The organism is Enterobacter sp. Acro-832 (genome assembly GCF_011752745.1).
GTDB classification, from domain to species: domain Bacteria; phylum Pseudomonadota; class Gammaproteobacteria; order Enterobacterales; family Enterobacteriaceae; genus Enterobacter; species Enterobacter quasiroggenkampii.
Map to the genome: position 1 here is coordinate 57,672 of NZ_VWWX01000004.1, position 115,343 is coordinate 173,014.

Here is a 115,343-nt window from a genome sequence, read left to right on the forward strand (position 1 = left end):
AGCCCGCGCCGACGCGCAATTCGATCCGGAAACGCCTGCGCTAACAGTCGGGAAATCTTCTCGCTGTCTGGCACGCCGCCGCGGCTGTTAAGCCGTTTGCACAGTTGCTGCGCCCGCTGCTGCCAGTTCCCCTGATTGCGCGAAAACGCCTGCCCCAGATCGCTGCTGCCTCCGCGTGGCGGCTCCTCAAGGATAGCCGCCAGTTTAGCCGCCGTGGCAATTTCATCATCCCCTTGCGCGGCCACCAGCATCGCGGCCAGACGCGGATCGTTGCCCAGCGCCGCCATTTTCTGGCCGCGTACCGTCAGACGTTCGCCTTCCAGTGCGCCAAGCTCAGTCAACAGACTGCGCGCAGCAGCGAGGTTAACGACAGGGGGAGAATCAAGCCAGGTAAGCTGTCCAGGATCCGGACAGCCCCACTGCAGCAGATCCATCACCAGGCCCGACAAATCACTTTGTAAAATTTCCGGCGTGCTTTGCTGCGCCGCGCGTTCTGCCTGTTCCGCGCTGGTCAAATGCAGGCAGATCCCCGGCTCAAGACGCCCCGCACGGCCCGCGCGCTGCACCATTGACGCCTGGCTGATGCGCTGCGTCAGGAGTTTAGTCAGCCCGGTACGCGGGTCAAAGCTTGCCACCCTCTCCTGCGCGCTATCGACCACCAGGCGAATACCTTCAATGGTCAAACTGGTTTCAGCGATGTTGGTTGCCAGCACCACCTTGCGCTGCCCCACCGGGGCAGGAAGGATAGCTTTACGCTGCTCCTGTAGCGACAGCGCGCCGTAGAGCGGGCACAGCAGTACATCACCGCCTACGCGAGAGGAAAGCTGCTCCTGCACGCGCTGGATCTCACCGACACCCGGCAAAAACAGCAGCAGGGAACCGGGCTCCTGGCGCAGCAGTTCAGCGGTGGCAACGGCGACCGCCTCGTCAAAACGCAGGTGGGAGGGAAGCGGTTGATGGCGGCGTTCAACAGGAAACGCCCGCCCTTCAGAGCTGATGACCGGCGCATCAGGTAGCGCCTGCCGTAGCCGCACATTGTCCAGCGTCGCCGACATTATCAGCAGACGGAGATCGTCGCGCAGCCCCTGCTGAACGTCCAGCAACAGCGCAAGGGCCAGATCCGCCTGCAGGCTGCGCTCGTGGAATTCATCCAGGATCACCAGCCCGACGCCGGTCAGCTCCGGATCGTTTTGCAGCATGCGGGTGAGAATCCCCTCGGTGACCACCTCAAGGCGCGTGGTCGGGCCCACGCAGGTCTCGGCGCGCATCCTGTAACCTACCGTTTCGCCCGGTTTTTCATTCAGCAGTTCTGCCAGGCGCTGCGCCACGTTGCGCGCGGCCAGCCTGCGCGGCTCCAGCAGGATAATTTTCCCGCTGATGTTCCCGTCTTTCAGAATTTGCAGCGGCAGCCAGGTGGACTTACCCGCCCCCGTCGGGGCATTCAGCAAAACCTGCGGGGCATGGCGTAAGGCAGCGAGAAGGTCAGGAAGAACGACGGCGACCGGCAATGAGGACACTAACAGCTCCAGAGGGTTAACATTAGTCGGCGTACATTGTAGCATCGGCGCATATCATTACCGAGTCCTCCGTATGCCTGAGTCGAAACGGCTGTTTTTTGCCATTGAATTGCCCACAACACTACAGCGTCAAATTGTTCGCTGGCGCGCCGATCGCTTCCCGCCGGAAGCCGGTCGCCCTGTCGCGGCGGCTAACCTGCACCTGACGCTGGCTTTTTTGGGCGACGTCAGTGCCGAAAAACAGCGGGCGTTAGCCGCACTGGCCGGGCGTATTGTCCAGCCGGAATTTACGCTACACCTCGACGACGCGGGTCAGTGGCTGCGTTCGCGCGTGGTCTGGCTGGGGACGCGCCAGCCTCCGCGCGGATTATTGCAGCTGGCGAACATGCTGCGCGCGCAGGCGGCGCGCAGCGGCTGTTATCAAAGCCCACAGCCGTTTCATCCGCACATTACCCTGCTGCGCGATGCCGGTCAGGCCGTTGCGATCCCGCCGCCGGGTTTTCACTGGGCTTTTCCGGTCAACACATTCGCGCTTTATGAATCCGTCTTTGCCCAGGGACGCACCCGCTATACGCCGCTACAGCGCTGGACGCTGGGCAACACCGAAAGGAACTCTGATGAAGTTTAGTCCTCCCCTGCAGCACGCTACGCTTATCCAACGCTACAAACGCTTCCTCGCCGATGTGATCACGCCTGAAGGCGAACCGCTCACCCTGCACTGCCCCAATACCGGTGCCATGACGGGATGCGCGACGCCGGGTGACAGGGTCTGGTATTCCACATCAGAAAATACTAAACGCAAATATGCCCATACCTGGGAAATGACCGAAACCCAGAACGGGGCATTTATTTGCGTTAATACCCTGCGCGCCAATCAACTGGTTAAGGAAGCGCTGACCCATGGCGTAATTCCCGAACTGGTCGGTTATGGCACGCATAAAAGCGAAGTGAAATATGGCGATGAAGGCAGCAGAATTGACTTCATGTTACAGGCGGAAGACAGGCCGGAGTGCTATATTGAAGTGAAATCAGTGACGTTAGCGGAACAGGAAAATGGCTACTTCCCGGATGCGGTAACGCTACGTGGCCAGAAGCATCTGCGAGAGCTAATGAGTGTTGCGGCGGCGGGCAAACGCGCCGTATTGCTGTTTGCAGTGTTGCATTCAGCCATTGAACGTTTCTCCCCTGCCCGCCATATTGATCCTAAATACGCGCAATTGTTGAATGAGGCACAAAAGCAGGGGGTAGAGGTTTTCGCTTATAAAGCGGAACTTTCTGCCGATAATATGACTCTGAGATCCTCTCTTCCCATTGTCTTATAAGGGATTAGACGATTGACGATTAAGTGTTCTGGCCGCGTGCGCAAATACGCTTTTCCTCACAGGCTTGTCAAGTGTTACGTTTAGATAATTGCCATACGGAAAAGCATCTGCTATTTATAGCGACCTGATTTTTCCCCCAACACGGGGATCGATAGTGCGTGTTAAGGAGAAGCAACATGCAAGAAGGGCAAAACCGTAAAACATCGTCCCTGAGTATTCTCGCCATCGCTGGGGTGGAGCCGTATCAAGAGAAACCGGGCGAAGAGTATATGAACGAAGCCCAGCTGTCGCACTTCAAGCGTATTCTTGAAGCATGGCGTAATCAACTCAGGGATGAAGTCGATCGCACCGTTACTCATATGCAGGATGAAGCTGCTAACTTCCCGGACCCGGTAGACCGTGCCGCTCAGGAAGAAGAGTTCAGCCTCGAACTGCGTAACCGTGACCGCGAACGCAAACTGATCAAAAAGATCGAGAAAACGCTGAAAAAAGTCGAAGACGAAGATTTTGGCTACTGCGAATCCTGCGGTGTTGAAATTGGCATTCGTCGCCTGGAAGCGCGTCCAACCGCCGATCTGTGCATCGACTGCAAAACGCTGGCCGAAATCCGCGAAAAACAGATGGCCGGTTAACACCAGCGCTGTTTACACACTCCAAAGGCGGGAGTCTCTCCCGCCTTGTTACTGTTGATATGTCTGAATCACACTATATTGGGCGCTTCGCGCCATCTCCTTCCGGTGAATTACACTTCGGCTCATTAATTGCCGCGCTCGGCAGCTACCTGCAGGCTCGCGCCCGACAGGGAAAATGGCTCGTCCGTATTGAAGATATTGACCCTCCGCGTGAAGTTCCCGGTGCAGCAGAGACCATTCTGCGTCAGCTGGAACATTACGGTCTTCACTGGGATGACGAGGTTCTCTGGCAGTCAAAGCGTCATGAGGCCTATCGGGAACGTCTGGCCTGGCTTCGCGCTCAGGGGCTTTCCTATAACTGCACCTGCACCCGCGCACGCATCCAGAGCGCAGGCGGCGTTTATGACGGCCACTGCCGCACGCTGAACAACGGTCCTGAAAATGCCGCCGTGCGCATCAGACAGCACTCCCCGGTGATGCACTTTAACGATTTACTCTCCGGTGAAATTCATGCCGATGAACGTCTGGCGCGTGAGGATTTTATTATTCACCGTCGCGATGGCCTGTTCGCCTACAACCTGGCCGTGGTGGTGGACGATCATTTTCAGGGCGTGACGGAAATAGTGCGCGGGGCTGATCTGGTCGAGCCGACCGTGCGACAAATCTCGCTCTATCATCAGTTTGGCTGGACGGCGCCGGATTACATTCATCTGCCGCTGGCGGTTAATGCGCAGGGCTTAAAATTGTCAAAGCAGAACCACGCCCCGGCCCTGCCAGACGGCGATCCGCGTCCTGTTTTGATCGACGCGCTGCGATTTCTCAACCAGAATGTAACCAACGAATGGCAGGATCTGCGTATTGACGAACTGCTGAAAATGGCCATTGCTAACTGGACGCTCGCGGCAGTGCCAAAAATCCAGCATTCTCAAATGCGTTGCGCTGAGCTATGATTAGCCGCTTTTTTCATAACAAAACACACTACGAGGTGTACCATTTTTACCCGAGTCGCTAATTTTTGCCGTAAAGTGCTAAGCCGCGAAGAGAGCATGGCGAACGATGCTATTGCACAGCCACACATGTCGGTTATTCCGCGTGAGCAGCACACTATTTCCCGCAAAGATATCAGTGAAAATGCCCTCAAGGTGCTCTATCGTCTGAATAAAGCGGGCTACGAGGCCTATCTCGTGGGCGGTGGAGTGCGTGATTTACTGCTGGGCAAAAAACCCAAAGATTTCGACGTGACGACCAGCGCCACGCCTGAGCAGGTGCGCAAATTATTCCGTAACTGCCGCCTCGTTGGCCGCCGTTTCCGTCTGGCTCACGTAATGTTTGGGCCGGAAATCATCGAAGTGGCGACCTTCCGCGGCCACCACGAAGCGGGCGCGTCCGATCGCACGACATCGCAGCGCGGCCAGAACGGTATGCTGCTGCGCGATAATATCTTCGGTTCTATCGAAGAAGATGCTCAGCGTCGCGACTTCACCATCAACAGCCTTTATTACAGCGTCGCGGATTTCACCGTGCGCGATTACGTCGGCGGTATGCAGGACCTGAAAGAAGGTCTGATCCGCCTGATTGGCACGCCGGAAACGCGCTACCGTGAAGATCCCGTGCGTATGCTGCGCGCCGTGCGTTTCGCCGCCAAGCTGAATATGCGCATCAGCCCGGAAACGGCAGAGCCAATCCCGCGTCTGGCGACGCTGATTAACGACGTGCCGCCTGCTCGCCTGTTTGAAGAGGCGCTGAAGCTGCTGCAGGCCGGCCACGGTTTTGAAACCTACAAACTTCTGCGCGAATACAACCTGTTCCAGCCGCTGTTCCCGACCATTACCCGCTACTTTACCGAAAACGGTGACAGCCCAATGGAGCGGATGATTGCGCAGGTGCTGAAAAATACCGATACCCGCATTCGCAACGACATGCGCGTGAACCCGGCGTTCCTCTTTGCCGCGATGTTCTGGTATCCGCTGCTGGAAACGGCACAGCGTATTACCCAGGAGAGCGGGCTCGCCTATTACGATGCGTTCGCGCTGGCCGCCAACGACGTGCTGGACGAAGGCTGCCGCACGCTCGCCATTCCGAAACGGATTACCACCCTGGTGCGCGACATCTGGCAGCTTCAGCTGCGCATGTCCCGTCGTCAGGGCAAACGCGCCTGGAAGCTGATGGAGCATCCTAAATTCCGCGCGGCCTTCGATCTCCTGTCGCTGCGCGCGGAAATTGAACGCAACCAGGAGCTGCAGCGTCTGGCGCAGTGGTGGGCTGAATTCCAGGTCTCCGCCCCGCCAGAGCAGAAAGATATGCTGACCGGGCTGGATGAAGAGCCGGAACCGCGTCGCCGTCATCGTCGCCCGCGCAAACGCGCGCCGCGTCGTGAAGGAACAGCATGACCCTCGCGTATATCGCCATCGGCAGCAATTTAGCCTCTCCGCTGGAGCAGGTGAAGGCTGCCGTACAGGCGCTGGGCGACATCCCACAGAGTCGGATCGTGGCGGTCTCCTCGTTCTACCGCACACCGCCGCTGGGGCCGCAGGATCAGCCAGACTACCTCAACGCCGCCGTGGTCCTTGAGACTGAACTGGGTCCCGAAGCGCTGCTGGATAATACCCAGCGTATTGAGCTTCAGCAGGGCCGCGTGCGCAAAGCCGAACGCTGGGGCCCCCGCACGCTCGACCTCGACATTATGCTGTTTGGTCACGAGAAGATTAACACTGAACGTCTCACCGTTCCGCATTACGACATGAAAAATCGCGGGTTTATGCTCTGGCCACTGTATGAAGTTGCCCCTTCCCTTACCTTCCCTGACGGGCTCTCGCTAAAGGCCGTTCTCAACAGTCTCGGTGCGGAAAAACCCGCTCGCTGGTAAAGCCGTTTTTTTATTGGTTAACCATAAAATATTTGTGGTTAATCGATTGCCTAAAATCATTGTTCCCTCGAATGTTACTGTTAGAATGCGCAAAGATTCGCTTTTGGGCTATCAGGAAACAGTATGAAACCAACCACCATCTCCTTACTGCAGAAATGCAAACAGGAAAAAAAACGCTTCGCCACCATCACCGCGTATGACTACAGCTTCGCCAAACTGTTTGCCGAAGAGGGGATCAACGTCATGCTGGTCGGGGATTCGTTAGGGATGACGGTACAAGGACATGATTCCACCCTGCCGGTGACGGTTGAGGACATCGCTTACCATACCCGCGCCGTGCGCCGTGGCGCTCCAGCCTGTCTGCTGCTTTCCGATCTGCCGTTTATGGCCTATGCCACGCCGGAACAGGCATTCGAAAACGCGGCGGCAGTGATGCGTGCCGGTGCCAATATGGTCAAAATTGAAGGCGGCGCCTGGCTTGTTGATACGGTGAAGATGCTCACCGAGCGCGCCGTGCCGGTGTGCGGGCATTTAGGCCTGACGCCGCAGTCTGTGAATATCTTTGGCGGCTACAAGGTGCAGGGCCGCGGCGATGCCGCCCAGACGCTGCTGGATGATGCTCTGGCGCTGGAAGCCGCAGGTGCACAGCTGCTGGTGCTGGAGTGCGTGCCGGTTGAGCTGGCGAAACGCATCACCGACGCGCTGTCCATTCCGGTAATTGGTATTGGGGCAGGTAACGTGACCGACGGTCAGATTCTGGTGATGCACGACGCCTTCGGGATCACCGGCGGACACATCCCGAAATTTGCCAAAAATTTCCTCGCCGAAGCGGGCGACATGCGCGCTGCGGTCAGGCAGTATATTGCCGACGTTGAATCCGGTGTTTACCCGGGTGAAGAACACAGTTTCCATTAAGGAGTCTCGTTGTGCTAATCATTGAAACCCTGCCGCTGCTTCGCCAGCATATCCGCCGCGCGCGTCAGGAAGGTAAACGTATCGCACTGGTCCCGACCATGGGCAATCTGCATGACGGCCACATGAAGCTCGTCGACGAAGCCCGCGCGCGGGCAGATATCGTGGTGGTCAGTATCTTCGTGAACCCCATGCAGTTTGACCGCGCAGACGATCTGGCGCGCTACCCGCGCACCCTGCAGGAAGATTGCGAGAAACTCAAAAAACGCCACGCGGATATCGTCTTCTCACCTGCACCGGCAGATGTTTACCCGCAGGGTACCGAAGAGGCAACCTACGTTGACGTCCCGGGCATTTCCACCATGCTCGAAGGCGCGAGCCGCCCGGGCCATTTCCGCGGCGTTTCCACCATCGTCAGCAAGCTGTTCAACCTGGTACAGCCGGACGTTGCCTGCTTTGGCGAGAAAGACTTCCAGCAGCTGGCGCTGATCCGCAAGATGGTTGCGGATATGGGTTACGATATCGAGATTGTCGGCGTACCGATCGTACGCGCAAAAGACGGCCTGGCACTCAGCTCGCGTAATGGCTACCTGACCGCCGAACAGCGTAAAATCGCGCCGGGTCTCAGCAAGGTCATGAACACCATGGCTGAGCAGATGCTGGCAAAAGAGTTAACAGCAGAAGAGATTATCGCCCTTGCCGAGCAGGCGCTTAACGATAAGGGGCTTCGTGCTGACGACGTACAAATTCGTGATGCTGATACGCTGCTGGAATTAACCCAGAACAGCAAGCGCGCAGTCATCCTGGTGGCGGCCTGGCTAGGTCAGGCGCGTCTGATCGACAATAAAGTGGTTGAGCTGGCGTAGTTCCTTTCACCCCTGATAATTATAGGTAAACGTAATGATTCGCAAAATGCTGCAAGGTAAGCTTCACCGTGTGAAAGTCACGCAGGCCGACCTGCACTATGAAGGCTCCTGCGCCATTGACCAGGATTTCCTTGATGCAGCAGGTATCCTCGAAAACGAAGCGATTGATATCTGGAACGTGAACAACGGTAAACGCTTCTCTACCTACGCGATTGCCGCCGAGCGCGGTTCTAAAATCATCTCCGTAAACGGCGCTGCGGCGCACTGCGCGGACGTGGGTGATATCGTGATCATCGCCAGCTTCGTGATGATGTCTGACGAAGAAGCGCGTCGCTGGCAGCCTAAAGTCGCCTACTTCGAAGGCGAGAATGAAATGAAGCGCACCGCAAAGGCGATTCCGGTTCAGGTTGCCTGATGTTTATCCCTGCGGCTGATTGCTGATCAGCCGCGACATCGTCTCCAGCGAATCCGTTCTTAAGATATACAGGCGCTTCAGCAAGAACGGATTATCCCCCGGTTTGACCTTCCCTCGTACCGTCGTCACCGCCAGATGGAACCCGGCGTCATTCGCAGCTTTAATCGCCTTATCGTCATAACCGCCGAACGGATACGAGAGGTAGAGCACGTGAGGGTTAAACTGCGCCAGGTCGCGGCGCGAGCGCTTAAAATCAAACAAAATATTGTGATAGCTGCGGCTCAGTAAAATGGGCTGATGGTTGTCGTCGACGCGGTGCAGGAAGTGCGTGTGGGACTGATAGTCGAACACGTCATGCATCTGCTCCAGCTCCGACACGCTCATAAACTGCAGGAATTTTGGCGCCCATTTTTGCGGGTGGCGCTTGATGCGCGACGAGATGATGAACGCCGTCGCCTTAAAGCCATACGCTTTGAGGATCGGGTAAGCATAGCGATTAACGGACTTCAGGCCATCGTCGAAGGTAATCACCACCGATTTCGCCGGCAGGTTCATCTTGTTGCGCACATACCCTTCCAACTGATACAGGGTCAGGGTGGTATAGCCCTGATCGCGCAGCCAGGTCATCTGGTTGTTGAACGCACGCACGCTGGTGGTCGTGGAGGTATGGCGAAAACGGGTGTTCTCTTCGTCGCGCAAAATATGGTGGTAGGTAATGACCGGAATGCCGTTATCTTCCTGCGCGTCCAGGCTGCTGATCCAGGCCAGGCGGTTGCCGATGCGGATCTGGAACCAGGTCTGATTGAGACGATCTTTGAGCTTGTTCAGGATCGGATAGCGAAGATTGGCGCTTAAGGTGCCGAAGGGTGCGCTACCGTTGTTCGGGGCGTTATAAACGGGCGTGTCTTTCCACGTTATCAGGTTTTGATTGCTCAGCGGTTTATTCAAATCCCCCAGGCCATCCTCGACGCGCTGTTTGCCCTGTACCGGCTCCAGGTGCCCCTTGTCGATAAAGCCCGTGCCAAATCCGAAGCGAAATTCATAGTAGTCCGCCGCCGCAGGCACCACCGCGAGGATCTGCCCTGCCCGCACGTTGCCAACGTTAATGACGCTGTTGCCGACCTGCGCCCAAATCGCCGCATCTTCGGTGGTTTGCATATATTGAGCAGGCAGTCTTTGCTGACTTAATAAACTGGCAGAAGAAGTGCCGGAGACGAACATCAATAGCAGGAAAACAATACGCGTGAACATGAGGGTCTTATTCGAAGCGGAAATACTTATGCCATTGTAGCAAAAGCGACATCAATACCAATGTTTAATTCTTATACAGGTCATGAAGCAGGACAAAGGGGGGATTTTTTTGCTGCTGATGCCACAAGCTGCTGACGCCCGGTGTACCCTGCGCGACGATAGCGTTACGGAACGCCGCGCTGGTTAATGTTTCGCGCTGGGGATACATCATTTCAAGCAATGGAAGGCTAATACCGGAGATCACCTCGCAGCCGTCGTGCTTATGGCTCATCAGGGCCGCAGCACGGTACGGCGCCGCGCCGGATTTATCAGTAAGAAAAATGACGCCCTCTCCAGTGTCAGTTTCATGCAGGGCATCGCACATCATCCGGCCAAGCATGTTGGTGCTCAAGCCGCGCCAGTAGTTAACCGCGCGACACTGTGGCAGTGGACCAAACCTGGCTTCCAGCTTCAGCAGCATGTCCTGCGCCCGTTCATCGTGGCAGGTGATAACCCATCCCAGCATAACTCTCTCCTTAGCAGGCAAGTAGTTTAGCGGAGTGAAGGTTAGCTTACGGTGATAACTGTCAAAGAAAATGCCCGGCAAACAGAATGTCGCCGGGCTGAGGGCTAGCTGCGCAGACCGCGTCCGCGCTGGATCAGGTACCAGCACAGCAGGTAGAAGACGATGATGAACACCGCCAGCACCGCCACCGTGGTAAACAGCGGCACATCGGTGATGCCGAGGAAGCCGAAGCGGAAGCCGCTGATCATATAGACGATCGGGTTCAGGTGCGACAGCGCCTGCCAGAACGGCGGCAGCAGCGTCAGGGAGTAGAACACCCCGCCAAGATAGGTCAGCGGCGTCAGCACGAAGGTCGGGATCAGGCTGATATCGTCAAACGTTTTGGCAAACACGGCGTTCAGCAAACCGGCCAGCGAGAAGAGGATTGCCGTCAGGAGCAGCGTCAGCGCGACGAACAGCCAGGAGTGCACCTGGAACGGGACAAAGAACAGCGAAATCGCCGTGACCAAGATCCCGACGCACAGCCCGCGCGCCACGCCGCCGCCGACGTAACCGGCAATAATGACGTGCGTCGGTACCGGCGCGACCAGCAGCTCTTCAATATTGCGCTGGAACTTGGCGCTAAAGAACGATGACGCCACGTTGGCATAGGCGTTGGTGATCACCGCCATCATAATCAGGCCCGGCACGATAAACTGCATATAGGTAAAGCCGTGCATCTCACCAATCCGGGAACCAATCAGGTTACCGAAGATGATGAAATAGAGCGTCATCGTGATGACCGGCGGCACCAGGGTTTGCACCCAGATGCGCATAAAGCGGTTAATCTCTTTCGCCCAGATGCTTTTCAGCGCGACCCAGTAAAGATGCGTCATGCCTTGTCTCCTTGTTTATCCTGCACCAGAGAGACAAACAGCTCTTCCAGTCGGTTCGCTTTGTTACGCATACTTAAGACCTGAATACCCTGCGCGCTCAGCTGTGAAAACACGCTGTTGATGCCCTGCTCGCGCAGCACTTCCACTTCCAGCGTCGAGGTATCGACGAGGCGGTATTGATAACCTTCGAGCTTCGGCAGCGGGCTCTTTGCCGCCAGATCGAGAATAAAGGTTTCTGACTTCAACTTGGAGAGCAAGTTCTTCATCGAGGTGTTTTCCACCAGCTCGCCGTGCTGAATGATGCCGATGTTGCGGCACAGCATTTCTGCCTCTTCCAGATAGTGGGTGGTCAGAATAATGGTGGTGCCTTTGTCGTTGAGGTCTTTCAGGAAGCCCCACATGGAGCGGCGCAGTTCAATATCGACACCCGCCGTCGGCTCATCAAGAATCAGCAGTTTTGGCTCGTGCATCAGCGCGCGGGCAATCATCAGGCGGCGCTTCATCCCGCCGGATAACATCCGGGCGCGTTCGTTACGCTTTTCCCACAGGTCGAGCTGCTTGAGGTATTTTTCGCTCCGCTCCAGGGCCTCTTTACGCTCAACGCCGTAATAACCCGCCTGGTTAACGACGATCTGCTGCACCGTCTCAAACGGATTGAAGTTGAACTCCTGCGGCACCAGACCCAGCTGACGCTTGGCGTTCACCACATCTTTTTGCAGGTCATAACCAAAGACGCTCACCCGGCCGGACGTTTTATTGACCAGCGAACTGATAATCCCAATGGTGGTCGATTTCCCCGCGCCGTTCGGCCCCAGAAGCGCGTAAAAATCACCGGCCTCTACTTTTAGATCTATTCCGCGCAGCGCCTGAACGCCGCCCGGATAGGTTTTTTTAAGCTGCTCAAGCTCCAGTGCAATTGCCATGAAATTAACTTACCTTCAGTTCTGACACACGTTGTGTGGTTTCATTAAAAGTCGGGTTACCCTATAGTAGCGCAACGCAATTACTCGGTTACAGGTCGCTAACCTCCATGAACAACATAGATACACTCATCAGCAACAATGCACTATGGTCAAAAATGCTGGTGGAGGAAGACCCCGGATTTTTTGGAAAACTCGCGCAGGCGCAAAACCCACGCTTTCTCTGGATTGGATGCTCCGACAGTCGCGTACCGGCGGAGCGCCTGACCGGCCTTGAGCCCGGCGAACTGTTTGTTCACCGCAACGTTGCCAACCTGGTGATTCACACCGATCTCAACTGTCTTTCTGTTGTTCAGTATGCCGTTGACGTTCTGCAAGTCGAGCACATCATCATTTGCGGCCACTACGGCTGCGGCGGCGTGCAGGCGGCGGTTGAAAACACGGAGCTGGGGCTCATTGATAACTGGCTGCTGCACATCCGCGATATCTGGTTCAAACATAGCTCACTGCTGGGCGAAATGCCGCAGGAGCGTCGCATGGATACCCTGTGTGAACTCAACGTGATGGAGCAGGTGTATAACCTGGGCCACTCAACGATCATGCAATCGGCGTGGAAACGCGGGCAGAAGGTCTCGATCCACGGCTGGGCGTACGGTATTCACGACGGTCTGCTGCGCAACCTGGAGGTGACCGCCACCAACCGGGAAACGCTGGAGCAGCGTTACCGTTCGGGAATTGCCAACCTACAGCTTAAACACGTAAACCATAAATAAAGCCGGGTAGCGGCTGCGCCTTACCCGGCCTACATGTGCCCATTCGTAGGCCCGGTAAGCGCAGCGCCACCGGGCAACAAACCGCAATTATTCGTCCAGCAATACCACTTTCCCAACATACGGCAGATGGCGATAACGCTGTGCGTAGTCAATGCCGTAACCGACGACGAACTCGTCCGGAATAGAGAAACCGACAAACTCTACCGGCACCTGCACTTCACGGCGGTCAGGTTTATCCAGCAGGGTGCAAATCGCCAGCGATTTTGGCTCACGCAGGCTCAGGATCTCGCGCACTTTTGACAGCGTGTTGCCGGAGTCGATGATGTCCTCAACGATCAACACATCTTTACCACGAATATCTTCATCCAGATCTTTCAGGATTTTCACATCACGGGTGGTGGACATGCCGCTGCCGTAGCTGGAGGCGGTCATAAAATCGACCTCATGGGGCACATGCACCTCACGGCACAGGTCGGCCATGAACATGAAAGAGCCGCGCAACAGACCGACCAGCACCATTTCGCTGCCGCTGTCCTTGTAATGTTCGGTGATTTGACGACCCAGTTCGGCGATACGCGCTTTGATCTCGGCTTCCGGGATCATCACTTCAACAGTATGTTTCATATTACTAACCAAATGATTTTAATGAAAATCTCTCAATACGGATGAGTTAATATCCAGCACTGATACGCAAGCCAGCCATTATATCAGCAAATGGATAACCCTGGCGTATGAGTTATAAAAAGCAAATATTGTGATTCCGATCACACTTGTTAATACCTATAATTAGTTGCTAGCAAATTATTAACAAAAACTGACGAGTACACTTTCTATGGCTGAAACAAACTCTAAACAGCCGCGTCTACTGGTGACATTAACAGCGCTATTCGCCGCCTTCTGCGGCCTGTACCTGTTAATCGGTGGCGTCTGGCTGGTCGCGATCGGCGGCTCCTGGTACTACCCGATTGCGGGCCTGGTTATGCTTGGCGTAACCGTCCTGCTCTGGCGTAGAAAACAATCTGCACTGTGGCTGTATGCCGCACTCCTTCTTGCCACCATGATCTGGGGCGTCTGGGAAGTCGGCTTTGACTTCTGGGCGCTGACGCCGCGCAGTGACATCCTGGTCTTCTTCGGTATCTGGCTGATCCTGCCGTTCGTCTGGCGTCGCCTGATCGTGCCGTCCAGCGGTGCCGTTGCGGCGCTGGTGGTGGCGCTGCTGATCAGCGGCGGTATCCTCACTTGGGCTGGCTTTAACGACCCGCAGGAGATCAACGGTACGCTGAACGCAGAATCCACGCCTGCAGCAGCGATCTCACAGGTTGCTGACGGCGACTGGCCTGCCTATGGTCGTAACCAGGAAGGCCAGCGTTACTCTCCGCTGAAGCAGATCAACGCGGACAACGTTAAGAACCTGAAAGAAGCCTGGGTATTCCGTACCGGCGACCTGAAGATGCCGAACGATCCGGGTGAACTGACCAATGAAGTGACGCCAATTAAAGTCGGCGATATGCTTTATCTGTGTACGGCGCACCAGCGTCTGTTCGCGCTCGACGCGGCCACCGGTAAAGAGAAATGGCACTTCGATCCGCAGCTGAACTCCAACCCGTCCTTCCAGCACGTGACCTGTCGTGGCGTCTCTTATCACGAAGCGCGCGCCGATAACGCGAGCCCGGAAGTGGTTGCCGACTGTCCGCGCCGCATCATGCTGCCGGTCAACGATGGTCGTCTGTTCGCCATCAATGCCGAAACGGGCAAGCTGTGTGAAACCTTTGCCAACAAAGGTATCCTGAATCTGCAGACCAATATGCCGGACACCACGCCGGGTCTGTACGAGCCAACCTCGCCGCCCATCATCACCGATAAAACCATCGTGATTGCCGGTTCGGTAACGGATAACTTCTCCACGCGTGAAACCTCCGGCGTTATCCGCGGTTTCGACGTGAATACCGGTAAACTGCTGTGGGCCTTCGACCCGGGCGCGAAAGATCCGAATGCGATCCCGTCGGACGAGCACACCTTTACCTTTAACTCGCCAAACTCCTGGGCACCTGCAGCGTATGACGCGAAGCTGGACCTGGTCTACCTGCCGATGGGTGTTACTACGCCAGATATCTGGGGCGGTAACCGCACGCCGGAGCAGGAACGTTATGCCAGCGCTATCGTGGCATTGAACGCGACCACCGGTAAGCTGGCCTGGAGCTATCAGACCGTACACCACGATCTGTGGGATATGGATATGCCGTCCCAGCCGACGCTGGCGGACATTACCGTTAACGGCAAAACCGTTCCGGTGATTTACGCCCCGGCGAAAACCGGCAACATCTTCGTACTGGATCGCAGCAACGGCAAGCTGGTTGTGCCGGCACCGGAAAAACCGGTTCCGCAGGGTGCGGCGAAAGGTGATTACGTCAGCAAAACCCAGCCGTTCTCCGATCTGAGCTTCCGTCCGAAGAAAGACCTGAGCGGGGCAGACATGTGGGGTGCCACAATGTTTGACCAGCTGGTGTGCCGCGTGATGTTCCATCAGCTGCGCTATGAAGGCATCTTCACGCCGCCTTCTGAGCAGGGCACGCTGGTCTTCCCGGGTAACCTGGGGATGTTCGAGTGGGGCGGGATCTCCGTTGACCCTAACCGTCAGGTCGCTATTGCTAACCCAATGGCGCTACCGTTCGTTTCCCGTCTGATCCCACGCGGTCCGGGCAACCCAATGGAGCAGCCGAAAGACGCGAAAGGCAGCGGTACCGAAGCCGGTATTCAGCCGCAGTATGGCGTACCGTTCGGCGTAACGCTGAACCCGTTCCTGTCGCCGTTTGGTCTGCCATGTAAACAGCCTGCCTGGGGTTACATCTCCGGTCTGGATCTGAAAACTAACCAGATCGTGTGGAAAAAACGTATTGGTACCCCGCAGGACAGCATGCCGTTCCCGATGCCGGTTCCTGTGCCGTTTAATATGGGTATGCCAATGCTGGGTGGCCCAATCTCCACCGCCGGTAACGTGCTGTTCATCGCGGCAACCGCAGATAACTACCTGCGCGCGTACAACATGACCAACGGTGAGAAACTGTGGCAAGGCCGTCTGCCAGCGGGTGGACAAGCTACGCCGATGACCTATGAAGTGAATGGCAAGCAGTACGTTGTTATCTCTGCGGGCGGTCACGGTTCGTTTGGCACGAAGATGGGCGACTATATTGTCGCGTATGCACTGCCTGACGAAAACAAGTAACTGAAAAGCCCGGTGGCGCTTACGCTTACCGGGCCGTCGGGTACGCTATGTAGGCCGGGTAAGGCGAAGCCGCCACCCGGCTTTTTTTATACGGTAAAGCCCAGCATCATCCCCGTATCTTCATGCTCCAGCAGATGGCAGTGCGCCATATAGGCAAACTCCTTCGGCGCATCGTGGTCAAACTTCACCAGCACCTCGCTGACGCCGCCTTCCACCTTCACCGTATCCTTCCAGCCCGCGCGATGCGCGTCCGGCGCGTTGCCGTTCTCAGAAAGAATGCGGAACTGCGTGCCGTGAATATGGAACGGATGCAGCATCATGTCCCCTTCACCTGAAATCACCCAGCGCTCAAACTGCCCTTTTGTCGCTGCAAACATCGGCGTATTCATGTCGAACGCTTTACCGTTGATCATATTGGCGTTATGGAAATCAAAGCCATGGTCGCCGTGATTCATGTTACCCATGCCGCCCATTTTGCCGTGGTCCATATTCATGTGGCCCATCATCTGCCCGTGATGCATCCCCGCCATCGCCTTATCACCATATTTCGCCATCAGCGCCTGCATGCCCATCATATCGAGCATCGGGTTCATGGAGAGCTGCAGTTTGCGTTGCGTAAGCCCATCAAGCGACGGAAGGGCTGGTAGAGTGGTTAACGTATCAGGCAGCGTGCCGGAAGCGGTCACCTGTAACGGCTGAATACGCAGCACCGGATGCGGCTTGTCAAACGGTGCGACCGCCATCCCCATCTGACTAACCGGCAGGGTCACGAGGTCAAACGCCTTGCCGTCGCTGATATCCACCAGCACCTCAAAACGCTCTCCCATCAGCATCGGCAGTTCGTTGACCTTCACCGGCTCAGGCAGCAGCCCGCCGTCGCTGGCGACCACGTACAGCGGACGCTTATCGCTGGTGGCGAAGTTGAGTGAACGCGCGTTACAGCCGTTAAGCAGACGCAGTCGCAGCCAACCTTTCGGCGCAGCGTGCTGAGGATAAATGGCGCCGTTGGTCAACAGCGTGTCGCCAAACCAGCCGACCGCCGCGCTCATCACGTCCAGCTGGTAGTCAATTTGCCCGTCAGCGGTGAATTTCTTGTCCTGCACAATCACCGGCACATCGTCGATGCCCCATTGTTTCGGCAGGCGCAGCAGGCGACTCTCGTCGTCTTCAATCAGCACCAGTCCCGCCAGCCCCATCGCCACCTGATGGCCCGTTTTGCCATGCTGATGCGGATGGAACCAGCAGGTTGCCGCGCGCTGGTCGGGCGTAAAGGTGACGCTGCGCGAGCTGCCCGCTTTGATGATGCCCTGCGGCCCGCCGTCTACCTCGCCCGGCACTTCCAGTCCGTGCCAGTGCACCGTCGTCTCTTCAGCAAGCGTATTGTGGATATCCACCGTCACCGCCTTCCCTTTGCGCAGCTGCAGCGCAGGGCCGAGCAGATTGCCGTTATAGCCCCAGGTTGTCGCGTTGTGCGCACCGAACAGCGTGCTGCCGGACTGAACAACAAGCTTGATACGGCTACGGGCATCCGCGGTCAGCAAATCAGGGATGGGTAAGGCAGGCCTGTCAGCCGCAAAAACCGCGCGGCTCCAGAGAGGCAATGCGCTGGCAGCACCCAGCGCCACGGAATATTTTAAAAAATCACGACGTTGCATGTTCATTTCCTTATTTCCAGCAGGCGATCTTTTGAGCATAAACCCTCCCCTTACCGGAAGGTCAAGTAAAGCGGCAATAATAAAGATCGTCGCACTGGCACCAAGTATGCTAACGTTAATTTTCCTTGAAGAAGTGGTAGAAGCAATGAAGACGTTTTTCAGGACAATTTTGTTCGGTAGCCTGATGGCAATGTGTGCGAACAGCTATGCGCTAAGTGAAAATGAAGCGGAAGATATGGCCGATTTAACGGCGGTTTTTGTATTCCTGAAAAATGATTGTGGCTACCAGAATTTACCCAACGGGCAAATTCGCCGCGCGCTGGTCTTTTTTGCCCAGCAGAACCAGTGGGATCTCAGCAACTACGACAGCTTCGACATGAAGGCGCTCGGCGAAGACAGCTACCGTGACCTAAGCGGTATTGGCATTCCCACTTCTAAAAAATGCAAAGCGCTGGCTCGCGACTCACTCAGCCTGCTCGCCTACGTCAAATAACCTTCCCGACGCCCCCTGTTGAACCTATAGCCGTGCAACCACGGTTATAGTTAGCTATCATGTTTCGCTCATTTTTTGTGAGCGTAACGGATGTTAACAAAGGAGGAGTCCGCGTATGGCCGACCACACGTTGTGGCATGAAACACTGCATGACCAGTTTGGTCAGTACTTTGCCGTTGATAACGTGCTCTATCATGAGAAAACCGATCACCAGGATCTGATCATCTTCGAGAATGCTGCCTTTGGCCGCGTCATGGCGCTGGACGGCGTCGTGCAAACGACCGAGCGAGATGAGTTTATCTATCATGAGATGATGACCCACGTCCCGCTGCTGGCGCACGGCCACGCGAAGCATGTCCTGATTATCGGCGGTGGCGACGGCGCAATGCTGCGTGAAGTTTCCCGCCATCGTTCCATTGAAACCATCACCATGGTGGAAATCGATGCGGGCGTCGTCTCTTTCTGCCGCCAGTATCTGCCCAACCACAATGCCGGCAGCTATGACGATCCGCGCTTTAGCCTGGTGATTGACGACGGCGTTAACTTCGTTAACCAGACCTCGCAGACCTTTGACGTGATCATCTCCGACTGCACCGATCCTATCGGTCCTGGCGCGTCGCTGTTTACCTCCTCGTTCTACGAAGGCTGCAAGCGCTGTCTGAACCCGGGCGGGATCTTCGTCGCCCAAAATGGCGTCTGCTTCCTGCAGCAGGATGAAGCGCTGGATAGCCACCGTAAGCTGAGCACCTATTTCGATGATGTCAGCTTCTATCAGGCGGCAATTCCAACCTACTACGGCGGGATCATGACCTTTGCCTGGGCGACGGATAACGACGTCTTACGTCATCTCTCCACCGAAATTATTCAGGCCCGCTTCCATCAGGCCGGTCTTCAGTGCCGATACTACAATCCGGCTATTCATACCGCAGCGTTTGCTCTGCCGCAGTACCTGCAAGACGCATTATCCACTAAGGGGGTGAGCTAATTGAAAAAGCTTAAACTGCATGGCTTTAACAACCTGACCAAAAGCCTGAGTTTTTGTATTTACGATATCTGCTATGCCAAAACAGCGGAAGAACGCGATGGTTACATCGCCTATATCGACGAACTCTACAACGCCAACCGTCTGACCGAGATCCTGTCAGAAACCTGTTCAATAATCGGCGCCAACATCCTGAATATCGCCCGACAGGATTATGAACCTCAGGGTGCCAGCGTGACCATCCTGGTCAGCGAAGAGCCGGTCGACCCGAAGCTTATCGACAAAACGGAACATCCGGGCCCGCTGCCGGAAGTGGTGGTTGCCCACCTGGATAAGAGCCATATCTGCGTCCATACCTACCCGGAGAGTCACCCGGAAGGTGGGCTGTGTACGTTCCGCGCCGATATTGAAGTGTCGACCTGCGGCGTGATCTCCCCGCTCAACGCGCTGAACTATCTCATCCACCAGCTGGAATCGGATATCGTCACGATTGATTACCGCGTGCGCGGCTTTACCCGTGACGTCAACGGCATGAAGCACTTCATCGACCACGAGATCAACTCTATTCAGAACTTTATGTCCGAGGACATGAAATCACTGTATGACATGATGGACGTGAACGTGTATCAGGAAAACATCTTCCATACCAAGATGTTACTTAAGGAATTCGACCTTAAGCACTATATGTTCCACACGAAGCCGGAAGATTTGAGCGAAGAAGAGCGTAAGGCGATTACTGACCTGCTCTGGAAAGAGATGCGCGAGATTTACTACGGCCGTAATATTCCGGCCGTGTAAGTGTTGCCCGGAGCAGGGACGCTTCGGGAAGTTACCGCTGTTTCATGAACTCGCGGTAGGCATTCACCACCTGAAGGAAGTCTTCTACGCCGCACAGCGACAGGCTTTCTTCGTCATAGTAGCTCAACCCCTCTTCCATCTCGTCGCCTGAAAACTCGAGCTGGTTGGCACGCACCATGACCTCTTCACCATCCATCCACAGCGTGTATTCGTGCCCGGCGCGTTGCCAGGAGCGTTCACTGCCTTTCACCGTATTTGCCGCCTGTTCAACCTCATCAAGAAGGGCGAGATTTTCTTTCACCTCTTCGTTAAACCAGTGTCCAACGGCTTCGTGGCCCATCGACATACGCACTTTCACCACTCCGGTGATGTCGCGCAGAAATTCGTAATCCATAGTGTTTTCCTCTGCAAAGCCATTAGGGTAATTATCGCAGCAGAGAGGAAGAAAAAAAGCGTGAGAGGTGGGAGGAATGAAAATAAAAAGGTGAGAGCAAGGCCCTGCGGCCTGATGCCCTCACCCCGTCCCTCTCCCACGGGAGAGGGTGCAAACACTAAAAACCGTCTCGTTGAGACGGTTTTGCTGTTTATACCGCCGTCTGGAAGATAACCCCGTCAGCCTTCTCGGTATACTGAGAGAGCTGGTCGAAGTTCAGGTAGCGATAGGTATCCACCGCGGTCTTATCCACCTGAGCCACAAAGGTCTGGTACTCTTCCGGCGTTGGCAGTTTGCCAATCAGCGCCGCAACCGCCGCCAGCTCCGCAGAGGCCAGGAAGACGTTCGCACCGGTACCTAAACGGTTCGGGAAGTTACGGGTCGAGGTGGAAACCACCGTCGCGCCGTCGGCGACGCGCGCCTGGTTGCCCATACACAGGGAACAGCCAGGAATTTCAATACGCGCCCCGCTCTTACCAAACACGCTGTAGTAGCCCTCTTCGGTCAGCTGAGCCGCGTCCATACGGGTTGGCGGCGCCACCCACAGACGGGTTGGCAGCTGGCCTTTGTGGGTATCCAGCAGCTTGCCGGCCGCACGGAAGTGGCCGATGTTGGTCATGCAGGATCCGATGAACACTTCGTCGATCTTCTCGCCCTGAACTTCGGACAGCGGACGCGCGTCGTCCGGATCGTTCGGTGCACACAGGATTGGCTCTTTGATATCCGCCAGATCGATGTCGATCACCGCCGCGTACTCTGCGTCAGCATCGGCTTCCAGCAGTTGCGGATCGGCCAGCCATTTCTCCATGCCCTGGATACGACGCTCCAGCGTACGACGGTCGCCGTAGCCTTCTGCAATCATCCACTTCAGCAGCACGATGTTAGAGTTCAGATACTCGATAATCGGCTCTTTGTTCAGCTTGATGGTACAGCCCGCAGCTGAACGCTCAGCGGAGGCATCGGTCAGCTCGAACGCCTGCTCAACCTTCAGATCCGGCAGACCTTCGATTTCCAGGATACGGCCAGAGAAGATGTTTTTCTTCCCTTTCTTCTCAACGGTCAGCAGACCCTGTTTAATCGCATACAGCGGGATCGCGTGAACCAGGTCGCGCAGGGTGATACCCGGCTGCATTTTACCTTTGAAGCGCACCAGCACCGATTCCGGCATATCCAGCGGCATCACGCCCGTCGCCGCAGCAAACGCCACCAGACCGGAACCCGCCGGGAAGGAGATACCGATTGGGAAACGGGTATGGGAGTCACCGCCGGTACCCACGGTATCCGGCAGCAGCATGCGGTTCAGCCAGGAGTGAATTACGCCGTCGCCCGGACGCAGGGAAACACCGCCGCGGTTCATGATGAAGTCTGGCAGCGTGTGGTGCGTGGTTACGTCAACCGGCTTCGGATACGCCGCAGTGTGGCAGAAGGACTGCATCACCAGATCGGAAGAGAAGCCCAGGCACGCCAGGTCTTTCAGTTCGTCACGGGTCATTGGGCCAGTGGTGTCCTGAGAGCCTACGGAGGTCATCTTCGGCTCGCAGTATGCGCCAGGACGAACACCGGCGACGCCGCAGGCGCGACCGACCATTTTCTGTGCCAGAGAGTAACCGCGATTGCTCTCCGCAACGTCTTTCGCGTGACGGAATACATCACTGTGCGGCAGACCCAGCGCTTCACGCGCTTTGGTGGTCAGGCCACGACCGATGATCAGCGGAATACGGCCACCGGCACGCACTTCGTCGATCAGCACGTCGGTTTTCAGCTCAAAGCTCGCCAGCAGTTCGTTGGTTTCGTGGTTACGCACTTCACCTTTGTACGGGTAAACGTCAATCACGTCGCCCATGTTCAGGTTGGAGACGTCCACTTCGATCGGCAGGGCGCCCGCATCTTCCATGGTGTTGAAGAAGATCGGTGCAATTTTACCACCGAGGCACAGGCCGCCGCCGCGTTTGTTTGGCACATGCGGGATGTCGTCACCCATGAACCACAGCACGGAGTTGGTCGCGGATTTACGGGAAGAACCGGTACCCACAACGTCACCCACGTAGGCCAGCGGGAACCCTTTTTTCTGCAGGGCTTCGATCTGTTTGATCGGGCCAACGCTGCCTGGCTGATCCGGCTCAATGCCTTCACGGGCGTTTTTCAGCATCGCCAGGGCGTGCAGAGGGATATCCGGGCGAGACCACGCGTCCGGTGCCGGAGAGAGGTCATCGGTGTTGGTTTCACCGGTCACTTTGAAGACGGTGACGGTGATTTTTTCAGCAAGTGCTGGACGATTCAGGAACCATTCGGCATCAGCCCAAGACTGCATCACCTGCTTCGCATAGACGTTGCCTGCTTTGGCTTTTTCTTCCACATCGTAGAAGTTATCGAACATCAGCAGCGTAGACGAGAGCGCTTTAGCAGCAATCGGTGCCAGCTTGTCGTTATCCAGCGCGTCAATCAGCGGATGAATGTTGTAACCACCCTGCATGGTGCCGAGCAGTTCAATGGCTTTTTCAGGAGTAACCAGTGGGGAGGTGGCTTCGCCTTTGGCGATAGCAGCAAGGAATCCGGCTTTTACGTAGGCAGCTTCATCTACGCCAGGCGGTACGCGGTTGATCAGCAGATCTAACAGGAATTCTTCTTCGCCCTTAGGCGGGTTCTTCAGCAGCTCGACGAGCGCGGCCATTTGGGTTGCATCTAAAGGTTTGGGTACAATTCCCTCGGCGGCACGTTCTGCTACGTGCTTACGGTATTCTTCTAGCACGACGGTTCTCCTCGCTCTCATTGTCATATGCGGCGGGCGTTCTCTTCACGCTCCTGTGAGACAGCAGTTTGTAGGGTAAATGCCCGATACCGCGTCGGGCAGCATAGCAGGATTTCTGCACAGTGTTAATCCGTTTACAAAAAAGCAACATTAAAAAATTTGCTGAATCGTTAAGCATGGTGTAGCGGGGATTTAGGCCATCATTTTGCGGTTTCTTCCGCACCGTGACGCTTCAGTTTTTCCTTCATCAGATATAATTGTGTAATAAATACTCACACTCTTTATCCGGACGTACCGGACGCTTCCCAATAAAAGTCAAAACAGTAAAAGACGGGTGAATAATACTCACGCCAACCGTAACGCCTCACGGCACAGCGCTTGTCTCGTTGGAGTCATTTTATGAAGTTGCCCTTTAAGCCACATCTGCTCGTCCTTCTGTGCAGTGCCGGGCTGCTTGCCGCCTCAGGCATCATGTTTGTCAAAAGCCGCGCAACGGAACCCGTTGCGCCCGCCCCCGTCGCTCAACAACCGGCGGCCCCCGCTGCACCGGCAGCAGCAACGCCCGCCCCTGTCGTCGCGCCAACCTATACTGCCGCGCAAATCGATCAGTGGGTTGCCCCTATCGCGCTCTACCCGGACGCCCTGCTGTCACAGATCTTGATGGCCTCGACTTATCCGGCCAACGTGATTCAGGCGGCGCAGTGGTCAAAAGACAACCCTAAAATGGAAGGGGACGCCGCCATTCAGGCTGTTGCCAGCCAGCCATGGGATCCGAGCGTCAAATCGCTGGTCGCGTTTCCTCAGCTCATGTCGCTGATGGGTGAAAACCCACCGTGGGTACAAAATTTGGGCGATGCGTTTCTCGCGCAGCCGAAAGACGTGATGGATTCCGTTCAGCGCCTGCGCGCGCTGGCACAGAAGACAGGCGCGTTACAATCCACGCCTCAGCAGACGGTCACCACCGTGACTAAACCGGCTCCGGCTAAAACCAGCACCACCGAGGCAACGACGACAACCACAACCACGTCTGCGCCCGCGCCAACGGTGATCAAAATTGAATCTGCCGATCCGCAGGTTGTGTACGTCCCCACCTATAACCCCAATACGGTTTACGGGACCTGGCCCAACACTGCCTATCCGCCCACCTATCTCCCGCCTACACCCGGGGAGCAGTTTGGCAACAGCTTCGTCAACGGCTTAGGCTTCAGCCTGGGTGTCGCCACAACCTATGCCATTTTCAGCAACATCGACTGGGATGACGACGATGACTGGGATCACCATCATGACGGTGACTGGGATAATCACGGCGGCTATAACCGCAACGGTGATAACAACATCAATATTAACGTTGAGAACTTCAATAAAATCAGCGGACAGCGTCTGACGGACGCCAACCGTACCTGGCAGCATAACCCGGCCTATCGGGAAGGTGTGCCCTATCCGACTAACCAGCTCAACACCCGTTTCCACTCCACCAGCACGACTACCGGGCTAAGCTCAACGCAGCAAAAACCGGTTAACCGGGACAGCCAGCGTCAGGCGGCCCTGAGCCAGATGGAGAAATCCACGGGTAAAACCTTCCCGCAAACGGCACGTCCCGGCACGAAAGACGTGCAGCGTCAGGCCTCAAGTGAACAGGTGAAGCAGATTTCCCAGCGCAATAACTACCGTGGCTACGACACCAAACCGCAGACGGCGAAGCGAACCACCACACAGCAGCGAGAAAATCGCCAGACCACAGCGCAGAGACAAGATAAACGGGTTTCGCAGCCCGCGCAGCAACGCACTCTGCTGCAGCGGAACAGCCAGCCCCGGGCCAATGCGCTGAGCGGCAACGACAGCCGCTCCGCCAACTGGCAGGCGCAGCAGCAGCGTGGTGCGCAAAGCAGGCAGCTTGCGGCTCGCCAGCAGCAGCCGCGTCAGGCGTCTGGTGGACGCGCTGAACGCCGTGAAATTCGACATCGCTAAGGGAACCGACATGAAAAGTAAACTACTCAGTGGAATGGTGTTGTTCATGCTTTCGGCCTCGGCGATGGCGCAGCAGTCTTTCAGCACGCCCGATCAGGCGACCGATGCGCTGGCCAACGCCATTGGTGAGCATAATGAGCGCGCGATGAGCAACCTGCTTGGAGAGAACTGGCGCGATTTTCTGCCCCCTGAAGGCGTTGATCCGGATGCCGTCGATCGTTTCCTGCGCGACTGGAAAGTCCGTCACAACACCGTTGTCGAAGGGGATACGGCGCATCTTGTTGTCGGCGATAACAGCTGGCAGCTTCCCATCCCGGTGATCAAAACCGCAACTGGTTGGCAATTCGATATCAAAGAAGGGGCGGAAGAGATCCTGACCCGCGAAATCGGGCGTAACGAACTTGCCGCCATTGAAGCCTTACATGCCTATGTTGATGCGCAGCAAAGCTACTTTGCGATGAACCAGAAATACGCGCAGAAGATTGTCAGCTCGAAGGGCAAAAAAGACGGTTTGTACTGGCCTGCCTCTCCCGGCGAAGCGCCCAGTCCGCTCGGACCAGCATTTAGCCCAAAAGAGCCGGGTACCGGCTATCACGGCTATCGCTTCCGGATCCTGCCGGATAAAAACGGTTTCGCGATGGTGGCCTGGCCGGTCAGCTACGGCCAGACGGGCGTGATGAGCTTTGTGATAAATCAGGACGACAAGGTGTACCAGTCCGATCTCGGCAGCGAGTCGGAGCAAAAGGCCCGGGCGCTGGCCTCATACGCGCCTGATAAAACCTGGCAGCCCGTCGAACCCTGAATACCCGCTCTGCCTGTAGGCCGGGTAAGGCGAAGCCGCCCCCCGGCTTTTTACTTACAGAATATTGGCGACAGATTTCGCCAGCTGAGCTTCCAGAACCGGTTTGGCTTCTTCAAACTTCAGGTTTACTTTGTTAGCGTTCGACACCACGCGGGTTTGATACTTCGCACGGTCGCCCTGCTCGGAGCTGGTTTGCAGCTTCACGCCAGACGTTCCCTGACGCAGCGCCGCGATGTTGTCCGTGGTGACCTTCGCCTTGCTGCGCTCGGAGATCTGCAGGTCGGTCACCATGGTATAGTTTACGTCTTCCACCATCGCATCTGCCGCCATGCCGATCAGCCCCGCAGCCAGCCCCACGCCCAGCGCTGCGCCGGAGGAGTTGCTGTTGTAGGCCGTGATACCGGCACCCAGCGCGGCACCCACAGCGGCGCCTTCATAGCCGGTTTTCAGGTAGCCCTGAGATTCACGCAGGTCCATTTTGTCTGCTTTCAGAACGTTAGCCTGCACCCAATAGTATGCGCTGTCAGGAGAGCTGGTGACCTTGTATCCCTTGGCACTCAGATCGTTTGCCAGCAGCGTCTGCAGGTTGCTCATGTCTTTATCAGAAGTGTTTTTAACCTGAATGTAGACCGTTTTTTCGCTGGATGGCTCAAGCCAGATGGTTTCACTCATCTGCGTTTTTACTTCCAGGTTGCGTTTTTTCACCGCCGTCGTCATCGCACCGCACCCGGTCAGCGTCATCACTGCCGCTAATAAGCCAATCCCCATCACTTTCTTCAAAGACATGTTATTTCCTTTTTGTGTGTAATCAAAAGTCCAGAATCGTTAACCGTGCGGCCAGTAGCTACACAATGGTGCAAAAGGTATCGGCAGACAGATGAAAATTTTTAGAGGAAATAACAATAAGTTACCTACCATAATGGGTAGTTTTCAGGCAAAAAAAACGCCTCCAGAGGAGGCGTTAGCAATCAGGGAAGAAACTTATTTCTTCTTCGCTTTCGCGTTTGGCAGGTCAGTGATGCTGCCTTCAAACACTTCTGCCGCCAGGCCCACGGACTCGTGCAGAGTCGGGTGTGCGTGGATGGTCAGCGCGATGTCTTCAGCGTCACAACCCATTTCGATAGCCAGACCGATTTCACCCAGCAGCTCGCCGCCGTTGGTACCGACAATCGCACCACCGATTACTCGGTGAGTCTCTTTGTCGAAGATCAGTTTGGTCATACCGTCTGCGCAGTCGGATGCGATAGCACGGCCAGAAGCAGCCCACGGGAAGGTGGCGGTTTCGTAGCTGATGCCTTTCTCTTTCGCTTCTTTCTCAGTCAGACCAACCCATGCCACTTCTGGCTCGGTGTACGCGATAGATGGGATCACTTTCGGATCGAAGTAGTGCTTCATGCCGGCGATAACTTCAGCGGCAACGTGGCCTTCGTGAACACCTTTGTGCGCCAGCATTGGCTGACCGACGATATCGCCGATAGCAAAGATGTGCGGCACGTTGGTGCGCAGCTGTTTGTCAACGCGGATGAAGCCACGGTCGTCTACTTCCACGCCAGCTTTGCCCGCGTCGAGATTTTTACCGTTCGGTACACGACCGATAGCCACCAGCACGGCGTCGTAACGCTGTGGTTCGGATGGGGCTTTTTTGCCTTCCATGGAAACGTAAATACCGTCTTCTTTCGCTTCAACGGCAGTCACTTTGGTTTCCAGCATCAGGTTGAATTTCTTGCTGATGCGCTTGGTGAAGACTTTAACGATGTCTTTGTCGGCAGCCGGGATCACCTGATCGAACATTTCAACCACGTCGATCTCTGAACCCAGCGCATGGTACACGGTACCCATTTCCAGACCGATGATACCGCCGCCCATAACCAGCAGACGCTTAGGAACGGTTTTCAGCTCCAGCGCATCGGTGGAATCCCACACGCGTGGATCTTCATGTGGAATGAAAGGCAGTTCGATTGGGCGAGAGCCTGCCGCGATGATCGCGTTATCGAAGTTGATCACGGTTTTGCCGTTTTCGCCTTCCACTTCCAGGGTGTTCGCACCGGTGAATTTACCCAGACCGTTTACCACTTTCACTTTACGGCCTTTGGCCATACCCGCCAGACCGCCGGTCAGCTGAGTGATAACTTTCTCTTTCCAGGTACGAATTTTGTCGATGTCGGTTTTCGGCTCGCCGAAGACGATACCGTGTTCAGCCAGCGCTTTGGCTTCTTCGATCACTTTCGCTACGTGCAGCAGCGCTTTAGAAGGGATACAGCCGACGTTCAGACAAACACCGCCGAGGGTGCTGTAACGTTCTACGATGACGGTTTCCAGACCTAAATCCGCTGCGCGAAATGCTGCGGAGTAACCTGCCGGGCCTGCCCCAAGTACTACGACCTGAGTTTTGATTTCTGTGCTCATCATGACCTCTTAGTTTATACCCGTCGTCCACCGGGTCGTTCTATCCGCCCGCAGTTTACAAAATTGTTAACAATTTTGAAACAACAAACGGCTCACGAATTGTCGCTTTCGCCAATAACCTCACAAACACCATGAGATTATCAGAAAAAAGCCGGCCGACTGGCCGGCTTTTCGATTACATCACCAGGCGGCGAATGTCGCTCAGCATGTTGTTGATGATGGTGATGAAACGCGCACCATCAGCACCGTCGATCACGCGGTGGTCGAAGGACAGAGAGATTGGCATCATCAGACGCGGCACGAACTCTTTGCCATTCCACACCGGCTCCATCGCGGACTTGGACACACCGAGGATAGCCACTTCCGGCGCGTTCACAATCGGCGCGAAGTGGGTGGTACCCAGGCCGCCGATGCTGGAGATGGTGAAGCAACCGCCCTGCATTTCGCCGGCAGTCAGCTTACCATCACGCGCTTTCTTGGAGATGGTGGTCAGTTCACGGGACAGCTCGGTAATGCTCTTCTTGTTCACGTCTTTGAAGACCGGAACAACCAGACCATTTGGCGTATCAACCGCAACACCGATGTTGATGTATTTCTTCAGCGTCAGCTTCTGGCCGTCTTCGGACAGGGAGCTGTTGAAGCGTGGCATCTGTTCCAGAGCCGCAGCAACCGCCTTCATGATGAAGACCACTGGGGTGAATTTCACGTCCAGTTTACGCTTCTCAGCTTCGGCGTTCTGCTGTTTACGGAACGCTTCCAGATCGGTGATATCGGTCTTATCGAAGTGCGTAACGTGCGGGATCATCACCCAGTTACGGCTCAGGTTCGCACCAGAGATTTTCTGGATACGGCCCAGTTCCACTTCTTCGATTTCGCCGAACTTGCTGAAGTCCACTTTCGGCCATGGCAGCATGCCCGGGATACCGCCGCCAGCGGCTGCAGCTGGTGCAGCTTCGGCGCGTTTCACCGCGTCTTTCACGTAGGTCTGAACGTCTTCGCGCAGGATACGACCCTTACGGCCGGTGCCTTTCACTTTCGCCAGGTTCACACCGAATTCGCGCGCCAGGCGACGAATCAGCGGCGTCGCGTGGACGTAAGCGTCGTTTTCAGCGAACTCTGATTTTTCTGCTTTTGCAGCAGGGGCAGCGGCTGGTTTAGCAGCCTGAGCCGGTGCAGCAGCCGGTGCTGGAGCAGCCGCGGCAGCCGGAGCTGCGGCAGGCGCAGCGCCTTCCACTTCGAAGACCATGATCAGAGAGCCGGTAGACACTTTGTCGCCGGTGCTGATTTTGATCTCTTTAACGGTACCCGCGAATGGCGCAGGGACTTCCATAGAAGCCTTGTCGCCTTCAACGGTGATCAGTGACTGTTCAGCGGCAACTTTGTCGCCCACTTTTACCATCACTTCGGTGACTTCAACTTCATCACCGCCGATGTCCGGTACGTTAACGTCTTTCGCGCCGCCAGCAGCGGCTGGTGCTGCGGCTGGCGCCGGAGCAGCGGCCTGTGCAGGCGCGGCAGCAGGTGCAGCACCTGCCACTTCGAAGATCATGATCAGGGAGCCAGTAGACACTTTGTCACCGGTGTTGATCTTGATCTCTTTAACGGTACCCGCAAACGGTGCTGGCACTTCCATAGAGGCTTTGTCGCCTTCTACGGTGATCAGTGACTGCTCGGCCGCAACGGTATCGCCCACTTTCACCAGGATCTCAGTCACTTCAACTTCGTCACCGCCGATGTCAGGCACGTTCACTTCTTTCGCGCTCGCGGCAGCTGCTGGAGCAGCGGCGGCCGGAGCGGCTTTCTTCTCTTCCTGCGCAGGTGCAGCAGCGGCTGCACCGTCGGCGGAATCGAAAATCATGATCAGTTTGCCAGTCTCGGTTTTATCGCCAACAGAGACTTTGATCTCTTTAACGATGCCAGCCTGAGGAGACGGGACTTCCATAGAGGCTTTGTCGCCTTCTACGGTGATCAGCGACTGTTCAGCTTCAACTTTGTCGCCTACTTTGACCAGGATCTCGGTGATTTCAACTTCATCAGCCCCGATGTCCGGTACATTGATTTCGATAGCCATTATTCTTTTACCTCTTACGCCAGACGCGGGTTAACTTTTTCTGCATCGATGTTGAATTTGGTGATCGCGTCCGCAACCACTTTCTTATCGATTTCGCCACGTTTAGCCAGTTCGCCCAGTGCTGCTACAACCACGTAAGAAGCATCAACTTCGAAGTGGTGACGCAGGTTTTCGCGGCTGTCAGAACGACCGAAGCCGTCAGTACCCAGAACGCGATAATCATCAGCTGGAACGTAAGTACGAACCTGCTCAGCGAACAGTTTCATATAGTCAGTAGACGCCACCGCTGGCGCGTCGTTCATCACCTGAGCGATGTACGGAACGCGTGGGGTTTCCATTGGGTGCAGCATGTTCCAACGCTCACAATCCTGGCCATCACGCGCCAGTTCAGTGAAGGAGGTCACAGAGTACACATCGGAACCGACACCGTAGTCTTTCGCCAGGATCTGTGCTGCTTCACGAACGTGACGCAGGATAGAACCGGAGCCCAGCAGCTGAACTTTACCTTTGCTACCTTCGATGGTTTCGAGTTTGTAGATACCTTTACGGATACCTTCCTCGGCACCTGCTGGCATTGCCGGCATGTGGTAGTTTTCGTTCAGGGTGGTGATGTAGTAGTAAATGTTCTCCTGCGCTTCACCGTACATGCGCTGCAGACCGTCATGCATGATGACTGCCACTTCGTACGCGTAAGACGGGTCGTAAGAGATACAGTTAGGGATAGTCAGAGACTGAATGTGGCTGTGACCATCTTCGTGCTGCAGACCTTCACCGTTCAGGGTCGTACGACCGGAAGTACCACCGATCAGGAAGCCGCGAGCCTGCTGGTCGCCTGCCTGCCAGCACAGGTCACCGATACGCTGGAACCCGAACATGGAGTAGTAAATGTAGAACGGGATCATCGGCAGGTTGTTGGTGCTGTAAGAGGTCGCAGCAGCCAGCCAGGATGCGCCTGCGCCCAGCTCGTTGATACCTTCCTGCAGGATCTGACCTTTCTCGTCTTCTTTGTAGTAAGCAACCTGCTCACGGTCCTGCGGGGTGTACTGCTGGCCGTTCGGGCTGTAGATACCGATCTGACGGAACAGACCTTCCATACCGAAAGTACGCGCTTCGTCGGCGATGATTGGCACCAGGCGATCTTTGATCGACTTGTTCTTCAGCATCACGTTCAGGGCACGAACGAAAGCGATAGTGGTAGAGATCTCTTTGTTCTGCTCTTCCAGCAGCTGAGAGAAGTCTTCCAGCGCTGGCAGTTCCAGCTTCTCGGTGAAGTTAGGCTGGCGAGCTGGCAGGTAGCCTTTCAGCGCCTGACGACGTTCGTGCAGGTACTTGTGCTCTTCAGAGCCTTCCGGGAAGGTGATGTAAGACAGGTTTTCTACCTGCTCATCGGTGACTGGAACGTTGAAACGGTCGCGGATATAACGCACGCCGTCCATGTTCATTTTCTTAACCTGGTGAGCGATGTTTTTACCTTCTGCGGTATCACCCATGCCGTAACCTTTGATGGTGTGGGCCAGGATTACAGTCGCTTTACCTTTGGTTTCACGCGCTTTTTTCAGTGCAGCGTAGATTTTCTTCGGATCGTGACCACCGCGGTTCAGGGCCCAGATCTGCTCATCAGTCCAGTCTGCAACCAGGGCTGCGGTTTCTGGATATTTGCCGAAGAAGTGCTCACGCACATAGGCACCGTCTTTGGATTTGAAGGTCTGGTAGTCACCGTCAACGGTTTCGTTCATCAGCTGGATCAGTTTACCGCTGGTGTCTTTACGCAGCAGTTCGTCCCAACGGGAACCCCACATGACTTTGATCACGTTCCAGCCAGCACCTGCGAAGATGCCTTCCAGTTCGTTGATGATCTTGCCGTTACCGGTTACCGGGCCATCCAGACGCTGCAGGTTACAGTTGATGATGAAGCACAGGTTGTCCAGCTTCTCACGGGTCGCGATGGTGATCGCGCCTTTAGATTCTGGCTCATCCATTTCGCCGTCGCCCAGGAAGGCGTATACGGTCTGCTCAGAGGTGTCTTTCAGACCACGGTGTTCCAGATACTTCAGGAATTTCGCCTGGTAGATCGCACCGATTGGGCCCAGACCCATTGATACGGTCGGGAACTGCCAGAATTCAGGCATCAGTTTAGGGTGCGGGTAAGAAGACAGACCTTTACCGTGAACTTCCTGACGGAAGTTGTTCATCTGCTCTTCAGTCAGACGACCTTCCAGGAATGCACGTGCATAGATGCCCGGAGAGATGTGGCCCTGGAAGTACACCAGATCGCCGCCGTCTTTCTCGTTCGCTGCACGGAAGAAGTGGTTGAAGCACACTTCGTAAACGGTCGCAGAAGACTGGAAGGACGCCATGTGGCCACCCAGCTCTAGGTCTTTCTTGGATGCGCGCAGAACGGTCATGATGGCGTTCCAGCGAATTGCAGAACGGATACGACGTTCCAGATCCAGATTGCCCGGGTATTCCGGTTCGTCTTCGACGGCAATCGTGTTTACGTAGTTGCTAGCCCCTGCACCTGAAGCAACCTTCACACCGCCTTTGCGGGCTTCAGAAAGCAGCTGATCAATCAGATACTGAGCGCGCTCAACACCTTCTTCACGGATGACCGATTCGATCGCCTGTAGCCAGTCGCGAGTTTCGATCGGATCCACGTCATTTTGGAGACGTTCTGACATGGGGGTATTCCTTATCTATCTAATACGTTGATTTGTCTGGAACCTGTCCCATTGTGCTCTTGGGCAAGAACACAATAAGACAGGTTCTGCGTTTAGTTGCCGCGCTCTAAAAGTACCTGGCGCTTAATCCTTTCGTTGCTGTATGCGGCGTAATGAACGTTCGCGACGCGATTGTTCACGGCTGCGGTCCAGCAAGATTTCCTCAATGAAAGCCAGATGGCGGTGCGACGCTTCGCGCGCCTGCTCCGGTTCCCCGGCCATTATCGCCTCGAATACTCGGGTGCGATGGTTGCTTACCAGTGGGAGCATGTCCCGACGGGCATACAACAATTCAAAATTTTGACGAACGTTCTGGGCCAGCATCGGCTCCATGCAGCGTAGCAGATGGAGGAGCACCACATTGTGTGCCGCTTCGGTGACGGCGATTTGATACTGGACGACGGCGCTGGACTCGGCGTCTAAATCGCCGGACTGCTGTGCCCGTTCAATGGCCTGATGCAGTTCGCGGATACGCACGCGATCTTCATCAGTGCTGCGAAGGGCGGCGTAATAGGCCGCAATACCTTCCAGCGCGTGACGGGTCTCAAGCAGGTCAAACTGGGATTCTGGGTGGTCAGAGAGAAGTTCTACCAGCGGATCGCTGAAGCTCTGCCACAGGCTGTTTTGCACAAAGGTTCCGCCGCCCTGGCGACGAAGCAGCAAGCCCTTTGCTTCGAGACGTTGAATCGCCTCACGCAGAGAAGGACGTGAAACGTCGAACTGTTTTGCCAGCTCGCGTTCTGGCGGAAGTTTCTCACCCGGGCGCAGAGTCCCTTCGAGGATTAAAAACTCCAGCTGCTGCTCAATCACATCAGAAAGTTTTGGTTGGCGAATTTTGCTGTAGGCCATATTCCCTGTCTTACGCCTTTTTGCCCGGAGTCAATTGGTCTTACCAATTTCTATTTCGTATCGCTAAAGTAACAAAGTATTCACCTTCTGTCCATATTGGTTTTGATTGAAATCAGTAAACCCTGCACATTTTAACAACCTTACAGAAATAACGTTTCAGAAATGTAACTTTGCACAAATGAGTTGATTACCCCCAAAGAGGGAGTTTTAACCATAATGAAACGAGGGTTTTTGCAATCTGAAGCGATTCAACAAGGCAAATAATGAAAATTCGCCCACTTAAGGCGCATTTCTATTCTATAGGTTGGGAGAGGAACAACGAGCGGGCCGATTTACAAATGCTTTCTTTTTATTCAAGTCGTCATCACCCCTTCATAAAGCAGGTGCATTCGCAGGCACTTACCACTATTCTGGCGCTTACGGAAGTCATCGCCGCTTTTTTCGGTCTCGTTTACCGTAAAGAAATAAATACAGAATATGGATTTTCATAATTACACACGCTCAGCGTGAACATAACAACCACACACGAGGTTTCAAATGGAAGCTCAACAGCACGGCGATCAGCTAAAGCGCGGGCTTAAAAACCGCCATATTCAGCTCATCGCACTGGGCGGTGCGATTGGTACCGGCCTGTTTCTGGGCAGCGCATCCGTTATCCAGTCTGCCGGTCCGGGCATTATTTTGGGTTACGCGATTGCGGGTTTCATTGCTTTTCTGATCATGCGCCAGCTGGGCGAAATGGTAGTAGAAGAGCCGGTCGCGGGCTCCTTCAGCCACTTTGCCTATAAATACTGGGGCAGCTTTGCCGGTTTCGCCTCGGGCTGGAACTACTGGGTGCTGTACGTTCTGGTTGCCATGGCCGAACTGACCGCCGTCGGGAAATACATTCAGTTCTGGTATCCCGAAATCCCAACCTGGGCTTCTGCTGCAGCCTTCTTCGTCATTATCAACGCCATTAACCTGACCAACGTTAAAGTGTTCGGGGAGATGGAGTTCTGGTTTGCCATCATCAAGGTCATTGCCGTGGTGGCGATGATTATCTTCGGCGGTTGGCTGCTTTTCAGCGGTAACGGCGGCCCGCAGGCCACCGTGCGCAACCTCTGGGAACAGGGTGGCTTCCTGCCTCACGGCATGACCGGTCTGGTGATGATGATGGCCATCATTATGTTCTCCTTCGGCGGTCTGGAGCTGGTAGGGATCACTGCCGCTGAAGCCGACAACCCGGAGCAGAGCATCCCGAAAGCCACAAATCAGGTTATCTACCGTATTCTGATCTTCTATGTGGGCTCACTGGCCGTGCTGCTCTCCCTGCTGCCGTGGACGCGCGTGACTGCTGACACCAGCCCGTTTGTGCTGATCTTCCACGAGCTGGGCGACACCTTTGTCGCCAACGCGCTGAACATCGTGGTGCTGACCGCAGCGCTCTCGGTATACAACAGCTGCGTATACTGCAACAGCCGTATGCTGTTCGGCCTCGCCCAGCAGGGCAACGCGCCGAAGATGCTGCTTAACGTTGATAAACGCGGCGTGCCGGTGAATACCATCATTGTTTCCGCCATCGTGACCGCCCTGTGCGTGCTGATTAACTACATGGCACCGGAATCGGCGTTTGGCCTGCTGATGGCGCTGGTGGTCTCTGCTCTGGTCATCAACTGGGCGATGATCAGCCTGGCACACATCAAGTTCCGCCGCGCGAAACAGCAGCAGGGCGTCACCACGCGCTTCCCTGCCCTGCTCTATCCGCTGGGTAACTGGATCTGCCTGCTGTTCATGGCGGCCGTTCTGGTGATCATGCTGATCACGCCGGGTATGGCGATTTCCGTCTACCTGATCCCGGTCTGGATTGCGATCCTGGGCGTGGGCTATCTGTTCAGTCAGAAAAGCCGTAATGCCATGAAGGCACACTAAGCCTTTCTCCGCGGTACCTGCTTTTACGGGTACCGCGCGTTGTTACCTCCCTCACACTTTCGCGCCCACAGCGCATTTATCCATATCACCGCCCTGATACTGCAACGCATATATCTCTTCGCCAGCGAATAATTCTCTCCATACCGTAAACCGGAGAGCTGTCGATGGATAACAACACCCTGTCAGTAAAAGAAAAGATCGGCTATGGGATGGGCGATGCCGGATGCAACATTATCTTTGGCGCCATCATGCTGTTTGTTAACTATTTTTATACGGATATTTTTGGCCTCGCCCCTGCGCTGGTCGGCGTGCTGCTGCTGTCTGTCCGCGTGATTGACGCCGTAACGGACCCGATCATGGGCGCGATTGCCGACCGTACCCGCAGCAAATATGGCCGGTTTCGTCCATGGCTGCTGTGGATCGCTTTCCCCTACGCGCTGTTCAGCATCCTGATGTTCACCACGCCAGAGTGGAGCTATAACAGCAAAGTTATCTATGCCTTTGTCACCTATTTCCTGCTGTCGCTCACCTACACCGCCATTAACATCCCCTACTGCTCGCTGGGCGGGGTGATCACTAACGACCCGAAAGAGCGCGTCGCCTGCCAGTCGTATCGCTTCGTGCTGGTCGGCATCGCCACGCTGCTGCTCTCATTGACGCTGCTGCCGATGGCCGACTGGTTTGGCGGGGACAACAAAGCCAAAGGCTACCAGATGGCGATGACCGTGCTGGCGCTGATTGGCACCTGCATGTTCCTGTTCTGCTTCGCCACCGTGCGCGAGCGCGTGCGCCCGGCGGTGCAGACCAACGATGAGCTGAAAAACGATCTGAAAGACGTGTGGAAGAATGACCAGTGGGTGCGCATTTTGCTGCTGACGCTCTGCAACGTCTGCCCCGGCTTTATCCGCATGGCGGCCACCATGTATTACGTTACCTGGGTGATGGGCCAGAGCACCCACTTCGCCACGCTGTTTATCAGCCTGGGCGTTGTTGGCATGATGCTCGGCAGCGTGCTGGCAAAAGTGCTGACCGACCGCTGGTGTAAGCTGAAGGTCTTCTTCTGGACCAATATCGTGCTGGCGATTTTCTCCTGCGCCTTTTATTTCTTCGACCCGAAAGCCACCGTCACCATCGTGGTGCTCTACTTCCTGCTGAACATCCTGCACCAGATCCCGTCTCCGCTGCACTGGTCGCTGATGGCCGACGTGGACGACTACGGCGAGTGGAAAACCGGGAAGCGCATCACCGGCATCAGCTTCTCGGGCAACATCTTCTTCCTGAAGCTGGGGCTGGCGATTGCCGGGGCGATGGTCGGGTTCCTGCTCTCCTGGTACGGCTACGACGCGGGCGCGAAAGCGCAAAGTGCGGACGCGCTTAACGGGATCGTGCTGCTCTTTACCGTCATTCCCGGCATTGGATACTTAATTACCGCGGGCGTGGTACGTCTGCTGAAGGTGGATCGTGAAACCATGAAGCAGATCCAGGCCGATCTGGAGAAACGCCGCACCAACTACCGTGAACTGAACGACTATCAGGAACTGAAAGCCGCAGAGACAAAATAAGGAGAGCCAAATGCATCAGTGGCCAAACCCGTTTATCGAACAACGCGCCGATCCGTACATTTTACGCCATGAGGGGCAGTACTATTTTATCGCCTCCGTGCCGCAGTACGACAGGCTGGCGATCCGCCGCGCAGCGTCGCTTGAAGGCTTACGTCATGCCGAAGAAGTGGTGGTCTGGCGTAAACCCGACGCAGGCCCCATGAGCCAGCTGATATGGGCGCCGGAACTGCATCATATCGACGGAAAGTGGTACATCTATTTTGCCGCGACGCACACGCAGGCGCTCGATGCACTCGGGATGTTCCAGCACCGCATGTTTGCCATTGAATGTACCGACAGCGATCCGCTTACCGGCACGTGGGTGGAAAAAGGGCAAATCAAAACCCCGTTCGATACCTTTGCTCTGGACGCTACCACCTTTGTGCATCAGGGGAAACGCTGGTATCTGTGGGCGCAAAAGGCACCGGATATCACCGGGAACTCCAACCTTTATCTGTGCGAAATGGCGAACCCGTGGACGCTAAAAGGCGAGCCGGTGATGCTCAGCAAACCGGAGTATGACTGGGAGTGTCGCGGATTTTGGGTTAACGAAGGCCCGGCGGTGTTGGTTCACGGCGATAAGCTATTTATCAGCTATTCCGCCAGCGCCACCGACGAGAACTACTGCATGGGACTGCTGTGGATAGACCTGAATGCCGATCCGCAAAACCCTGCAAACTGGCACAAATCCCCGCGTCCCGTATTCGTGACCAGCTACGAAAACCGCCAGTTCGGCCCGGGCCACAACAGCTTTACACAAACGCCGGAAGGGGAAGATGTGCTGGTGTATCACGCGCGAAACTACACCGAAATTGAGGGCGATCCGCTTTACGATCCGAACCGTCATACCCGCCTGAAGCACGTCCGCTGGAATGAAAACGGGATGCCTGATTTCGGCATCCCGCCTGCGGATACGCTATAGTCTTTGCGGCGCGCTGGCTTACACCAGCGTGCCGTAGATCGTCAGTAGCGCCACGATAACCACCACCACAAACGACGTTTTCTTCGCCATGGAGACAGCGGCTTTCGGTGTTTCAATCTTGTCGGTATGCGGCTCACGCGCCAGCGAGAACTGCGCCAGACGCGTTAACACCTGGTACTGCGACGTATGGCGGTCAGCCAGCGAAGCAAACCACGCGGGCAGCGCTTTCTCACCGTGACCAATTAACGCATACACCACGCCCACCAGACGCACCGGGAGCCAGTCGAGCACGTGCAGGATGGCATCGATGCCGGATAGCAAACGTTCATGCGGCGTCAGATAGCGGGCAAGCCAGGTCTGCCAGGCGCGCAGGAACGCATACCCCATCAGCAAGACCGGTCCCCACGGGCCGCCCACCACAAACCAGAACAGCGGCGCCAGGTAGTAACGGAAGTTAATCCACAGCAGCGCGTTCTGAAGTTCGCGCAGAAACTCGCGCTCGTCGCAGTCCGGCGGCACGCCGTGGATCATCGTCAGCTCGCTCGCCATGGCACCGCGCGCATGGGCATCGTCACGGGAGGCGGCTTTCAGGTAGGCGTGATAGTGCAAACGCACCTTGCCCGCACCAATGCACAGCACGCCGAGCAGGATCCACACCACCAGCAGCGGCACGTTGAAAAACAGTCCATGCAGCGCGCGCAGCAGCAGGAACGTAATGACCATCACTCCTGCCATCATCAGCAGCGTGCGCAGCATGGAAAAATGTTTGATACGGCGGAATAACACCTCCAGCCGGTGATCCAGATGCCAGTGCTCGCCGAGCTTGAACAGGCGTTCAGCGATGATGACCAGCAGCATGGTAAACAACGTCATGGTATCTCCTTATTCTGACGACGCGGTGAGCATGGCGCGGAACCGCAGCCAGTCGAATGCCGGGCCGGGATCGGTTTTTCTCGCCGGGGCAATATCACTGTGTCCCGTAATATTGTCGGCGATGGCCGGATAGAGTCCGATAAGCGTGCGGGTCACAGCCGCTAACTGTTGATACTGTGAATCGGTGTAGGGCGTGGTATCCGTGCCTTCCAGTTCGATCCCGATAGAAAAATCGTTGCACCGTTCGCGCCCGTGATACATCGACACCCCGGCATGCCAGGCGCGCTTATCAAAGGGAACATACTGAACCACTTCACCATCGCGACGAATCAGGCAGTGAGCCGACACGCGCAGATGCGCAATCTCAGCAAAGAAAGGATGGGCATCGGGATCAATCGTTCCCGTGAATAACGCATCGATCCACGGGCCGCCAAATTCCCCCGGCGGGAGACTAATATTATGAACAACCAGCAGTGTGGGCTTTTCATCCTCCGGGCGGCAGTCGTGGTGCGGCGAAGGGACATGCCGCGCATCCACCAGCCATCCGTTTTCTAACAACATGCTGGAACTCCTTATGTATGGTGCTGTTACTCGGTTCAGAGTAGCATGTTTCAATATTATGATTCGTTACCAATTTGGAGTTTTATCATGCCGCCTCGCCGCTACAACCCCGACCACCGACGTGAAGCGCTTCTGGAACGTATTAATATGGATATTCCGGCAAGCGTTGCCCATGCTTTGAAAGAAGACCTGGGCGGTGACGTCAATGCCGATAAAGATATTACCGCACAATTGTTGCCAAAAGAGACACGCTCCCACGCGGTCATTATCACACGCGAAGAGGGTGTTTTTTGCGGCAAGCGCTGGGTTGAAGAGGTCTTTACCCAACTGGCGGGCGATGATGTGCAGGTAACATGGCACGTGGAAGATGGCGATAGCGTCACGCCCAATCAGCCGCTGTTCGAGCTGGACGGCCCCTCCCGCGTCTTGCTGACCGGCGAACGAACCGCGCTCAATTTTGTACAAACGCTCTCTGGCGTTGCCAGTGAAGTGCGCCGCTACGTTGACCTGCTGGCCGGCACCCGAACCCAGCTGCTGGATACCCGCAAAACGCTGCCGGGCCTGCGCACGGCGCTGAAGTACGCGGTGCTCTGCGGCGGGGGCGCAAACCATCGTCTGGGCCTGTCCGACGCTTTTCTGATTAAAGAGAACCACATTATTGCCTCGGGCTCCGTGCGTCAGGCGGTGGAGAAGGCCTTCTGGCTGCACCCTGATGTGCCGGTTGAAGTGGAAGTGGAAAACCTGGACGAGCTGGAGCAGGCGATTAAGGCTGGGGCCGATATCATCATGCTCGATAACTTCGAAACCGAGCAGATGCGTGAGGCGGTAAAACTGACCAACGGCCGGGCCCAGCTCGAAGTGTCCGGAAACGTCACCTTCGAAACAATCCGTGAATTTGCCGAAACCGGCGTGGATTACATCTCCGTCGGCGCGCTGACCAAGCACGTTCGCGCTCTCGACCTCTCGATGCGTTTTAAATAGTCATTCCTCTCCCCTCTCCGCCAGGAGAGGGGAATTTCAGCCCCGCTCGCAAATCCGCTGTTCCTCCCTGCAACGCGGCATAAATTCTCTGAATGCGCTCTCCCGTTCCTTTTTTTGCCCCTCGTTTCTGCCCTTTCGCGCTGACAGAGTAGCGCCACTTAACGTAAGGAGCAGATATGAACAGACAACACGGATTCACTCTCATTGAGCTGATGGTGGTCATCGGCATTATTGCGATTCTGAGCGCCATCGGCGTACCTGCCTATCAGAACTACCTGCGCAAAGCGGCGTTGACCGATATGCTGCAAACCTTCGTCCCCTACCGCACCGCCATCGAGCTTTGCGCGCTGGATCACGGGGGCGTGGAGAGTTGCGATGCCGGCAGCAACGGTATCCCTTCCCCCACCACGACACGCTACGTGTCGGGAATGAGCGTAGCGAAAGGGAGCGTGACCTTAACAGGACAGGAAAGTCTTAACGGGCTGGAAGTGGTCATGACGCCGCAGTGGAACGACGCTAACGGTATGACGGGCTGGACGCGTCTCTGCAACATCAGCGCTGATAGCGCCCTGAAGCAGGCCTGCGAAGACGTTTTCCGCTTCGACAATAACTGAGGAGCGGAAAATGAAGACCGATCAACTCGTGGCGCTTTGTCTTCGCCATCACGCACTGCTGCTTACCAGCGACAGTGAAATGGTCAGCATTGCCGTCGTGGGCAACCCCGCGGCCGAACTCATGGAGGCGCTGCGTTTCGCGACTCAGAAACGGATTGATATTGAGTGCTGGAGCGCTGAGCGCATGGAAAAACACCGGCAGCTCACGTCACAATCACATCTGCCCGGTGTTTCGCAAGCGCATTCAACGGTAGATATCCTCAACCACACGCTGCAGCAGGCAATTAACCAACGCGCCTCTGATATTCATATCGAACCGATGGAGCATGCGTGCCAGATTCGTTTACGTATCGACGGCGTACTTTGCCCGCAGCCTCCGCTTGCGGCGGAACTGGCTAACCTGCTCAGCGCGCGTTTAAAAGTGCTGGGTAACCTGGATATTGCTGAGCGCCGTTTACCCCAGGACGGCCAGTTTACGATTGAGCTGGCCAACGAGCCGGTTTCGTTTCGGATCGCGACGCTTCCCTGCAGCGGCGGCGAGAAAATTGTGCTGCGTCTCCTGCAGCAGGTTCCGCAGGCCCTTGAGCCGAAAGCGCTTGGCATGAATGCTGAGCAACTGGCCTGTTTTAATGCGGTGCTCCACCAGCCACAGGGGCTGATTCTGGTCACCGGGCCTACCGGCAGCGGCAAAACCGTGACGCTGTACAGCGCGCTGCAGTCGCGTAACACCCCTGACGTCAACATCTGCAGCGTAGAGGATCCTATTGAGATCCCCCTTGCCGGATTAAACCAGACGCAGATTAATCCCCGGGCGGGTTTAACCTTCCAGAGCGTGCTGCGGGCGCTGCTGCGTCAGGATCCCGACATCATAATGGTCGGCGAAATCCGTGACGGTGAAACGGCCGGGATTGCCATTAATGCTGCCCAGACCGGGCACCTGGTGCTGTCGACCCTGCATACCAACTCGACGACGGAAACGCTGGTTCGCCTGGAGCAGATGGGCGTCGCGCGCTGGATGATTTCCTCCGCGCTGACGATGGTGATTGCCCAGAGACTGGTTCGACGTCTGTGCCCGTACTGCCGACAGAAAAGCGGGGAGCATGCGGAATTACCTCGCTCAGTATGGCCCAGACCGCTTCCACGCTGGCAGCCAACCGGCTGCGATCGCTGTTACCACGGTTTTTATGGCCGCGTGGCCATTTTTGAAGTACTCGGGATCGACAATGCCCTGCGGCAGGCCATTGCCAGCGGGGCGGGAACAGACGTCATCGAGGCGAGCGCCCGCCAGGCAGGGATGATTTCTCTTTTTGAACACGGCTGCATGGCCGTCGAACAGGGGCTAACCACGATTGAAGAGTTGCTGCGCGTCCTGGGAATGCCCAATGGCGGCTAATCAGCTCTGGCGCTGGCGTGCGCTCACCAAAGATGGAGAACCCCGAAGCGGGACACTGTGGGCCACGGACCGCAATGCGGCCTTCACCCGGCTAATGCGTAACGACCTCCATCCTCTGACGCTAACCCGATGCGCGCAGCGGCACCGCTGGCGGCAACACCACTGCGACGAGATGTTTCATCAGCTCGCCACGCTTCTGCAGGCTGGACTGACATTATCCCACAGTCTGCAAATGCTGGCAGAGCAGCATCCGTTAAAACCGTGGCAGGCGATGCTGCAAAGCATTGCCGATGAGCTCAGTGAAGGATGCCCGTTTTCGGCGTCGCTAAAAAAGTGGCCAGCCGTTTTTAGCCCGCTGCATGTCTCGATGGTGAAGACCGGGGAGCTGACAGGGAAGCTGGAGGCGTGCTGTCGTCAGCTCGCGCAGCAACAAAAAGCGCAGCAGCAGCTCAGTGCAAAAGTGAAAAAGGCGCTGCGTTACCCGGCGATCGTCCTGACGCTGGCTGTAGTGGTTGTGCTGGCGATGGTCACCCTGGTCCTGCCCGAGTTTGCTGCGATCTACAAAACGTTTAATACCCCGCTTCCCGTGCTGACACAGATGGTCATGGGAATGGCCGCCTTTATGCAGTCATATGCCCTCGCGTTGTTCGCCCTGCTACTAATCCCCTTTGCCGTCGCCTGGGCTCTGCGGCAGAACCCTCGCTGGCAGCAAATCCTGATGCAGACGCCCGTGATGGGCGCACTGGCAAAAGGCCAAAAGCTGGGACACATCTTTACCGTGCTGTCACTCACGCAACAGGCAGGCATCCCCTTTTTACAGGGCCTGGAGAGTGCAGAAGAAACTGTTGAGAGCCGGTACTGGCAAGGGATACTTCGCAACGTGCGGGAGGACATTGAAAAAGGTCTGCCCGTCTGGTCATCCTTTCAGAAGGCGGCATTGTTTACCCCGCTCTGTATTCAGCTTTTACGAACCGGTGAGATGTCAGGTGCGCTGGACATCATGCTGGCAAACCTTGCCCGTCATCACACGGAACAGACCTTTCAACGAGCAGATAACCTGGCGGCGCTTCTGGAGCCGCTGCTACTGATTGTGACGGGGGTCATTATCGGTACGCTGGTGGTGGCAATGTACCTGCCGATATTCCACCTGGGAGATGCGATGAGCGCGGGATAGTACAACAGGGCTGGCGCACGGGCATGCGCCAGCGAAAGCCATTACAGACTATTGAATACGCGGTTTTCTTGTTCCTGAACGCGAATAAACGTCGTACGCTTTGTCAGCTCTTTCAGGCGGGATGCGCCCACGTAGGTGCAGGCAGAACGCAGGCCGCCGAGGATATCGCGTGCGGTGTTTTCAACCGGGCCGCGCAGAGGCAGCTTCACGGTTTTGCCTTCTGCCGCGCGGTATTTTGCCACGCCACCGACGTGACGGGTCATCGCAGACTCAGAGCTCATGCCGTAGAACAGCATAAATTTCTCGCCGTTCTCTTCAACGACGGTACCGCCGCTCTCTTCATGGCCTGCCAGCATACCGCCGAGCATCACGAAGTCCGCGCCACCACCGAAGGCCTTTGCGACATCCCCCGGCATGGTGCAACCGCCGTCGCTGATGATCTGGCCGCCCAACCCGTGCGCCGCGTCGGCACATTCAATGACGGCAGAGAGCTGCGGATAACCGACGCCGGTTTTGACGCGCGTGGTGCATACGGAGCCCGGGCCAATGCCCACTTTCACGATATCGGCACCGGAGAGGATCAGCTCTTCACACATTTCACCGGTCACCACGTTGCCCGCGATGATGGTTTTCGTCGGCCAGGCCTCACGCGCCTTGCTGACGAACTGCACGAAGTGCTCGGAGTAACCATTCGCCACATCAATACAAACGAAGTTCAGCGCCGGGTTAGCCTTCAGGATCTGTTTGGTCTTCTCGAAATCCGCATCGGAGGTGCCGGTGGAGACCATCACGTGCTTCACCACATCAGCAGAGGCGGACGCAACAAACGCATCCCACTCTTCAGGGCTGTAATGTTTGTGCACGGCGGTGAGAATATCGAACTGTGCCAGCGCGGTTGCCATCTCAAAGGTTCCCACAGTATCCATATTGGCAGCGATGATCGGCACGCCAGACCAGGTCTGACCGGAATGCTTAAAGGTGAATTGACGTTCGAGTTCAACGTCTGAGCGACTTTTCAGTGTAGAGCGTTTAGGGCGGATAAGAACGTCTTTGAAACCTAACTTCAGATCTTCTTCGATACGCATGTGCGGATTCCTGGGGTTAGAGGCAAATATGTTAAAAGCACAACTCCAGTGACGCTATCATACGCACTAATACCTGCTCCGCAAGACTGCGAAATTCTCTTTTTTTACGCTACAATCCTATAAATTTACCTGGTAAAAAGCCGGTAAACAGGGCTAAACAGTGACTGGCGCATCTGTGATTTTTAATCAACTGATTTTTATAATGAATAATTCCCAGGATTTGATTTAATGGGGTATATCGTTGCATTAACCGGCGGCATCGGTAGTGGCAAAAGTACCGTTGCGGACGCGTTTTCTCGTTTGGGTATCACGATTATCGATGCCGATATTATTGCCCGCCAGGTGGTAGAGCCCGATACACCCGCGCTAAAGGCCATCGCAGAACATTTTGGTCAGGCCATCATCAATGCCGATGGCACCCTGAATCGCCGTCAGCTTCGCGAATGCATTTTTTCCGATTCCGCGGAAAAAGCCTGGCTTAATAGCCTTCTCCACCCCATCATCCACCAGGAAACGCAGCGTCAGATCGCCGCAGCCCGCTCGCCCTATGTCTTGTGGGTGGTTCCGCTGCTGGTTGAAAATCAGCTGCAGAATAAAGCCGACCGGGTGCTGGTGATTGATGTCACCCCCGAAACGCAAATCCAGAGAACCATGACGCGCGATCGCGTCTCGCGCGAGCATGCTGAACACATTCTTGCCGCTCAGGCCACGCGCGCTCAGCGCCTTGCCGTGGCGGATGATGTCATTGATAATAACGGCGCACCAGATGCCATTGCATCGGATGTTGCCCGTCTGCACGCGCAGTATCTGACGTTTGCCGCGCAGGCCGTTGCACAGGAAAAACCATAATGTCGACACACATCCTTTTTGAGCATCCGCTCAACGAAAAAATGCGTACCTGGCTGCGCATCGAATTCCTCATTCAGCAGCTTTCACAACATTTGCCGGTTAACGACCACGCTACGGCGTTGCATTTCTTCCGCAATGTAGGCGATCTGCTGGATGTGATTGAACGCGGCGATGTCCGCACAGAATTGCTTAAAGAGTTGGAGCGCCAGCAGCGTAAATTACAGGCTTGGGCTGAGGTTCCGGGGGTGGATGTAAGCCGTATCGATTCCCTTCGCCAGCAGCTTAAAACCAGCAGCAACATCCTGATGGCTGCACCGCGCGTCGGGCAGTTTTTGCGTGAGGACCGCCTGATTGGCCTGGTGCGCCAGCGCCTGAGCATCCCTGGCGGTTGCTGCAGCTTCGACTTGCCGACGCTGCATATGTGGCTCCATATGCCACAAGCCCAGCGTGACGCGCAGGTGAACAGCTGGCTGGCAAGCCTGGAGCCGATGCACCAGACGCTGTCGCTGATCCTCGATCTGATCCGTAACTCAGCGCCGTTCCGCAAGCAAACCAGCCTGAATGGTTTCTACCAGGACAACGGTGATGATGCCGATCTTTTGCGCCTGAATTTATCGCTTGGCGAACAGCTTTATCCGCAAATTTCCGGGCATAAGAGCCGCTTTGCGATTCGCTTTATGCCTCTGGACAGCGAAAATGGCACCGTGCCGGAACGCCTCGATTTTGAACTGGCCTGTTGTTAAGGAGTGCCGATGTCTGATGTCACCACCGTAAACTGCCCTACCTGTGGCAAAACCGTTGTCTGGGGCGAAGTGAGTCCGTTCCGCCCATTCTGCTGCAAACGCTGCCAGCTTATTGACCTGGGCGAATGGGCGGCGGAAGAGAAACGTATTCCGAGTAAAGGCGATCTCTCGGACAGCGACGACTGGAGTGAAAATCAGCAGTAATCTGTAAAGCCTGCTGACGCGTCGCTTAGCAGGCCTTCGGTTGTGCAACGAGCCGCATGATCACAGGCTCGTTGGCTGGCGGGAATTTTTCGGCATCACTTGCCTGAAGCGCCACCCAGTTACCCGGCTGCCCCTCTTTTCCCCAGGGTTCACCTTCCCAGTTTTCCACCAGCCAGAACCACAGCGTAATGTGCCTGTCCGGGAACTGGTATTCGAGCTTATCAAACAGCGTTGCGCCAAGCGGGGTGATCCCGACTTCTTCCTGAAGCTCGCGAACCAGCGCCGCTTCCGGGGTTTCACCAGCCTCAATTTTTCCGCCTGGAAACTCCCATTTGTTCGCCATATGGGCGTCGGCAGCACGCTGGGTGATAAAGATTTGGTTTTGCGGGTTGCGAATAATCCCGACGGCAATTTGCAGTATTTTCATATTGTTACTTCCATAAAAAAGGCGCAGATGTCTGCGCCTTTTTGTTTTTTTATGAATTTAGCTCAGACGCCCGTGGCACGCCTTGTACTTTTTACCGGAGCCACATGGGCACGGATCGTTACGACCCACTTTGCGATCGCCAGTCTGCGCGGCGATCGCCGCTGCGGCTTCGCTGTCGTCGGTCTGATGGCTCAGCTGTTGCATTTGTGCCAGACGCTCGGCTTCTTCACGACGCTGCTGCTCCATCGCTTCTACCTCTTCCGGCATACGCACCTGAACCTTGCTCAGGGTGCTGATCACTTCATACTTCAGCGACTCCAGCATAGAGGCAAACATGGAGAAGGACTCACGCTTGTATTCCTGCTTCGGATCTTTCTGCGCATAGCCACGCAGGTGGATACCCTGACGCAGGTAGTCCATCGCCGCCAGATGCTCTTTCCAGAGGGAATCCAGCGTCTGCAGCATCACGCCTTTTTCGAAGTGACGCATCATCTCAGCGCCAACAACCTCTTCCTTACGCTTGTAAACATCCAGCGCGGTTTCGTAGATACGCTCGCGCAGGGTCTCTTCGTGCAGCTCAGGCTCTTTATCCAGCCACTCTTTGATAGGCAGATCGAGGTCAAAGTCGTTTTTCAGACGTTCCTGCAGGCCTTCGATGTCCCACATCTCTTCCAGAGACTGAGGTGGAATATGCGCATCAATCGTGGCTTTAAACACATCTTCACGAATGCTGTTGATGGTTTCGCTCACATCGGATACGTCCAGCAGTTCGTTACGCTGGGTGTAGATCGCACGGCGCTGGTCGTTAGCCACGTCATCGTATTCCAGCAGCTGCTTACGAATATCGAAGTTGCGGCTTTCCACTTTACGCTGGGCGTTCGCGATCGCTTTGGTGACCCACGGGTGCTCAATGGCTTCGCCAGGTTTCATGCCCAGCTTACGCATCATGCCGGACACGCGGTCGGAGGCGAAAATACGCATCAGCGCATCTTCCATCGACAGGTAGAAGCGGGAAGAACCGGCATCACCCTGACGACCCGCACGGCCACGCAGCTGGTTATCGATACGACGCGATTCATGACGCTCGGTACCGATAATGTGCAGACCACCGGATGCCAGCACCGCGTCGTGACGCACCTGCCAGTCGGCCTTAATCTGCGCAATCTGTTCAGGCGTTGGGTTTTCCAGCTCAGCCACCTCGGCCTGCCAGCTACCACCCAGCATAATATCGGTACCACGACCCGCCATGTTGGTGGCGATGGTTACCGCAGCCGGATAACCTGCCTGCGCAACAATATCCGCTTCTTTGGCGTGGAATTTGGCGTTCAGTACGTTGTGTTTAATACCCGCTTTCGTCAGCTCGTGAGAAACCACTTCGGATTTTTCAATGGAGATGGTCCCCACCAGAACAGGCTGGCCTTTAGCAGTACGCTCGCGGATATCTTCGATGATTGCCTGAATTTTTTCCGCTTCGGTCATGTACACCAGGTCCGGCATATCCTTACGGATCATCGGACGGTTGGTTGGAACGACCACGGTATCCAGCTTGTAGATGGAGCTGAATTCAAACGCTTCGGTATCGGCAGTACCGGTCATGCCCGCCAGCTTCTCGTACAGACGGAAGTAGTTCTGGAAGGTGATAGACGCCAGCGTCTGGTTTTCGTTTTGAATATCCACGCCTTCTTTGGCTTCTACAGCCTGGTGCAGACCGTCAGACCAGCGACGCCCCTGCATGGTACGGCCGGTGTGCTCATCGACAATGATCACTTCGCCGTCTTTTACGATGTAGTCGACGTCACGGGTGAACAGCGCGTGTGCACGCAGCGCGGCGGTCACGTGGTGCATCAGCATGATGTTGCTCGGGGAGTACAGAGACTCGCCCTCTTCCATAATGCCTTCAGCAACCAGCAGCTCTTCAATTTTCACCAGACCACGTTCGGTCAGGTTCACCTGGCGCGCTTTTTCATCAACGGAGAAGTGGCCTTCACCCTGGAAGGTATCCGAGTCTTCTTTCTCCTGACGCAGCAGGTGTGGAATGATTTTGTCGACTTTACGGTACATCTCGGAGCTGTCTTCAGCCGGGCCGGAGATGATCAGCGGGGTACGCGCTTCATCGATCAGGATGGAGTCCACCTCATCCACCAGCGCATAGTGCAGCTTACGCTGGACACGCTCTTCAGGGCTGAACGCCATGTTGTCACGCAGGTAGTCGAAGCCGTATTCGTTGTTGGTACCGTAGGTGATATCCGCATTGTACGCTTCACGCTTGGCTGGCGCAGGCAGGCCGGACATGTTGATACCGACGGTCATACCGAGGAATTCGAACAGTGGACGGTTGTTTTCGGCATCACGCTGCGCCAGATAGTCGTTGACGGTAACGACATGAACGCCTTTACCAGTCAGCGCGTTCAGGTAAGCCGGCAGCGTTGCGGTCAGGGTTTTACCTTCACCGGTACGCATTTCCGCGATGCAGCGCTCGTTAAGCACCATACCGCCCAGCAGCTGAACGTCGAAGTGACGCATGCCGAACACGCGCTTACTTGCTTCACGCACAACGGCAAACGCTTCCGGGATCAGGCTTTCTAAGGTTTCACCTTTTTCCAGACGCGCACGGAATTCCGCCGTTTTCGCTTTCAGCTCATCATCAGAGAGCTTCTCCATCGCCGGTTCCATACCGTTGATGACGGCAACAGCTTTGCGCATACGGCGCAGGGTACGATCGTTACGACTACCAAAAACTTTAGTTAATAATTTGATTAGCATAATAAATTCTCAAACGCCCCATCATGGGCAGATAAATTAAGGTATTGAAAAAGTTAATTTAGCTGAGGCGTTGAGGCCCGGCGCGAATGCCATGAACCTGGCTAATCCAGGTTGATACAGAGAATGAAACAGGAGGAACGAGTGCGCGTTGCGCCGTCTCGCGCACCATAACCGGCGGCTGGCTGTCCTGCGTAAGCAGTGCATTAAGCGTGTCCAGCAGGGCAAGATGCTGGGCCTGCACCGGCAGCGTCTCTTCCGCCACAGGCATTGCCTGGGGCGCCATCGCGAAGGAGAGATGGCGGATAACCGTGCGGATAGCGTGCTGGTGCCAGTAATCAACGGAGAAATTCGGGCGGCGGCTGGCTTCAAGCCACGCGAGGTTTGTAAAGTTAACCCGCGTGTTGAGATCGTGTTTGGTGGTAGAGGTCTTCGCTGGCGTCGCCGCTTCGGCACTGTTGCTGAGCGCAGGCAAGCCGAGACTCGCCGCGACCATCCCTAATAAGAGATGCGGCCAGAAGTAACGTCTGCCAAATTGTCGCCAGCGCGTCAGTATTCCGCTCACTTGCTCCACCACATAAGCCAGCCTGTAACAGGCTACTTTTAAGTTATTTTTTTAAGCGCCCAGATATTACCACTAAAGCCAATGCACATCAGCAGGAATGAGGTGCCGCCGCGGGGAAAAACGGTCAAGAATGCAGCTAACGCACGCATTTTCTGCGCAAGACAAACAAGAGATAACGCCGGGGCAAACGAAGAAGGGCAAAAATAAAAACGACTGGTCTTCCTGGTCGGAGAGAGTACCAGGTTAACCAGTCGATTTTTTACGAAACGGCGTGAACCGTTACGCCAGAACCATGTTTGGCGCTTTGAAAGCCAGCGGCAGTTCTGCTTCGTCTTCGAAGGTCACATATTCCCAGGCTTCCTGTTTTGCCAGGACGGCCTGCAACAGTTTGTTGTTCAGCGCATGACCGGATTTGAACGCGGTAAATGCACCAATAATATTGTGACCACACATAAACAGGTCGCCGATAGCGTCCAGCATTTTGTGACGAACGAATTCATCTTCGAAACGCAGGCCGTCTTCGTTCAGTACGCGATAATCGTCAACAACGATGGCACAATCGAAGCTGCCGCCCAGGCACAGGCCGCGGGACTGCAGATATTCGATATCACGCATGAAGCCAAACGTACGGGCTCGGCTGATCTGGCGCATAAACGCATCAGCAGAGAAGTTCATCGCGTAGCGCTGGGTGCTGGAATCAATCGCCGGATGGTTAAAGTCGATGGTAAAGTCCAACGAGAAACCATTGTACGGTTTGAATTCAGCCCACTTGTCGCCATCTTCGACGCGAACGGTCTCTTTGATGCGAACAAATTTCTTCGCGCAGTTCAGTTCTTCGATGCCGGCATCCAGCAACAGATAGACGAACGGTGCAGCACTGCCATCCATAATCGGGATTTCTGGCGCATCGACTTCAACAATAATGTTGTCGATACCCAGACCCGCCAGGGCGGCGTTCAGGTGCTCTACGGTAGAAATCCGCACGTCATGCTCGTTCACCAGACAAGTACAGAGCATAGTATCACGCACAGATTTGGCATCGGCCGGAAAATCTACCGGTGGATTCAAGTCGGTGCGACGATAGATGACCCCGGTATTGGCCGGCGCAGGGCGTAACGTCAGCGTGACTTTCTTGCCGGTATGTAAACCGACACCCGTCGCCTGAACGATACGTTTAAGTGTCCTTTGTTTGATCATCGTATAATCTCGCCAAATTAACTATCCAACCGAGAGTGTATATCACTAACGGTGGGCCAGTTTAGCACAAAGAGCGCAAATCCCCTAATTCCAGCCAATTCTTAATCAGCTTGCTTACGCAGGAACGCCGGGATATCCAGATAATCTGGCTCTTTCGCCGTTTGCGGCGTTGGGTCGTTCACCACTTTCGCGGCCGGTTTCTGCTCCTGAGTCAGCGGAGACATACCGTGCTGCTGGTAACGATCCATTACCGGTTGCTGAGTCTGCTTGTTGGTCACTAAGGTGATCTCAGGACGCTTGTCCATACCGATACCGGTCGCAACAACGGTAACACGCAGCTCGTCGTTCATTTCAGGGTCAAGCGAAGTACCGATTACCACGGTAGCGTTGTCAGAGGCGAACGCACGGATAGTGTTACCCACGGTTTCGAACTCATCCAGACGCAGGTCAAAGCCAGCGGTAATGTTGACCAGCACGCCGCGCGCACCAGACAGATCGATATCTTCCAGCAGTGGAGAAGAGATGGCCATTTCAGCCGCTTCTTCTGCACGGTCTTCGCCGCTCGCCACGCCAGAGCCCATCATCGCGTAGCCCATTTCGGACATCACGGTGCGAACGTCTGCAAAGTCAACGTTCATCAGGCCAGGACGGGTAATCAGTTCAGCGATACCCTGAACCGCGCCTTTCAGCACGTCGTTTGCTGCGCCGAAGGCGTCCAGCAGGGAGATACCGCGACCCAGCACTTTCAACAGCTTGTCGTTCGGGATGGTGATCAGCGAGTCCACGTGCTTGGACAGCTCGGTGATACCCTGCTCCGCAAAGGCCATACGCTTCTTGCCTTCAAAATTGAAAGGCTTAGTCACGACAGCAACGGTCAGAATACCTAAATCTTTAGCCACTTCAGCTACAACAGGTGCTGCGCCGGTACCGGTACCGCCACCCATACCTGCTGCAATGAAGACCATGTCCGCACCTTCCAGTGCAGCGCGCAGGGCTTCACGATCTTCTTCAGCCGCATTGCGGCCCACTTCCGGGTTAGCCCCTGCTCCCAGCCCTTTGGTGATACCACCGCCGATCTGGATAGTCTGGCCTACAGCCGTCTTACGCAGTGCCTGTGCATCGGTGTTAACTGCAAAGAATTCAACACCTTCAATGCGTTCACGCACCATATGCTCTACGGCGTTACCGCCGCCGCCACCGACGCCGATGACTTTAATCACCGCGTCGTTGGTCAGTTCCATAGGTTCAAACATAATTTCTCTCTCCGTTGTGCCTGTCGCCCGAGACCGCTAATTCTCTCCGGTCTCTTAAAAAAATTAAAACTCTTTTCGCAACCAGTTGTTCAGTCGTTTGACCCACGACCCCACTGAGACGCGTTTTTCCACTTCCGCTTCACCACTGAGATGAGATTCCTTCCCGTAGTGGAGCAGGCCCACAGCCGTTGAATAATACGGCTCCTGAGCATAATCCGTTAAACCGGTGATATTCAGCGGCGCACCAATACGCACCTGCGTATGGAACACGCGCTGTGCACAGGCCGCAAGACCTTCAATTTGCGCTGCACCGCCGGTTAATACAATCCCCGCTGCAAGATGATGTTTAACACCCTGCTGACGAAGCTGTTCCTGTAACTGTAAAATCTCTTCGTTGACCAGGTTGAGCAGCTCGGTATAGCGCGGCTCGATCACCTCTGCCAACGTCTGGCGCTGCAGGCTGCGCGGTGGACGACCACCGACGCTTGGCACTTCAACGCTCTCATCTTTGCCAACAATAGAGCCCAGCGCACAACCGTGGCGCACTTTAATCGCTTCTGCATCGCTCGGTGGCGTACCAAAAGCGTAAGCAATATCGCTGGTCACGACGTTCCCTGCGTACGGGATCACTTTGGTGTGGCGCAACGCACCGCCGGTATACACGGCCATGTCCATTGTACCACCACCAATATCGACCACACAGACACCCAGTTCACGTTCATCTTCGGTCAGCACGGAATAACTTGCCGCCAGACCGGCGAAAATAAGTTGGTCAACTTTCAGGCCACAACGTTCAACGGCTTTTACAATGTTCTTCGCCATATCGTTGTGACATGTGATCAGGTGCACTTTTGCCTGCATACGAACGCCTGACAGACCAACCGGGTTCTTGATCCCTTCCTGGTAGTCAATCGCATATTCCTGCGGGATCACGTGCAATACGCGATGCTCATCGCGGACACGCACGGATTTCGCCGTATGCACAACGTTTTCAACGTCTTCCTGCGTCACTTCTTCTTCGGAAATCGGCACCATGCCGATTTCGTTCTGGCAGCTAATGTGCTTACCAGAGAGGGCCAGATAGACAGAAGAAATCTGGCAATCTGCCATCAATTCAGCCTGATCGATGGCGCGCTGGACGCACTTCACCACCGATTCAAGATCGTTTACCCCACCTTTATCCATACCACGGGACGGGCAACTGCCCACGCCAATGATATTGACCATACCGTCGGGCAGAACTTCCCCTACTAAAGCGGCAACCTTCGCGGTGCCAATCTCCAGTCCAACTACCAGTTTTCTGTCCGTCGCCTTGATCATTGTTGTTCTGCCTGTACCTGTGCCTGATTCTGTTGCTGATTAGGTTCCTCGACCGGAGCCGGTACCCAACCGACTGCTGCGCCTGAGTCATAGCGCAAATCAACGTAGCTTATCCGTTTGCCGTCAGTCTGTGCCTGCTGCTGTAAAACCGGGTAAAGTTCGACAAAACGCGCCAGACGTTTCATGGTGTCCCCGCGCCCCAGGTTGAGCTTAATGCCGTTCGTTAACGTAAGCTGCCAGGAACGGCGCGCCGTCATGGCAGCATCTTTTAACGTAAACCTGTCCTTCGCCAGCACCTGACCCATTTCACGAAAACCCTGTAACACTTCGTTTTCGCTGCCTTCAGGGCCATACAACATCGGTAAATTTTGCTTGTTGACACGATCGGCCGGGACGCTGAAGGAATTTCCGTCGACGTCAACCATGTGCTGATCATTCCAACGCGCAATGGGCACATATTCAACCAGATGAATCTTCAATTCATCAGGCCATTGCTTTCTTACGCTCGCCTGTTTTATCCATGGCAGACGTTCAATCTGGCTCTGGATAATATTGACGTCCTGAGTCATAAAGGTGCCAGGCGAGCCCAGTGCCAGTATTGACTGGCGAATATCGTCGTTACGCGTGTAGTGACGCTCACCGGTGACCACCAGCTTAGAAAGTGGCAACCGCTGCGCATCTTCCATCCAGCCCAAGACCATCCAGCCGCTGATAAACACGGTGCACAGCACCCCGAGCAGGAAAATGATGCCTGCAAGACGCGTTCCATTACTGCGGCGTGAAGAGGTGTATTCTTCCTCGTCATCGCGGTTGCGCGTGTTCAATGCAGCCTGAGACATATCAGCCCGCCTGGTCCAGAATGCGTACGACTAACTGCGAGAAGCTCATCCCCGCCTGACGCGCGGCCATCGGCACAAGGCTGTGGCTGGTCATTCCCGGAGAGGTATTGGCTTCCAGCAGATAAAATTGTCCATCCCGGTCCTGCATCACGTCGATGCGCCCCCAGCCCTGGCAACCCAGAACATGCCAGGCTTTAAGCACCAGGGACTGTAAATCGGCTTCACGCTCAGCTTCAAGACCACTTGGGCAGAAATATTGCGTCTCATCAGAGAGATACTTCGCCTCATAATCATAGAAGACTCCAGCGGGTTGGATACGGATTGACGGTAAAATTTCTTCGCCAAGCATCGCGACGGTAAATTCCGGCCCGCTAAGCCATTTTTCTACCAGAACTTCATCATCATGTTGAAATGCCAGCGCTAAAGCGGACGCTAAATCGTCAGCTTTGTCGACTTTGGACATTCCCACGCTGGAGCCTTCCCGGCTGGGCTTTACAATAACCGGTAAGCCCAGTTCAGCAATGCGTGCATTAACGCTATCCGACAGGCCCAATTCAAATTCGCGTCGCGTCAGCGCTACCCATGGTGCGACAGGTAACCCTGCGCCCTGCCACAGCAGCTTGCTGCGCAGTTTATCCATAGAGATAGCGGAAGCCATCACGCCGCTGCCGGTGTACGGCAGGCCGAGCAGATCCAGAAGCCCCTGCAGGGTACCGTCTTCACCGCCACGACCGTGTAAAGCGATAAAAACTTTATCGAAGCCCATGGCTTTTAATTGCGTCACGTCGACCTCTTTTGGGTCAACCAGATGCGCATTGACGCCACCTTCACGCAGGCCCGCCAGTACAGCCGCGCCGGAATTCAGGGAAACCTCGCGCTCGGCGGAGGTGCCGCCAGACAGGACAGCAATCTTATCAGCCATGATGCTCATCCTCCTGGTTTTGCGGCTTCAGTTTGATTTCAGCTAAGGTACGGGCGATTTTGCCGATATTTCCCGCACCCTGAATCAGAATTAAATCGTTACCTGTCAGGACCGGTGCCAGAATTTCCGCCACCTGGGCAGGGTCAGAAACCAGAATAGGGTCAACTTTACCGCGTCCACGAATGGTGCGACACAGAGAACGACTGTCTGCGCCCGGAATCGGCGTCTCGCCTGCGGCGTATACATCCAGCATTAACAGGGTATCAACCTGCGACAGGACGCTGGCGAAATCGTCATACAGATCGCGCGTACGCGTGAAACGGTGCGGCTGGAACACCATCACCAGATTCTTGTCCGGCCAGCCCGCACGTGCGGCTTTAATGGTGGCGTCCACTTCGGTTGGATGGTGACCATAGTCGTCCACCAGCATCGCCGTACCGGCTTTACCGTTTACCGGATCCAGCGGGAATTCACCGAGGAAGTCGAAACGACGACCGGTGCCCTGGAAGCTTTCCAGCGCGCGCAGGATCGCATCATCATCAATGCCTTCTTCCGTCGCGACGGCCACTGCCGCTGCGGCATTGAGCGCGTTATGGCGCCCTGGCGCATTCAGCGTCACGTGCAGCAGCTCTTTGTCCTGACGCGCCAGCGTGAAGTGCCCCTGCGCGCCAATCTGTTTGTACTCTTCCACGCGGACGTCAGCGTCTTCACTGAAACCGTAGGTGGTGATTTGACGACCCACGCGCGGCAGCAGCTCGCGGATCACCGGATCGTCTACGCACATCACCGCGCGCCCGTAGAACGGCAGGTTGTGCAGGAAGTTGATAAAGGTCTGCTTTAAGTTCTCGAAGTCACCCTGGTAGGTATCCATATGGTCCGCTTCGATGTTGGTGACAATCGCCACCATCGGCTGCAGGTGCAGGAACGACGCGTCGCTCTCATCTGCTTCAGCAATCAGATAACGACTGTGGCCCAGACGCGCATGCACGCCCGCGGCTTTGACCAGGCCGCCGTTGACGAACGTCGGGTCGAGACCCGCTTCTGCATAAATACTGGAGACCATCGCCGTGGTCGTGGTTTTACCGTGGGTCCCGGCAATGGCAATGCCATGACGGAAACGCATCAGTTCCGCCAGCATTTCTGCACGGCGGATCACCGGAATGCGCGCGTCATGCGCGGCAACGATTTCCGGGTTGTCAGAGGAGATAGCGCTCGATACCACCACCACGCTCGCATCGCGCACGTTTTCCGGGCGATGGTTAAAATAGATAGTCGCCCCAAGCGACGCCAGCTGCTGCGTTACAGGGTTTGGCGCCAGGTCAGACCCGCTGATCTGATAGCCTTCGTTAGCTAACACTTCGGCAATACCGCCCATGCCAGCACCACCGATGCCAACAAAGTGAATGTGCCGGACGCGACGCATCTCGGGCACGATTGAACGCAGTTTTGCCAGTTGTTGTGTATTCATTCTCTAAACGCCATCGACTACTTAAAATTCGTGCCGCGCTTCACGCGCTGCGAGGGTTAAGCCTGAGCTGCCAGGCTCACTTCTTTTGCCACCCGTTCCGTCGCATCAGGGATAGCCGCCGCGCGCGCGCGTTCAGCCATCTCAAGCAATACGTCTCTGTTCCAGCCCGCCAGGGTGGTGGCGACCGCGTCGGCGGTAAACTGTGGCTGCTCAAAAATTTTCGCCGCACCGGCTTTCTCAAGCGGCAGGGCATTCCAGTACTGTTGCCTGTCTTTGTGCTGGAAAGGCACAAACAGAGCCGGCAGCCCCGCGGCAGCGATTTCGCTTACCGTTAAGGCGCCAGAACGACAGACCACGACATCGGCCCAGGCGTACGCTGCCGCCATGTCGTCGATAAACTCCGTCACGTTATGCTGCGGCTGCCCCGCCTCGGCGTAAGCCTGCTCAACGGTCTGCTGAGCGCCTTTTCCACTCTGGTGCCAGATGGTGACGGCAACACCCAGCTTTGCGGCAACCTGCGGCATCGTCTGGTTTAAAATGCGCGCGCCCTGAGAGCCGCCGACGACCAGCACACGCACCGGCCCTTCACGGCCCGCCAGGCGAGCCTCCGGCAGCGGCAGTGCCAGCACGTCCACGCGCACCGGGTTTCCCACCACATCCGCTTTCGGGAACGCGCCGGGAAACGCCTGCATGACTTTGGTGGCGATTTTCGCCAGCCATTTGTTGGTCAGACCCGCAATACCGTTCTGCTCATGCAGCACGACGGGAATACCTAACGACCACGCGGCTAACCCACCTGGACCCGAGACATAGCCGCCCATGCCCAGCACCACATCGGGCTTAAAGCGCTTCATGATGGTTCGCGCCTGACGCCAGGCGTTAAAAATGCGCACCGGTGCCAGCAGCATTGCCTTGAGGCCTTTGCCCCGAAGGCCGGAAATACGAATAAAGTCGATCTCAATACCGTGTTTCGGTACCAGGTCGGCCTCCATGCGGTCTGCGGTTCCCAGCCAGCGTACCTGCCAGCCCTGATCCATTAAATGGTGCGCAACCGCCAGTCCCGGGAACACATGTCCGCCGGTACCGCCTGCCATCACCATTAACCGCTTCGGTTGATTCATCGTGAACCTCGTGTAAACGCCTGGGCTTTTTCCAGACGCGTCTCATAATCTATGCGCAACAACAGCATGATGGCCGTCGACATAATCAACAGACTGGAACCACCATAACTGATCAACGGCAACGTCAGACCTTTGGTCGGCAGCATACCTGCTGCGGCCCCGACGTTAACCAATGCCTGGAAGCTAAACCAGATACCAATTGAGCAGGCCAGGAAGCCTGAGAAACGGTGATCGATCTCCAGCGCTTTCCGGCCGATGGACATGGCGCGGAAAGCGACGAAGAATACCATTAATAGCGCTAATACCACACCGATATAACCCAGTTCTTCCGCAATAATGGAGAAGATGAAGTCAGTATGCGCTTCCGGTAAATACTCCAGTTTCTGTACCGAGTTACCCAGCCCCTGCCCCCAGAGCTCACCGCGCCCAAAGGCCATAAGTGACTGCGTCAGCTGATAGCCGCTGCCGAACGGGTCTTCCCACGGGTTCCAGAACGAGGTCACGCGGCGAATACGGTAAGGCTCGGCGAGGATCAGCAGCACAACCGCTGAAATCCCCATCCCGATAATGGCGATGAACTGCCACAGCTTTGCGCCCGCCAGGAACAGCATGGCCAGCGTGGTGACAAACAGTACCACCACGGTACCGAGGTCAGGCTGCGCCAGCAGTAATACCGCCAGCACCAGAATCACGCCCATCGGTTTTAAGAAGCCGCGCAGGTTATTACGCACTTCATCTACCTTACGCACCAGGTAGTTCGCCAGGTAGCAGAACAGGGAAAGCTTGGTAAATTCCGCAGGCTGAATACGCAGCGGGCCAAAGGCGATCCAGCGTGATGCCCCGTTTACGGAACTCCCCACCACCAGGACGATCAGCAGCATAATGATCGACGCGATCAGCATCGCCGTACTGTGCCGCTGCCAGAACTCCATCGGCAGACGCAAGGTCACCAGCGCCAGGCAGAATGCCAGGATAATGTACAGACCATCACGCTTGGCAAACAGGAAAGGATCGTTCGCCAGACGCTGCCCGACGGGCATTGACGCTGACGTCACCATAATAAAGCCGACCGCCGCGAGCCCCATCGTGAGCCAGAACAGCGTGCGGTCGTACATGATCAGGCTGTCGTTATCTTTTTGACGAGAGCCCATCACCCAGCCTTTGAGTGCCGCAAACAACCACACCAGGATCCCAAATCCTGGCAGGCGCGGCATTTTCAGGCGAGGGAGAGATAAACGCATCAGCCTAACTCCTTCGCCAGGCGGGTAAAGACATCACCACGCTGTTCGAAATTCTTGAATTGATCGAGGCTGGCACAGGCCGGAGAGAGCAGCACCATATCACCCGGCTTCACGCGAGGGGCAATCAGCCGCATCGCCTGTTCCATGGTTTCGGTTTGCTCGGCGACCTCAGGGCGCAGTGCAGCCAGCTCGCTGCCGTCACGGCCGAAGCAGTACAGACGGACGTTATCGCCGGAGAGATACGGCTTCAGGGACGAGAAATCCGCTGATTTACCGTCACCGCCCAGCAGCAGATGCAAGGTACCGTCAACGTGCAGGCCGTTCAGCGCGGCCTCCGTGCTGCCCACGTTGGTGGCTTTGGAGTCGTTGATCCAGCGCACGCCGTTGTGCTCCAGCGCCAGCTGGAAACGGTGTGCCAGGCCGGAAAACGTGGTTAACGCTTTCAGGCTTGAGGAGCGCGGCAGCCCCACTGCGTCCGCCAGCGCCAGCGCCGCCAGCGCATTGGTATAGTTGTGCTGCCCAGAGAGCTTCATCTCTTTCACGTTCAGCACTTTCTCACCTTTCACGCGCAGCCAGGTTTCACCCAGCTGGCGGTTCAGATGATAATCACCCATGGTGATGCCAAAACTAATGCAGCGGTCGTCTGCGCCACGCACCGGCATGGTCAGCGCATCATCGGCATTCACTACGCAGACTTTGGCATTCTCATAAACGCGCAGCTTGGCGGCACGGTACTGTTGCAGACCAAATGGATATCTGTCCATGTGATCTTCAGTCACGTTGAGGATCGTCGCAGCGGCAGCATGCAGGCTGGAGGTCGTTTCCAGCTGGAAGCTGGAAAGCTCGAGAACATACAGTTCACAGCCTTTGTCCAGCAGCATCAGAGCAGGCAAACCAATGTTACCGCCAACGCCGACGTTCATGCCCGCCGCTTTTGCCATTTCCCCCACCAGGGTGGTGACGGTGCTTTTACCGTTAGAACCGGTAATCGCGATAACGGGCGCCTGCGCTTCGCGGCAGAACAGCTCGATATCGCCGACAATCTCAACGCCTGCATCTGCGGCAGCGCTCAGGGAAGGATGCGCCAGCGCCATACCCGGGCTGGCGACAATCAGATCGGCTGCCTGCAGCCAGTCATCATTCAGACCACCAAGGTGGCGTTCAACCTGTTCCGGCAGTTTATCCAGACCCGGCGGAGAGACACGCGTATCCATCACGCGCGGCGTCACGCCACGTGCGAGGAAAAAGTCCACGCAGGAAAGGCCCGTGAGGCCTAACCCGATGATAACGACTTTTTTGCCCTGGTAATCTGCCATGATTAACGTACCTTCAGCGTTGCCAGGCCAATCAGCACCAGCATCAGCGAAATAATCCAGAAGCGCACAATGACGCGCGGCTCCGGCCAGCCTTTCAGTTCATAGTGGTGGTGAATCGGCGCCATACGGAAGATACGCTGACCGCGCAGCTTGAAGGAACCGACCTGCAAAATCACCGACAGGGTTTCAACGACAAACACGCCGCCCATGATCACCAGCAGGAACTCCTGACGCAGCAGCACGGCAATAATGCCCAGCGCGCCGCCTAACGCCAGTGAACCGACGTCACCCATAAAGACCTGAGCCGGATAGGTGTTGAACCACAGGAAGCCAAGCCCCGCGCCGACAATCGCCGTACAGACGATCACCAGTTCACCCGCATGACGCAGATAAGGGATGTGCAGATAGTTGGCGAAATTCATGTTACCGGTCGCCCAGGCCACCAGCGCAAAACCGGCCGCCACGAAGACGGTTGGCATAATCGCCAGGCCATCCAGACCGTCGGTCAGGTTAACGGCGTTACCGGTGCCGACAATCACAAAGTACGCCAGCAGAATGTAGAACAGCCCCAGCTGTGGCATCACGTCTTTAAAGAACGGCACGACCAGCTCGGTCGCTGGCGTGTCTTTCCCTGCCAGATACAGCGCGAAGGCCACGCCCAGCGCGATCACCGACATCCAGAAGTACTTCCAGCGGGCAATCAGACCTTTGGTATCTTTGCGGACGACTTTGCGGTAATCATCGACGAAACCAATGATCCCGTAACCCACCAGAACCGTCAGCACACACCAGACGTACGGGTTGGACGGGTACGCCCACAGCAATACGGAAACGACGATGGCAGTCAGGATCATGATCCCGCCCATGGTCGGGGTACCGCGCTTGCTGAAGTGCGATTCCGGGCCGTCGTTACGCACAACCTGGCCGAAAGAGAGCTTTTGCAGACGGGCAATCATGCGCGGGCCCATCCACAACGAGATGAACAGCGCAGTCAGCAGGCTGACGATGGCGCGAAACGTCAGATAGGAAAAGACGTTAAAGCCGGAGTAATATTTGACCAAATGTTCGGCCAGCCAAACTAACATGTCCCGTTCTCCTGTAATGCGTGCACAACCTCTTCCATGGCGGCACTACGTGAACCTTTCACTAACACTGTCACAATTTGTTTTTCTGTCATTAATGCCTTAAGGCGCTCAATCAACGCGGCTTTATCGGCAAAATGCTCGCCAACGCCGCTGGCCTGGCTAATCGCCTGGCTCAGTTTTCCTGCGCTCAGTACACAGTCCAGCCCCGCCGCTTTCGCCGCTTCACCGACCTGGGTATGACAGGCTTCACTTTCGTCGCCCAGCTCTGCCATGTCGCCAACCACCATGATGCGGAAGCCCGGCATTTCAGATAACACCTGCACCGCCGCCGTCATCGAGCCAACGTTCGCGTTGTAGGAGTCATCCAGTAGCAGCTTGTTTTCCGAAAGCTGAATCGGGAACAGGCGTCCCGGCACGGCTTTCAGGTTCGCCAGCCCGGCTTGGATCGCCTCATGTGAAGCGCCTACCGCCGTTGACAGCGCCGCCGCCGCAAGGGCATTGGCGATGTTATGGCGACCCGGCAGCGGCAGCAGCACCTCCACGCCACCCGTTGGGGTGGTGAGGGTGAACTCGGTGCCGTGCGACGTCACATGGATATTGGTCGCCGTAAAATCACTGTTGGCCGCATTTGGCGAGAAGCGCCAGGTTTTACGCGCACCAATGATGCTCTGCCAGTTCAGCCAGTCGTTGTTATCGGCGTTCAGAATGGCGATCCCGTTTTCCGGCAGGCCGGTGTAAATCTCGCCTTTCGCTTTCGCCACGCCTTCCAGAGAGCCAAAGCCTTCCAGGTGCGCAGCCGCGAGGTTATTCACCAGCGCTGCTTCCGGGCGCGTCAGGCTCACGGTCCAGGCGATTTCACCCTGGTGGTTTGCACCTAACTCGATCACCGCATACTCGTGCTCTTTGGTCAGGCGAAGCAATGTCATCGGCACGCCGATGTCATTATTGAGGTTGCCCGCGGTATAAAGCGTATTGCCGCACTGGCTGAGGATCGCCGCCGTCATCTCTTTCACTGACGTTTTGCCTGAGGATCCGGTCAGGGCGACGACGCGAGCCGGCACCTGCTGACGAACCCAGGCAGCCAGCTCACCGAACGCGAGACGCGTATCTTTCACCACAACCTGCGGCAGATCGATATCAAGCTTGCGGCTGACCAGCAGCGCACCGGCGCCGTTCTCTTTGGCCTGTTCGGCAAAATCATGCGCGTCAAAACGCTCGCCTTTCAGCGCCACGAACAGACAGCCAGCGGTGACTTTGCGGGTGTCCGTCGTCACGGCATCAATGGTCAGGTCTTGCCCGTACAGGTCGCCGTGCAGTACCGCTGCGGCCTGGCTTAACGAGAGGCTAATCATACGACGACTCCCAGCAGGCGAGCTGCCGTTACGCGATCCGAGTAATCCAGACGGCGGTTTCCAACGATCTGATAATCTTCATGGCCTTTACCCGCCAGCAGAACAACATCATTCTCCTGTGCCTGCATGATGGCGTTCGTCACGGCTTCCGCCCGGCCTTCCACGACGCGCGCGCGGCCCGCATCCAGCATGCCCGCCAGAATGTCGTTAATGATGGCGCGCGGCTCTTCCGTACGCGGGTTGTCATCGGTGACAACCGGAATATCTGCGAACTGTTCCGCAATAGCGCCCATCAGCGGGCGTTTGCCTTTGTCACGATCGCCGCCGCAGCCAAACACGCACCAGAGCTTACCGGTACAGTGCAGGCGCGCCGCTTCCAGCGCTTTTTCCAGCGCATCCGGCGTGTGGGCATAATCAACCACAACGGTCGGTTTGCCCGGCGCGCTAAACACTTCCATACGGCCACATACTGGCTGCAGACGCGCGGCGGTTTTCAGCAGCTCAGCCATCGGGTAACCCAGCGCCAGCAGCGTTGCCAGCGCCAGCAGCAGGTTGCTGACGTTAAACGCCCCCATCAGGCGGCTTTCAATTTCGCCTTCACCCCAGGAAGAGGCAAAGCGGATGGTCGCTCCGCTGTCGTGATAATTCACCTCAACCGCCTTCAGCCAGCGGCCGTGGCAGTTCGGATTGATATGGTCTTCCATCGATACGGCAACCGCATCCGGCAGCTTCGCCAGCCAGCGGCGGCCGACTTCATCGTCGGCATTGATGATCGCCTGACCACAGTGGTGAGTGGAATAGAGCAGCCATTTCGCGGCTTCGTAGTGCTCCATATCACCATGATAATCAAGATGATCGCGGCTCAGGTTGGTAAACACGGACGCGGCAAATTTCAGCGCCGCGACACGGTGCTGTACCAGACCGTGCGAAGAGACCTCCATCGCGGTAAAGGTTGCGCCCTGCCCTGCCAGACCGGCGAGCACGTGCTGTACGTCAACCGCGGAGCCGGTGGTGTTTTCCGTCGGGCTCACTTTGCCCAGCAGACCGTTACCCACGGTCCCCATCACCGCGCCGGTTTCACCCAGCAGTTGAGCCCACTGCGCCATCAGCTGCGTGGTGGTGGTTTTTCCGTTCGTACCCGTTACGCCAACCAGGCGCAGCTGGTCGGAAGGTTCGTGATAAAAACGCCCCGCCAGTGCGGAAAGACGTTCGTTTAACTGGCTGAGATAGATGACCGGCACGCCGTGCATTTCACGGATCTCACCGTCGGTTGCCTCATCTTTAGCCTCAGCAATAATGGCAGCCACACCTTGCGCAATCGCCTGCGGGATATAACGACGCCCGTCCGCCTGATGACCGACCACCGCCACAAAAAGATCGCCAGACGCAGCCACGCGGCTGTCCAGTACCATCTCTCGCAGTGCTCGCTCCGGTGCATTTGGCACCCACGGAGCGAGAAGGTCGCGCAAATTACGATCTGCCACCTGTACCCTCGCCTTGATTAATTACAAATTCACTTTTTTCGCCCGTCGCCAGCGCATCCGGTTCAATGTTCATGGTGCGTAACACGCCGCCCATGATGGCCCCGAACACAGGCGCGGAGACGGCGCCGCCGTAGTATTTACCCGCCTGTGGATCGTTTATCACGACCACCAGCGCAAAACGCGGATTGCTTGCAGGCGCAACGCCTGCGGTATAGGCAATGTATTTGTTGATGTAGCGGCCGTCTGGCCCCACTTTTTTCGCTGTACCGGTTTTAATGGCGATACGATAGCCTTTAATCGCCGCCTTCACGCCGCCGCCGCCCGGCAGCGCCACGCTTTCCATCATGTGCACCACGGTACGAACGATGGATTCCGGGAAGATACGCTCGCCCGGGACCGGTGGATCAACTTTGGTAATCGACAGCGGGCGATAAACACCATAGCTGCCAATCGTTGCGTAGACTCGCGCTAACTGTAACGGGGTTACCATTAGCCCGTAGCCGAAAGAGAAGGTGGCCCTCTCTATGTCAGACCACCGTTGTTTTTGAGGATATAAGCCACTGCGTTCTCCGACCAACCCCAAATTGGTCGCCTTTCCCAGTCCAAAACGTGAGTAAGTCTCTACTAACGCTGAGGACGGCATCGCTAACGCCAGCTTTGAAACACCGACGTTACTCGACTTCTGTAACACCCCGGTCAGGGTCAATTCGCTGTAGCGCGCCACGTCTTTTATCTCGTGGCCGTTAATACGGTATGGGATGGTGTTCAGAACCGTGTTTTCATTGACGATGCCGCGCTGGAGCGCGGTCATCACCACCATCGGCTTCACCGTGGAGCCAGGTTCGAACACGTCGGTAATCGCCCGGTTACGCATGGCATCTTTTGCGGTGCCGGTAAAGTTGTTCGGGTTGTAGGACGGACTGTTGGCCATCGCCAGCACTTCACCGGTGCTGACATCCACCAGCACGGCGCTGCCTGACTCCGCCTTGTTGAACGCCACGGCGTTGTTCAGCTCGCGGTAGACCAGCGCCTGCAGGCGCTCGTCGATACTCAGGGCCAGGTTGTGCGCTGCCTGACTGTCCGTAGAGGAGATATCTTCGATGACGCGCCCGTAGCGGTCCTTACGCACGATTCGCTCGCCCGGCTGACCGGTGAGCCACTTATCGAAGCTTTTTTCAACGCCCTCAATCCCCTGACTGTCGACGTTGGTGAAGCCAATGAGGTGAGCGGTTACTTCGCCGGATGGATAGTAACGACGGGATTCTTCACGCAGATGAATGCCCGGTAGCTTCAGTTTGCGAATGTAGTCGGCCATGTCAGGGTTAACCTGACGCGCCAGATAGATAAAACGCCCTTTCGGGTTCGCGTTAACGCGGGAAGCCAGCTGATCCAGCGGCATTTTCAGCGCATCAGCCAGCGCTTTCCAGCGGTTATCAAGGGTAATGCCACCGGCGTCGTGCAGCTCTTTCGGATCGGCCCAGATAGCCTTCACCGGTACGCTCACCGCCAGCGGACGACCGGAGCGGTCGGTGATCATCCCGCGGGACGTGGAGACCTCCTGAACGCGCAGAGAGCGCATATCGCCCTGGCGTACCAGCATGTCAGGCGCGACGATCTGCAGCCAGGCCACGCGGCCCAGCAGAAAACCCAGCGCCAGTAAAATGCAGCCGCAAAGCAACGCAAAACGCCAACTGATAAAGTTGGCCTGTTCTTCCTGACGTTTTGGTTTTAGCGTTTTTGCCGCTGCTTTCATGCGTCGCGTTTTCCCTTATTTTTGTACTACGATATTTTCCTGTGAAGGATCAACATGCTGCAGTTGCAGCTTTTCCGTTGCGATCCGTTCAACCCGGCTGTGATCGCCGAGCGCGTTTTCTTCAAGGATCAGATTTCGCCATTCAATATCCAGCGCATCGCGTTCCAGTACCATCTGCTCGCGTTGCGCAGTCAATAAACGTGTATGGTGGGCTGTCGTCACCACCGTTACTGCCGTGACAATGATGCAAATGAACAGACAGAGTGGCAGTTTCCCAAACCGCAAAAGATCGTCGCCGATCACGCCAGGCAAGGCATGGCGCTCGTTGCTTCCTAACGAATCCTTAACTTTGCTTAGGGTCTCTGTCACTCTGCCGATCATGCGTTCGTCCTCTCTGCAACACGCAGCACTGAACTACGGGCGCGTGGATTCTCTGCCACTTCTTCTTCGCCCGGCATCAACTTGCCTAATGCTCGCAACTGACGGCCACCCAGCTTCCTGAGTTGTTCTTCCGTCATCGGCAGCCCCGCTGGCACCTGTGGACCGCGGCTTTGTTCACGCATAAAGCGTTTCACAATACGGTCTTCCAGCGAATGGAAGCTAATGATGGATAACCGCCCACCCGGGGCAAGCACGTCGAGCGAGCTTTTTAGCGCCAGCTCTATTTCCTCCAGTTCACTGTTTACCCAGATGCGAACCGCCTGGAAGGTACGGGTCGCGGGATGTTTGTGCTTATCCTTCACCGGGGTCGCTGCCGCGATCACCTCGGCCAACTCTTTGGTGCGGGTCATTGGCTCAATGCGGTTGCGCTCAACAATGGCGCGCGCAATACGTTTGCCAAAGCGCTCTTCGCCAAACGTTTTAATGACCCATGCAATATCGGCTTCGTCAGCGGTCTGTAGCCACTCGGCGGCGGATTGTCCGCGCGTCGGGTCCATCCGCATGTCCAGCGGACCATCACGCATAAAGGAGAAACCGCGTTCAGCGTCGTCAAGTTGGGGTGAAGAGACGCCAAGATCGAGAAGAATCCCGTCGATCTTGCCCGTCAGGCCGCGCTCAGCCACATAGTCCGCGAGCGCAGAGAAAGGTCCATGCACGATGGAAAAGCGTGGGTCATTGATGGTCTGTGCAACGGCAATTGCCTGCGGATCGCGATCGATTGCCAGCAGACGTCCCTCCTCACCCAGCTGGGAGAGGATCAAACGCGAGTGGCCACCGCGACCAAATGTGCCATCAATGTAGATGCCATCCGGACGAATATTCAGGCCGTTAACGGCCTCGTCCAGTAACACCGTTTTATGTTTATAATTTTCCATCATATTTATAGAGACAAGTCCTGCAGTCGTTCCGATAATGTCGCGGAATCAGACTGCTCAGCGTCGATATCTTCCTTGACCTGTTGATACCAGGTCGTTTCATCCCACAGTTCAAACTTGTTGAACTGCCCGACCAGCATCACTTCTTTTGTCAGACCGGCATGTTGCCGCAACACAGGGGCAATCAGTAATCGCCCTGCGTTATCCATCTGACATTCACTGGCATGTCCCAATAACAGCCGCTGCACGCGGCGTTCCTGCGGGTTCATGCTCGACAGTCGCGACAGCTTTTGCTCAATAATTTCCCATTCAGGTAAGGGGTAAAGCAGCAGGCAGGGGGAGTTAATGTCAATGGTGCAAACCATTTGACCCGCAGCGTTCTCAATCAGCTGGTCGCGGTATCGGGTTGGTACCGATAAACGCCCTTTGCTGTCGAGATTGACTAACGTTGCTCCACGGAACATGCCAGTCTCACCCCTCCTCACCACTTTAACCCACAAATTCCCACCTAAAGGAGTTTACGGAGCGAGGGAAAAGCTTGTCAAGCCAGGACTCTCCGTATAAGGACTCGAAAGCCCTCTATTTACAGAGTTAAACAGTCCTGGTTAATAACTGCACAACTGGCGAGGCAAAATTAACGTTATGAATATTTGTAAGAAAAAAACCGAATATGCACACTAGCGTTAAGGCTCACTCAATATCATCGCAGATAAATATAAAGTGTCAGTTTGCGACGCGGGCAGCATTTTATGACAGATTCTCAGGGGATGACAGCGCCAGATTCACCCAGGCACACGGTAAGCGCAGTGGTTAGCACGTAAGCTGGCAAAGGAAGAGGAAAAAACGTCTGAATATTCATCGACCGAAGAGGGTTTGTAACAAAATAATACAAAGAATACCGTTTAAAATCGCTGAGATGTTCTTTAAAGAACAATTTAAAAGCCAAAATGAATTAAGAAAAATAGGCGATTATGATCTCACAAGAATTATCCTAATTTCTCTCCGGGAATTATCCGCACGAATTATTGCAGCAAAATGGGGCAGATTTCGCCGCCCCAGTCATTTCATTTTTGGCGGCTTAAAATTCCGCGATGGTAGAGATTACGTTTGATACGCGTCAGGCCCGGCTTTGGTTTGCGGGGTTCATCCAGACTCGCCAGCACAATCTCCAGCACGCGTTCAGCCACGTCACGGTGACGCTGTGCAACCGCCAGCACCGGGCACTGAAGGAAGTCGAGCAGCTCGTTATCCCCGAACGTGGCAATCGCCAGGTCGGAGGGGAGTTTACCTTCACGGCGTAAGGTGACATCCATGACGCCCTGCAAGAGCGCAAACGAGGTCGTGAACAGCGCCTGAGGCATCGGGTGGGTTTCCAGCCATTTCTCGAACAGCTGCGCGGCGGCTTCACGTTCGTAGCTGTTGGCATAGAGGTAGTGAACCTCGCGCGGATCGTCTTTCCAGGCGGTTCTGAATCCCTGCTCGCGCAGGAAGCTCACCGAAAGCTCGGGCAACGCGCCAAGATACAGCACCGTTTCCGCCGGGAACGTCCGCAGCTCTGCGGCCAGCATTTCGGCATCATCCTGGTCCGCACCCACTACGCTTGTGAAATGTTCACGATCGAGCGCGCGATCCAGCGCCACGATTGGGAACGGGTCGTTCGCCCAGCGCTGGTAGAACGGATGTTCTGGCGGTAAGGAGGTCGAAACAATAATGGCATCCACCTGACGCTGGAGCAGATGCTCAATGCAGCGCATCTCGTTATCAGGCTGATCTTCCGAGCAGGCAATCAGCAGCTGATAGCCACGCTGGCGCGCCTGACGTTCAAGATAGTTGGCGATACGGGTATAGCTGGTGTTTTCCAGGTCCGGGATCACCAGACCAATAGAGCGGGTGCGCCCGGCGCGCAGACCGGCTGCGACAGCATTCGGATGGTAGTTATGTTCACGAACCACCGCCATAACTTTTTCAACGGTCTTGTCGCTGACACGGTACTGCTTTGCTTTACCGTTAATCACATAGCTGGCCGTTGTTCGTGACACGCCGGCTAGCCGGGCGATTTCATCCAGTTTCACAATTGCCCCTTAAAAAAAGAAAAGAGTCCATGGCCCTGTCAAGGTTATGGTTAAATCTTTTAACATCTAAACGCAGAAAAGCCTTCGCGGCAACCGCTTTTATCTGCGTTGTCGGCTGATTACGCAAAAAAAAGCCCGGCTTTGGTGACCGGGCAGAAAGAGGCGAACCTTTTTGACAACTAACGCATGATTTTCTCGCCGCGTGACAGACCCACGACACCCGATCTTGCGACTTCAACAATTTTTGCCACATCCCGCACGGACGTCAGGAAAGCATCCAGCTTGTCACTTGTCCCGACCAGCTGAACCGTATAAAGAGAAGGCGTGACGTCGATAATCTGTCCGCGGAAAATATCCGCATTGCGTTTAACTTCTTCACGCCCGTAGCCGGTGGCCTGGATTTTCACCAGCATGACCTCACGTTCAACGTAGGCCCCCTGCCCCAGCTCGCTCACGCGCAGCACATCAACCAGCTTATGCAGCTGTTTTTCAATCTGTTCAAGCACTTTGGCGTCGCCAACGGTTTGAATCGTCATGCGCGACAGCGTGGGATCCTCCGTCGGCGCGACGGTCAGGCTTTCAATGTTATAACCGCGCTGCGCAAAAAGACCAATGACGCGCGACAGTGCGCCAGACTCGTTTTCCAGTAAAACCGATAATATCCGGCGCATATCAGGTTCTCTCCGTTTTGCTTAACCACATTTCATCCATACCGCCCCCCCGAATATGCATCGGATAAACGTGTTCGGTTCCATCAACAATCACATCCATAAAGACAAGGCGGTTGTTTTTAACGTGCTCAAGCGCTTGTGCGAGCTTCGTTTCCAGCTCGGCCGGATCGGTCACTCGCATCCCAACATGGCCATAAGCTTCAGCAAGACGAACAAAATCCGGCAGCGATTGCATATAGGACTGCGAATGTCGGCCAGAGTAAATCATATCCTGCCACTGCTTCACCATGCCGAGGTAGCCGTTATTCAGGTTCAGCACAAGAACCGGCAGCTCATACTGCAGCGCGGTAGACAGCTCCTGAATGTTCATCTGAATACTGCCGTCTCCGGTCACGCAGACGACGGTTTCATTCGGCAACGCCAGCTTCACGCCCAGCGCGGCAGGCAGACCGAAGCCCATGGTGCCTAAGCCACCCGAGTTGATCCAGTGACGCGGTTTATCAAATGGGTAATACAGGGCGGCAAACATCTGGTGTTGGCCCACGTCTGAGGTCACATATGCCTCACCTTTCGTCAGTCGCCACACCGCTTCGATGACCGCCTGCGGCTTAATGTTTTCGCTTTGCGTGTCATATTTCAGGCACTGACGCGCTCGCCACTGTTCAATCTGCTGCCACCAGTCGCGGATCTCATCCAGTGGCTGGGTCGCGTTCTCCTGGGTCAGCAGATCCAGCATCTGTTCCAGAACCTGACGAGCATCACCGACGATCGGCACATCAGCCGACACCGTTTTTGAAATGGACGTCGGATCGATATCAATGTGCAACACGGTGGCGTTCGGGCAATACTTCGCCAGATTGTTGGTGGTACGATCGTCAAAACGCACGCCGACGGCAAAGATCACATCGGAGTGATGCATCGTCATGTTGGCTTCATAGGTACCGTGCATACCCAGCATGCCGAGCGCCTGGCGGTGAGTGGCGGGAAACGCCCCCAGCCCCATTAGCGACGACGCCACAGGAAGGTTGAGTTTTTCAACCAGCTCACGAAGCTGGGCTTCACAGGCAGCGTTGATCGCCCCGCCGCCGACATAGACGACCGGTTTTTTGGCTGCCAGAAGCGTTTGCAACGCCCGCTTGATCTGTCCTTTATGCCCCTGCGTTGTCGGATTGTAAGAACGCATGCTCACTGAGTCAGGCCAGACGTACGGCAGCTTGTTTGCCGGGTTCAGAATGTCTTTAGGCAGATCGACCACCACCGGTCCCGGGCGCCCGCTTGCTGCCAGCCAGAAGGCTTTTTTCAGTACGCCGGGAATGTCTTCGGTTTGCTTGACCAGAAAGCTGTGCTTCACAACGGGACGGGAAATCCCGACCATGTCACACTCCTGGAAAGCATCGTAGCCAATCAGCGAGGTTGCTACCTGCCCGGAGAGGATCACCAGCGGGATAGAGTCCATATACGCCGTCGCAATGCCGGTAATGGCGTTTGTCGCGCCGGGGCCGGACGTGACTAAGACCACGCCTACTTCACCCGTCGCACGCGCCAGACCGTCGGCCATGTGTACAGCCGCCTGCTCGTGACGTACCAGAACATGGTCAATGCCCCCTACCGTATGCAGCGCATCATAAATATCCAGGACCGCGCCGCCAGGGTAGCCGAACACTTGCTTTACGCCCTGATCGATCAGCGACCGCACGACCATTTCCGCGCCAGACAACATCTCCATGCTTTGCCTCCAGGCATTTTGTTATAGACGGACTGCCGAATTCATTTCCGCACCGTCTTACGATCGGGATGAACCAATCTTATATTTTGCAGAGTGTTCTTTACCTTAACCGCTCGTTATGAGGCAGGCAATTAGCAAACCCGGGGAGATAAACGGTGCGTAAAGCAGAAAAAGCAGCCGTTAACTGAAGATATGGTTAATTCCTCTGGGAATAGAGGACGGTGTGATAAATCATCGCTGAAAAGCGCGGCAATGCAGGAAATCATCTATTTTTGCGTACCGAAGAGCGGCCCGAAAAAAATCGTCACAGAACAAAATAGTAATTATCTATAAAAACTCAGGATAAATCACACAATCCGATGCGATTTATCCTGATGCGTTTACCGACGGCAGATACCGACCAGCAACTCTTCCATCCACTGGTGTCCCTTATCCCTTCCGGCCGCTTCATGCCAGGAGAGATAGCAGGTTCGGCTATTTAACTTAAGCGGCAGAGGCAAAATTTGCAGATTTAACGGGTCAGAAAACTCTTCTGCCAGCCAGCGCGGTGCAATCGCCACCAGATGTGTTTGGGAGACAACGTTTAATACGCTGACCATAGCCATCCCCTGATAAGCCACGCTCGCCTGCTTATCCGCAGAGTCATACCATGGCAGGCTAAAGGAAGCATATCTGTCGAGGGCAACAACGGCATGCTGCTCGTTATAGACATCATTTTCGCGTAGCGGATATTTCAGCCGGGGATGATTTTTACTGGCCACCAGAACCATTTCATCTTTAAACAGCGGTACGCAGGAAAATTCAGGACGACGGAACTCTTCATACCCCAGGACGAATTCAATCTCCTGATAGCGTAACTGATGCTCTGTACTTTGGTTCAGGGATGATTTAAAAACCAGATGGATATTTGGCGCGATCTCTTCGACTTTATTATAGATAATTGAGGTTAAATAATTATCTAATGGACTGCAGACACACAGATGAAATGTGCGCTCGCTGCTTAAAGGTTCAAAGCCCGATCCCGGCAGCTCGTTTTGTACCAGCTGCAACGCCTGACGGATTGAGCCGAACAGCTGGAATGCACGCGCAGTAGGCTGGATCCCTCTTCCGTAACGAACAAACAATTCGTCGTTAAACATGACCTTAAGCCTGGCAACGGCGTTACTCACAGCAGGTTGTGACATCCCCAACGCCTGGGCCGCGCGGGTGATATTCTGTTCCTGCATGACAGCATCAAACACCGTCAGAAGATTAAGATCCACCGTGCGTAACTGCGGTTTAATCCCATCAGTAGCTTGAGGTTGTTTAATATTATTTTCTGACACTTCTGACTCCACTGTCACGCTACACTCCCTTTGCTCACGTACGGTAATAATCTCGAAAAATATGATTTATCATGCAAATACGATCAGCGAAAGAGAATTATTTAAAATTCAGAATATATAAAGACGCTATACAAACGAAAAGAAAATAGCGCAAATGATATGTTTGACTTTAGGATTTAAATGAAACCATAAACCAAGCAAATACACAATGACCGCCAGATTAATGATGACTTAAGTATTATTAAACTGTTATCGCCACCGCTCATTAGTTAGTTAATAACATGTTACCTCTGTTCATTTTCTAGCGACGCGTAATAGATTCACCGTAATTATAACTTAATGATAGTAAACCCCTTTATGTACAGAATACTCTCTGTAACGCACGTCACTCATTTTAAACAATTATATTTATTTATTTCTGCAACTGTTTTCTTCAGTCCAAAATTAGACAATTAGTCGGCTCGCAAAAGCCAAAACCAGCACAATTAGCTAAAGTAAAATCCTGCCCGTTCCGCCCGTCGGGTCCGTTTTTATCGTCAGGGGTTGACATCAACTGCCGTATCCAGTACCACTAAAAGCATATTGAATTTAACGGAGCACGATTCATGATTCGCACCATTCGTTTCACCGGTCTACTACTACTAAACGCATCCACTGTGCGCGGTAGACTGGCGGGCGATATTCAGCGTTGAATCGTCACCAGTAAGACTAAAAACCCGCGCCACTGCGCGGGTTTTTTTATGCTCGTAGCAAGGCGCCCTAAGACTGACAAGGACCTAACCCATGAGCCAGCAAGTCATTATTTTCGATACTACTTTACGTGACGGTGAACAGGCATTACAGGCAAGCCTGAGTGTAAAAGAGAAACTGCAGATCGCGCTGGCTCTCGAACGTATGGGTGTCGACGTGATGGAGGTGGGTTTCCCGGTCTCGTCTCCGGGTGATTTCGAATCCGTCCAGACCATCGCCCGCACCATTAAAAACAGCCGCGTATGTGGTCTGGCGCGCTGTGTAGAAAAAGATATCGACGTTGCAGCCGAGTCACTGAAAGTGGCCGAAGCGTTCCGTATCCACACCTTTATTGCCACCTCGCCCATGCACATCGCCACCAAGCTGCGCAGCACGCTGGATGAGGTGATTGAGCGCGCGGTGTACATGGTGAAACGCGCACGCAACTACACCGATGACGTTGAATTCTCCTGTGAAGATGCAGGCCGTACGCCAATCGACGATTTGGCGCGCGTCGTGGAAGCTGCCATTAACGCGGGTGCCAAAACCATCAACATCCCGGACACCGTCGGCTACACCATGCCGTTTGAGTTCGCTAACATCATCACCGGCCTGTATGACCGCGTTCCGAACATTGATAAAGCGATTATCTCCGTCCACACCCACGATGATTTGGGTCTGGCCGTGGGCAATGCTATCGCCGCCGTCCACGCTGGCGCGCGTCAGGTAGAAGGCGCGATGAACGGCATCGGTGAACGTGCGGGCAACTGTTCGCTGGAAGAAGTGATCATGGCGATCAAAGTGCGCAAGGACATCATGGACGTGCACACCCGCATCAATCACAACGAGATCTGGCGCACCAGCCAGACCGTCAGCCAGATTTGCAACATGCCTATTCCGGCCAACAAAGCGATTGTCGGCACTGGCGCCTTCGCGCACTCCTCCGGTATTCATCAGGATGGCGTGCTGAAGAACCGTGAAAACTACGAAATTATGACCCCGGAATCCATCGGCCTGAACCAGGTCCAGTTGAACCTGACCTCCCGTTCCGGTCGCGCGGCAGTGAAGCACCGCATGGAAGAGATGGGTTATAAGGACAGCGATTACAACATGGATCAGCTGTATGACGCGTTCCTGAAGCTGGCCGACAAAAAAGGGCAGGTGTTCGACTATGACCTGGAAGCGCTGGCCTTTATTAACAAACAGCAGGAAGAGCCAGAGCACTTCCGTCTGGATTACTTCAACGTGCAGTCCGGCTCCAGCGACATCGCCACCGCCTCGGTCAAGCTGGCCTGTGGAGATGAAATTAAAGCAGAGGCAGCTAACGGTAATGGACCTGTCGATGCGATTTACCAGGCCATCAACCGCGTTACCGAGTACGACGTTGAGCTGGTCAAATATGACCTGACAGCTAAGGGCCACGGCAAAGATGCGCTGGGCCAGGTCGACATTGTTGTGACCCACAATGGCCGCCGCTTCCATGGCGTGGGTCTGGCGACCGATATCGTTGAATCCTCCGCGAAAGCGATGGTGCATGTGCTGAATAACATCTGGCGCGCCGCCGAAGTCGAAAAAGAGTTGCAACGCAAAGCTCAGAATAAAGAGAACAACAAGGAAACCGTGTAATGTCGAAGAATTACCATATTGCTGTGTTACCGGGCGACGGTATTGGCCCGGAAGTGATGGCACAGGCGCTGAAAGTACTGGAAGCCGTTCGCGCGCGTTTTGCGATGAAAATCACCACCAGCCACTACGATGTGGGCGGTATTGCGATTGATAACCACGGCACGCCACTGCCAAAAGCGACCGTGGAAGGTTGTGAAAATGCCGATGCCGTGCTGTTTGGTTCCGTCGGTGGCCCAAAATGGGAACACCTGCCGCCAGCAGAGCAGCCGGAGCGCGGCGCGCTGCTGCCGCTGCGTAAACATTTCAAATTGTTCAGTAACCTGCGTCCGGCGAAGCTGTACCAGGGTCTGGAAGAGTTTTGCCCGCTGCGCGCCGATATCGCCGCCAACGGTTTCGACATTCTGTGCGTACGTGAACTGACCGGTGGGATCTATTTCGGTCAGCCAAAGGGGCGCGAAGGCAGCGGTCAGCATGAAAAAGCGTTCGATACCGAGGTGTATCACCGCTTCGAAATTGAACGTATCGCCCATATCGCGTTTGAGTCGGCGCGCAAACGCCTCCATAAGGTGACCTCTATTGATAAAGCGAACGTGCTGCAGTCTTCCATTTTGTGGCGCGAGATCGTCAGTGAAGTCGCTAAACAGTACCCGGACGTTGCGCTGTCGCACATGTACATCGACAACGCGACCATGCAGCTGATTAAGGATCCGTCCCAGTTTGACGTGCTGCTGTGCTCCAACCTGTTCGGCGATATTCTCTCTGACGAGTGCGCGATGATCACCGGCTCGATGGGCATGCTGCCATCCGCCAGCCTGAATGAAGAAGGGTTTGGTCTGTATGAACCGGCAGGCGGCTCCGCACCGGATATCGCCGGCAAAAACATCGCTAACCCGATTGCGCAGATCCTCTCTCTGGCCCTGCTGCTGCGCTACAGCCTGGATGCAGGCGATGCAGCAACCGCAATTGAAAACGCAATTAACCGGGCGTTAGAAGAAGGCGTTCGTACCGGTGATTTAGCACGCGGCACGGCGGCAGTCAGTACCGATGAAATGGGCGACATTATTGCCCGCTATGTCGCTGAAGGGGTGTAATCATGGCTAAGACGTTATATGAAAAGTTGTTTGATGCGCACGTTGTCTACGAAGCACCAAACGAAACCCCACTGCTGTATATCGACAGACATCTGGTACACGAGGTGACCTCTCCCCAGGCATTTGACGGCCTGCGCGCGCACAAGCGTCCGGTGCGCCAGCCGGGTAAAACCTTCGCGACGATGGATCACAACGTTTCCACCCAGACTAAAGACATTAACGCCTCGGGTGAGATGGCGCGTATCCAGATGCAGGAACTGATTAAGAACTGCAATGAATTTGGCGTTGAGCTGTACGACCTGAACCATCCGTATCAGGGCATCGTCCACGTGATGGGCCCTGAGCAGGGGATTACCCTGCCGGGCATGACCATCGTCTGCGGTGACTCCCATACCGCAACCCACGGCGCGTTTGGCGCCCTGGCGTTCGGGATTGGCACGTCCGAGGTAGAACACGTGCTGGCGACGCAGACCCTGAAGCAGGGTCGCGCCAAAACGATGAAGATTGAAGTGAAGGGCAAAGCGGCACCTGGCATTACCGCGAAAGATATCGTGCTGGCGATTATCGGTAAAACCGGCAGCGCAGGCGGTACCGGCCACGTCGTTGAATTCTGCGGTGACGCTATTCAGGCGCTGAGCATGGAGGGTCGCATGACCCTGTGCAACATGGCCATTGAGATGGGTGCCAAAGCCGGGCTGGTCGCGCCAGATGAAACGACCTTTAACTATGTGAAGGGCCGTCTGCACGCGCCGAAAGGGCAGGATTTTGACGACGCGGTAGCCTACTGGAAAACCCTGAAAACCGACGACGGGGCAACGTTTGATACCGTTGTCACGCTGCAGGCTGAAGAGATTGCCCCTCAGGTGACCTGGGGGACCAACCCGGGTCAGGTGATTTCCGTCAACGACGCCATTCCCGATCCGGCTTCCTTCGCCGATCCGGTCGAGCGCGCCAGTGCGGAAAAAGCGCTGGCCTATATGGGGCTGAAGCCCGGCGTGCCGTTGACCGACGTGACCATTGATAAGGTGTTTATCGGCTCATGCACCAACTCCCGTATCGAAGATTTGCGTGCGGCGGCAGAGATCGCCAAAGGCCGTAAAGTCGCGCCGGGCGTGCAGGCGCTGGTCGTTCCAGGCTCTGGTCCGGTGAAAGCCCAGGCGGAAGCCGAAGGTCTGGATAAGATCTTTATCGAAGCAGGCTTCGAGTGGCGCCTGCCAGGCTGTTCCATGTGTCTGGCCATGAACAACGATCGCCTGAATCCGGGTGAGCGCTGTGCCTCCACCAGCAACCGTAACTTTGAAGGCCGTCAGGGCCGCGGTGGGCGCACCCATCTGGTCAGCCCCGCAATGGCCGCCGCTGCGGCAGTCACCGGCCATTTCGCCGACATTCGCAGCCTGAAATAAGGAGACAATCATGGCAGAGAAATTTACCCAACATACAGGCCGGGTTGTCCCCCTGGACGCCGCGAACGTCGATACTGACGCCATTATTCCTAAGCAGTTTTTGCAGAAGGTGACGCGTACCGGCTTTGGCGCGCACCTGTTCAACGACTGGCGTTTCCTGGACGACAAAGGCGAAGTGCCTAACCCGGAATTCGTTCTGAACTTCCCGGAATACAAAGGTGCCTCCATTTTGCTGGCGCGGGAAAACTTTGGCTGCGGCTCGTCGCGTGAGCATGCGCCCTGGGCGTTGACCGACTACGGCTTTAAGGTGGTTATTGCTCCCAGCTTCGCGGATATCTTCTACGGCAACAGCTTCAACAACCAGCTGCTGCCGGTGACGCTGAGCGATGAGCAGGTCGATGAATTGTTTGCGCTGGTTAAGGCCAATCCGGGCATGTCGTTTGAAGTGGATCTGGAAGCGGAAGTGGTGAAAGCCGGGGATAAGACCTACAGCTTCAGCATTGATGCGTTCCGCCGCCACTGCATGCTGAACGGTCTGGACAGCATTGGTTTGACGCTGCAGCACGAAGACGCCATCTCAGCGTACGAGAAAAAACAGCCTGCGTTTATGGGCTAAAGGCAATGGCCCGCGAAATGCGGGCCATTGATAAGGGTGCGTTGAGGCTCAACCACTCTGGAGAGGCGGGGAAACTTCCCCGCCCATACCGCTAACGTTTTGCTTCGTAAGCCAACACTGCCGCCATTTCTGTTTTCTCCTGTCTGAAATGCAATTCACACAACGAATCACGGACCATCCAGGTGAAGATCAACAACGTCGTACAGATCAGAAATAAACCTAACAGCAGAGTACGTTTTGGCATTCCAGCCTCCTTATTGCTTTTCGGCAATGAAGAGACTAACCTCGCAATGTTGGTTGTGAAGTTGGTCTCCCCATCAATCTTTTGATGTGGGACTCTCCACTGTTTGCCTCTTGCGAAAGCCTGAGGCAAACAGCCTCAAGCACCCGCCACGCACTCTATTCCCCTTCGTGATCTCTGTCAGAATGTCGTTCCATTTTGTGAAGCCGTCTTCCAGAATCAGACGTCTTTTACCCGGCAGGTCAGCAGGAGCGTCACGACGGATAGCGCCGCAATCATCCAGTAAACCGACGTATGGCCATAGCTTTGCGCCAGCGCGCCCTGGATCACACCGGCCAGAATCACCCCGGTTGAAATACTGTTCGTAAAGAGCGTCGTGGCCGATCCCGCGCGTCCGGGCATCAGATCCTGAAACCAGAGCATGCCGATTCCGGCGACGATCCCAATGAACACAGCATTAAACAGCTGCAGCGCCAGCAGCGCTTCGCGCGAGTGGAATAAGATCAGCCCAAGATAAAACAACACCCCGGCTGCAACCGCAACCACCATCATTTTGCGTTTACCGAAACGCTTTACGTAATATCCCGCCAGAATCATTGCCGGAATTTCCAGCCCGGCAGCGGTCCCCATTAAGATCCCCGCAAGCTTGTCCGGTAAGCCCAGATCGCTGCTGATCCACAGCGGCATGTCGATGATGTACATGGTATTGCAGGTCCACATCAGCGTGGAGGCAATAAACAGCATGCGGACGTTTTTGTCCTGCCAGCCGCTCACCTGGGTGAGCGGTTTATCCGTTGTCTGTTCGACGCGCGCCACGGACGGCAGCGCAAAGGCTATCAGCGCCAGGCTGATGACAAAAATCCCGGCCGCGATGGTGAACATGGTGGTAAAGCCGTAGTTCAACGCCAGCATAAAGGCCAGCGGCGGACCAATGACCCACGCCAGCGAGAGCTGGGCACGCATCACCGAGCTGAACATCACCACTTCCCGCGCCGAGTTATCCGCATATTCACGGGCCAGCGCGAACAGCTGCGGCATGGCGGTGTTCGCCAGTGACGCCAGCAGCACGCCGCAGGTAATGAGCGTCAGATAATGACGGTTAAAGGCGAAGAGCAGCGCGTTGCCCACGGCCATGGTGCAGCAAAAGAGGATCAGCCTGCGGCGATCGCCCTGGCTGTCCGATCGTTTCGCCAGCGCGAGGCTGACCAGGATCCCGGCAATGGCGTTAACAGTATAAAACAGCCCCACCCAAAACGGCTGTGCCCCCACCTCGCGGCTGAGAAACAGGCTCAGCGTCGGCGCCTGCAGCGCCCCCGCCACGCCCATCATAAAGGCCACCAGCATAAAAGCGGCATACACGCCGTTCAGGCGTCGCCCCATCGTCATCAACCACAGCATGCGCAAGTCCTTGTGAAAGCAAATCGAAATTGGGTGAAAGAATAAACGAAAAAAGCCAGCAAAAACATTTTGCTGGCGGGTGATAAGCACCAATACTCAGTCACACATGATCGAGGCGAGTCAGCGAGAAGAGGCCGGTTTCGTAACGTCCCACTGCATCAGTTCTTCTAACATTTTCAGCCGTTGCTCGGCACACTGGCGGGCCAGCCAGGACGATCCTTTTGTCGCTGAAAAGTACTGCTGATAAAACTGACGTGCGGTAGACCTCTTCATCATTTACCTCCTCGCTTCATCGGGAAGCATTATTGGCCTAATATAGGGATTAATAAATTGCTGGTTTTTTGTCAGGAGTTCCCCTTTTATGCCTTCCGGTCGTCTGCAGCAACAATTTATCCGCCTCTGGCAGTGCTGCGAGGGGCAATCGCAGGAAACGACGCTCAACGAGCTGGCTGACCTGCTTAGCTGTTCCCGCCGTCATATGCGCACGTTGCTCAATACCATGCAGCAGCAGGGGTGGTTAAGCTGGGAAGCGGAAGCGGGACGCGGGAAACGCTCGCGGCTGACCTTTCTCTACACCGGGCTGGCATTGCAGCAGCAGCGTGCAGAAGACCTGCTCGAGCAGGACCGCATCGATCAGCTGGTCCAGCTGGTGGGCGACAAAGCCGCCGTGCGCCAGATGCTGGTTTCCCATCTCGGACGCAGTTTTCGTCAGGGCCGACACATTCTGCGGGTACTCTACTATCGGCCAATGAAAAATCTGTTGCCCGGCACGGCGTTACGCCGCTCAGAAACCCATATGGCCCGGCAAATCTTCAGCGGCCTGACGCGGATAAATGAGGAAAACGGGGAACTGGAGGCGGATATCGCGCACCACTGGCAGCAGCTTTCCCCGCGCCACTGGCGCTTTTTCTTACGCCCTGGCATCCACTTTCACCACGGTCGCGAGCTGGAGATGCACGACGTCATCGCCTCTCTGGAACGCGCCCGCAGGCTGCCGCTCTACTCGCATATATCGCGCATCCACTCCCCCACGGCCTGGACGCTGGATATTGAGCTGTCGCAGCAGGACAAGTGGCTTCCCTGGCTGCTGGGCTATGTACCGTCGATGATTTTGCCCGGCGAGTGGGAGTCGATGAACAATTTTGCCAGCCTGCCAATTGGCACCGGCCCCTACGCCGTGTCCCGCAATAACAGCAATCAGCTGAAAATCCGCGCGTTCGATGACTACTTTGGCTATCGGGCGCTGATCGACGAAGTGAACGTGTGGGTATTGCCGGATCTCAATGAAGACCTGAGCTGCGGGCTGACGCTGGAAGGCCCCACCACGGGAGAAAAGGCCGTGGAGAGCCGCCTGGAGGAGGGATGCTACTATCTCCTCTTTGACCGCCGCACCCACCGCGGGGCAAACCAGGACGTCCGGAAGTGGATCAGCCACGTGTTGTCCCCTTCCAATCTGATCTACCATGCGGAAGCGCAGTACCAGACATACTGGTTCCCGGCGTACGGCCTGCTTCCGCGCTGGCACCACGCCCGCCCGTCGCAGTGCGACAAACCCGCAGGGCTGGAGTCCATCACCCTGACCTACTACCGCGAGCATGTTGAGCATCGTTTTATCGCGAGGATCATGACCCGCCTGCTGGCAGCCGAGGGGGTCAGGCTGGACATCAGGGAAGTGGACTATGACGAATGGCATCAGGGGGAGATCGCCAGCGATATCTGGCTCAACAGCGCCAACTTTACCCTGCCGCTCGATTTTTCCCTTTTCTCGCATTTGTATGAAGTCCCGCTGATCCAGCACTGCATCGACCGTGACTGGCAGCAGGATGCCGCCCTGTGGCGTGCGGGCGAGATGAATCTTGCCGTGTGGTGCCAGCAGCTGCTGGCCGAGCAGGCGATCGTCCCGTTGATCCACCACTGGCTGATGATTCAGGGCCAGCGCAGCATGCGCGGCCTGCGGATGAACACCCTGGGCTGGTTTGATTTCAAATCCGCCTGGTTTGCGCCCCCGGAGCCATAACGCTTTCGTAATATTCACCAAATCATTACAATAGCGCCGTTCTCAACGGGGTGCTGCATCACAGATGTGCGCTGAGATAATACCCGTCGAACCTGATCCGGATAACGCCGGCGAAGGGATTTGAGGCTGTCGCTCAAAATCCTTTGCCACTCAACCCTGAGGTGCAAAGTGTTAAAAAAAGTTCTCCCCCTGCTGGCGCTGTTCGCGCTGCCCGCTTTAGCCAAACCCGTCCTGACGGTCTACACCTACGACTCTTTCTCTGCCGACTGGGGTCCTGGCCCGGTTGTCAAAAAAGCCTTTGAAGCTGACTGCAACTGCGAGCTGAAGTTCGTGGCGCTGGAAGATGGCGTTTCACTGCTCAACCGTCTGCGCATGGAAGGGAAAAACAGCAAGGCTGACGTAGTGCTCGGTCTGGATAACAACCTGCTGGAAGCCGCCTCGCAGACCAAACTGTTTGCCAAAAGCGGCGTCGCAGCAGAGGCCGTTAACGTGCCTGGCGGCTGGAAGAACGACACCTTTGTGCCGTTCGACTACGGATACTTTGCTTTTGTTTACGACAAAAACAAGCTGAAAAACCCGCCGAAGAGCCTGAAAGAACTGGTGGAAAGCGACCAGAAGTGGCGCGTGATTTATGAAGATCCGCGGACCAGCACGCCGGGCCTGGGTCTGCTGCTGTGGATGCAGAAAGTCTACGGCGATAAGGCGCCGGAAGCGTGGCAGAAGCTGGCTGCCAAAACCGTGACCGTGACCAAAGGCTGGAGCGAAGCCTATGGCCTGTTCCTGAAAGGCGAAAGCGACCTGGTGCTGAGCTACACCACCTCCCCGGCTTACCACATTATCGCCGAGAAGAAAGATAACTATGCTGCCGCAGATTTTGCGGAAGGGCACTATCTGCAGGTGGAAGTCGCCGCGCGTACCGCTGCCAGCAAACAGCCTGAGCTGGCCGAGAAGTTCCTGAAGTTTATGGTTTCGCCGGCATTCCAGAATGCCATTCCCGCAGGCAACTGGATGTATCCGGTCACCAGCGTTGCACTGCCTGCAGGTTTTGAACAGTTGACCAAACCGAAAACCTCGCTGGAGTTTACGCCGCAGCAGGTCGCCGCGCAGCGTGCCGCATGGGTAAGTGAATGGCAACGCGCCGTCAGCCGCTAATTCCCGGCTGGTTGCTTCCCGGACTGCTCGCCGCCGTCGTAATGGTGGCAGTCAGCCTGGGGGCTTTTCTTGCGCTGTGGTTTAACGCGCCGGAGAGCGACCTGCTCGCTCTCTGGCACGACAGCTACCTCTGGCACGTCATTCGGTTCTCTTTCTGGCAGGCGTCTCTTTCTGCCCTGATGTCGGTGCTCCCGGCGATTTTTCTTGCACGCGCGCTGTATCGGCGGCGTTTCCCCGGCAGGCAGGCTCTGCTGCGCCTGTGCGCCATGACGCTGATCCTGCCCGTGCTGGTGGCGGTATTTGGCATTCTGAGCGTTTACGGTCGCCAGGGGTGGCTGGCTTCGCTGTTCGGCCAGCTTGGTCTGGAATGGTCATTCTCGCCTTACGGACTGCAGGGCATCCTGCTGGCACACGTCTTTTTCAATATGCCGATGGCAACGCGCCTCTTTTTGCAGGCGCTGGAGAACATTCCCGGCGAACAGCGCCAGATTGCCGCCCAGCTCGGCATGCGCGGCGCGTCGTTCTTCCGCTTTGTCGAATGGCCGTGGCTGCGCCGCCAACTCCCGCCCGTAGCGGCATTAATCTTCATGCTCTGCTTTGCCAGCTTTGCCACCGTGCTGTCACTTGGCGGCGGGCCGCAGGCCACCACCATTGAGCTGGCGATTTACCAGGCGCTGAGTTACGACTACGATCCCGGTCGCGCCGCACTGTTGGCGATAGTCCAGATGGCGTGCTGCCTTGCACTGGTACTGTTGAGCCAGCGGCTGAGTAAAGCCATTCCCGCTGGCAGTCATCAAATAACCGGCTGGCGCGATCCGCAGGACAGCCTGCACAGCCGCGTCAGTGATGTTATCCTGATCGGGCTGGCGCTCCTGCTGCTGTTGCCGCCGCTGCTGGCCGTTATCGTTGACGGACTGAACCTCAATCTCATGTCTGTCCTGCAACAGCCCGTCCTCTGGCAGGCCACCTGGACCTCGCTGCGTATCGCGCTGGTTGCCGGATTACTGTGCGTCATCCTGACCATGATGCTGTTGTGGAGCAGCCGTGAGCTTTACGCCCGCCAGGCGCAAAAAGCCGGACAAATGCTGGAGCTGACGGGTATGCTGATTCTGGCGATGCCGGGGATCGTGCTGGCGACGGGCTTCTTTTTACTGTTCAACAGCACCCTCGGCCTGCCCGAAAGGGCCGACGGCATTGTGATCTTTACCAACGCCTTAATGGCCATCCCTTACGCGCTCAAGGTGCTGGAAAACCCGATGCGCGACGTCAACAGCCGCTACAGTTTGCTGTGCCAGTCGCTGGGCATGCAGGGCTGGCAGCGGCTGAAGGTGGTTGAACTGCGCGCGCTAAAGCGTCCGCTGGCACAGGCGCTGGCGTTTGCCTGCGTGCTCTCTATTGGAGACTTTGGGGTCGTGGCGCTGTTCGGCAATGACGATTTCCGCACGCTGCCATACTGGCTCTATCAGCAAATCGGCTCTTACCGCAGTCAGGACGGCGCGGTCACCGCGCTGTTACTGCTGCTGCTGTGCTTTGCCTTATTTACCGTTATCGAGAAACTTCCGGGGCGTGATGCTAAAACTGACTGATGTAACCTGGCTTTATCAGCATCTGCCGATGCGCTTCACGCTCTCCGTGCGCCAGGGAGAGATGATCGCCGTGCTTGGCCCAAGCGGTGCGGGGAAAAGCACCTTGCTCAACTTGATCGCCGGTTTTCTGCAACCTGCCAGCGGGTCGATAGCCATCGATAATCGTGATTTCACCAGCGCCCCTCCGGCTAAACGTCCTGTCTCAATGCTGTTTCAGGAACACAACCTGTTTACCCACCTGACGGTGCGGCAAAACATCGCGCTGGGAATGCACCCGGGACTCAGGCTGAACGATGATCAGCGCCATAAGCTGGAGGTCATTGCCGCGCAGATGGGGATCGCCGGGTTTATCGACAGGCTGCCGGGCGAGCTTTCCGGTGGGCAGCGTCAGCGCGTGGCGCTGGCACGTTGTCTGGTGCGCGAGCAGCCGATACTGCTGCTGGATGAGCCGTTCTCGGCGCTCGATCCCGCGCTGCGCCAGGAGATGCTGGCCCTGGTGCAGGAGGTCTGTCAGCGCCAGCAACTGACGATGCTGATGGTTTCGCACAGTATCGAGGATGCCGCACGGATTGCGCCGCGATCGGTGGTGATCGCGGAGGGACGCATTTTGTGGGATGGAGCAACAGAAGCATTAATGAGCGGAAAAGAAAGCGCTTCTGGATTATTGGGTATAAAACCGTAGGCCGGGCAAACGCAGTGCCGCCCGGCGCTTAACGGCTCACAACTTTCAACAGGATCTCACCGTACACTGGCATCAGCGGGTGACGAATCAGCGCCACCAGCGCCACCACCGCCACACCCAGCGTCAGCGGGGCCAGCCAGAGCAGGCGAGTACGCGGGAGGTAGCGTGTCAGGCGATCGATATTTGCCTTCGCGCTGCGCCACAGTCGCCAGCAGAGCCATGCCGCCAGCCACAGCAGCAGCGCCGTGCCCAGCAGCAGCCACTTAAACTCACCGCTTTGCATACCGTCAGGAATATCGATGGCGGCCCCCGCGAGGATCCCCGGCAGGAAGTAGAACGGCGGCCAGAAGACGCAGCCGATAATGTTTGGCACCACGAATTTCGCAACGGGCAGATCCAGCATCCCGGCCACCATCGGCACCAGCGGACGCGTTGGCCCAACGAAGCGGCCGACAAGGATGGTAAACATGCTGTGCTGGTGCAGCGCATGCTCGGTCTTATCCAGCAAGGCTTTGTTCTTTTTCATGAACGACCAGCGGTGCAGCGGCTTCTTAAAGCGCCAGCCCAGCCAGAAGGAGATCCAGTCGCCGAGCAGGCAGCCGATAATTCCCGCCAGCCACGCCTGCCAGAAATTAACCTCACCGCTGCCGATCAGCGCGCCAAGCCCCGCCATCATCACGGTGCCAGGCAGGATTAACCCGACGAGCGCCAGCGACTCCAGAAACGCCACCAGCGCCACGGCGATGAGCGAGTACATAACGGACTGGGTAATAAAGTGTTCCAGCAATGCCTGCATAACTATTCCGGTCAGAAAACGAATCAGCGATTCTGCTTAGCGCCCCGCACCGCGTCAAGGCAACAATTGTCTGAATAGTTTACAGGTTGCTTCCCGCATTCACCTGTTTGTTTATCTTTTTTTACCGTTTATTCACATCCCGCGCGGAATTCACTGGGGCTGGCACCGGTACATTTTTTAAATACGCGGGAGAAATAGAGCTGGTCTTCAAAGCCCACGTTGCGCCCCACGGTGGCGATGGGCATCCGGGTGGTGCTGAGCAGCAGCTTCGCCTGGCTGATCCGCTGATCCTCGCGCCAGCTCAACACGCTGACGCCTAGCTGCTGGCGGAACAAATGCGACAGACGCGACGGCGACAGGCAGACGTGCTGGGCAACGCTGGCGATATCAAACTGGCTATCGGCCAGGTGGTCGCTGATGTACTGGCAGGCGTCGCGCACGCGGTTATCCAGCGGCGGGTTAAGCGACGCGTTAATCGCCTCCATCCGTCGCAGCAGCAGCTGCTCAAGCAGGTTAATCGCCAGCAGTTCAGCGTAGCGCCCACCGGCCTGTCCCGCCTCGATAATCTGCGCAAAAAGTTCGCGAAACTGCGCCAGATGCACCTCATCCGGGCGATAAAAACCGGTGTGCGCAAAAATCGCCGGCCAGGAAAGCCACTCCTGCCAGTAGGCTCGCGGACGGAAATAGACCCACTGGTGATACCACTCTTTGGCGTCCGGATGACGGCCGTAGTGGTGGATCTCCCCCGGCGGGAACAGCAGGATATCCCCCGGGCGGCAGACAAATTGCTGGTCGCCGTTTTTGATGATCCCTTCCCCTCGCACGGTCAGGTTGAGGATATATCCTTTCATCCCAAGCGGTCGGTCGACGTAAAAGTCGAGATATCCTTCAGCCTCGATAGGAGTCAGTCCCGCCACAAGGTGCGCGTTAAACGAGTATCCCGGCAGCAGAGGATCGTTTTGCGTTTCGGCCATAGATTCAGTTCTCCCAAGGGTCCTCAAGGAAACCAATTGTCCATATCACTAAAAGCAGGTTAAAAATGGCCCGCGAAAAGATCCAAAAAGCATCACGCCGCTTTTACGTCCGCCATGTTTCAGCCTTTCCCCCTGATTTCTCCGCCTGAGCAGGCAGATAAGCAGTAACAAAAGTGTCTATAACTGCGGCAGAAATGTCCACATTGAATATTTGCACGGCGTCACACTTTCCGTTGTAACAGCAATTTAGTCCATAAGATTAGCGGATCCTGCCTGACGACTTTTGTCCCCAGTCTCTAATGTTCTTCCATACCTCTTTTTTCGATGGAGCAACACCATGGCAATTGCGATTGGCCTCGATTTTGGCAGCGATTCGGTTCGCGCGCTGGCAGTGGACTGTACGTCCGGCCAGGAGATAGCAACCAGCGTTGAGTGGTACCCGCGCTGGCAAGAGGGGCGCTACTGCGATGCGCCGAACAACCAGTTTCGGCATCACCCGCGTGACTACATTGAGTCGATGGAAGCGGCCATTAAAACCGTTCTGGCCGAACTGACCGACGCCCAGCGGGCGGATATTATTGGGATTGGCGTCGACAGTACCGGCTCCACGCCTGCCCCTGTGGATGCCGATGGCCGCGTGCTGGCGCTGCGTCCTGAGTTTGCCGACAACCCGAACGCCATGTTCGTGCTGTGGAAAGACCATACCGCCGTGGAAGAGGCCGAAGCCATCACCCGCCTGTGCCATCAGCCGGGCAAAACGGACTACTCGCGCTACATCGGCGGGATTTACTCCAGCGAATGGTTCTGGGCCAAGATCCTGCACGTCACCCGTGCCGACGCAACCGTTGCGCAGGCTGCAGCGTCATGGGTTGAACTGTGCGACTGGGTGCCTGCCCTGCTCTCCGGCACCACGCGTCCACAGGATATCCGCCGCGGTCGCTGCAGCGCCGGGCATAAATCCCTGTGGCATGAAAGCTGGGGCGGCCTGCCTCCGGCAGCCTTCTTCGATGAACTCGACCCGATCATCAACAAGAGCCTGACATACCCGCTGTTTACCGACACCTTTACCGCCGATATTCCCGTCGGCACCCTCTGTGAGGAGTGGGCGACGCGCCTCGGCCTGCCGCAAAACGTGGCGATCTCCGGCGGCGCGTTTGACTGCCATATGGGCGCCGTGGGCGCGGGCGCACAGCCAAACACGCTGGTCAAAGTCATCGGCACCTCCACCTGCGACATCCTGACGGCGGATAAAGCCACCGTCGGCGACCGCGCGGTAAAAGGCATCTGTGGCCAGGTTGACGGCAGCGTGGTACCGGACTTCATCGGCCTCGAAGCCGGTCAGTCCGCGTTTGGCGATATCTACGCCTGGTTTGGTCGCGTGCTGGGCTGGCCGCTGGATCGGCTGGCGGCGGCGCATCCTGAACTGAAAACCCAGATCGCCGAGAGCAAAAAGCAGCTTCTGCCGCAGCTTACCGAAGCCTGGGCCAAAAATCCCTCTCTCGACCACCTCCCGGTGGTGCTGGACTGGTTTAACGGTCGTCGCACACCGTTTGCCAACCAGCGCCTGAAAGGGGTGATTACCGATCTCAACCTCGCGACCGACGCGCCCGCGCTGTTCGGCGGCCTGATTGCCGCAACGGCCTTCGGTGCCCGCGCCATTATGGAGTGCTTCACCGAGCAGGGCATCGACGTGAATAACGTGATGGCGCTGGGCGGCATCGCCCGTAAAAACCCGGTGATCATGCAGGCCTGCTGCGACGTGCTGAACCGTCCGCTGCAGATTGTGGCGTCCGATCAGTGCTGCGCGCTGGGCGCGGCGATTTTCGCCGCCGTCGCCGCGGGCGTCCATGCGGATATCCCCACCGCGCAGCAGCACATGGCGAGCGCCGTCGAAAACACCCTTCAGCCGCGTGCTCAGCAGGCACAACGCTTTGAACAGCTTTATCAGCGCTACCAGCAGTGGGCAAAAAGCGCCGAACTTCACTATCTCCCTGTCGCCGCCCCGGCCAAAAGCACCGCGGACACTACGGCAACCCTGACCCATTAAGGACACGATGATGACCATTTTTAATAACTATGAAGTGTGGTTTGTGATTGGCAGCCAGCATCTGTACGGACCGGAAGCGCTGCAGCAGGTAACAAAACACGCGGAGCACGTCGTTAACGCGCTGAACGCGGAAGCCAAACTGCCGTGCAAGCTGGTGCTGAAACCGCTGGGCACAACGCCGGATGAGATTACCCATATCTGCCGCGACGCGAACTACGATGATAAATGCGCCGGTCTGGTGGTGTGGCTGCACACCTTCTCACCGGCAAAAATGTGGATCAACGGCCTGTCTATCCTCAACAAACCGCTGCTGCAGTTCCATACCCAGTTCAACGCCTCCCTGCCGTGGGACAGCATCGACATGGACTTTATGAACCTGAACCAGACCGCACACGGCGGCCGCGAGTTCGGCTTCATCGGCGCGCGTATGCGTCAGCAGCACGCGGTGGTCACCGGCCACTGGCAGGATGGTAAGGCGCAACAGCGTATCGGATCCTGGATGCGCCAGGCGGTTTCGAAGCAGGATACCCGCCACCTGAAAGTGGTGCGTTTCGGCGACAACATGCGTGAAGTGGCGGTCACCGACGGTGACAAAGTGGCCGCGCAGATCAAGTTCGGCTTCTCCGTGAATACCTGGGCCGTGGGCGACCTGGTGCAGGTAGTGAATGAAATCAGCGATGGCGACGTGAGCGCGCTGGTGGACGAGTACGAAAGCAGTTACCGCCTGACGCCTGCGGCACAGATCAACGGCGACAAGCGTCAGAACGTGCTGGATGCGGCGCGCATCGAACTGGGCATGAAGCGCTTCCTGCAGCAGGGCGGTTTCCACGCCTTTACCACCACTTTTGAAGATCTCCACGGTCTGAAACAGCTGCCGGGTCTGGCAGTACAACGTCTGATGCAGCAGGGCTACGGCTTTGCCGGCGAAGGCGACTGGAAAACTGCCGCTCTGCTTCGCATCATGAAGGTGATGTCGACCGGTCTGCAGGGCGGCACCTCCTTTATGGAGGACTACACCTACCACTTCGAGAACGGCAATGACCTGGTGCTCGGCTCTCACATGCTGGAAGTGTGTCCTTCCATCGCGGTAGAGGAAAAACCGATCCTCGACGTACAGTACCTCGGCATCGGCGGTAAAGCCGATCCGGCGCGTCTGATCTTCAACACCCGCACGGGCCCGGCCATCAACGCCAGCCTGATCGATCTGGGCGATCGTTTCCGCTTGCTGGTGAACTGCGTCGATGCGGTTGAAACGCCACATTCTCTGCCGAAGCTGCCGGTCGCCAACGCCCTGTGGAAAGCACAGCCGGATCTGCCAACCGCGTCAGAAGCCTGGATCCTGGCCGGTGGCGCGCACCATACCGTCTTCAGCCACGCGCTGGATCTGAACGACATGCGTCAGTTCGCCGAGCTGCACGATATCGAACTGACCGTCATTGATAACGATACCCGCCTGCCCGCCTTCAAGGACGCGCTGCGCTGGAACGAAGTCTATTACGGTTCAAAACGCTAAAGCACGGAATGCCCGGTGGCACCGCGTTTACCGGGCCTACGATCCTGTAGGCCGGATAAGCGAAGCGCCATCCGGCACTGGAGACAACAATGTTAGAAGAGCTCAAACGGCAGGTACTTGAAGCCAACCTGGCGCTGCCGAAACATAATCTGGTCACCCTGACCTGGGGCAACGTGAGCGCCGTTGACCGCGATAAAGGCGTGTTCGTGATCAAGCCTTCCGGCGTCGATTACGCGGTGATGACGGCGGACGATATGGTCGTTGTCAGCATCGAAACGGGTGAAGTGGTGGAAGGCAACAAAAAGCCGTCATCCGATACGCCCACTCACCGCCTGCTCTATCGATCATTCCCGACTATCGGCGGTATCGTGCATACCCATTCGCGCCATGCCACTATCTGGGCGCAGGCGGGCCAGTCCATCCCGGCGACCGGCACCACCCACGCGGACTACTTTTACGGCACGATTCCCTGCACGCGTTTGATGACCGATGCGGAGATTAACGGCGAGTATGAGTGGGAAACCGGTAACGTGATCGTCGAGACCTTCGAAAAACAGGGAATCGACGCGGCGCAAATGCCCGGCGTGCTGGTGCACTCCCACGGCCCGTTTGCCTGGGGGAAAAACGCGGAGGACGCGGTGCATAACGCCATCGTGCTCGAAGAGATCGCCTATATGGGGATCTTCTGTCGCCAGCTGGCGCCGCAGCTGCCGGATATGCAGCAAACCCTGCTGGATAAGCATTACCTGCGCAAGCACGGCGCGAAGGCCTACTACGGGCAGTAAACCCTTGCCCGGTGGCGCTGCGCTTACCGGACCTACGGAACCTGCAGGCCGGATAAGCGTAGCGCCATCCGGCGAAACAGGCACTGTATAAAACCCCAGCAAACCTACCTCAACCAGGCTATAATCAGGCCTGGTTTTGTTTTCTGGGATAACGGCGTGGCGCAGGCGCAAGAAGGCTTTTTACTGACCCGACACTGGCGGGATACGCCTCAGGGCACCGAGGTTGAATTCTGGCTGGCAACGGACAACGGCCCGCTGCAGGTGACGCTGCCGCCGCAGGAATCCGTGGCGTTTATTCCAGAAGCGCACGTCGAAAAAGTGAAACAGCTGCTGCGCGGTGAAAACGGCTGGCGCATTACCCCGCTTGAACTGAAAGATTTCCACCGTCAACCGGTTTATGGCCTCTACTGTCGCGCCCATCGTCAGCTGATGCGCTATGAAAAACTGCTTCGCGAAGCGGGCGTAACGCTCTACGAAGCCGACATCCGCCCACCGGAGCGCTTTCTGATGGAGCGGTTTATTACCGCGCCCGTCTGGGTCGACGGCACCGCGCACAACGGCAGTCTCGTTAACGCGCGGCTGAAGCCGAACCCGCACTACCGCCCTCCGCTGAAGTGGGTCTCCCTGGATATCGAAACCACCCGCCACGGCGAACTGTACTGCATAGGACTTGAAGGCTGCGGCGATCGGGTTGTCTATATGCTCGGGCCGCCAAATGGTGATGCCTCTGCGCTGGATTTCCGGCTTGAGTACGTCAACAGCCGCCCGCAGTTGCTGGAGAAGCTTAACCAGTGGTTTGCCGACTACGATCCCGACGTTCTGATCGGCTGGAACGTGGTGCAGTTCGACCTGCACGTGCTGCAAAAACACGCCGAGCGTTACCGCATCCCGCTGATGCTCGGGCGCGGCAACAGCGAGCTGGAGTGGCGCGAGCACGGTTTTAAGAACGGCGTTTTCTTCGCACAGGCGAACGGTCGCCTGATTATCGACGGCATCGAGGCGCTCAAGTCCGCCTTCTGGAACTTCTCTTCCTTCTCTCTCGAAGCGGTGGCGCAGGAGCTGCTTGGCGAAGGCAAATCCATCGACAACCCCTGGGACAGAATGGACGAGATCGACCGGCGCTTTAACGAAGACAAGCCCGCGCTCGCCACCTATAACCTGAAAGATTGCGAGCTGGTCACGCAGATTTTCCACAAAACCGAAATTATGCCCTTCCTGCTGGAGCGCGCGACGGTGAACGGCCTTGCGGTCGACAGGCATGGTGGATCGGTTGCCGCCTTTAGCCATCTCTACTTTCCCCGAATGCACCGGGCAGGATATGTCGCCCCTAACCTCGGGGAGGTGCCGCCGCAGGCCAGCCCCGGCGGCTACGTCATGGATTCCCGGCCAGGATTGTATGATTCCGTTCTGGTGCTGGACTACAAAAGCCTCTACCCGTCGATAATCCGCACCTTCCTGATCGATCCCGTCGGGCTGGTTGAGGGCCTGACCCAGCCGGATGATGAACACAGCACCGAAGGCTTCCTCGGCGCACGCTTCTCTCGGGAAAAACACTGCCTGCCCGACATCGTGGGAAACATCTGGCACGGCCGCGATGAGGCCAAGCGCCACGGCAACAAGCCCCTTTCTCAGGCGCTGAAAATTATCATGAACGCCTTCTACGGCGTGCTGGGTACCAGCGCCTGCCGCTTCTTCGACCCGCGTCTGGCATCGTCGATCACCATGCGCGGGCACGAGATCATGCGTCAGACCAAAGCGCTGATTGAGTCCCGGGGCTATGACGTCATCTACGGTGACACCGACTCCACCTTTGTGTGGCTTAAGGGCGCGCATTCAGAAGAAGACGCCGCGCAAATCGGCAAAGCGCTGGTCGCCTTCGTGAACGACTGGTGGCAGGAACATCTGCAGAAAGCGCGGTTAACCAGCGCGCTGGAGCTGGAATTTGAAACCCATTTCGCCCGCTTTTTAATGCCCACCATTCGCGGTACCGATCAGGGCAGCAAGAAGCGCTACGCCGGGCTGATTCAGGACGGCGACGCACAGCGGATGGTGTTTAAAGGGCTCGAGACGGTACGTACCGACTGGACGCCGCTGGCGCAGCAGTTCCAGCAAACGCTCTATCTGCGGGTGTTTCGCAATGAACCGTATCAGGACTACGTGCGCGAGACGATAGCCAGCCTGATGGCGGGCGAGCTTGACGCGCAGCTGGTGTATCGCAAACGCCTGCGCCGCCCGCTCGCGGAGTACCAGCGCAACGTTCCTCCGCACGTGCGCGCCGCGCGCCTTGCGGACGACGAAAACGTCCGCCGCGGCCGCGCGCCGCAGTATCAGAACCGGGGCACCATCAAATACGTCTGGACGATAAACGGTCCGGAACCGGTGGATTATCAGCACTCACCTCTGGATTACGAACACTATCTGACGCGTCAGCTTCAGCCGGTTGCCGACGGAATTTTGCCCTTCATCGACGACGACTTTGCTACACTGGTTACAGGGCAACTTGGCCTATTTTGACACGTGACGAAATGGCTGCCATCCAGTACCATAGCGCCCTTTCCATTCCCGGACCCATTTTTCGATGACCGTCTTTTTTGACGGTGGTCGAACTATTGCCTGCAATTAAAGATTAGAGCCGAACAACTATGCCTTTTACACTTGGTCAACGCTGGATCAGCGATACAGAAAGCGAACTTGGATTAGGAACCGTCGTTGCCGTTGATGCACGCATGGTTACCCTCCTCTTCCCTGCCACTGGTGAAAACCGCCTGTACGCTCGCAATGACTCCCCTGTAACCCGCGTGATGTTTAATCCGGGTGACACCGTGACCAGCCATGACGGCTGGCAGCTCAAGATTGAAGACGTAAAAGAAGAGAATGGACTGCTCGCCTACATCGGCACTCGCCTGGACACCGACGAGGCCAATGTCATCCTGCGCGAAGTGCTGCTCGACAGCAAGCTGGTGTTCAGCAAGCCGCAGGACCGCCTGTTTGCCGGGCAAATCGACCGTATGGATCGCTTCTCGCTGCGCTATCGCGCGCGTAAGTTCCAGAGTGAACAGTACCGCATGCCGTGGAGCGGCCTGCGCGGCCAGCGCACCAGCCTCATCCCCCACCAGCTGAACATCGCCCATGACGTGGGCCGTCGCCACGCGCCGCGCGTGCTGCTGGCAGATGAAGTGGGCCTGGGTAAAACCATTGAAGCGGGTATGATCCTGCATCAACAGCTGCTTTCCGGCGCCGCCGAGCGCGTGCTGATCGTGGTGCCAGAAACCCTGCAGCACCAGTGGCTGGTTGAGATGCTGCGCCGCTTCAACCTGCGTTTCTCTCTGTTCGACGACGAACGCTACGCCGAAGCGCAGCACGATGCGGACAACCCGTTTGAAACCGAACAGCTTGTGATTTGCTCCCTGGACTTCGTGCGCCGCAGCAAGCAGCGTCTTGAGCATCTGTGCGATGCCGAGTGGGACCTGATGGTGGTCGACGAAGCGCACCACCTGGTCTGGAGCGAAGATGCGCCGAGCCGCGAATATATGGCTATCGAGCAGCTTGCCGAACGCGTGCCTGGCGTCCTGCTGCTGACCGCCACGCCGGAACAGCTGGGTCTCGAAAGCCACTTCGCCCGTCTGCGCCTGCTTGATCCCAACCGTTTCCACGATTTTGAGCAGTTTGTGGAAGAACAGAATAACTACCGTCCGGTGGCGGATGCCGTCGCCCTGCTGCTGGCGGGCAAGCGTCTTTCTAATGACGAACTCAACACCCTGAGCGATCTGATCGGCGAGCAGGATATCGAGCCGCTTTTGCAGGCCGCGAACAGCGATAGCGACAACGCGGAATCCGCGCGCAAAGAGCTGATCGACATGTTGATGGATCGCCACGGCACCAGCCGCGTGCTGTTCCGTAACACCCGTAACGGCGTGAAAGGGTTCCCGAAACGCGAGCTGCACACCATTAAACTGCCGCTGCCGACGCAGTATCAGACGGCGATTAAAGTCTCCGGCATTATGGGCGCGCGCAAAACGCAGGAAGAGCGCGCCCGCGACATGCTTTATCCGGAGCAAATCTACCAGGAATTCGAAGGCGATACCGGCACCTGGTGGAACTTCGATCCGCGCGTGGAGTGGCTGATGGGCTACCTGACTGCACACCGCTCCCAGAAAGTGCTGGTGATCTGCGCCAAGGCGGCTACCGCGCTGCAGCTGGAGCAGGTCCTGCGCGAGCGTGAAGGTATTCGTGCCGCCGTGTTCCACGAAGGCATGTCCATCGTTGAACGCGACCGTGCCGCGGCGTGGTTTGGCGAAGAGGACAGCGGCGCGCAGGTTCTGCTGTGCTCGGAAATCGGTTCCGAAGGCCGTAACTTCCAGTTCGCCAGCAACCTGGTGATGTTCGATCTGCCGTTCAACCCGGATCTGCTCGAGCAGCGTATCGGCCGTCTGGACCGTATCGGTCAGGCCCATGATATTCAGATCCACGTGCCGTATCTGGAAAAAACGGCCCAGTCCGTGCTGGTGCGCTGGTTCCACGAAGGTCTGGATGCGTTTGAACATACCTGCCCGACGGGCCGCACCATTTACGATCAGGTGCATGGCGATCTGATCGGCTACCTGGCCGCACCGGAAAACACCGACGGCTTTGACGATCTGATTAAGTCCTGCCGCGAGAAGCACGACGCGCTGAAAGCGCAGCTGGAACAGGGTCGCGATCGCCTGCTGGAGATCCATTCCAACGGTGGCGAGAAAGCGCAGGCGCTGGCAGAGAGCATCGAAGAGCAGGATGACGACACCAGCCTGATTAGCTTCTCAATGAACCTGTTCGATATCGTCGGCATCAACCAGGACGATCGTGGTGAGGATCTGATAGTCCTGACCCCGTCCGATCACATGCTGGTACCGGATTTCCCGGGCCTGCCGGAAGATGGCTGTACCATCACCTTCGAGCGTGACGTGGCGCTGTCCCGTGAAGATGCCCAGTTCATCACGTGGGAACACCCGCTGATCCGCAACGGGCTGGATCTGATCCTCTCCGGCGATACCGGCAGCAGCACGATCTCCCTGTTGAAGAACAAGGCGCTGCCGGTGGGGACGCTGCTGCTGGAGCTGATTTACGTTGTGGAAGCGCAGGCACCGAAGCAGCTGCAGCTCACCCGTTTCCTGCCGCCGACGCCGGTCCGTCTGCTGCTGGATAAAAACGGCACCAACCTGGCCGGACAGGTCGAGTTCGAAAGCTTCAACCGACAGCTGAGCGCGGTGAACCGCCATACCGGCAGCAAGCTGGTTAACGCGGTCCAGCAGGACGTGCACGCTATTCTGCAGCAGGGCGAAACCCAGATTGAGAAAGCGGCCAGAGCGCTGATTGATGCCGCACGCGCGGAAGCCGACGAGAAACTGTCTGCGGAGCTGTCGCGTCTGGAAGCGTTGAAGGCCGTGAACCCTAACATCCGTGACGACGAGCTGGCGGCGATTGAAAGCAACCGTCAGCAGGTGCTGGAAAGCCTCAACCAGGCTAGCTGGCGTCTGGATGCCCTGCGTCTTATCGTTGTGACGCATCAGTAACCGGAGCGCAAGATGGTGATGGAGCCGTACAATCCGCCGCAGGATCCCTGGCTGGTCATTCTGTATCAGGATGAACACATTATGGTGGTCAACAAGCCCAGCGGGCTGTTGTCCGTGCCGGGGCGTCTGGATGAGCACAAAGACAGCGTGATGACGCGCATTCAGCGCGATTATCCTCAGGCGGAGTCTGTCCATCGCCTGGACATGGCGACCAGCGGCGTGATTGTGGTGGCGCTGAATAAGGCGGCGGAACGCGAGCTGAAGCGCCAGTTCCGCGAGCGCGAGCCGAAAAAGCAGTATGTCGCCCGCGTCTGGGGTCACCCCGCGCAGGCGGAAGGGCTGGTGGATTTACCGCTGATCTGCGACTGGCCGAACCGGCCAAAGCAGAAGGTGTGCTACGAAACCGGCAAGGCCGCGCAGACCGAGTATGAAGTGCTGGAGTACGCGCCGGATAATACCGCGCGCGTCCTGCTTAAACCGATTACCGGACGCTCACACCAGCTGCGCGTGCATATGCTTGCCCTGGGTCATCCGATTCTGGGCGACCGGTTTTACGCGCCGCCTGAAGCACTGACCTTAGCGCCACGTCTGCAGCTGCACGCGCAGACGCTCACCATCACCCATCCTGCCTTCGGTAATGCGATGACATTTAAAGCTCCGGTGGACTTCTAAAAAAAAGCCCGACACCGTCGGGCTTTTTTTATTTAAAGCCTTTCTTCTCTTTAATCAGTTCGTACGCTTTCTGAATTTCCTGCGCCTTTTGCTTCGCCATCTCCATCATTTCCGGCGGTAAACCTTTCGCGACCAGCTTGTCCGGATGGTGCTCGCTCATCAGCTTACGATAGGCACGTTTGATCGTGGTCTGATCGTCAGAAGGCTTTACGCCAAGTACGTTACAGGCATCTTCCAGCGTCGGACCACGCTGCGCCTGCTGCCAGGCACCGCCAGATGACTGCTGGTGATAGCCGCCGCCAAACTGCGCCCCGCCCTGCATCATGCGCAGGAACTGATCGAACTGCATACGGGAGATACCCAGCTCTTCCGCAATCACGTATAAAACATCGCGCTCGTTAGGGTGAAGCGAGCCGTCGGCGAAGGCCGCCTGGATCTGAATTTCCAGAAACATCCGAATTAAATCAAAACGGCCGAAGCAGATGCTGCGGAACTGACGCATTTTTTCGCGAAGCGGATAGTTATCGGATTTCCCGATGCGAAACGCATTTTGCGCCTCCAGGCGGGAGTCACCGTGCAGATTCATGCGGTCCATAAAGACGCTGGCAATCTGAATATCGGCTTCCGTAACGCGGCCTTTGGATTTGGTTAAATGCCCCATCACCTCAAAAGTGGTGGAGAAAAAGAGTGACTGACGCTCGCGCTGATTGGCAAACCAGGCCATTTTGCGGCTGCGGGCCTTATCAAACATATGGCCAATAATAAGCCCCAGCACTATTCCCCAGAACCCGGCACCCATGATGATGGCGAACGCAACGCCGATTATTTTACCCCAATACTGCATATACTCCCCGGATAGTCATATTCCTGGCCGACGCAACGTCATCATCACTGTGTTCAAGTCACGGTCAATTGAAGGACATCGCCTATAATTTGCTTTATCATACTCGTCATTCGATAGCGAGCCTAACACTCTGGCACGCAAACGGGCAGGATTAACGCTGGTACTGCGCAGATGAGTAAGATAGTCTCTGAGCGTTTGTAAGCCGTAGCCACTGATGACGGAACAATAAAATACAACGTATGAAAAAACGTATCCCCACCCTCCTGGCCACAATGATTGGCACCGCCCTGTACAGTCAACAGGGGCTGGCGGCCGATCTCGCCTCGCAGTGTATGCTTGGCGTCCCAAGTTATAATCGCCCACTGGTGAGTGGCGATACCAATAGCTTGCCGGTAACCATTACTGCCGACAGTTCAAAAGGGACTTACCCTGACAATGCCACGTTTACAGGCAATGTCGATATTAATCAGGGCAATAGCCGCCTGCAGGCAGATGAAGTGCAGTTGCACCAGAAGCAGCCGGAAGGCGCGGCCGAACCGGTACGCACGGTGGATGCGCTGGGTAATGTGCACTATGACGACAATCAGGTCATCCTGAAAGGTCCGAAAGCCTGGTCAAACCTGAATACCAAAGACACTAACGTCTGGAAAGGTGATTACCAGATGGTGGGTCGCCAGGGGCGCGGTGACGCAGACCTGATGAAACAGCGCGGTGAAAACCGCTATACCATCCTGGAAAATGGCACGTTTACGTCGTGTCTGCCGGGTTCAAATACCTGGAGCGTGGTCGGGAGCGAGGTTATCCATGACCGCGAAGAGCAGGTCGCAGAGATCTGGAACGCCCGCTTCAAGGTGGGTCCGGTCCCCATATTCTACAGCCCTTATTTGCAGCTTCCCGTGGGTGACAAACGTCGCTCCGGTTTCCTGATCCCGAATGCCAAATACAGCACCACGAACTACTTTGAGTTCTACCTGCCGTATTACTGGAACATCGCGCCCAACATGGATGCGACGATCACGCCGCATTATATCCACAAGCGCGGCAACGTCATGTGGGAGAACGAATTCCGCTATCTGACCCACGCCGGTGCGGGTCTGATGGAGCTGGATTATCTGCCGTCGGATAAAGTATTCCAGGACGAGCATCCGACTGAAGGCGATAAACACCGCTGGATGTATTTCTGGCAGCATTCCGGGGTGATGGATCAGGTCTGGCGTTTCAACGTCAACTACACCAAGGTCAGCGATCCAAACTACTTCAACGATTTTTCGTCAAAATACGGTTCGAGTACCGACGGTTATGCCACACAGATCTTCAGCGTTGGCTATGCGGTGCAGAACTTCGATGCGACGGTAACCAATAAACAGTTCCAGGTGTTCTCAAGCCAGACGGCGAGTACTTATGGTGCCGAGCCGCAGTTGGATGTTAACTGGTACCAGAATGACGTGGGGCCATTTGACACCCGTATTTATGGTCAGGCGGTGCATTTTGTAAACACCAATTCCAATATGCCGGAAGCCACCCGTGTTCACCTGGAGCCTGTCATCAACCTTCCATGGTCCAATGACTGGGCAAGTCTGAACACGGAAGCTAAGCTGATGGCGACACACTATCAGCAGAAAAACATTGATGATTACAACACCAGCAACAACGCCCATCTTGAGGAATCCGTAAACCGTACGCTTCCGCAGTTCAAAATGGACGGTAAGCTGATATTCGAACGCAATATGGGTCTTCTGGCGGATGGCTATACCCAGACGCTGGAGCCACGTATGCAATACCTGTACGTGCCTTATCGCGACCAGAGCAACATCAATAACTACGACTCCTCCTTATTGCAATCGGACTACAGCGGTCTGTTCCGCGACCGTACATATGGTGGTCTGGACCGTATCGCATCTGCTAACCAGTTGACGACCGGGGTCACATCGCGCGTTTATGATGACGCTGCCGTTGAACGTTTTAACGTTTCTGTTGGTCAAATCTATTATTTCACCGAGTCTCGTACGGGCGATGACAACATTAAGTGGGAGCAAGATAATAAGACGGGTTCGCTAATTTGGGCTGGCGACACCTACTGGCGTATGACCGATCGTTGGGGCCTGCGTGGTGGCGTTCAGTACGACACCCGTCTCGACAATATTGCCAACAGTACTGCGGCTATTGAATATCGCCGGGATGAAGATCGTATGGTGCAGTTGACCTATCGTTATGCCAGTCCGGAATATATTCAGGCGACATTACCAAACTATGGTACTGCTGAGCAGTATAAAGACGGTATTTCGCAGGTGGGTGGCGCAGCGAGTTGGCCCATCGCCGACCGTTGGTCAATCGTAGGCGCTTACTACTTTGACACTAACGCGAATAAAGCTGCTGACCAGATGGTGGGGCTGCAATATAACTCCTGCTGCTACGCGCTGCGTGTCGGTTACGAACGTAAGCTTAACGGCTGGGAAAACAATCAAAGCAAATACGATAACGTGATTGGCTTTAACTTCGAGTTACGCGGCCTGAGTTCCAACTACGGTCTGGGTACGCAGAAAATGCTGCGCTCGAATATTCTGCCTTACCGCAGTTCCTTGTAATGTGCTTGATTTGCAACGTAATCCGCTTTGCGGTTAATTGAAATGGAAAAAGTATGAAGAACTGGAAAACGCTGCTGCTCGGTGTCGCTATGGTTGCGAATACCAGCTTCGCGGCCCCCCAGGTTGTTGATAAAGTCGCCGCGGTGGTTAACAACGGCGTCGTGCTTGAAAGTGACGTTGACGGTCTGATGAAATCGGTGAAGCTCAATTCGGGCGAAGCGGGTCAGCAGCTTCCGGATGACGCCACGCTGCGCCACCAGATCCTGGAGCGTCTGATCATGGATCAGATCGTTCTGCAGATGGGGCAGAAAATGGGTGTGAAGGTCACTGACGAGCAGCTCGATCAGGCGATCGCTAACATCGCGAAACAAAACAACATGTCTTTAGACCAGATGCGCAGCCGTCTGGCCTATGACGGCATCAGCTACGCCACCTACCGTAATCAGATCCGTAAAGAGATGCTGATTTCGGAAGTGCGTAACAACGAAGTGCGTCGCCGCGTCACTATCCTGCCTCAGGAAGTGGACGCGCTGGCAAAACAGGTGGGTAACCAGAACGATGCGAGCACGGAGCTGAATCTGAGCCACATTCTGATCCCACTGCCAGAGAACCCAACGTCCGATCAGGCTGCGGAAGCAGAAAGTCAGGCGCGTTCAATTGTCGAACAGGCGCGTAACGGCGGTGACTTTGGCAAGCTGGCTATCACCTATTCCGCAGACCAACAGGCGCTGAAAGGCGGCCAGATGGGCTGGGGACGTATTCAGGAGCTGCCATCCATCTTTGCCCAGGCCCTGAGCACGGCGAAGAAAGGGGATATCGTCGGTCCAATCCGTTCAGGCGTGGGCTTCCACATTCTGAAAGTGAACGATCTGCGCGGCCAGAGCCAAAATATCTCCGTTACCGAAGTTCACGCTCGTCATATTCTGCTGAAGCCGTCACCAATCATGACTGACGATCAGGCGCGAGCGAAGCTGGAACAGATTGCAGCAGACATTAAGAGCGGTAAAACCTCGTTTGCGAAAGCAGCAAAAGAGTTCTCTCAGGATCCTGGCTCTGCTAACCAGGGCGGCGATCTGGGCTGGGCGGCAGCGGATATCTACGATCCTGCCTTCCGTGACGCGCTGATGAAGCTGAACAAAGGCCAGATTAGCGCGCCGGTCCACTCTTCGTTTGGCTGGCATCTGATCGAGCTGATGGACACCCGTAACGTTGATAAAACGGATGCGGCGCAGAAAGACAGAGCCTACCGTATGCTGTTTAACCGTAAGTTCTCTGAAGAAGCAGCCACCTGGATGCAGGAACAACGCGCCAGTGCTTACGTGAAAGTGCTGAGCAACTAATGAAACAGCATCGTGTTGTTATCACGCCCGGCGAACCCGCCGGGATTGGGCCTGACCTCGTTGTCCAGCTCGCCCAGCGCAGCTGGCCAGTAGAACTGGTTGTCTGCGCGGATGCAACACTGTTACAGGACCGGGCAACGCTGCTCGGTCTGCCTTTAACGCTCATCCCTTACGTTGAAGGCCAACAGCCTGCACCGCAGCAAGCCGGTACCCTCACCCTTCTTTCTGTTCCCCTTCGTACGCCGGTCATTCCTGGCCAGCTCAGCACGGAAAACGGCCACTATGTGGTTGAAACCCTTGCGCGCGCCTGCGACGGTTGCCTGAAGGGCGAATTTGCCGCCCTGATTACCGGCCCCGTCCACAAAGGCGTGATCAACGAAGCGGGCATACCGTTTACCGGGCATACGGAGTTCTTCGAAGAGCGATCGCACAGTCCGAAAGTGGTGATGATGCTGGCGACCGAAGCGATGCGCGTTGCCCTGGTGACCACCCATCTGCCGATCAAAGCGATTCCGGATGCGATCACCCCCGATCTCCTGCGCGAGATCATCGGGATTTTGCATCACGATCTGCAGACAAAATTTGGGATCCCGCAGCCGCATGTGCTGGTTTGTGGCCTGAATCCGCACGCGGGCGAAGGCGGGCACATGGGCACCGAAGAGATCGACACCATCATTCCGGTACTCAACGAAATGCGGGCGAAGGGAATGAACCTCAGCGGTCCGCTGCCTGCTGATACCCTTTTCCAGCCGAAATACCTGGATAATGCCGACGCCGTGCTCGCGATGTACCACGATCAGGGCCTGCCCGTGCTAAAATACCAGGGCTTTGGCCGCGGGGTGAATATCACCCTCGGTTTACCCTTTATTCGAACGTCCGTTGACCACGGTACTGCGCTGGATCTGGCAGGCCAGGGGAAAGCGGATGTCGGCAGTTTTATTACGGCGCTTAATCTCGCCATCAAAATGATTGTTAATACTCAATGACTAATCGAGTCCATCAGGGCCACTTAGCCCGTAAACGTTTCGGGCAAAACTTCCTTAACGATCAGTTCGTGATCGAAAGCATTGTCTCGGCTATTAATCCACAAAAAGGCCAGGCGATGGTCGAAATCGGCCCGGGCCTTGCCGCACTGACCGAGCCGGTAGGCGAACGCCTCGACGAACTGACCGTCATCGAACTGGACCGCGATCTGGCCGCACGCCTGCAAACGCACCCGTTCCTCGGGCCAAAGCTGACTATCTATCAGCAGGACGCCATGACCATGAACTTCGGCGAACTGTCGGAAAAAATGGGTCAGCCGCTGCGCGTTTTCGGCAACCTGCCGTATAACATCTCCACGCCGCTCATGTTCCACCTCTTTAGCTATACTGATGCCATTGCCGATATGCACTTCATGTTGCAAAAAGAAGTGGTTAACCGTCTGGTTGCAGGCCCGAACAGTAAAGCGTATGGTCGTTTAAGCGTGATGGCACAATATTACTGCAACGTGATCCCGGTACTCGAAGTACCGCCGTCAGCGTTCACACCGCCACCGAAAGTGGATTCAGCGGTTGTGCGCCTTGTGCCGCACAAAACGAAACCGTACCCGGTTAAAGATCTGCGTGTACTGAGCCGCATTACCACTGAAGCCTTTAACCAGCGTCGTAAAACGATCCGTAACAGCCTCAGCAATTCATTCACCGTTGAGGTATTAGCTGAACTGGGGATCGACCCGGCAATGCGTGCGGAGAACATTTCCGTAGAGCAGTACTGCAAGCTGGCTAATTACATCAGCGAAAATGCGCCGCCGAAGGAGAGTTAAGCCATGATTGATTCGCCCCGCGTATGTGTCCATGTACAAAGCGTCTATGTTGAATCACAGTCCTCGCCGGACGAAGAACGTTTTGTCTTTGCTTACACCGTGACCATTCGCAACCTGGGGCGGACGCCCGTGCAGCTGCGCGGACGCTACTGGCTTATCACCAACGGCAATGGCCGCGAAATCGAAGTTCAGGGGGAAGGTGTGGTCGGTGAACAGCCCCACATCGCCCCTGGCGAAGAGTACCAGTACACCAGCGGCGCGGTGATTGAAACGCCGATGGGTACCATGCAAGGCCATTATGAAATGGTCGATGTCGATGGCAATGGCTTCCGCGTTGCCATTCCCGTGTTCCGTCTCGCCGTAACCACACTTATTCATTAATCTAATGTCTACATATCTGATTGGCGACGTTCACGGTTGCTACGATGAACTGATCGCATTATTAAAACAGGTCGACTTTACGCCAGAACAGGACACGCTCTGGCTGACGGGCGATTTAGTCGCACGTGGCCCCGGCTCGCTTGAGGTATTACGTTTCGTCAAATCACTGGGCGACAGCGTGCGCATGGTGCTGGGCAATCACGATCTGCATCTGCTGGCAGTGTTCGCCGGGATCAGCCGCAATAAACCTAAAGATCGCCTCACCCCGCTGCTGGATGCGCCGGACGCGGACGATCTGATTAACTGGCTGCGCCGTCAGCCCCTGCTGCAGGTTGACGAAGAGAAAAAGCTGGTCATGGCGCATGCCGGGATCACGCCACAATGGGATCTTGAAACAGCGAAAACCTGTGCACGTGACGTTGAGGCAGTGCTGGCAAGCGACTCGTATCCTTTCTTCCTCGATGCCATGTACGGCGACATGCCGAACCACTGGAGCGAGGATCTCAGCGGTCTGGCCCGTCTGCGCTTTATTACTAACGCCTTCACCCGCATGCGTTTCTGCTTCCCGAACGGACAGCTGGACATGTATTCCAAAGAGACGCCGGAAAGCGCACCGGCCCCGCTCAAACCGTGGTTTGCCATCCCGGGACCGGTGACAAGCGAGTACAACGTGGTATTTGGTCACTGGGCTGCACTGGAAGGAAAAGGGACGCCGGACGGGATTTACGGTCTGGATACCGGATGCTGCTGGGGCGGAGAGCTAACCTGTTTACGCTGGGAAGATAAAGCTTACTTTGTTCAGCCGTCCAACCGACAGCTGGACTTAGGGGAAAGTGAGGCCGTCGCCTCCTGAATCATGCCCTCTCCCGGGCGGGAGAGGGCAAATCACTTAACGACGTTCCAGGATCTCGAAGCAGTAGCTGTGAGAGTTCTGTGCATCCGCATCGTGGAATTCGCTGAATACCGATTCCCACTCGTCCGGATCGTAGTCCGGGAAATGGGTATCCCCTTCCACTTCCGCATCAATATGGGTCAGATACAGCTTCTGCGCTTTAGGCAGGAACTGCTCGTACACGCGCCCGCCGCCAATTACCATGATCTCTTCGGCATTGCCGCATGCAGCAATCGCCTCGTCGACGGATTTTACCCATTCGACGCGATCGTCAGTACCCGGCTGGCTGCTGATAACGATATTTTTACGGCCCGGCAATGGACGACCAATCGACTCCCAGGTCAGGCGGCCCATCACTACCGGCTTGTTTAACGTAGTACGTTTAAACCATGCGAGATCGGCAGGCAGGTTCCACGGCATGGCATTTTCCATACCGATAACGCGGTCCACCGCCAGCGCTGCAATCAGACTGATCATTGAAAATTTCCCGGATGCAAAAAATTGCCGCCACTATACGGAAAGCTTAATCTTTCGTCGACTGGCGGCAGAGTAAAGATACAGAAATTTTTTAATATTGCTGGCAACTCCACTTCACGCGGAAGGTTTACTCTCCGGTTCGTCAGACGGATCGCCGGTATGCTTGCCCTCTTCCGTGCCCTGCCAGCCGTGACGCTGGATCAGCGACAGGTGATTGCGATCCTCATTGATGATTTCCGTCAGCATGGCGCTGGTGCGTTTAAACACTGCCGCACGCTCCGTGGCCGTACTGCCCGCCATCGCCGCCATCTCTTCCACCATTTCGGTATTAAAGCGACGGAACAGATCCGCCCGTTCGCGGGCTTCATACGCGCCGAGCCCCAGGTTTTCCAGCGCCATGCGGCCAGACTTCAGCGCGCCTTCAAACGTTTCACGCTCGGGGGCTGCGACGCCCGCCTGCCTGAGGCGGATATAATGATCAACATCGCGCGCGCGGGAAATGATGGTCAGATCCGGAAAATGCTCTTTCGCCATTTCCACCATCTGCATGCTGGTCTCCGGATCGTCAATCGCGTTAATCAATACCTCCGCTTTCGCCGCCCCGGCGGATTCCAATAGATCGACGCGCGTTGCATCGCCGTAAAACACCTTCATATCAAATTTACGCAGGGTATCGACATGGTCGGGGTCGTGATCGAGGATAACCATTTTCACCCCGCTGGACAGCAACAGACGGCCAACGATCTGCCCGTAGCGGCCAAATCCGGCAATGATGACGCGAGGCTGCTCCTCGTCGATCTCATCGGCTTCGCGCTCCTGATCGCTACCCGATTTTTCCAGACGCGTCAGCACCACCAGCAGAACGGGCGTCGCGGCCATCGACAGAGCGACCGCCAGCGTCAGCGCTTTTGCCCACTCGGGATCGAGGACGTTTGCCATCTGCGCCGCGCCAAAGACCACGAACGCAAATTCGCTCCCCTGCCCCAGCAGAACCGCAAACCAGCTGCGCTGCTTATTCGGCACCTTCAGCGGACGCGCAATCAGCCACAGCATCGCCATTTTAATGATCAGGAAGCCGACCAGCAGGACGACGATCCGCAGCGGGTGCGTCACCAGCGTGCCGAAGTCGACGGACATTCCTACGCCGATGAAAAACAGCCCCAGCAGCAAGCCTTTGAACGGCTCGATATCACTTTCCAGCGCGTGACGGTATTCGGAACTCGCCAGCAGAACGCCGGCCAGGAAGGCCCCCATCGCCATCGACAGGCCGGCTTCCTCCAGCAGCAGACCGAAGCCAAACACCAGGAAGAGCGCCACGGCACTGAACACTTCGCGAAGGCCTGAGCGGGCAACGAACCGCAGCAGCGGACGGGTGACGTAGCGACCAAGCAGCACCACCAGCGCCAGCGCCCCCACGACTTTTAATGCCGACAGCGCGAACGCCCCCAGCGTCGTGGAGGAACCGCTGGCCGCCAGCAGCGGGATCATCGCCACCAGCGGGATAGCGGCAATGTCCTGGAACAGCAGCACCGAGAACGCGCTGCGTCCCATCTGCGAGACCGTCAGATTGCGCTCGTTCATGGCCTGCATGGCAATGGCGGTCGAGGAGAGCGCCAGCGTCATGCCGATAAGCTCTGCCACTTTCCAGTCCATGCCCAGCAGGATGCAGAACCCACCCAGCAGCAGGCCACAGGCCACCATCTGCAGCGCCCCGCCGCCAAATACAGAGGCGCGAAGCTTCCACAGGCGCTGCGGATCGAGCTCCAGACCAATCACAAAGAGCATCAGCACAACGCCAATTTCAGCGAAATGAAGGATCGCCTCTGCATCCGTCACCAGTCGAAAGCCCCACGGTCCAATAACGCAGCCCGCAATCAGGTAGCCGAGAACAGAGCCCAGCCCCAGGCGTACCGCCACGGGCACAATCAGCGCCGCTGCGCCAAGGTATATCAGCGCCTGTATCAGCGTATGGCTATCCATGGTGCGCCTCCTGCCACTCAAGTAAGCGTTGTTTATAATGGCGAGCCTGCGCCTGCAGCGTTTCGTCATCGCAGACAAAGGTGCAGTGCATCGCAAAAGGCGGGAGCCAGTTCAGGCCGCAGTAGAGCGCGGTCGCCTGCAGCGGCTGTGCCAGGACCTCAAAACCCGGGAAGGAACCAATATCAAAGTGGCTTTCTCCTCCGCCCGTGGTAACCGCCCACATCAGGCTTTTCCCTTTTAGCGCATGACCATTGTGGCCATACGCCCAGCCGTGGGAGAAGACCTTATCAATCCACAGCTTCAGCAGCGGGGGCGAGCTGTACCACTGCATGGGATGCTGCCAGACGATCAGATCGGCACGGGAAAGCGCCTCCTGTTCAGCGGCGATATCGATGTTGAAATCGGGATAAAGTTGATAGAGAGAACGTATCTCTACGTTATCAAGCGTCCTTACCTGCTCAAGCATCCGCTTATTCGCATGAGAGTGCTGCGGATAAGGGTGCGCGTAAATAATGAGTATCATCAAATGGCCTGTCTTCTTCTCTTCTTGTAGCAGTGAGTGTAGACAGTTAACCCGCCCGGTGAAAGGGGCGTAGAGGCCATGAAAAGGAAAGCGCAGCTATTGGTAATCATCATTCGCAGGACGTTTTTATCTTCGCAAAAGATCCATGACATGAATTCCTCCCATTAATCCATATAAAGATGAGATATTTTAAGAAAATCTAAAATAATTTTTTAATAAATCGATCTATACATAACACATTGAAAAAATAATAATTTTATGCTCTTTGTCGCGAGCTCATTCTTTTACTTCGCATATAAACGTTATTTTAATGCGTTATATCGCGCCCTTCTTATTCAAATGGATGTGTACATGAGCAACAATTATTTCAGACTCAATAAAACAACCAGAACGCTGGGCAATCTGTTTCCTGCCTTGTTGATATTCACGCCCGCCGTAGCCTTTTCCGGTACGATTGACCAGTCCACCTCCGTGCCGCAAGATTTCTCCGCCGACACTGAATACGTCATAAGTAAAGACGTTACGATCACCTCTTCCGGGAATGAGGCGGCCGTCTCCGTAACAGGGTTTAACGTAAAAACGGCCACCAATCAGGGAAATATTTCTGGAACGGCAAACGGGCTAGAGATTAATACTGGCGCGCAGCGCGTCATTATTAATAATGATCTCAACGCAAATATTACATCTAAAACAGGCAACGCTATTAACATCCAGTCAATGCTGGGTGACTTAAATAATGAGGGAAATATTTCCGGCGCTGAAAATGGGATCTTTGTCAGTGAATCTTCCTCTGCAATAAATATTTCCAATACGTCATCGGGAGTGATAAAAGGTAAGAACGGTATCAGTGCTCAAACAGGGGCCGGTATAGATAACAGCGGTACAATCACCGGCACGAGTGACAACGGTATTATCCTGAGCGATGGCAATTCGAAAATCATCAACACGGGTACCGTTCAGGGCCTTCAGAACGGCATCAACGTAACGGATACGGCGAAAGTTGATATCACTAACAAGGGCTCGATTGGCGGTGGCGGTACGGCGATTACGTTTGCCAGCAGCAAAAATAATACGTTGGTACTTGATACAGGCTCGTCACTGAAAGGCGACGTCATTTCTAGCGTCTCTAAAGGAAATACGGTAACTCTGGCAGGAACCGGCACAGAAGACAGCAATTTTGTTGGCTTATCGGAAGGCGATGGCTTTGCTTCTTTAGAAATGGACGGCGAAAGCTGGGCGCTCTCAGGGAATATCGACATTATCGGTTCTGGCAATTCGCTGCTGGTTAACAGCGGTGATTTAATCCTGTCGGGGAATGTGTCTAATGCAGGTACGACTCTCGTTGCCGAAGATGCTTCTCTCCAGTTGGGTGATGGCACGAAAACCGCGACGCTGAGCGGTGGACTGACCAACAACGGCACCCTTATTTTTAATCAGGGCAGTAATACGGCGTTCGCCACCGGCATTACCGGTAGCGGCAATGTTGAAAAAGTGGATTCCAACACCCTGACGCTAACCGGCAAAAACACCTACACGGGTGATACCGTTCTGCATAGCGGCACCACGCTGGTCGGTGTTGGTTCAACGCTTGGTACAAAGAGTAGCAACGCGACGATTACTGTCGAAAATGGCGCTCAGTTTGCCACTGCTGGCGAAGTAAACGACAATATCAACATCCTCACGGGTGGTACGCTGGCAGCATGGAATGCGATTCAGGGTAACGATACGCTGAGCGTTTCAGGTATCGATACGGTCAACGGCAACGTCACCAATGGTGGCACACTGTTACTCAGCGCCGCCAATAACAGCGTTGGCAATAATTTCACCATTAACGGCGACTATACCGGCTTTGCGGGCAGTCAGATCGTGATGAACAGTACCCTGGGTGAAGACAACTCGCCAACCGATCATCTCACCATTACCGGCAGCAGCTTTGGCCAGTCCGACGTCAGCGTTAACAACATTGGCGGCCTGGGCGCGCAAACCGTTAACGGCATGGAAATTGTCAGCGTTGGCGGCAGCTCCGAAGCCCAGTTGACCCTTGCCAAACCGGTGGTTGCCGGTGCGTGGGAATATAATCTCTATCAGCACAGCAACGGCAACTGGTACCTGGAGTCAAAGGCCACGCCTTCCGATGAACCGTCGGATAATACCGATGATGGCGATAACACCGACAACGGTGATAACACCGACAACGGCGGTAACACCGACAACGGCGGTAACACCGACAACGGCGGTAACACTGACAACGGCGGTAACACTGACAACGGCGGCAACAGCGGTCCTGAAGTCATGGCTCCGGAGGTTGGCGCTTACTTAGGCAACTACCTTGCCGCGCAGAGCATGTTCCTGCACAAGCGTGACGATCGCGATCAGATCACCTTCCGTAATGAAGAAGACCTCAACACCTGGATGTACGTCAAAGGTCGCTACCATGAAAACAATGCAGGCGGCGACAAAGTCAGCTATGACACCACCACCACCGTGCTTCAGGTAGGCAGCGACTTTATGAGCAAGCCTATGGATAACGGTATTCTGCGTGCGGGCGGCATGTTCGGGGCCGGTCAGGCGAAAACCCACTCTGATGCAAAACACAACGTGCGTGATGCGCAGGGCAAAGTGGACGGCTTTAACGTCGGCCTGTATGCAACCTGGCAGGAAGATCAGAAGCTGCGCCTGGGCAGCTACGTTGATACCTGGGCCGCCTACAGCTGGTACAACAATAAAGTGACCAGCAATCGCAACGATGAAGACTACGACAGCACCGGTTTTGCCGCTTCCGTCGAAGTGGGCCATGCGTGGGTGGTTGATTCAGAGAATGAGCGCACCTGGAAAATCGAACCGCAGGCCCAGATCGTCTACAGCTATCTGGATCAGGAAAATCATACCGATCGCGACGGCGTGCGGGTGACAACGCTGGACAACGACGGTCTGTTTGGTCGTCTGGGCGTCAAATCAAGCTACTTCCAGCAGAAAGATGTGAAAGCCTGGCAGCCGTACGTTGCCGTGAACTGGCTGAAAGGTGCGGGTCAAAACGATCTGGCGTTTAATGGCGAGACCGTCAGCAACGATACGCCGGAAGATCGTGGGCAGCTTGAACTGGGCGTCACTGGTAACCTGAACGACACCACCACGCTGTCCCTGCGCGCCAGCGGCGAGTGGGGTGAAAACAGCTATGCTGCTTATGGCGGTCATATCCTGCTGAACCACCGCTGGTAACCGTTCCTGAAAGACTAAAAGCCGTGGCAAACGCCACGGCTTTTTTATTAGTTATCCAGCTCGCCCATTGATTTAACCTGATCGCGGTTGATCTGCTCGGTCTGACCCGTTTCCGCATTTTTATACGACACCAGACCGGTATCATCATCGACCTGTGGTTTTCCGTCGGTGACAATGGTTTTGCCATCGGTGGTTTTCACTGCCTGGTTAGAGGAACAGCCCGCGACGGTAAACGTTGCAGTGGCGGCAAGAAGGGTGGCGATCAGTAATTTATTTTGCATGGTGTTTTCCCCTGCTCTCAGTTGAATTTCGTTATCGACCTAATGATTTTAGGCTAACTCACTGAATGCGGATGAAAAACCAGAAGGTTCTGAAGATGGATAAAGAAAAAAAGTAGGGCGGGTAAGCGAAGCGCCACCCGCCATTTGCCCGGCGGCGCTACCGCTTGCCGGGCCTACGCAGATTACTTGCTAATCTGCGCGTGCATTTCCTGAACCGAAATCACCTTCTCGGTGGCATCCGCGTTCAGCGCCATGGCTGTTGCGAAACCGCCGTTCAGGGTGGTGTCGTAGTGCACTTTGTACTGCAGCGCGCTGCGGCGAATCAGCTTGGAGTCTTCAATCGCCTGGCGGCCTGCGGTGGTGTTGATGATGTAGGTGTATTCGCCATTCTTGATACGATCCTGAATGTGCGGACGACCTTCATGCACCTTGTTCACCAGACGCGGGTTGATGCCCGCTTCACCCAGCACAATCGCCGTACCGTGGGTCGCGTCCAGCTCAAAGCCCTGCTTCAGCAGCTTGGCGGCCAGGTCAACCACGCGCTCTTTATCGCCTTCGCGAACGGAGAGCAGCGCACGGCCCGATTTTCTCATGGTTGAGCTACTGCCCAGCTGCGCCTTCGCGAACGCTTCTGCGAAGGTGCGGCCTACGCCCATCACTTCCCCGGTTGAGCGCATTTCTGGCCCTAACAGTGGGTCAACGCCCGGGAATTTGTTGAACGGCAGCACCACTTCTTTCACCGAGTAGTACGGTGGAATGATCTCTTTGGTCACGCCCTGCTGTGCCAGCGTCTGGCCTGCCATCACGCGCGCCGCCACTTTCGCCAGCGGAATACCGGTGGCTTTGGAGACGAACGGTACGGTACGTGCCGCACGCGGGTTGACTTCAATCAGGTAGACTTCGTTATCTTTCACCGCGAACTGGACGTTCATCAGGCCGCGAACCTGCAGCTCGAAGGCCAACTTCTGCACCTGCTGGCGCATCACATCCTGAATTTCCTGGCTCAGGGTGTACGCTGGCAGAGAACAGGCAGAGTCACCGGAGTGCACGCCCGCCTGCTCGATATGCTCCATAATGCCGCCAATCAGCACCATTTCGCCGTCGCAGATGGCATCAACGTCCACTTCTACCGCATCGTCGAGGAAGCGGTCGAGCAGCACTGGCGCATCGTTGGAGACGCTCACCGCCGTCTGGAAGTAGCGACGCAGGTCGGCTTCGTCGTAGACGATTTCCATCGCGCGGCCGCCCAGCACGTAGGAAGGACGAACCACCAGCGGGTAGCCAATCTCTTTCGCCTTCTCTACGGCCTGTTCGATGGCCGTCACCGTGGCGTTCGCCGGCTGTTTCAGCTTCAGACGGTCAACCGCCTGCTGGAAACGCTCGCGGTCTTCCGCACGGTCAATCGCATCCGGGCTGGTACCGATAACCGGTACGCCTGCCGCTTCCAGCGCGCGCGCCAGCTTCAGCGGAGTCTGGCCACCGTACTGCACGATAACGCCTTTTGGCTTCTCGATGCGCACGATTTCCAGCACGTCTTCCAGGGTAACCGGCTCGAAGTAGAGGCGGTCGGAGGTGTCGTAGTCGGTGGAGACGGTTTCCGGGTTACAGTTGACCATGATGGTCTCGTAACCGTCTTCGCGCAGCGCCAGCGAGGCGTGTACGCAACAGTAGTCGAACTCGATGCCCTGGCCGATACGGTTTGGACCACCGCCCAGCACCATAATCTTGTCGCGGTCGACGGACGGGTTCGCTTCGCACTCGTCTTCATAGGTGGAGTACATGTACGCGGTGTCGGTCGAGAATTCAGCCGCACAGGTGTCCACGCGCTTGTAGACCGGGTGCAGGTCATACTGGTCACGCAGCTTGCGGATTTCCGCTTCGCGCACGCCCGCCAGCTTAGCCAGACGCGCATCGGCGAAGCCTTTACGCTTCAGCACGCGCAGGAAGTCAGCATCCAGGCCGTTGATGCCCAGCTCGGCCACTTTCTCTTCCAGACGCACCAGCTCTTCAATCTGCACC

Annotated in this window: 99 protein-coding genes and 1 riboswitch (2 of these 100 cut by a window edge); of the genes, 48 read left to right on the forward strand and 51 right to left on the reverse strand. The window is 56.0% G+C overall.

Going from position 1 to position 115,343, the window contains the following annotated elements:
* A protein-coding gene (hrpB, locus tag F3J31_RS15105) for an ATP-dependent helicase HrpB (protein ID WP_167213955.1) crosses the window boundary here: on the reverse strand, positions 1-1,517 show its 5' portion. 913 nt of this gene lie to the left of the window's left edge; 1,517 of the gene's 2,430 nt are visible here — the first part of the coding sequence; the start codon lies at positions 1,515-1,517; the stop codon falls past the left edge of the window.
* Positions 1,518-1,590: 73 nt separating this feature from the next.
* On the opposite strand from hrpB, the gene thpR reads away from it, so the two are divergent.
* The 9 genes from thpR to panD all read left to right on the forward strand — a co-directional run bounded on the left by thpR (position 1,591) and on the right by panD (position 8,530).
* Positions 1,591-2,145, forward strand: coding sequence for an RNA 2',3'-cyclic phosphodiesterase (gene thpR, locus F3J31_RS15110; RefSeq protein ID WP_039265698.1), 555 nt, complete (start codon positions 1,591-1,593; stop codon positions 2,143-2,145).
* Positions 2,135-2,839 (forward strand): DNA/RNA nuclease SfsA, encoded by a 705-nt coding sequence (gene sfsA / locus F3J31_RS15115; protein ID WP_039265695.1) that lies wholly within the window; start codon positions 2,135-2,137, stop codon positions 2,837-2,839. The genes thpR and sfsA overlap by 11 nt, the downstream gene beginning before the upstream one ends.
* Positions 2,840-3,015: 176 nt before the next feature.
* Positions 3,016-3,471, forward strand: coding sequence for an RNA polymerase-binding protein DksA (gene dksA, locus F3J31_RS15120; RefSeq protein WP_001155232.1), 456 nt, complete (start codon positions 3,016-3,018; stop codon positions 3,469-3,471).
* A gap of 59 nt (positions 3,472-3,530) precedes the next feature.
* Positions 3,531-4,421, forward strand: a complete 891-nt coding sequence (gene gluQRS, locus F3J31_RS15125; protein WP_069720178.1) for a tRNA glutamyl-Q(34) synthetase GluQRS — start codon at positions 3,531-3,533, stop codon at positions 4,419-4,421.
* Positions 4,422-4,463: 42 nt separating this feature from the next.
* Positions 4,464-5,861: a polynucleotide adenylyltransferase PcnB gene (gene pcnB, locus F3J31_RS15130; RefSeq protein ID WP_080347332.1), complete on the forward strand. Its 1,398-nt coding sequence runs from the start codon at positions 4,464-4,466 to the stop codon at positions 5,859-5,861.
* On the forward strand, positions 5,858-6,337 hold the full coding sequence (gene folK / locus F3J31_RS15135) for a 2-amino-4-hydroxy-6-hydroxymethyldihydropteridine diphosphokinase (RefSeq protein WP_167213958.1): 480 nt from the start codon (positions 5,858-5,860) through the stop codon (positions 6,335-6,337). Before pcnB ends, folK begins: the two co-directional genes overlap by 4 nt.
* 123 nt (positions 6,338-6,460) lie before the next feature.
* Positions 6,461-7,252 carry a 3-methyl-2-oxobutanoate hydroxymethyltransferase gene (gene panB, locus F3J31_RS15140; RefSeq protein WP_008501941.1) on the forward strand — a complete coding sequence of 264 codons (792 nt, stop codon included), beginning with the start codon at positions 6,461-6,463 and terminating at the stop codon, positions 7,250-7,252.
* Between the two features lie 11 nt (positions 7,253-7,263).
* The gene (gene panC, locus F3J31_RS15145; RefSeq protein ID WP_008501942.1) at positions 7,264-8,115 is read left to right on the forward strand and encodes a pantoate--beta-alanine ligase; all 852 of its coding nucleotides are present in this window, start codon (positions 7,264-7,266) and stop codon (positions 8,113-8,115) included.
* Between the two features lie 34 nt (positions 8,116-8,149).
* Positions 8,150-8,530 carry an aspartate 1-decarboxylase gene (panD, locus tag F3J31_RS15150; RefSeq protein WP_006173750.1) on the forward strand — a complete coding sequence of 127 codons (381 nt, stop codon included), beginning with the start codon at positions 8,150-8,152 and terminating at the stop codon, positions 8,528-8,530.
* Between the two features lie 3 nt (positions 8,531-8,533).
* Here the strand turns inward: panD and F3J31_RS15155 are convergent, their stop codons facing one another.
* The 4 genes from F3J31_RS15155 to F3J31_RS15170 form a co-directional block, all read right to left on the reverse strand.
* Positions 8,534-9,781, reverse strand: coding sequence for a polysaccharide deacetylase family protein (locus tag F3J31_RS15155; protein ID WP_048225666.1), 1,248 nt, complete (start codon positions 9,779-9,781; stop codon positions 8,534-8,536).
* 64 nt (positions 9,782-9,845) lie between these two features.
* Positions 9,846-10,286: a PTS sugar transporter subunit IIA gene (locus F3J31_RS15160; protein WP_045907814.1), complete on the reverse strand. Its 441-nt coding sequence runs from the start codon at positions 10,284-10,286 to the stop codon at positions 9,846-9,848.
* A 104-nt stretch (positions 10,287-10,390) separates the two neighbouring features.
* Entirely contained in the window at positions 10,391-11,161 is a 771-nt protein-coding gene (locus tag F3J31_RS15165; protein ID WP_032675960.1) for an ABC transporter permease, read from the reverse strand.
* Positions 11,158-12,084: an ABC transporter ATP-binding protein gene (locus F3J31_RS15170; RefSeq protein ID WP_008501946.1), complete on the reverse strand. Its 927-nt coding sequence runs from the start codon at positions 12,082-12,084 to the stop codon at positions 11,158-11,160. The genes F3J31_RS15165 and F3J31_RS15170 overlap by 4 nt, the downstream gene beginning before the upstream one ends.
* Before the next feature lie 107 nt (positions 12,085-12,191).
* On the opposite strand from F3J31_RS15170, the gene can reads away from it, so the two are divergent.
* Positions 12,192-12,854 carry a carbonate dehydratase gene (gene can, locus F3J31_RS15175; protein ID WP_008501947.1) on the forward strand — a complete coding sequence of 221 codons (663 nt, stop codon included), beginning with the start codon at positions 12,192-12,194 and terminating at the stop codon, positions 12,852-12,854.
* An 87-nt stretch (positions 12,855-12,941) separates the two neighbouring features.
* Here the strand turns inward: can and hpt are convergent, their stop codons facing one another.
* On the reverse strand, positions 12,942-13,478 hold the full coding sequence (hpt, locus tag F3J31_RS15180) for a hypoxanthine phosphoribosyltransferase (protein ID WP_008501948.1): 537 nt from the start codon (positions 13,476-13,478) through the stop codon (positions 12,942-12,944).
* A gap of 208 nt (positions 13,479-13,686) precedes the next feature.
* Here hpt and F3J31_RS15185 point away from each other — a divergent pair, with 208 nt between their 5' ends.
* A complete protein-coding gene (locus F3J31_RS15185; RefSeq protein WP_048225662.1) occupies positions 13,687-16,077 on the forward strand; it encodes a pyrroloquinoline quinone-dependent dehydrogenase in 2,391 nt (796 codons plus the stop codon).
* 86 nt (positions 16,078-16,163) lie between these two features.
* Here F3J31_RS15185 and cueO read toward each other — a convergent pair whose 3' ends face one another.
* Positions 16,164-17,732, reverse strand: coding sequence for a multicopper oxidase CueO (gene cueO, locus F3J31_RS15190; RefSeq protein ID WP_167213961.1), 1,569 nt, complete (start codon positions 17,730-17,732; stop codon positions 16,164-16,166).
* A 145-nt stretch (positions 17,733-17,877) separates the two neighbouring features.
* On the opposite strand from cueO, the gene F3J31_RS15195 reads away from it, so the two are divergent.
* The 3 genes from F3J31_RS15195 (at position 17,878) to speD (ending at position 20,005) form a co-directional block, all read left to right on the forward strand.
* On the forward strand, positions 17,878-18,225 hold the full coding sequence (locus F3J31_RS15195) for a YacC family pilotin-like protein (protein ID WP_045327862.1): 348 nt from the start codon (positions 17,878-17,880) through the stop codon (positions 18,223-18,225).
* A 115-nt stretch (positions 18,226-18,340) separates the two neighbouring features.
* Positions 18,341-19,210, forward strand: a complete 870-nt coding sequence (gene speE, locus F3J31_RS15200; protein ID WP_023310424.1) for a polyamine aminopropyltransferase — start codon at positions 18,341-18,343, stop codon at positions 19,208-19,210.
* Positions 19,211-20,005, forward strand: coding sequence for an adenosylmethionine decarboxylase (gene speD / locus F3J31_RS15205; protein ID WP_008501953.1), 795 nt, complete (start codon positions 19,211-19,213; stop codon positions 20,003-20,005).
* 31 nt (positions 20,006-20,036) lie between these two features.
* On the opposite strand, the gene yacL is transcribed toward speD, so the two are convergent.
* Positions 20,037-20,399 carry a protein YacL gene (yacL, locus tag F3J31_RS15210; protein WP_167213964.1) on the reverse strand — a complete coding sequence of 121 codons (363 nt, stop codon included), beginning with the start codon at positions 20,397-20,399 and terminating at the stop codon, positions 20,037-20,039.
* A gap of 190 nt (positions 20,400-20,589) precedes the next feature.
* A complete protein-coding gene (gene acnB / locus F3J31_RS15215; RefSeq protein ID WP_032645211.1) occupies positions 20,590-23,187 on the reverse strand; it encodes a bifunctional aconitate hydratase 2/2-methylisocitrate dehydratase in 2,598 nt (865 codons plus the stop codon).
* A gap of 399 nt (positions 23,188-23,586) precedes the next feature.
* Between acnB and F3J31_RS15220 the strand changes: the two genes are divergently transcribed.
* Both F3J31_RS15220 and F3J31_RS15225 read left to right on the forward strand, forming a co-directional pair.
* Positions 23,587-25,155, forward strand: coding sequence for a DUF3300 domain-containing protein (locus F3J31_RS15220; protein WP_167213967.1), 1,569 nt, complete (start codon positions 23,587-23,589; stop codon positions 25,153-25,155).
* A 10-nt stretch (positions 25,156-25,165) separates the two neighbouring features.
* Complete coding sequence (locus F3J31_RS15225) at positions 25,166-25,957, forward strand: DUF2950 family protein (RefSeq protein ID WP_063620806.1); 792 nt, start codon at positions 25,166-25,168, stop codon at positions 25,955-25,957.
* A 54-nt stretch (positions 25,958-26,011) separates the two neighbouring features.
* Here F3J31_RS15225 and traT read toward each other — a convergent pair whose 3' ends face one another.
* The 5 genes from traT to pdhR form a co-directional block, all read right to left on the reverse strand.
* Positions 26,012-26,743 (reverse strand): conjugal transfer complement resistance protein TraT, encoded by a 732-nt coding sequence (gene traT / locus F3J31_RS15230; RefSeq protein WP_048225655.1) that lies wholly within the window; start codon positions 26,741-26,743, stop codon positions 26,012-26,014.
* Between the two features lie 195 nt (positions 26,744-26,938).
* Positions 26,939-28,363 (reverse strand): dihydrolipoyl dehydrogenase, encoded by a 1,425-nt coding sequence (gene lpdA / locus F3J31_RS15235; RefSeq protein ID WP_003856313.1) that lies wholly within the window; start codon positions 28,361-28,363, stop codon positions 26,939-26,941.
* 175 nt (positions 28,364-28,538) lie between these two features.
* The gene (aceF, locus tag F3J31_RS15240; protein WP_023326706.1) at positions 28,539-30,434 is read right to left on the reverse strand and encodes a pyruvate dehydrogenase complex dihydrolipoyllysine-residue acetyltransferase; all 1,896 of its coding nucleotides are present in this window, start codon (positions 30,432-30,434) and stop codon (positions 28,539-28,541) included.
* 14 nt (positions 30,435-30,448) lie between these two features.
* Positions 30,449-33,112 (reverse strand): pyruvate dehydrogenase (acetyl-transferring), homodimeric type, encoded by a 2,664-nt coding sequence (gene aceE, locus F3J31_RS15245; RefSeq protein ID WP_028015529.1) that lies wholly within the window; start codon positions 33,110-33,112, stop codon positions 30,449-30,451.
* A gap of 123 nt (positions 33,113-33,235) precedes the next feature.
* Positions 33,236-34,000: a pyruvate dehydrogenase complex transcriptional repressor PdhR gene (gene pdhR / locus F3J31_RS15250; RefSeq protein WP_008501960.1), complete on the reverse strand. Its 765-nt coding sequence runs from the start codon at positions 33,998-34,000 to the stop codon at positions 33,236-33,238.
* 263 nt (positions 34,001-34,263) lie between these two features.
* Between pdhR and F3J31_RS15255 the strand changes: the two genes are divergently transcribed.
* From F3J31_RS15255 to F3J31_RS15270, 4 genes are all read left to right on the forward strand, one after another.
* Positions 34,264-34,491, forward strand: a complete 228-nt coding sequence (locus F3J31_RS15255; protein WP_167213915.1) for a hypothetical protein — start codon at positions 34,264-34,266, stop codon at positions 34,489-34,491.
* Between the two features lie 46 nt (positions 34,492-34,537).
* A complete protein-coding gene (aroP, locus tag F3J31_RS15260; protein ID WP_024907477.1) occupies positions 34,538-35,908 on the forward strand; it encodes an aromatic amino acid transporter AroP in 1,371 nt (456 codons plus the stop codon).
* A gap of 164 nt (positions 35,909-36,072) precedes the next feature.
* Positions 36,073-37,470 carry an MFS transporter gene (locus F3J31_RS15265; protein WP_167213970.1) on the forward strand — a complete coding sequence of 466 codons (1,398 nt, stop codon included), beginning with the start codon at positions 36,073-36,075 and terminating at the stop codon, positions 37,468-37,470.
* Positions 37,471-37,480: 10 nt separating this feature from the next.
* Positions 37,481-38,431: a family 43 glycosylhydrolase gene (locus F3J31_RS15270; protein ID WP_063620801.1), complete on the forward strand. Its 951-nt coding sequence runs from the start codon at positions 37,481-37,483 to the stop codon at positions 38,429-38,431.
* An 18-nt stretch (positions 38,432-38,449) separates the two neighbouring features.
* Here F3J31_RS15270 and ampE read toward each other — a convergent pair whose 3' ends face one another.
* Positions 38,450-39,304 (reverse strand): beta-lactamase regulator AmpE, encoded by an 855-nt coding sequence (gene ampE, locus F3J31_RS15275; RefSeq protein ID WP_063620800.1) that lies wholly within the window; start codon positions 39,302-39,304, stop codon positions 38,450-38,452.
* A 9-nt stretch (positions 39,305-39,313) separates the two neighbouring features.
* Positions 39,314-39,865 (reverse strand): 1,6-anhydro-N-acetylmuramyl-L-alanine amidase AmpD, encoded by a 552-nt coding sequence (gene ampD, locus F3J31_RS15280; RefSeq protein ID WP_069720170.1) that lies wholly within the window; start codon positions 39,863-39,865, stop codon positions 39,314-39,316.
* An 87-nt stretch (positions 39,866-39,952) separates the two neighbouring features.
* On the opposite strand from ampD, the gene nadC reads away from it, so the two are divergent.
* The 4 genes from nadC to hofC all read left to right on the forward strand — a co-directional run bounded on the left by nadC (position 39,953) and on the right by hofC (position 44,027).
* Entirely contained in the window at positions 39,953-40,846 is an 894-nt protein-coding gene (gene nadC / locus F3J31_RS15285; RefSeq protein WP_021240514.1) for a carboxylating nicotinate-nucleotide diphosphorylase, read from the forward strand.
* A gap of 176 nt (positions 40,847-41,022) precedes the next feature.
* The gene (ppdD, locus tag F3J31_RS15290; RefSeq protein ID WP_167213973.1) at positions 41,023-41,460 is read left to right on the forward strand and encodes a prepilin peptidase-dependent pilin; all 438 of its coding nucleotides are present in this window, start codon (positions 41,023-41,025) and stop codon (positions 41,458-41,460) included.
* Between the two features lie 10 nt (positions 41,461-41,470).
* Positions 41,471-42,853 (forward strand): type II secretion system protein GspE, encoded by a 1,383-nt coding sequence (gene gspE, locus F3J31_RS15295; RefSeq protein ID WP_167213975.1) that lies wholly within the window; start codon positions 41,471-41,473, stop codon positions 42,851-42,853.
* Positions 42,843-44,027, forward strand: coding sequence for a protein transport protein HofC (gene hofC, locus F3J31_RS15300; RefSeq protein WP_167213978.1), 1,185 nt, complete (start codon positions 42,843-42,845; stop codon positions 44,025-44,027). Before gspE ends, hofC begins: the two co-directional genes overlap by 11 nt.
* 41 nt (positions 44,028-44,068) lie before the next feature.
* On the opposite strand, the gene F3J31_RS15305 is transcribed toward hofC, so the two are convergent.
* Entirely contained in the window at positions 44,069-45,112 is a 1,044-nt protein-coding gene (locus F3J31_RS15305; protein ID WP_023293282.1) for a GMP reductase, read from the reverse strand.
* Between the two features lie 228 nt (positions 45,113-45,340).
* Between F3J31_RS15305 and coaE the strand changes: the two genes are divergently transcribed.
* Genes coaE through yacG form a run of 3 tightly spaced genes read left to right on the forward strand, consistent with a single transcriptional unit; the run spans position 45,341 to position 46,908 of the window.
* A complete protein-coding gene (gene coaE, locus F3J31_RS15310; protein ID WP_167213982.1) occupies positions 45,341-45,961 on the forward strand; it encodes a dephospho-CoA kinase in 621 nt (206 codons plus the stop codon).
* Complete coding sequence (gene zapD / locus F3J31_RS15315) at positions 45,961-46,704, forward strand: cell division protein ZapD (RefSeq protein WP_167213985.1); 744 nt, start codon at positions 45,961-45,963, stop codon at positions 46,702-46,704. The genes coaE and zapD overlap by 1 nt, the downstream gene beginning before the upstream one ends.
* Before the next feature lie 9 nt (positions 46,705-46,713).
* On the forward strand, positions 46,714-46,908 hold the full coding sequence (yacG, locus tag F3J31_RS15320; protein ID WP_023615920.1) for a DNA gyrase inhibitor YacG: 195 nt from the start codon (positions 46,714-46,716) through the stop codon (positions 46,906-46,908).
* Positions 46,909-46,933: 25 nt separating this feature from the next.
* On the opposite strand, the gene mutT is transcribed toward yacG, so the two are convergent.
* From mutT to leuO, 23 genes are all read right to left on the reverse strand, one after another.
* Entirely contained in the window at positions 46,934-47,335 is a 402-nt protein-coding gene (gene mutT, locus F3J31_RS15325; protein ID WP_167213987.1) for an 8-oxo-dGTP diphosphatase MutT, read from the reverse strand.
* 57 nt (positions 47,336-47,392) lie between these two features.
* Positions 47,393-50,098: a preprotein translocase subunit SecA gene (secA, locus tag F3J31_RS15330; RefSeq protein ID WP_021240521.1), complete on the reverse strand. Its 2,706-nt coding sequence runs from the start codon at positions 50,096-50,098 to the stop codon at positions 47,393-47,395.
* 58 nt (positions 50,099-50,156) lie between these two features.
* Positions 50,157-50,660: a secA translation cis-regulator SecM gene (gene secM / locus F3J31_RS15335; protein ID WP_167213990.1), complete on the reverse strand. Its 504-nt coding sequence runs from the start codon at positions 50,658-50,660 to the stop codon at positions 50,157-50,159.
* A gap of 279 nt (positions 50,661-50,939) precedes the next feature.
* Positions 50,940-51,857, reverse strand: a complete 918-nt coding sequence (gene lpxC / locus F3J31_RS15340; protein WP_010426966.1) for a UDP-3-O-acyl-N-acetylglucosamine deacetylase — start codon at positions 51,855-51,857, stop codon at positions 50,940-50,942.
* 101 nt (positions 51,858-51,958) lie between these two features.
* On the reverse strand, positions 51,959-53,110 hold the full coding sequence (gene ftsZ, locus F3J31_RS15345; RefSeq protein ID WP_008501978.1) for a cell division protein FtsZ: 1,152 nt from the start codon (positions 53,108-53,110) through the stop codon (positions 51,959-51,961).
* 63 nt (positions 53,111-53,173) lie between these two features.
* A complete protein-coding gene (gene ftsA, locus F3J31_RS15350; protein ID WP_006173845.1) occupies positions 53,174-54,430 on the reverse strand; it encodes a cell division protein FtsA in 1,257 nt (418 codons plus the stop codon).
* On the reverse strand, positions 54,427-55,269 hold the full coding sequence (gene ftsQ / locus F3J31_RS15355; RefSeq protein WP_023293285.1) for a cell division protein FtsQ: 843 nt from the start codon (positions 55,267-55,269) through the stop codon (positions 54,427-54,429). Before ftsQ ends, ftsA begins: the two co-directional genes overlap by 4 nt.
* A gap of 1 nt (position 55,270) precedes the next feature.
* Entirely contained in the window at positions 55,271-56,191 is a 921-nt protein-coding gene (locus F3J31_RS15360; protein ID WP_048028506.1) for a D-alanine--D-alanine ligase, read from the reverse strand.
* Positions 56,184-57,659 (reverse strand): UDP-N-acetylmuramate--L-alanine ligase, encoded by a 1,476-nt coding sequence (gene murC, locus F3J31_RS15365; RefSeq protein WP_023293287.1) that lies wholly within the window; start codon positions 57,657-57,659, stop codon positions 56,184-56,186. Before murC ends, F3J31_RS15360 begins: the two co-directional genes overlap by 8 nt.
* Positions 57,660-57,715: 56 nt before the next feature.
* Positions 57,716-58,780, reverse strand: coding sequence for an undecaprenyldiphospho-muramoylpentapeptide beta-N-acetylglucosaminyltransferase (gene murG / locus F3J31_RS15370; RefSeq protein ID WP_167213992.1), 1,065 nt, complete (start codon positions 58,778-58,780; stop codon positions 57,716-57,718).
* A complete protein-coding gene (ftsW, locus tag F3J31_RS15375; protein WP_008501983.1) occupies positions 58,777-60,021 on the reverse strand; it encodes a cell division protein FtsW in 1,245 nt (414 codons plus the stop codon). Before ftsW ends, murG begins: the two co-directional genes overlap by 4 nt.
* Positions 60,021-61,337, reverse strand: a complete 1,317-nt coding sequence (murD, locus tag F3J31_RS15380) for a UDP-N-acetylmuramoyl-L-alanine--D-glutamate ligase (RefSeq protein WP_167213995.1) — start codon at positions 61,335-61,337, stop codon at positions 60,021-60,023. Before murD ends, ftsW begins: the two co-directional genes overlap by 1 nt.
* Before the next feature lie 2 nt (positions 61,338-61,339).
* Positions 61,340-62,422, reverse strand: coding sequence for a phospho-N-acetylmuramoyl-pentapeptide-transferase (mraY, locus tag F3J31_RS15385; protein WP_008501985.1), 1,083 nt, complete (start codon positions 62,420-62,422; stop codon positions 61,340-61,342).
* On the reverse strand, positions 62,416-63,774 hold the full coding sequence (gene murF, locus F3J31_RS15390; RefSeq protein WP_167213998.1) for a UDP-N-acetylmuramoyl-tripeptide--D-alanyl-D-alanine ligase: 1,359 nt from the start codon (positions 63,772-63,774) through the stop codon (positions 62,416-62,418). The genes mraY and murF overlap by 7 nt, the downstream gene beginning before the upstream one ends.
* Positions 63,771-65,258 (reverse strand): UDP-N-acetylmuramoyl-L-alanyl-D-glutamate--2,6-diaminopimelate ligase, encoded by a 1,488-nt coding sequence (murE, locus tag F3J31_RS15395; protein WP_167214001.1) that lies wholly within the window; start codon positions 65,256-65,258, stop codon positions 63,771-63,773. Before murE ends, murF begins: the two co-directional genes overlap by 4 nt.
* Positions 65,245-67,011, reverse strand: a complete 1,767-nt coding sequence (locus F3J31_RS15400; RefSeq protein WP_045907793.1) for a peptidoglycan glycosyltransferase FtsI — start codon at positions 67,009-67,011, stop codon at positions 65,245-65,247. The genes murE and F3J31_RS15400 overlap by 14 nt, the downstream gene beginning before the upstream one ends.
* A 15-nt stretch (positions 67,012-67,026) precedes the next feature.
* Positions 67,027-67,392 (reverse strand): cell division protein FtsL, encoded by a 366-nt coding sequence (gene ftsL, locus F3J31_RS15405; RefSeq protein WP_008501989.1) that lies wholly within the window; start codon positions 67,390-67,392, stop codon positions 67,027-67,029.
* Positions 67,389-68,330, reverse strand: coding sequence for a 16S rRNA (cytosine(1402)-N(4))-methyltransferase RsmH (gene rsmH, locus F3J31_RS15410; protein WP_021240527.1), 942 nt, complete (start codon positions 68,328-68,330; stop codon positions 67,389-67,391). The genes ftsL and rsmH overlap by 4 nt, the downstream gene beginning before the upstream one ends.
* Before the next feature lie 2 nt (positions 68,331-68,332).
* Positions 68,333-68,791, reverse strand: a complete 459-nt coding sequence (gene mraZ / locus F3J31_RS15415; RefSeq protein ID WP_021240528.1) for a division/cell wall cluster transcriptional repressor MraZ — start codon at positions 68,789-68,791, stop codon at positions 68,333-68,335.
* A 600-nt stretch (positions 68,792-69,391) separates the two neighbouring features.
* The gene (gene cra / locus F3J31_RS15420; RefSeq protein ID WP_008501993.1) at positions 69,392-70,399 is read right to left on the reverse strand and encodes a catabolite repressor/activator; all 1,008 of its coding nucleotides are present in this window, start codon (positions 70,397-70,399) and stop codon (positions 69,392-69,394) included.
* Between the two features lie 179 nt (positions 70,400-70,578).
* Positions 70,579-71,070 (reverse strand): acetolactate synthase small subunit, encoded by a 492-nt coding sequence (gene ilvN / locus F3J31_RS15425; RefSeq protein ID WP_063620771.1) that lies wholly within the window; start codon positions 71,068-71,070, stop codon positions 70,579-70,581.
* A 1-nt stretch (position 71,071) separates the two neighbouring features.
* Positions 71,072-72,796, reverse strand: coding sequence for an acetolactate synthase 3 large subunit (ilvI, locus tag F3J31_RS15430; protein WP_045907791.1), 1,725 nt, complete (start codon positions 72,794-72,796; stop codon positions 71,072-71,074).
* Positions 72,797-73,176: 380 nt separating this feature from the next.
* A complete protein-coding gene (gene leuO, locus F3J31_RS15435) occupies positions 73,177-74,139 on the reverse strand; it encodes a transcriptional regulator LeuO (protein WP_275430302.1) in 963 nt (320 codons plus the stop codon).
* Between the two features lie 765 nt (positions 74,140-74,904).
* Between leuO and leuA the strand changes: the two genes are divergently transcribed.
* The 4 genes from leuA to leuD are packed head-to-tail and all read left to right on the forward strand — an operon-like array spanning position 74,905 to position 79,586.
* On the forward strand, positions 74,905-76,476 hold the full coding sequence (gene leuA / locus F3J31_RS15445; RefSeq protein WP_008501997.1) for a 2-isopropylmalate synthase: 1,572 nt from the start codon (positions 74,905-74,907) through the stop codon (positions 76,474-76,476).
* Positions 76,476-77,567 carry a 3-isopropylmalate dehydrogenase gene (gene leuB, locus F3J31_RS15450; RefSeq protein ID WP_167214004.1) on the forward strand — a complete coding sequence of 364 codons (1,092 nt, stop codon included), beginning with the start codon at positions 76,476-76,478 and terminating at the stop codon, positions 77,565-77,567. The genes leuA and leuB overlap by 1 nt, the downstream gene beginning before the upstream one ends.
* Before the next feature lie 2 nt (positions 77,568-77,569).
* On the forward strand, positions 77,570-78,970 hold the full coding sequence (gene leuC, locus F3J31_RS15455) for a 3-isopropylmalate dehydratase large subunit (protein WP_008501999.1): 1,401 nt from the start codon (positions 77,570-77,572) through the stop codon (positions 78,968-78,970).
* A gap of 10 nt (positions 78,971-78,980) precedes the next feature.
* Positions 78,981-79,586, forward strand: a complete 606-nt coding sequence (gene leuD / locus F3J31_RS15460; RefSeq protein WP_023616037.1) for a 3-isopropylmalate dehydratase small subunit — start codon at positions 78,981-78,983, stop codon at positions 79,584-79,586.
* Between the two features lie 91 nt (positions 79,587-79,677).
* On the opposite strand, the gene F3J31_RS15465 is transcribed toward leuD, so the two are convergent.
* From F3J31_RS15465 to sgrT, 3 genes are all read right to left on the reverse strand, one after another.
* Complete coding sequence (locus F3J31_RS15465) at positions 79,678-79,830, reverse strand: Hok/Gef family protein (protein ID WP_045907789.1); 153 nt, start codon at positions 79,828-79,830, stop codon at positions 79,678-79,680.
* Positions 79,831-80,046: 216 nt separating this feature from the next.
* Positions 80,047-81,225, reverse strand: a complete 1,179-nt coding sequence (locus F3J31_RS15470; RefSeq protein WP_167214010.1) for a sugar efflux transporter — start codon at positions 81,223-81,225, stop codon at positions 80,047-80,049.
* Positions 81,226-81,345: 120 nt separating this feature from the next.
* Entirely contained in the window at positions 81,346-81,498 is a 153-nt protein-coding gene (gene sgrT, locus F3J31_RS15475) for a glucose uptake inhibitor SgrT (protein WP_045907787.1), read from the reverse strand.
* An 88-nt stretch (positions 81,499-81,586) separates the two neighbouring features.
* Between sgrT and sgrR the strand changes: the two genes are divergently transcribed.
* From sgrR to thiQ, 4 genes are all read left to right on the forward strand, one after another.
* Positions 81,587-83,242 (forward strand): HTH-type transcriptional regulator SgrR, encoded by a 1,656-nt coding sequence (gene sgrR, locus F3J31_RS15480; RefSeq protein ID WP_126534272.1) that lies wholly within the window; start codon positions 81,587-81,589, stop codon positions 83,240-83,242.
* A 36-nt stretch (positions 83,243-83,278) separates the two neighbouring features.
* A riboswitch (TPP riboswitch) is annotated at positions 83,279-83,379 on the forward strand.
* Positions 83,380-83,410: 31 nt separating this feature from the next.
* The gene (gene thiB, locus F3J31_RS15485; RefSeq protein WP_023345430.1) at positions 83,411-84,394 is read left to right on the forward strand and encodes a thiamine ABC transporter substrate binding subunit; all 984 of its coding nucleotides are present in this window, start codon (positions 83,411-83,413) and stop codon (positions 84,392-84,394) included.
* Positions 84,370-85,980, forward strand: coding sequence for a thiamine/thiamine pyrophosphate ABC transporter permease ThiP (thiP, locus tag F3J31_RS15490; RefSeq protein WP_167214012.1), 1,611 nt, complete (start codon positions 84,370-84,372; stop codon positions 85,978-85,980). The genes thiB and thiP overlap by 25 nt, the downstream gene beginning before the upstream one ends.
* Positions 85,964-86,662, forward strand: coding sequence for a thiamine ABC transporter ATP-binding protein ThiQ (gene thiQ / locus F3J31_RS15495; RefSeq protein WP_167214015.1), 699 nt, complete (start codon positions 85,964-85,966; stop codon positions 86,660-86,662). Before thiP ends, thiQ begins: the two co-directional genes overlap by 17 nt.
* Before the next feature lie 28 nt (positions 86,663-86,690).
* Here thiQ and F3J31_RS15500 read toward each other — a convergent pair whose 3' ends face one another.
* Positions 86,691-87,458 (reverse strand): DedA family protein, encoded by a 768-nt coding sequence (locus tag F3J31_RS15500; RefSeq protein WP_045907783.1) that lies wholly within the window; start codon positions 87,456-87,458, stop codon positions 86,691-86,693.
* Between the two features lie 128 nt (positions 87,459-87,586).
* Positions 87,587-88,432: an arabinose operon transcriptional regulator AraC gene (gene araC, locus F3J31_RS15505; RefSeq protein WP_023293301.1), complete on the reverse strand. Its 846-nt coding sequence runs from the start codon at positions 88,430-88,432 to the stop codon at positions 87,587-87,589.
* A 337-nt stretch (positions 88,433-88,769) separates the two neighbouring features.
* On the opposite strand from araC, the gene araB reads away from it, so the two are divergent.
* The 6 genes from araB (at position 88,770) to rluA (ending at position 98,998) form a co-directional block, all read left to right on the forward strand.
* Positions 88,770-90,479 carry a ribulokinase gene (gene araB / locus F3J31_RS15510; protein WP_048028526.1) on the forward strand — a complete coding sequence of 570 codons (1,710 nt, stop codon included), beginning with the start codon at positions 88,770-88,772 and terminating at the stop codon, positions 90,477-90,479.
* 10 nt (positions 90,480-90,489) lie between these two features.
* Positions 90,490-91,992: an L-arabinose isomerase gene (gene araA, locus F3J31_RS15515; protein WP_045907781.1), complete on the forward strand. Its 1,503-nt coding sequence runs from the start codon at positions 90,490-90,492 to the stop codon at positions 91,990-91,992.
* Positions 91,993-92,081: 89 nt separating this feature from the next.
* Positions 92,082-92,777, forward strand: a complete 696-nt coding sequence (gene araD, locus F3J31_RS15520; protein ID WP_008502011.1) for an L-ribulose-5-phosphate 4-epimerase — start codon at positions 92,082-92,084, stop codon at positions 92,775-92,777.
* A 156-nt stretch (positions 92,778-92,933) separates the two neighbouring features.
* Positions 92,934-95,291, forward strand: a complete 2,358-nt coding sequence (polB, locus tag F3J31_RS15525) for a DNA polymerase II (protein WP_167214018.1) — start codon at positions 92,934-92,936, stop codon at positions 95,289-95,291.
* Between the two features lie 128 nt (positions 95,292-95,419).
* Entirely contained in the window at positions 95,420-98,326 is a 2,907-nt protein-coding gene (rapA, locus tag F3J31_RS15530; RefSeq protein WP_167214020.1) for an RNA polymerase-associated protein RapA, read from the forward strand.
* A 12-nt stretch (positions 98,327-98,338) separates the two neighbouring features.
* A complete protein-coding gene (gene rluA, locus F3J31_RS15535; protein WP_023345423.1) occupies positions 98,339-98,998 on the forward strand; it encodes a bifunctional tRNA pseudouridine(32) synthase/23S rRNA pseudouridine(746) synthase RluA in 660 nt (219 codons plus the stop codon).
* Between the two features lie 28 nt (positions 98,999-99,026).
* Here the strand turns inward: rluA and djlA are convergent, their stop codons facing one another.
* Positions 99,027-99,842, reverse strand: coding sequence for a co-chaperone DjlA (gene djlA, locus F3J31_RS15540; protein ID WP_008502016.1), 816 nt, complete (start codon positions 99,840-99,842; stop codon positions 99,027-99,029).
* 239 nt (positions 99,843-100,081) lie between these two features.
* Between djlA and lptD the strand changes: the two genes are divergently transcribed.
* Genes lptD through apaH form a run of 6 tightly spaced genes read left to right on the forward strand, consistent with a single transcriptional unit; the run spans position 100,082 to position 106,805 of the window.
* Positions 100,082-102,427: an LPS assembly protein LptD gene (gene lptD / locus F3J31_RS15545; protein ID WP_063620748.1), complete on the forward strand. Its 2,346-nt coding sequence runs from the start codon at positions 100,082-100,084 to the stop codon at positions 102,425-102,427.
* 53 nt (positions 102,428-102,480) lie between these two features.
* Complete coding sequence (gene surA / locus F3J31_RS15550; RefSeq protein ID WP_045907775.1) at positions 102,481-103,767, forward strand: peptidylprolyl isomerase SurA; 1,287 nt, start codon at positions 102,481-102,483, stop codon at positions 103,765-103,767.
* Positions 103,767-104,753, forward strand: coding sequence for a 4-hydroxythreonine-4-phosphate dehydrogenase PdxA (gene pdxA / locus F3J31_RS15555; protein ID WP_045907774.1), 987 nt, complete (start codon positions 103,767-103,769; stop codon positions 104,751-104,753). The genes surA and pdxA overlap by 1 nt, the downstream gene beginning before the upstream one ends.
* Complete coding sequence (gene rsmA, locus F3J31_RS15560) at positions 104,750-105,571, forward strand: 16S rRNA (adenine(1518)-N(6)/adenine(1519)-N(6))-dimethyltransferase RsmA (protein WP_008502020.1); 822 nt, start codon at positions 104,750-104,752, stop codon at positions 105,569-105,571. The genes pdxA and rsmA overlap by 4 nt, the downstream gene beginning before the upstream one ends.
* Before the next feature lie 3 nt (positions 105,572-105,574).
* Positions 105,575-105,952 (forward strand): Co2+/Mg2+ efflux protein ApaG, encoded by a 378-nt coding sequence (apaG, locus tag F3J31_RS15565; protein ID WP_032644031.1) that lies wholly within the window; start codon positions 105,575-105,577, stop codon positions 105,950-105,952.
* Positions 105,953-105,956: 4 nt separating this feature from the next.
* Entirely contained in the window at positions 105,957-106,805 is an 849-nt protein-coding gene (gene apaH / locus F3J31_RS15570) for a bis(5'-nucleosyl)-tetraphosphatase (symmetrical) ApaH (RefSeq protein WP_048028538.1), read from the forward strand.
* Positions 106,806-106,841: 36 nt separating this feature from the next.
* On the opposite strand, the gene folA is transcribed toward apaH, so the two are convergent.
* From folA to kefF, 3 genes are all read right to left on the reverse strand, one after another.
* On the reverse strand, positions 106,842-107,321 hold the full coding sequence (gene folA, locus F3J31_RS15575; RefSeq protein WP_008502023.1) for a type 3 dihydrofolate reductase: 480 nt from the start codon (positions 107,319-107,321) through the stop codon (positions 106,842-106,844).
* 114 nt (positions 107,322-107,435) lie between these two features.
* Positions 107,436-109,301, reverse strand: a complete 1,866-nt coding sequence (kefC, locus tag F3J31_RS15580; RefSeq protein ID WP_048225611.1) for a glutathione-regulated potassium-efflux system protein KefC — start codon at positions 109,299-109,301, stop codon at positions 107,436-107,438.
* On the reverse strand, positions 109,294-109,824 hold the full coding sequence (kefF, locus tag F3J31_RS15585; protein WP_167214023.1) for a glutathione-regulated potassium-efflux system oxidoreductase KefF: 531 nt from the start codon (positions 109,822-109,824) through the stop codon (positions 109,294-109,296). Before kefF ends, kefC begins: the two co-directional genes overlap by 8 nt.
* Before the next feature lie 351 nt (positions 109,825-110,175).
* Here kefF and F3J31_RS15590 point away from each other — a divergent pair, with 351 nt between their 5' ends.
* Entirely contained in the window at positions 110,176-113,043 is a 2,868-nt protein-coding gene (locus F3J31_RS15590; RefSeq protein ID WP_167214026.1) for an autotransporter outer membrane beta-barrel domain-containing protein, read from the forward strand.
* A gap of 47 nt (positions 113,044-113,090) precedes the next feature.
* Here the strand turns inward: F3J31_RS15590 and F3J31_RS15595 are convergent, their stop codons facing one another.
* Both F3J31_RS15595 and carB read right to left on the reverse strand, forming a co-directional pair.
* Positions 113,091-113,324, reverse strand: a complete 234-nt coding sequence (locus tag F3J31_RS15595) for a YgdI/YgdR family lipoprotein (RefSeq protein WP_021240552.1) — start codon at positions 113,322-113,324, stop codon at positions 113,091-113,093.
* Between the two features lie 182 nt (positions 113,325-113,506).
* Positions 113,507-115,343, reverse strand: the 3' portion of a protein-coding gene (gene carB, locus F3J31_RS15600; RefSeq protein WP_047072642.1) for a carbamoyl-phosphate synthase large subunit. 1,388 nt of this gene lie beyond the right edge of the window; only the last 1,837 of its 3,225 coding nucleotides appear in the window; its start codon lies beyond the right edge, outside the window — the gene reads right to left on this strand; the stop codon is at positions 113,507-113,509.

Bases quoted from the DNA above. Each gene is read 5' to 3' on its own strand.
- thpR (WP_039265698.1), top strand. From the start codon at position 1,591: ATGCCTGAGTCGAAACGGCTGTTTTTTGCCATTGAATTGCCCACAACA.
- sfsA (WP_039265695.1), top strand. From the start codon at position 2,135: ATGAAGTTTAGTCCTCCCCTGCAGCACGCTACGCTTATCCAACGCTAC.
- dksA (WP_001155232.1), top strand. From the start codon at position 3,016: ATGCAAGAAGGGCAAAACCGTAAAACATCGTCCCTGAGTATTCTCGCC.
- gluQRS (WP_069720178.1), top strand. From the start codon at position 3,531: ATGTCTGAATCACACTATATTGGGCGCTTCGCGCCATCTCCTTCCGGT.
- folK (WP_167213958.1), top strand. From the start codon at position 5,858: ATGACCCTCGCGTATATCGCCATCGGCAGCAATTTAGCCTCTCCGCTG.
- panB (WP_008501941.1), top strand. From the start codon at position 6,461: ATGAAACCAACCACCATCTCCTTACTGCAGAAATGCAAACAGGAAAAA.
- panD (WP_006173750.1), top strand. From the start codon at position 8,150: ATGATTCGCAAAATGCTGCAAGGTAAGCTTCACCGTGTGAAAGTCACG.
- F3J31_RS15155 (WP_048225666.1), bottom strand. From the start codon at position 9,781: ATGTTCACGCGTATTGTTTTCCTGCTATTGATGTTCGTCTCCGGCACT.
- F3J31_RS15160 (WP_045907814.1), bottom strand. From the start codon at position 10,286: ATGCTGGGATGGGTTATCACCTGCCACGATGAACGGGCGCAGGACATG.
- F3J31_RS15165 (WP_032675960.1), bottom strand. From the start codon at position 11,161: ATGACGCATCTTTACTGGGTCGCGCTGAAAAGCATCTGGGCGAAAGAG.
- F3J31_RS15170 (WP_008501946.1), bottom strand. From the start codon at position 12,084: ATGGCAATTGCACTGGAGCTTGAGCAGCTTAAAAAAACCTATCCGGGC.
- can (WP_008501947.1), top strand. From the start codon at position 12,192: ATGAACAACATAGATACACTCATCAGCAACAATGCACTATGGTCAAAA.
- hpt (WP_008501948.1), bottom strand. From the start codon at position 13,478: ATGAAACATACTGTTGAAGTGATGATCCCGGAAGCCGAGATCAAAGCG.
- F3J31_RS15185 (WP_048225662.1), top strand. From the start codon at position 13,687: ATGGCTGAAACAAACTCTAAACAGCCGCGTCTACTGGTGACATTAACA.
- cueO (WP_167213961.1), bottom strand. From the start codon at position 17,732: ATGCAACGTCGTGATTTTTTAAAATATTCCGTGGCGCTGGGTGCTGCC.
- F3J31_RS15195 (WP_045327862.1), top strand. From the start codon at position 17,878: ATGAAGACGTTTTTCAGGACAATTTTGTTCGGTAGCCTGATGGCAATG.
- speE (WP_023310424.1), top strand. From the start codon at position 18,341: ATGGCCGACCACACGTTGTGGCATGAAACACTGCATGACCAGTTTGGT.
- yacL (WP_167213964.1), bottom strand. From the start codon at position 20,399: ATGGATTACGAATTTCTGCGCGACATCACCGGAGTGGTGAAAGTGCGT.
- F3J31_RS15220 (WP_167213967.1), top strand. From the start codon at position 23,587: ATGAAGTTGCCCTTTAAGCCACATCTGCTCGTCCTTCTGTGCAGTGCC.
- F3J31_RS15225 (WP_063620806.1), top strand. From the start codon at position 25,166: ATGAAAAGTAAACTACTCAGTGGAATGGTGTTGTTCATGCTTTCGGCC.
- traT (WP_048225655.1), bottom strand. From the start codon at position 26,743: ATGTCTTTGAAGAAAGTGATGGGGATTGGCTTATTAGCGGCAGTGATG.
- lpdA (WP_003856313.1), bottom strand. From the start codon at position 28,363: ATGAGCACAGAAATCAAAACTCAGGTCGTAGTACTTGGGGCAGGCCCG.
- aceF (WP_023326706.1), bottom strand. From the start codon at position 30,434: ATGGCTATCGAAATCAATGTACCGGACATCGGGGCTGATGAAGTTGAA.
- aceE (WP_028015529.1), bottom strand. From the start codon at position 33,112: ATGTCAGAACGTCTCCAAAATGACGTGGATCCGATCGAAACTCGCGAC.
- pdhR (WP_008501960.1), bottom strand. From the start codon at position 34,000: ATGGCCTACAGCAAAATTCGCCAACCAAAACTTTCTGATGTGATTGAG.
- F3J31_RS15255 (WP_167213915.1), top strand. From the start codon at position 34,264: ATGAAAATTCGCCCACTTAAGGCGCATTTCTATTCTATAGGTTGGGAG.
- aroP (WP_024907477.1), top strand. From the start codon at position 34,538: ATGGAAGCTCAACAGCACGGCGATCAGCTAAAGCGCGGGCTTAAAAAC.
- F3J31_RS15265 (WP_167213970.1), top strand. From the start codon at position 36,073: ATGGATAACAACACCCTGTCAGTAAAAGAAAAGATCGGCTATGGGATG.
- F3J31_RS15270 (WP_063620801.1), top strand. From the start codon at position 37,481: ATGCATCAGTGGCCAAACCCGTTTATCGAACAACGCGCCGATCCGTAC.
- ampE (WP_063620800.1), bottom strand. From the start codon at position 39,304: ATGACGTTGTTTACCATGCTGCTGGTCATCATCGCTGAACGCCTGTTC.
- ampD (WP_069720170.1), bottom strand. From the start codon at position 39,865: ATGTTGTTAGAAAACGGATGGCTGGTGGATGCGCGGCATGTCCCTTCG.
- nadC (WP_021240514.1), top strand. From the start codon at position 39,953: ATGCCGCCTCGCCGCTACAACCCCGACCACCGACGTGAAGCGCTTCTG.
- ppdD (WP_167213973.1), top strand. From the start codon at position 41,023: ATGAACAGACAACACGGATTCACTCTCATTGAGCTGATGGTGGTCATC.
- gspE (WP_167213975.1), top strand. From the start codon at position 41,471: ATGAAGACCGATCAACTCGTGGCGCTTTGTCTTCGCCATCACGCACTG.
- hofC (WP_167213978.1), top strand. From the start codon at position 42,843: ATGGCGGCTAATCAGCTCTGGCGCTGGCGTGCGCTCACCAAAGATGGA.
- F3J31_RS15305 (WP_023293282.1), bottom strand. From the start codon at position 45,112: ATGCGTATCGAAGAAGATCTGAAGTTAGGTTTCAAAGACGTTCTTATC.
- coaE (WP_167213982.1), top strand. From the start codon at position 45,341: ATGGGGTATATCGTTGCATTAACCGGCGGCATCGGTAGTGGCAAAAGT.
- zapD (WP_167213985.1), top strand. From the start codon at position 45,961: ATGTCGACACACATCCTTTTTGAGCATCCGCTCAACGAAAAAATGCGT.
- yacG (WP_023615920.1), top strand. From the start codon at position 46,714: ATGTCTGATGTCACCACCGTAAACTGCCCTACCTGTGGCAAAACCGTT.
- mutT (WP_167213987.1), bottom strand. From the start codon at position 47,335: ATGAAAATACTGCAAATTGCCGTCGGGATTATTCGCAACCCGCAAAAC.
- secA (WP_021240521.1), bottom strand. From the start codon at position 50,098: ATGCTAATCAAATTATTAACTAAAGTTTTTGGTAGTCGTAACGATCGT.
- lpxC (WP_010426966.1), bottom strand. From the start codon at position 51,857: ATGATCAAACAAAGGACACTTAAACGTATCGTTCAGGCGACGGGTGTC.
- ftsZ (WP_008501978.1), bottom strand. From the start codon at position 53,110: ATGTTTGAACCTATGGAACTGACCAACGACGCGGTGATTAAAGTCATC.
- ftsA (WP_006173845.1), bottom strand. From the start codon at position 54,430: ATGATCAAGGCGACGGACAGAAAACTGGTAGTTGGACTGGAGATTGGC.
- ftsQ (WP_023293285.1), bottom strand. From the start codon at position 55,269: ATGTCTCAGGCTGCATTGAACACGCGCAACCGCGATGACGAGGAAGAA.
- F3J31_RS15360 (WP_048028506.1), bottom strand. From the start codon at position 56,191: ATGGCTGATAAGATTGCTGTCCTGTCTGGCGGCACCTCCGCCGAGCGC.
- murC (WP_023293287.1), bottom strand. From the start codon at position 57,659: ATGAATACACAACAACTGGCAAAACTGCGTTCAATCGTGCCCGAGATG.
- murG (WP_167213992.1), bottom strand. From the start codon at position 58,780: ATGAATCAACCGAAGCGGTTAATGGTGATGGCAGGCGGTACCGGCGGA.
- ftsW (WP_008501983.1), bottom strand. From the start codon at position 60,021: ATGCGTTTATCTCTCCCTCGCCTGAAAATGCCGCGCCTGCCAGGATTT.
- murD (WP_167213995.1), bottom strand. From the start codon at position 61,337: ATGGCAGATTACCAGGGCAAAAAAGTCGTTATCATCGGGTTAGGCCTC.
- mraY (WP_008501985.1), bottom strand. From the start codon at position 62,422: ATGTTAGTTTGGCTGGCCGAACATTTGGTCAAATATTACTCCGGCTTT.
- murF (WP_167213998.1), bottom strand. From the start codon at position 63,774: ATGATTAGCCTCTCGTTAAGCCAGGCCGCAGCGGTACTGCACGGCGAC.
- F3J31_RS15400 (WP_045907793.1), bottom strand. From the start codon at position 67,011: ATGAAAGCAGCGGCAAAAACGCTAAAACCAAAACGTCAGGAAGAACAG.
- ftsL (WP_008501989.1), bottom strand. From the start codon at position 67,392: ATGATCGGCAGAGTGACAGAGACCCTAAGCAAAGTTAAGGATTCGTTA.
- rsmH (WP_021240527.1), bottom strand. From the start codon at position 68,330: ATGATGGAAAATTATAAACATAAAACGGTGTTACTGGACGAGGCCGTT.
- mraZ (WP_021240528.1), bottom strand. From the start codon at position 68,791: ATGTTCCGTGGAGCAACGTTAGTCAATCTCGACAGCAAAGGGCGTTTA.
- ilvN (WP_063620771.1), bottom strand. From the start codon at position 71,070: ATGCGCCGGATATTATCGGTTTTACTGGAAAACGAGTCTGGCGCACTG.
- ilvI (WP_045907791.1), bottom strand. From the start codon at position 72,796: ATGGAGATGTTGTCTGGCGCGGAAATGGTCGTGCGGTCGCTGATCGAT.
- leuA (WP_008501997.1), top strand. From the start codon at position 74,905: ATGAGCCAGCAAGTCATTATTTTCGATACTACTTTACGTGACGGTGAA.
- leuB (WP_167214004.1), top strand. From the start codon at position 76,476: ATGTCGAAGAATTACCATATTGCTGTGTTACCGGGCGACGGTATTGGC.
- leuC (WP_008501999.1), top strand. From the start codon at position 77,570: ATGGCTAAGACGTTATATGAAAAGTTGTTTGATGCGCACGTTGTCTAC.
- leuD (WP_023616037.1), top strand. From the start codon at position 78,981: ATGGCAGAGAAATTTACCCAACATACAGGCCGGGTTGTCCCCCTGGAC.
- F3J31_RS15465 (WP_045907789.1), bottom strand. From the start codon at position 79,830: ATGCCAAAACGTACTCTGCTGTTAGGTTTATTTCTGATCTGTACGACG.
- F3J31_RS15470 (WP_167214010.1), bottom strand. From the start codon at position 81,225: ATGCTGTGGTTGATGACGATGGGGCGACGCCTGAACGGCGTGTATGCC.
- sgrT (WP_045907787.1), bottom strand. From the start codon at position 81,498: ATGAAGAGGTCTACCGCACGTCAGTTTTATCAGCAGTACTTTTCAGCG.
- sgrR (WP_126534272.1), top strand. From the start codon at position 81,587: ATGCCTTCCGGTCGTCTGCAGCAACAATTTATCCGCCTCTGGCAGTGC.
- thiP (WP_167214012.1), top strand. From the start codon at position 84,370: ATGGCAACGCGCCGTCAGCCGCTAATTCCCGGCTGGTTGCTTCCCGGA.
- thiQ (WP_167214015.1), top strand. From the start codon at position 85,964: ATGCTAAAACTGACTGATGTAACCTGGCTTTATCAGCATCTGCCGATG.
- F3J31_RS15500 (WP_045907783.1), bottom strand. From the start codon at position 87,458: ATGCAGGCATTGCTGGAACACTTTATTACCCAGTCCGTTATGTACTCG.
- araC (WP_023293301.1), bottom strand. From the start codon at position 88,432: ATGGCCGAAACGCAAAACGATCCTCTGCTGCCGGGATACTCGTTTAAC.
- araB (WP_048028526.1), top strand. From the start codon at position 88,770: ATGGCAATTGCGATTGGCCTCGATTTTGGCAGCGATTCGGTTCGCGCG.
- araA (WP_045907781.1), top strand. From the start codon at position 90,490: ATGACCATTTTTAATAACTATGAAGTGTGGTTTGTGATTGGCAGCCAG.
- araD (WP_008502011.1), top strand. From the start codon at position 92,082: ATGTTAGAAGAGCTCAAACGGCAGGTACTTGAAGCCAACCTGGCGCTG.
- rapA (WP_167214020.1), top strand. From the start codon at position 95,420: ATGCCTTTTACACTTGGTCAACGCTGGATCAGCGATACAGAAAGCGAA.
- rluA (WP_023345423.1), top strand. From the start codon at position 98,339: ATGGTGATGGAGCCGTACAATCCGCCGCAGGATCCCTGGCTGGTCATT.
- djlA (WP_008502016.1), bottom strand. From the start codon at position 99,842: ATGCAGTATTGGGGTAAAATAATCGGCGTTGCGTTCGCCATCATCATG.
- lptD (WP_063620748.1), top strand. From the start codon at position 100,082: ATGAAAAAACGTATCCCCACCCTCCTGGCCACAATGATTGGCACCGCC.
- surA (WP_045907775.1), top strand. From the start codon at position 102,481: ATGAAGAACTGGAAAACGCTGCTGCTCGGTGTCGCTATGGTTGCGAAT.
- pdxA (WP_045907774.1), top strand. From the start codon at position 103,767: ATGAAACAGCATCGTGTTGTTATCACGCCCGGCGAACCCGCCGGGATT.
- rsmA (WP_008502020.1), top strand. From the start codon at position 104,750: ATGACTAATCGAGTCCATCAGGGCCACTTAGCCCGTAAACGTTTCGGG.
- apaG (WP_032644031.1), top strand. From the start codon at position 105,575: ATGATTGATTCGCCCCGCGTATGTGTCCATGTACAAAGCGTCTATGTT.
- apaH (WP_048028538.1), top strand. From the start codon at position 105,957: ATGTCTACATATCTGATTGGCGACGTTCACGGTTGCTACGATGAACTG.
- folA (WP_008502023.1), bottom strand. From the start codon at position 107,321: ATGATCAGTCTGATTGCAGCGCTGGCGGTGGACCGCGTTATCGGTATG.
- kefC (WP_048225611.1), bottom strand. From the start codon at position 109,301: ATGGATAGCCATACGCTGATACAGGCGCTGATATACCTTGGCGCAGCG.
- kefF (WP_167214023.1), bottom strand. From the start codon at position 109,824: ATGATACTCATTATTTACGCGCACCCTTATCCGCAGCACTCTCATGCG.
- F3J31_RS15590 (WP_167214026.1), top strand. From the start codon at position 110,176: ATGAGCAACAATTATTTCAGACTCAATAAAACAACCAGAACGCTGGGC.
- F3J31_RS15595 (WP_021240552.1), bottom strand. From the start codon at position 113,324: ATGCAAAATAAATTACTGATCGCCACCCTTCTTGCCGCCACTGCAACG.